Below are 114,919 nucleotides of genomic sequence, written 5' to 3' on the forward strand. Positions count from 1 at the left end.
AAAACTTCTTTATCGGCATTTAATATAACATTATGAGTGTTGTTGTAATATTCAGTTACAGCTTCGTGAAATTCTTGAATACCACTTAATGTGTATCCGTAGCTTTCTTTTTCACTCGCTGTATGTACCATTTCTTCTCTTACAAAGTCAGCAGGTGGCATATCAGGATTCCCGATACTTAAATCAATCATTTTGTGACCTGCTGCAATCTTTTCTTTTTTATACGCCCCTAATTCACTAAATATAGAAGATTGGAATGCTTTCATTCTAGTTGCTAACGTGTATGTCATCAAAACCCCTCCTAAAAACAGTGTTTTCTTTCTGCGTTTTTAATAATTCTGAAAACACATGTTTACATTTTATCATTTTTTTATGAAAATTAAAACGATTGACAAATTTAGAGGAAGGATTAGTCTATTTTAAAAGAGTGGGGAATATGTTTGAGAAAGCTTTTTAAAGTAAAATAACGCAGAAAATATTTTCTGCGTCTTACATGAAGTGTCATCAGTTCTTTTTATATGTACATAATCTTTCCACTGCATAAAAGTATACATTTAATGTACCATCGACAACTTTTATAGTTTGATCCGATGTAAATGAGTTACCATAATCAATGTGATACACAGTAGAATCTTTTACAAATGAACCTTTGTATAAATCTTCTTTTTTCTTCGTTGTTTGCATTTCCACTAAATTTTGAACAATTTTTTCTTTCTTTACTTCTTTTACAACTGTTTCAAATTTATAAAATGTAGGACAAAGTCCATTTTTGTTGTCAACGACTTCCCAAGAACCGAATATATCATTATTGCTACATCCACTAAGTAGAATGATGAGTATTGGAATAAGTAATAGACCCTTTTTCATTTTCTTCTCCTTTCTTTTCAGTTTCAATAAACGTGCGAATACGATAAGACTATTGTAATAAAAAATGTTTAAATTTTTATAAAGAATTATTTAATTTCACATAAAAATTTGGAGAAAGGTGAGGTTTTTAAAGTGAAAAGGCATGAATCTAGTGTAATCTAGATTCATGCCTAGTACTCTATCTTAAGTTATGTTTGTTGAGGATAAATGAAGCGGAAAGAAGAATGACAATTCCATTTACAATATATACATTTACAATAACAAAGGTGAGGTTAGCTATTCCAAAACCATCTTTATCGAATATAGAAGTGAATGCTGTAGTAGTCAAAAAGATAATGGGAGTTAACAATAAAAATAGGAAACCTGCAACAATCCTTCTTTTAAAATTATTTTGAGATAAGGAAATGGCTAAAAATTTAGGATACCAAACATAACTAATGAAAAAAGAAGGATAATTAATAATTGGATAACATCATACATTTCCACAGCTCCTTTTTGAAAAATCTATAATTTATTGTATTCGAAAGTAGTAGGGGATACTCCTCTAAATCTTTGAACTATACAAAGTATATAATTTTTCATCCTAGAAATTGAAAAAGAATGGACCCAGTAAAATGCTGAATCCATTCTTAAGGAGTATAAGTCTTACTGCCCGTAAATCCTCTGCCGATTAAATTTTTACCTTATACATTCGCAGATTGTGACGTTTGTTTTTCAAATTGTTTTTGCTTAGATAGAGAAATAAAAATAATCAACAATGAAATAACTCCGAAGATGAGAACCATATATTGTAATCCAATCGTATCTAAGAAGAATCCCGTTCCGAGTAAGACGATTTGGAACATAACTCTCTCAAACATATTACGGAATGAGAAGAGACGTCCGTGATAACTTTTTTCTACTTTCGTTTGGAAAATTGTCGACATTATTGGGAAGAAGCAACCTACACTAAATCCAAATAAACCAAATGATACAAGGGCCATCCATTTTACATCGCTAAAGAATAACGAAAGGTGTGCAAACGCAGTACAAACTGCGAAGAAATATAGTAATTTTTCAGGTTTGAAATGATCAGATAGACGTTTAATAACGAAAGCACCTAGCATAAATGCGATACCTTCAATTGTATATATGAATCCTTTAATCGTTGGATCATGTTGCATTTCGCTAATATTAATAACCATTAAATTAAACCCGGCTATAAATAATAGGGGGATAATACTTAATATAAGTGCTGTAAAAGCAATTGGAATTCCTTTTAAAATACGAAAGACTTCCATAAAGCTATTATCTTTTGCAGCTTGTTTACTTGGTGTTATTGATTTCTTGTCTTCAAATTGCAGGAAGAAAGTTGAGAGGAATAGTAAAGCGTATGCTGCCATGGAGAAGGCATACATATACTGTAAACTCATTACAACTAAAAGAATTCCACCTAGTGAAGTACCTGCAATACGAGCGATGGTACCTACATTCATATGGACACCGTTCATCTGTAATAACTCATGTTCACTAACAATTAGTGGGATTACAGATTGTAATGCAGGGAAATAAAATGCAGCTGAAATTTGAAGTGCAATCATAAATGCAATCATAAAGGCGATACTTTCATATTGAATAGCGAAAAACATAAAAATAACACTTAAAACTCGACCAAATCCAGCATATAGAAGAACTTTCTTCTTTTCATACTGATCGATAACACGACCAGCCATAGGACCAACTAGAACACCTGCTAGTAATCCGATAAATAATATAACTGATTTCATGAAATCAGAAGGGACATATTTTTGCATGAATTCAAGGTTACCAAGTATACCAAGCCATAATCCTAGACCAGCAATAAATTCCCCAATTAGAACAATCCAAACGTTTTTATTACGCCACATAATATAAAACCTCTCCGTCTTTTAAAATGAAAAACTCCTATATAAAACCTCCTTATTTTATCTATTATTTTTAACGAACTTTTTTAGAGTCAGAGTCTATATTACGTGTTTCATGAGTGGATTTCAATTTTTTTGATTTGTGAAAAAATCACTTTGTTAAGTACTGAAATAAGCAATTCAAAATGTAAAAAAACTTATGCTTAAATACCAATTGATAGTAAAGATAGACATAGAAAAAATAAAAAAGCAAGAACGTATATACTACGTCTCGCTTTTTTGAAATGCAAAATTAAACAAATAAATTTACTTAGCAACACTTATGATCTTGTCCAATAGCTAAACCGCTAAAAGATAGTGGACCAACAACGTTTGCACTTGCACCACTAGTAAGGTTCTCTACAGTTAAAGAGTATTCGTGAGTCCCGCAGCTAACATTTTGATCTATAGCTTGAAATGTTTGCGCGTAAAATTGCTCAGAATCTGTAGATTCAATTCCTACTTGAGCGTTGAAGATTTCTGTATTGTCACGGAAAATTCGGAATAAAACTTGTGAAATCTCAGTTATACCTTCAACTCCAACTGTAGCGATTAATTCTACTCGATTATTACGTGAATCTCTACTTGAAATTCTCAATTTCAAATTTGCTAGAATTGCTTTATTTGGAGAAGCTGGGATTGCAAAAGTGGTTTCACCTGTTTTACTAATAGGTTGAGTAGCTTGGTAATCAATGATATGAGTCAAATTCGTCACCTCCTCATATACTAAAATATGAAGGTAACGATGAATTAGTTTGGACAAATACTAAAATGTTTTAATAGAATAATCGAGAATGGTTGTTAAAAAAGAAAAACGTATAAAAGCATCAAGAATGTATCATGCTTATACGAAATACTTCTTGATGCTTTTAATACTCTAAGCAGAAAACTCTTCTTTACGTACTTCGAAGAATTCATTTCGGCGTAAGTAATTATACGTTTTTTCCGAAACTTCTTCTTCTTGAGAGACTAAAAAACGACGATTAAACGCATAGAAGGATTGTCCTTTAATTAATTTTACGTAATATATTTTAAACGCCTCCTCTAACTGGGGTATGTCTTGCTTCATATTATGATAGCCGATATCCCTATTAAAAATACTTGGAGTTTGAAAGAGGATAAGCGGGAAGATGAAAGTGCTTACAAATTTGTAAGGTTTGTGTCACCTTTTCCGATAGTTTCAATTAATCAATTGCTACTATACTACAAATAAGTTCCATAAAATAAGGGGGTAAAAAGATGGATGAAGTAATTGGAGAAGTTGTAGCTGGAATTTGTGAATTTGTAGTAGAAGTAACGGCAGATGTTATAGGTAACTTAGTTTCAGGAAATGAAAAAGAGGAGAAAGAAACTTTATAGAAAGATTTAAATTAATAAACTGATTTTAACATACATAGATAAACTGTGGGATACGTCTCACAGTTTTTTATTTCTTGGGGTGATATGTCATACGTCTAAAAGAGGAATTGATAATATGAAAGAGAACTTATTAATTAACTGAATCGTATATGTGAATAATAATAGAAAGAAGATGATAAAATGAGCAAAGAAGAGCTTGTAAAGAAACAGTTCGGTAGTAATGCAGAGAAGTATGTGAAAAGTAAAATACATGCACAAGGACCGGATTTACAATATGTAGTTCAACAAGTTGAAACTCGCCATAATACTCGACTTCTTGATATTGCTACTGGTGGTGGACATGTTGCAAATATATTAGCACCTATGTTTGCAGAAGTAGTTGCACTTGATTTAACAGAAACGATGTTGGAAAAAGCAAAAGGTTTTATAAAGAAAAATGGCCATGAAAATGTGTCTTTTGTAGCTGGAAACGCAGAAGATTTACCATTTGCAGATCAATCTTTTGATACAATTACATGCCGTATTGCAGCACACCATTTTACGAATCCGGTGCAATTTATTTTTGAGGTGAATCGTACGTTACAGGATAAAGGGCTATTTATATTAATAGATAATGTCTCACCAGAAAATAATGAATTTGATACTTTCTATAACTTTATAGAAAAGAAACGAGATCCGAGTCATGAACGAGCTTTAAAGAAAACAGAATGGATTAAGTTATTGGAAAAAAGCGGTTTGCAAATGCAGTCATGTTTCACCTTTGATAAAAAGTTTGATTTCGACTGGTGGTGTGACATGATGGACGTACCAGTGCAAAAGCGTGAAAAGTTAACAGAGTGTATGATGAAAACACCAAATGAAATGAAAGAATACTTTAATATTCAATTTGAAAATCATAAAGTAGAGTCGTTCTATACTGAAATGGCAATGTTTATATGCAAAAAAAGTACAACGTTACAAAGATAAAGTGAAATTTTAGTCGGCGGGAGAGTGTCCACTTCTTTCTCATTACTAGTCTTCAACAACCGAGCTGCCCCCGGCAAATAGCAGAATAAATATGTTGCAGTCTTTCCGAAGTACGATATACTTAGTACAGAGAAAATGAGAATTGAGGAATAGTAATAATGATTCGTGTACGTATTGAAGGAACTGAGGAAGAAATGCTTGAATTTATGGAGAAAATGCCGGACATTCCTGGTTTTGAAAAAACACATATGAGAGAACCGAGAAGAGGAAATAATCCAAAATATGATTCCAGTAAAAATGTACTAGCATATTTATCTTATAAAAAGATAGAAGTCGCCAATAAATAGGCGGCTTTTTTTATTTTGTGCGGTTTCACCCCCTTGTCTTTTTCGCATAATAATGATAGTAGGTTACGCTGAAGAGGGGTGAAAACAGTTAATAAGAAAATAATTTTTTTCGGAGATTTTGGTATTGATGATGCCGTAGCTTTAATTTATGCAAATAAAACATGTAAATTAGATATTTTAGGTATTGTTGCAGAGTATGGGAATGTATCGAGGGAAATTGTTACGGAAAATGTATATTTTTTAGAAAGATACTATGCGACAAAAGTGAAAATTATTGAAGGGGCTAGTAGGCCTATGACAGCTGAAGAACCTTTATTTTTCCCTGAAATTCACGGTGATCACGGATTGGGACCAATTATTCCACCTGAAATGCGAAATTGTAAAGGGGAAAATTTTTGTGAGTTGATTACATTAATTGAGCCGTGTCCAGAAGAGATTATTATTGTTGCGACGGGACGGTTGACAACACTTGCAACGTTATTTTTATTGTATCCAAATGTAATGAATCGTATTTCTTCTTATTATATAATGGGAGGCGCTTTCCTATTTCCTGGTAATGTTACACCAGTATCTGAAGCGAATTTTTACGGTGACCCAATTGCGGCGAATATTGTTATGAAGTATGCGCAGAATGCTACTATATATCCGTTAAATGTAACGCAAGCAGCACTTATTACACCTGAAATGGTCGATGTTATCGATAAACAAGGAACCGGACAGGCGAAACTAATTAAGCCAATGATTGATTTTTACTATGATAACTTTTATAAAAAAGAGTATCCGGGTATTGGTGGGAGTCCGATTCACGATTTACTTCCGTTCATTTCATTTATAAATGATGATATTTTTGAATATAAAAAATCAGCAGTTTGGATAAGTACGACAAATGATATAACGAGAGGTCAAAGTGTTGCGGATTTTAGGAAAATATTTGAACCAACGACGTTTGATAATAGACCTGTACAAAAAATCGCGGTTGGTTTTAACTATCCAGCTTTTAAAGACGAGTTTATGAAGACGATATTGAAGCCAGATTGTCCTTAAGTTTTTTATATACAATTTGAATGATTTTTAAAGAGCGAATAACTTATGAGAAATGAAACATAACTAATGATAAGTAATTGTTTCTAATTATAATTTTTTGTTTCTATATAAAGGAGGCTTTCATATGATTTGGTCATTAATTGTCGGTGGTATATTAGGATGGTTTGCAAGCTTAATCACTGGAAGGGATGTACCTGGTGGTGTAATTGGTAATATTATTGCTGGTATTGTCGGTTCTTGGCTCGGTACGGCGCTACTCGGTAAATTTGGTCCTGTTATAGGCGGATATGCAATTGTCCCGGCTTTAATAGGCGCAATTATTTTGATTTTCATCGTAAGTTTTATATTTCGATCAATGCGAAAATGAATACAAGGGACTGCTTGCGTTTGTAAGCAGTCCCTTTGAATTATGTTGTTTAATCTGTTATGCTACTGTTATACAATCAGGAGGTGTCAGCATTGAAAACATTTACAGTAAATTTCCATCAAGAAGATAATGCAAAAGCGACAACAGTACATAAACTAAGTGAAGAGGACTTCAATAAAGCAACAGAAAAAGGTACTCGTCATCTATTTGATTTAGATACAAACGTTGGTTTCTTTGTATTCTTTGACGCAGAAGATGCAGAAGGAAATGATCAATACTTAATGTTACAATACGAAGGGGATCATGAAGAGCCTAGCGCTTGCTACGGATTTGATTTAAAACTATACTATCAATTTTTAGCGCTATACTTAAACGATCTTGAATTCCATGGCGAGACAGATGAGGAAGAGGAAGAGTATGGTCCGATTCATCATTTAGCGCATTTACTTTATCATATTGTGGAAGATGGTAAATCAATCGAAGTGTAATATACATATTTGAAGCTGTCCTTAATTAGGACAGCTTTTTAATTATATGATATGGGCTATATAGACCACAGGTTAAATAAGTGGAGTTTACGTAAGGTTTCTTATTTCTTCCATGTTTCAATGGCGATACATCTGTTATAATGAGCGTAAATAAATTTCTGGAGGCTAATTCAATGCTTGTAGATGTAAAACACTTTATTAAAGCAGCAGGTTTAACATGTATAACGGCACTGTGTGGAGATAGTACATTCGCTCATAATTTTGAAACTGTAAAAAGTACAATTACTACATATGTAAAGAAATTAACACTTATCTCTTAGTTTTACTTTAACGGGTTCAGTTACGGGAGAGAGAATATAAAATAACACACAAATTAGGGATGTAAATCACATATGATTTAGCATCCTTTTTTATTGTTATTACAGTGTTTAAGCACTTTTATCATTGCCAAATTGGTTGTTATATCTATTCTAATTTTAATCCAAAACACGCACAAATGGCTCTAATGATACTTCGAACCCATTATAACTTTTTTATGCCATTTACTACAAGGGAAGGGAAAAAGAAAACAGTAAAAACACAAGCACAAAGATTGGGGATTACTGACAAAGTGTTTGATTTAAAAGATATAATTTACTTTAGATAGTTCACTCAAATAATGGTGTACTATATTTTTTAAAAGGGAAATGGAAAATTTATGATAAAATAATTATAGAGATTGTGAAAAAATGCTCTTAAATTAACGGTCAGGTTACTTTAAGAAGGATTTTTCAAGGGAAATGGTGAACATCATATTTTGAAGGGGTGATTGCAGTGGAGTAAGTGGTTTTTTTAATCTTGGTTAAATACTTTGAAGGAAGGGATTTATAACTATGAATACAAAACTAATAATAGTAGAAGGTTTACCTGGGTTTGGAAAATCAACCACTGCAAAGCTAATAAATGAAATTCTAAGCCAAAATAAAATTGAAGTTGAACTATTTTTAGAGGGAGATTTGAAGCATCCAGCCGACTATGATGGTGTATCTTGTTTTAATAAATTTGAATTCGATAGATTATTATCTAACAGTGGAAATTTTAAAGAGGTGCTTCTTAAAAGAGTTCTAAAAAAAGGAAGCAATTATTTATTACCATACAGAAAGATAAAAAATGAGTTTGGTGACCAGTTTTCGGACGAATTATTTAACACTATTTTTAAAAACGATATATATGAATTATCATTCGATAAAAATGTTGAATTAATTGCTGAAAAATGGAATGACTTTGCTGAAATTGCTCTAGAAGACAATAAGGTTTATATCTTTGAATGTTGTTTCATACAAAATCCATTAACTATTGGGATGATTAAATATGGTGAACAAAAAGAAAAAATAATAAATTATGTAATGAAAGTTGCAAAAATTATAGAGAATTTAAATCCAATGTTATTGTATGTAGAACAAGATAATCTTGAATTTTCATTTAGGAAGGCATTAAAAGAAAGAACTCCAGAATGGTCCACAGGAATTATCGACTATTACACTAACCAAGGCTATGGGAAAGAACATAACCATTCAGGTGTAGAAGGAGCGATAAAAGTTCTTGAAGCTAGAAGGAATTTAGAGTTAGAAATATTCGATATGTTAAAAATGAAAAAAGAAAAAATCAATAATACAAAATATGAAATTGATTCATATAGGTCAATGTTAAAAGATAAGTTAACAACACAAATGGTGAAATAGCTTTTTACACTAACTGGTGCTTTAGTTTGCTATTTATAATACGAAACGGGGTGCGAAATGCATACAAATTATTGTGTTATTTCTAATGGTTATTAGCATTTTTCTCTCCCTAAACTGAACCCGTTAGTTTTACTTCAAGTTCTTTTTTATTTGATATAAAGTCTGTTGTTTTTTGCGTTTACATATACTTTTTGTGACACACTCTATTTCATACGATAGAAGAAGGATATAGAAGGTAAAAAGAGAAGGGGTATATAAGGAAAGTATAAACAACAAAATCTCGATTTAGTTGAAATCGATACAAGCTAAAAATGATGTTATAGAATGTTTATCAATAGGAGGTAGAAAAGTATGAAAGTATATTTGAGAGTACTGAAATTTTTTCTAACTTTAACATGTGTAATAACATTGATTGCTTGTACGAATACGGAGGAAAAGAAACAAAAAAATTCAACATCTGAAAATGATACTTTTGAAATGGGTAACAAGAATGAGGATGCTGAGCCGAAAAATCAAGATTCAACAAAACCTTCAGCAGATTCTAATTCGAAAAATACAGCACTTAACCAAAAATCAATTAACCATGTTAAAGAGTTGTTTGAACAAGCGAAAGAAGGTAAAGTGCCTAATATACCGTATGCAGCACATACAGGTGACATCGAGGAAATCGAAAAAGCGTGGGGAAAAGCAGATAAAACAGAGCAAGCAGGTAACGGAATGTACGCAACTTTTACAAATAAAAATGTTGTATTTGGGTTTAACAAAGGATCACAAGTTTTTGATGTACGTTCTTATCATGCTGAACTTAAGTTAATTACGTTACAAGAAATTGAAAAAGCTTTAGGAAAGCCAGCATCGGTTAAAGTAAATGGTAATGATAAAATATACGTTTATAAAGTAAATGACCAATTTGAATTAAAGTTCGTTATTCCAAATTCAACTGGTAAAGTAAATCATATTTCGGTTTTCTCACCGGAGGATAGTATTAATAAAATGGCAGGTTAAAAGAGCTGTTCCTATAGGGACAGCTCTTTTACTTTTGTACGTTCTAATGACTGAACGAAAACGGCTTGAATGATCCCGCCAATTATTAAGAAGAAGGCACAAATATAAAATAAAGTACTACCACTAAATGTGCTTACTAATAATGCTCCTACAAACGGTCCGCAAGTTCTTGAAATATCCCAGTGTATACCGTAAATCGAAAAGTACAATCCGCGTCTATGACTTGGAGCGATTTGTGAAACGAATCGAAGTAAATGATTTAAAGCAATGCTTTGCCCAATTACTAAAAAGAGTAATGTAAAGAATAATGACCATATTGTTGTAGAATAACCGTATCCAATCGCAGCTAACGTATAGCAAGTATAGGAAATGATAATGATTTTTGACATTGAAAATCGTTCGGACCATTTTACAAGAAATATTTGGAGAATGACTTCCATAACAGCTTTACAAGTCGAGATAAATACGAGTACGTATAGAAAATTTGGAAATACACTTTCGGCATATATTCGATAATTCGATTCGGTTTGAGCATAGAAAAAACTAATAGGAAGTGTCGAGACCATAAGACCAAATACAGCATAATGTTTTGAAATAAATTGTTTCGGTGAATATATGTTTTTCGTTGTTTCGGCATTTTTCATAAGTGGAGCTGTTTCAGGAAGCTGCGTCCAAATGAGTACGGCATATAGCGTAAGGGCTACACCTTGCAGCATAAATAAATATTCAGGGTGGCTATTATAGAAAAAGGCGCCGAGTAATGGACCAATTACAGACCCAATCGCTCCCATCGTTTGCAAAACAGCAAATATTTCAGCCTGTTGTTCTTTCTTTGTTAAGTCAGCGATTTGAGCCCGCTGTGCGGGAATATATAAGGAGCGTCCAATACCATTTAAAATATACAGTAAAGCGAAAAACGCGACTGATTCAGCGAAAACGAATCCACTTACGGCAAAAGCTTGTAAAAGTAATCCGATTAACATGATTTTCTTTCGGCCGTATTTATCTGTTACACCCCCAGCAATTAATGTAAACACAATATCAGATAGTGGCTGTAATCCAAAAAGAAGCATCGTTACGATGATATTTCCATTTAACGCTTTATTAACGTGAACAATAAAAATAATGGCTAACATCGCTTCTGTTGTTCGGACTAATAATTCACCAAAAAAACGAATGAGAATGGGTTTGTTATAACGATTTATCAGTTGATTCATTTCTATGTCCTCCTCTCTATATTGAAATGATAAGATGGAAGCAAGAAATGAAAAAGGGTAGAATGAAAGTGGGAGATTTTTCATCTTTTAGGGGGCGTTTTATGACGATTTTGGAGCAATATATGCACCTATGGCTTCAGTATGGAAAAGGAAGATCAGAAGGAGAACAAATAGAAATAACAATACAAAATATATCTGAAACGTTATTTTGTACAGAGAGAAATAGTAAACTAATCATAAAAAAATTGGAAGAACTACATTGGATTATGTGGTTTCCTGGAAGAGGAAGAGGAAATCGTTCGAAATTGTCATTTGAAAAACATCCACTATGTTTAATTTTAGAAAGAGGAAAAGAAATAACGAGACAAGGGGATGTAAAAAGCGGAAACGCCTTTATTGAAAGGTATGAATCGTATTTTCCATCGCTTCAAATACAATTTCAAACTTGGGTCGATTCGATATTTGGTTATCAAGTTGAACGGACATTTCAAGGAAGAAAAGATGTACTACGTTTGCAAGTACAAATGAATCTCGACATCGCAGTAGACCCTGTCTACGCTACAATGCGCTCGGAATGTCATATGGTAAAACATATATTCGACACACTCGTATATGTAGACGGTAATACAAACATTATAGAACCAAGACTTGCATTTCACTGGGAATATAATGATGCTGACAAGATATGGAGGTTTTATTTACGAAAAGGAGTCCGCTTTCATAACGGAAAACAACTTACTGCACATGATGTTATATATTCATTGAATCGATTTAAGAAAGCTCATAACAATCCACACGCATGGATGTTACAACACGTTGCATCTGTCCGTTCTGTAGATGATTATATTGTTGAAATTCAATTATATATGGAAAATAGAATGTTTTTACATATGTTAAGTGCAGAACAGTGTTCTATCGTAAATGAAGATGAAGCAGGAGACTTAATTGGGACAGGTCCTTTTAGGTTAAATAAAAGGGATGAAAATCTATTTATATTAGAAGCTCATCATTTATATTTTCGAGAAAGACCTTTCCTAGATCGAGTTGAATTATGGAATGTAAAGCAAAGTGTAAATACATATGATGTTTTAGTAAAGGCGCAGTATAAAGATAGAGAGAAACATAATAAAGAACTGTCTCGACTTGAGTCGAATGTGACATATATAACATGTAATCTTGCAAAAGAGGGACCAATGCAAGATGAGTTATTTAGGAGAGCGCTATATAAAATCATTCATGGCGATACAATCGTTCAACAACTTGGCGGGGAACGTGGAGAAGTGGCAAAGGAGCTATTATTAGCAAATGATATCGCAATAAAGAGTGAAGAAGATATACAAGGTTTAATTAAGGGAAGTACTTACCGTAATGAAGTGCTACAACTTTATACATTTAAAGGACGGGACCATGTTGAAGATGCACATTGGATACAAAAAGAGTGTTCGAAATATGGTGTGAATATGGAAGTCAATTTTCTTGAAACAGAAGAGTTACTGCACATAAATACGATACAAAAAGCCGATATGATGCATGATAGCGCAACGATTAGTGAACGGTTAGAAGATAGTTTGCTGTACATGTTTCTTACAAAAAACAGTTTCGTTCATCAGCATAGCAATATAAAATTTAATGAAGTATTACAGCCGTATTTTACGGAAAATCAATTAAAGAAACGGGATACATTGTTGCGCGATATTGAGGACACATTGTTACGTCAAATTCATATTATACCGTTATATCGCAACAAGCAAGAGGTAAGTACACATGAAAAAGTACAAAATATAATGATTAATTCACAAGGGTGGATTGATTTTTATAAAATATGGTTTAAACCTTGATGAATAAAGGTTCTTATGCATTTTCCATGAAATGTGTAAGGGCCTTTTTTGTATGTAAAATAGGTTTGTTTTACACATTGTTACGCTACATGTTATAAAAGTATATTTACAGCGTAACAGTGTTATGTTACATTGTTATCAGGAAGGAGTGTTATACAGTTGAGTACAGATTTAATTTCAAAAAAAGATTTATTAGAGCTTACTGGTATTTCATATGGACAGTTATATAGGTGGAAGAGAAAAAATTTAATTCCGGAAGATTGGTTTGTTCGGAAGTCAACATTCACTGGTCAAGAGACATTTTTTCCGAAAGAAAAGATATTAGAGCGTATAGATAAAATCCAAACGATGAAAGAGGATTTATCACTAGATGAATTAGCGAATATGTTTTCACCAAGTGTGACAGAGATTCTTTTAACGAAAGAAGATATCATTCGTAAAGGGATTACATCAGAATCGGTTTTACAATTCTTCATAGAGCAAACGAACAAAACGGCAGACTTTCGATTTGTAGATATTCTTTATGTGTATATGTTAGAAGAATTATTACAGTCAGGCGAAGTTAGTTTGGAAGAAGGGAAAATGGTTCTGCAAGTGTTACGAGAAAATTATGAAGCGATTAAGCATAAAAATTGTGACTTAGTTATGATCCGAAAAATGGGGATTTCTACATGCTTATTAGTATCAAATGTTGAAGATTTGATTTTTGAAAAGGGAACGAAGATTGTTTTACGCGAAGCAATTATGAAATATACCGAAGCATTAAAAACTAAACTATTGTAGTGGAGGAGAAATAATGCGTACAGAAAATTTAATTATAAACGGTTATGGTACATCGAATGGTGGTGAGTTTTATAAAGTACAACTAAATGGAAAAGGGACTGTGAATGGAAATGTTGAATGTGAGCAATTTGAATGTAACGGTTACGGTGCAGTTACTGGCGATTTGAAAAGTAATAGTGCACGAATTAGCGGATCTGGTAAAGTCGATGGCACAGTTCATGCTGAAACGATGCGAATTGATGGAAAAGCAACAATTACGCAAAATGTAAAGGCAGACAGTTTGAAAATTGCAGGAAAAGGTACGATAGGTGGAAATGTCACTGGTGAAGAATTTAAAGTCAATGGTCAAGCCACAATTGACGGTAATTGTGAAGTGGATACTTTTTCTTCAGAAGGACAATTTACAATTGGCGGATTATTAAGCGCTGATGAAATAAATATTAATATTCACGGTACATGTCGAGCGAAAGAAATTGGCGGTCAAACGATTAAAGTAAGACATAGATCAGGTACATTAAGTAGGCTGTTTAAAACAGTATTTGGTTTGCAGTTAGAAGCTGAACTATTAGAAGGTGACAATATCGATATTGATTATGCTCACATAAAAACGGTAAGAGGAAACAATGTTACAGTAGGACCGAACTGTGAGATTGAACTCATTGAGTATACTGGTGTTCTTACTGTTGATAAAAGTGCAAATGTAAAAGAAATTAAGCAGATGTAAGGGAAGGGAGAAATCAGTATGGAACATCAACATAGTCTTACAGTGAATGGTTCGGGTAGTTCGGCAGGCGGAGATTATAATAAAGTGAAGATTCGCGGCGAAGGAACAATTTCTAACGATATGAGTTGCAATGACTTTAAAACGTACGGCACAAGCGACGTGCGCGGTAATATGAAAGTTAAAAATTATGTCGTGTATGGAGATAGTGAAGTACAAGGGAATGTAAATGCTGAATATATAAAAGTATACGGTAACACAAAAATAAATGGTGATGCTCATATTGAAAAAATAAAAGTTAGAGGTATGATAGATATTGCAGGAAAGTTTTCAGGTGATTTTGTCGATGTAAAAGGTGCTTTAAATGTGAAGGGAGATATTGAAGTGGAGGAACTATCACTAACGGGTGGTCTTGAAAGTGATGGATTACTTAATGCCGAAAATATTGAAATTTCACTCCGTTATGAAGGAAGTAAAATAAGAGAAATCGGGGGTAAAAAGATTACAGTTCGTAAAAAATCGCGATTCGTTCCATTTATAAGTCATGCTGGGAACCTTCAAACATCAATTATTGAAGGAGATGATGTTTATTTAGAACATACTATTGCTGAAGTAGTAAGAGGAAACAACATTACAATTGGACCTGGATGTGAAATTAGTGTTGTAGAATATCATACTAGTTTTAATCAGAAAGGAAATGCATTCGTCAAAGAACATAAACAAATATAAGTAGTACGAGGGAGAATACGAGATATGGTTGAGAAGAATAATAAGCTCGGCTTTGTTGTGGCGGGCTTATTGCTAGGTATACTAATGGCATCAATGGATAATACCATTGTCGTAACGGCGATGGGAACGATTGTTGGTGACTTAGGAGGCCTTGAAAACTTTGTATGGGTCGTTTCTGCCTATATGGTCGCAGAAATGGCAGGTATGCCGATTTTCGGTAAACTATCAGATATGTATGGTAGAAAGAGATTTTTTATTTTCGGTTTAATTGTCTTTATGATTGGTTCGGCACTTTGTGGGACTGCTGAAAATATTACACAGTTAGGTATTTATCGTGCCATCCAAGGTATTGGCGGCGGGGCATTAGTGCCGATCGCGTTTACTATCGTTTTTGATATTTTCCCTCCTGAAAAGCGCGGGAAAATGGGCGGATTATTCGGAGCGGTATTTGGTTTATCAAGTATTTTCGGGCCGTTACTTGGCGCATATATTACAGATTACATTAGCTGGCACTGGGTATTTTATATTAACTTACCGCTTGGCGTTTTAGCACTTATTTTTATCACATTCTTTTATAAAGAGTCACGAGTTCATAGAGAGCAAAAAATTGATTGGTTTGGCGCAATTACTTTAGTTGGTGCAGTAGTTTCTTTAATGTTTGCTTTAGAACTTGGTGGACAAAAGTATGATTGGGATTCTAGCTTTATTTTAAGTTTATTTGGCGGATTCGCTATTTTAGTCATTGCATTTATATTTATTGAACGTAAAGTAGAAGAACCAATCATTTCATTTGAAATGTTTAAACAACGCTTATTCGGAATGAGTACCATTATTGCATTATGTTACGGAGCTGCATTTATGTCAGCAACTGTGTACATTCCGTTATTCATTCAAGGTGTATATGGCGGGACTGCAACAAACTCAGGATTATTACTTTTACCTATGATGCTAGGATCAGTCGTAACAGCGCAGTTAGGCGGATTTTTAACGACTAAGCTGAGCTACCGAAACATTATGATTATTTCTGCTGTTATTATGCTCATCGGATTATTCTTATTAAGTACGTTAACGCCAGAAACAAGTCGTGCCTTATTAACTATTTATATGATTATTATCGGATTTGGAGTAGGTTTCTCATTCTCTGTACTAAGTATGGCTTCAATTCATAACTTCGGTATGGAACAGCGTGGATCTGCGACTTCAACGAGTAACTTCATTCGTTCATTAGGAATGACACTAGGTATTACAATCTTCGGAATGATCCAAAGAACAGGTTTCCAAGATCAATTAGAAGAAGCATTTAAAGATATGAGCGGGGGAATGAATACAAACGCTTTAGGAGATTCAAGAGCTATTCTATCAGAATCGGCAAGATCTCAAATTCCACCGCAAATATTAGATAAAATTATTGACGCTCTTTCTAGCTCAATTGTCCAAACATTTATGTGGGCATTGGTACCAGCTGGTTTAGCATTCATATTTATTTTCTTTATGGGAAATGAGCGCATGGTAATTAAGAAACAACAAACGAATAAAAAGAGTGAGACATCAAAAGCATAATGAAAAAGCTCCTTTCCAATTGGAAAGGAGCTTTTTCGTATGTACGGTGTTAGATTAGCCTTCGATAATTTCGTATTCTTCGTCTGCAAGTAATAAAATTTGTGTTTTCTTACCTTTGTTTTGAACTTCGATTACATCGTATGCACCTAAGTCTCTTACTTTGCTTTGAGAAGCGTTAACCATAACTTCAATAGAATCAATTAAGATATCTTCTTCAATGTATGATTCAGGCAATGCCATATCTTCAGTATCTAATACACATGCGTATAGATTTTGTAAGTTTTCAGCAGTTGGATTTTGCTCCTCAACATCAATGATGTTTTTTACTGCTTCCACATTTTCTTCTTTTGCTTGGTACACTTTAATTTTAGCCATTGTTTTAATCTCCTTTATAACGTAATCGTAGAGGCTACACCTCATTATAACGTTTTTTTCATGAAAGATGAAATTGTTATATGTATTTATAGTAAAAAATATGTGTTATCACTCATTATTGGTGCAAGATCCTTATTCATATTATGAATCGGGAACTGTATTCCTACGTTAAAGTTATATTGTCCAAGCTTTTCTTATATTCCGCTCATATTATATGTATTAGATAAAACATATAGGGAAGGGATGGAGTGTAAGTGGGTTGTGAGCCGAAACGAAATTATCGTTGTTGCCAAAATAGTATTTGTGAATTTTTGCGAAATCTAAAGCCTTTTACAAAAGTTGAGAGTATTGTAATCGCCGGAAACGAAATTGTTGTATCTTATTTTCTTTCATTTAATAAGAGGAATGGTATCGTATCTTTCGTACAAGAGGATAATGAAGTTATTTTTGTAGATTGCTCTAGGATTGATGCAATTCGAATAGGAAAAGTGTGTAGTTGTAAAACGAAAGTTAAATTTATTGAAGAGGATTTTAGTTTGCTTGGAGATGTTTGTCCACGATGTTTAACAGAGGGGAGTACACTTTTTTTTGACTTTCACAATTCAGAATTGAATTTATCACTACAAGCAAAAACAATTGATGCACCTAGTTGTACTGAGTTTACAGATGAAAATGGCAATGTAGTGAAGCAGGTTACAATAGTTGGGGAAGCAGTTGTTTCTAAAGACTTTATTCAAGTACCGGAACTGTTAAATTTTCGATTAGTTTTATCTGATACGGCTGGGAATCCTTTGAAATTTGGAATACTGTTCATTAATTTCCCTGATCTTACGTTTATTATTCTTTTCGCATCGAGTGGATACCTCAACATTTCGAATTGTTTGAGAATGGAGAGTGAAACTGGTAATGCTGAAATAGAAGAAATGAAAAAGATAATAAATAATGACAATAATACGTACAAGTCAATTATTAAGGTGACTAAAATATATACAAATGGTGCCATAGAATCCTTTACTTCTAAGAAGGAGATATAGCGTATTTATAATTGATTAATCCTCTTACAAGATAGTGAGAGTTTTTATATATATGAATTGAATTGTATTAACGAAAAAATTGCTTTGTTAATATGAATGTTAGTAAAGCAAATAAGAAAAGGGCTATTGAAGTAGCCCTTTTTTACTATGTAAATAGTTGTGAGTAACTTTTATTAAGATTAATTAATAATTGTGTTATTTACTAAATTCTTTTTGAGCTCCCATGTAGCTTCCGATGATATTTTGATAACTTGGAAGGTGCTTAGCAAGTAAAGCTCCAAAGCCTTCAACATCATTTCTCCAGTCACGCTGTAATTCAGCTGCAACGCTAAACCAGTTCATGAGTTGAACTCCCCCATGGGCCATACGCATAAGAGCGGCATTAGCGACTTGTTTATTAAAAGTTCCAGATGCATCAGTTGCCACAAACACTTCATATCCTGCATTTACAGCAGATAGCGCTGGGAATGCAACACAAACATCAGTAACGACGCCTGCGATAATTAGCTGTTTTTTACCTGTTGCTTCAATAGCTTTTACAAATTCATCATTGTCCCATGCGTTTATTTGTTCAGGACGCGCTATTTTAGGCGCATTTGGAAAAAGTTCAATTAATTCTTGCATAAGTGGGCCATTTGGGCCATCTTCAAAGCTAGTTGTTAAAATAACCGGTAGATCAAAAAACTTAGCGGTATTTGCAAGAGCTAAAACATTGTTTTTGAACTCATCAGTGCCATAGTCACGCACTAGGCTAGAAATTAGACCAGTTTGGTGATCCACAAGAAGAACAGCGGAATCACTTTTTGAAAGACGAGAATAAAAATCAGACATTTTATAATCCCCCTTAAAAAGTTTATTTACAAATTAATCTTACAGTTAGTTAGATGGGTTTGGTATACGTGAAAAAGTTTTTCAATAAATTGGTTTTATTTAGATATGAAGATATATATTTTGAAATTGCAAAAGTGAATTTTACTTTTTTGATTAGGTGTTATAATAATTTTATATTTATGAATATTTTATAATTATATGGAATTTAGTAGATGTTTGCTTATATGTAGAATAAAAGGACTTATGAAAAAAGTAGAGGTACATTGATTCTAATGAAAGCAGGAATATAAATGATATATGAAGCGAATATGTATACAAGAGAAAAACTAGTTACTATGTTCGAAGATTTCAATAACGTTGTTTTACTTTCTTATTTACAGGGACATATGGGTACCGCTTGGGTAAATAATCTTGAAAATCCAACAGTAGCGCAAGTTACGATAGGGATTTTCACATTTTATGCTGGGGATTCAAATGCGAAAGAAACAGAAGAATTAGTACGTAATATTCCTGATAGAATGTTAGTAATCGTGAATAGTGAAGAGTGGAAAAAGCGTTTAGAAACATTTTACGGAAGAAAAATAGATAAGTTTTTACGCTATAAATTTAAACGTAATGCGGAAGTTTTTAATCGTTCAAAATTACAATCTTTTATATCAGTGCTTCCAAAAGGATACGAGTTAAGAAGAGTAGATGAAGATATCGTAAATAACCCTACATTACATAAAGTCTCTGAAGATTTTATAAGTCAATTTCAATCAGTTGAAGATTATATAAACCGAGGTATAGGGTATTGTATTTTGCATAAAGGAGAAGTTGTATGCGGTGCATCATCATATAGCATTTATGATAAAGGGATTGAAATTGAAGTAGCGACTGATCACAATTATAGAAAAAAAGGATTGGCGACTATAGTTAGTGCAGCACTAATCTTGGACTGTTTAGAAAAAGAGATATATCCAAACTGGGATGCAGCGAATACTACATCTGCAAAACTAGCAGAAAAGTTAGGATATGTTTTTGATAAGGCATATGATACTTATTTTGTGGATAATAGATAAATGAAAGAGGATTTGTACGAATTGAATAACGTAAAGAATGATGAGGGGACTTTTGCAATCTATAAAAAAACCGGCTTTTTTAGTCGGTTTTTAATTTTTATAGAAGATAAAAATTAATTTCAGCATTCTTATTATTTCTATCATGACAAAGGTTAAGAAAGTCTAATTTATCTAGGTATATATTTGTATAGGCCCAAAATATTAAGTAGTATGTGTTGATCTATTTAAAGAAATTACTCTTTATATTATTAAATGATAAAAGTGACTATGATACAAACCTATGCATTAATAGAAGAAGTACATATACAGTATAGAGAGTTAATTTAATTCTAAATTTTTTGTATAAAGGAGACTATAAATATGAGTGAAGAATGTCCAATTAATGTACCTTGTGAGGTTGAGTCACAAACTCAAACGCCACTATCCGATGAGGCTGCAGCACCTATTATTACACCAGCCCCATTAATAAAAGTACCAGTTGTCTTAGCTGAGAGAACGGTACAAATTGTTGTAGAAGCAAATATTCCGCTTGAGCCTCCAGCAGTTGAAATCAAACGTGTATTAAAAAATGTATTTTTAACACAATGCAAGTTAGTACCAGTTGCTTTTACACCGGTACCTGGTACAAATTACCGCAGAGTAACTAGAGCGAAATTATTTGTAGAAGGCTATATTCGCAAAAATATTGAATATGCATCTGCAACATGTAATGCACCTTTATTTGATCGTATCGCTAATGTTCATTTTTCTGGATTTGCAGACTTAACTGAAACTGACTTTTTTACACTCCCTCTAATCGCAGCTTCTTCAGACGCAGCTTCTCATTTCATCAATCCTAAAAATGGTGATTTGCCGCGTTTGGACAAGTATTTCTTTGAAAACACAGTTTATTATAATGAACAACCATATTGCGAATTAATTGCAGCTAATTTCTTTGAATTAGATTTTTCACCATGTCCTACCCCTTTAAACGATTCATTTGATACACTTCGTGAAAAAATTGTACTAGATCTCACTTTAAAAGTGTTACAAGTACAACAAGTACAAGCGTAAGAACGAAAAGACATTGTCTTTAATAAAAAGACAATGTCTTTTTTATAATTAAAAAACATATATAATGATGAAAATGAATACGTAAGAAATGATGAATTTTTCTGGATTTTATTAGATGGGGGGATGGTGATGAATAAGCCATGGATTGGTAAGGTGCTGTGGGATGAAATTAACAAGGGTAAAAATCTGAATAAACAAGATAATTCACGAGAAAGTATAGTAAAGAAAGAAGAGGAGGTCCCTGAAGTAAAGAAAGAAGAGGAGGTCCCTGAAGTAAAGAAAGAAGAGGAGGTCCCTGAAGTAAAGAAAGAAGAGGAGGTCCCTGAAGTAAAGAAAGAAGAGGAGGTCCCTGAAGTAAAGAAAGAAGAGGAGGTCCCTGAAGTAAAGAAAGAAGAGGAGGTCCCTGAAGTAAAGAAAGAAGAGGAGGTTTCTGAAGTAAAAAAAGAAGATGCAACATCTGCATTAGAGCAAGAAGGCATAACATCTAAATCACAAATAGAACATTCAGTGCGTTCAATGGTAGTGAAAATACCATTTTCAATTATATCTGAAGTGTCTAGTTTTAAAGTGTTTCCAAAAATAAATATAAAAAATCAAGAAGAGTTTGTTTTTCGAAATGAAAAAGATTTAGGTGGGTGTGAATTAGATTCTAAGTTATTAACTACAGTACAACAGTATCATCCGGAGGCTTATTGTGAAATAGTTTGTTTTAACCTTCATGAAAAGAGAGTGCTTATGGAATTATATAATAATAAAGTCATAGGGAATATTGAAGAGAATAAGGTAGAGACATCTTCATGGACCCCTATACATAGCATAATATTAGAGGATAAAAATGAAGGAGAAGTAAATAATGTTATAACAGCCAAGCTACCAATAGAAATAGGAAAATATAAAGGTGAAATTATTTTACGAGAAAAAGTTGTATTTAAAGAAAAAGTCATAGGAATAAAAGAGGTGGAACAGGAGATTGTTTTGACAAAATCTGAATTCTTAGTGCCAAAAGTAATAAAAAAAGGACAAAATACATTTACAGTTGAAAAAGGGAGCTTATTTGTAGAAGGCTATATTTATCAATGTATTGAATACATATCAGAACAAAGTACATTTCATAATAATGCGTATCAATTAATGCAAAATATTGTACTGGAATTAGTCGTTCAAGTAATACAAGAACAGGAAGTACATGTGCGAATTAAATAAAAATGATTATATTCCCTAAATTCTACAAATGGTTTTCCCTCAATAAATTCAGTGTAATATTTATAAAGACTAATTTTTGCTAACGGGGATAGTTACTTTATTATATGAATCTATTTAGATCTATGTAAAAATAAGTGCTAACATGTTTGAAAACAAAATTACTAACACTAATTAAAAACAGAGATAATATTTGGAGTATATGTGGTTTGATTTAAGAATTTAATAAAAAACATTGATAATTACTTGCTATAAATTGATGTGTAATATAAAGTGTTTTCACTTCTTTTTTTACAGGACTCACAATTTAAATAGTAATACATGTTTATCATAATTTTCTAAACACCAATTATATTTTTTTAGAATAATTGGATGGACAATTTCTTTTGTTGTATAAAAACTTTTGAGTTCTTCAAAAGGAAGACAATAAACGTTTTGTATTTCTAATTTTTTCGCAGTTTGTATTAAGAATGACTCGAGCTTTTTAGCTAATTGTAGACCTCTAAATTTAGGGAGAATAAAAATCCCGCCCATTTCTATAGTAACTTTATCTATTTGAACAAGTCGTCCAACACCTGCATATTCATCGTTACATGTAATGATCGCAACTATATCTCGCATTAAGTCAATTGTTACAAAACCTATCGATTTATATTGATTATTAATCCATTCTAAATCATTAAATGTAGCTATTTGAATGCTTATTTGTATCAATGCCCCTGGAAAATTCTATCCATTCTTATTATAAAGAATATACAGAACTTAGAAAGCGGTTAAATTGAAACGATTTTTATTTACAGTTCAAGTTTTGATGAATAGTGCATACAATATAAAGTCTTTTCCTTTCTTCATTTAAGTTTTACGTATATAATTTAAAAGTACTATTATTTAATATTATTATTTTTTATATTTTTAACAGAATAGAGGTTTAAAAATGGGTGTTAAAATCATTACGGATAGTGCGGCGGATTTACCGGTAGAATTGCTGCAGGCATATGATATTGATTTAATTCCACTCCGTGTATATGATGAAGCAGAAACAGAGTATTTAGATGGAGTTACATTAAATTCAGTTACATTATTGCAAAACATGAGAGAAGGCGCAGTGTATAGAACGTCATTGCCTTCACTTGAAACGTTCCAAGAAAAATTTGTTTCTTATGCAAAAGAAGGTAATCCTTGTATATATTTAGCTTTTTCATCTGAACTATCTGGTACATATCAATCGTCAGTTGTTATTAAAGAAGAAGTAAAAGAAACATATGCTGATTTAGATTTAGAAATTATCGATACGAAATGTGCTTCGCTTGGTCAAGGGCTTGTCGTATTAGAAGCTGCTAAAATGGCGAAAGACGGCGCATCAAAAGAAGATATTTTAAAGCGTGTTGATTTTCTAATGAACCATATGGAACATATCTTCACTGTAGCTGACTTACAGTACTTAGTGAGAGGTGGACGTTTAAGTAAAGTAGCAGGATTCATCGGTGGTTTACTAAACATTAAGCCGATCTTAAACGTGGAAGAAGGAAAACTTGTACCACTAGAAAAAGTAAGAGGGAAAAAGAAAGTGCTTGGCCGAATTGTAGATATTATGGAAGAGCGCGGAAAAGACTTAAAAGGTCAAACGGTCGCTATGACTCATGGTGATGACTTAGAAACAGCTGAAGCATTAAAAGCATTAATTACAGAAAGATTTGGCTGTGAAGTATTTATCGTGAATACAATTGGTGCAGCAATCGGAGCACATACTGGACCTGGTGTTATAACGCTATTCTTCTTAAATGAAGTAGAGTAAAGGATTGATCTTTTGATCAATCCTTTTTTGCTATGCTTTGATTGATAGCTGACTTGAAAAAAGATGGTTCCGGTATTATACCGGAACCATCTTTTGCATATTAAAGTTATAAATGTCTTTTTATGAGGAGGCATGTAGTTTTTGTTGATGTATATTATAAAAACTGTCCAACTGGAAAATTGAGGTTTATTGTAGTATGGTGCAATATTGATTTATGGGAATGTGCTTTCTTTGAAAACAAGCGCATTAAAACAGCAACTTCTAATGATTTACTGGATAAAGTATTCTCGCCTTCTCTACCGATAAGTACTACATCGGGTATTACAGACCAAGAGCCAGCACGATTATAAAAGGGAGCTAAAGCTGGTTTACAAGTAAATATTCCGAAATCTATATCGTTTTGTTTTTCAATCCATTCGGTAGCTGCAGCAACTGTTTGTAAACCTAAACCTTCGCCATGATAATCTGGATTAGTCGCTACACAACTAAGGCCGGCTAAATTAAATGTTTGACCATTATGATTGATAGTTTTACGTACTACACCTGCATAGCTGACTAACTTTCCATCTATATAGGAATAAAATGAGCGTACATTAAATTCTTTAAGATGTGTTTCAGGAATTTTTTCTTCAGGAAGAGGATCGGAATCTGGCCAAACCCGCTGTAGCATTACAGCAATTTCACGTCGTACTACACCAGATACTTGATTATAATCGGTTGATTGTACGATATGAGTTGTCATAAGTTATTTCCTCACTTTCTACTATATTTCCATTATATATATCGGAAAGGTTAGTACGTTTTGATTGTTATGTTAATATTCGTATCATTATATATTTAAGTATAGCCTTTGACAATATCTTGACAATCTAAAAAGACATATTAATGCCCATATTTTGGGGAGTTACTGAACATGACCTTTTGCAATATTAGCAGATTTCCTTTTTTACGATCTATCAATAGGGGATACCGATATGAATAGAATCATCTTTTTTATTTGTTAAAATATGAATATTTAAATATGTTAAAAATTATCTATTTCATATATAATTGTCTTGCAGTAATTATTGGTAACTATTTGTAAAAAAGGAGGCAACTATAAAAATGCAAGAGGTTGCTAGGTGGAATTTAGATCGATTGTATTCGAATGAAGATTTTATTTATCCGCTAGTGGAGTTGAAAGCGCAATATAGTGTTGCATACGATGTAGAAACTCTTTCAAAACTTATCCAAGCTATTGAAAAGGCAGAGTACTATTTGTATTGCCGATCGGCTGAAGAAACTGTTTCATCTGAGGTTACTATAGAAACTGCGAAAGTAAAAGAATTAAAAAGGGAAGTGCAAGAAGTAATACAACAAAGTGAAGCGGTAACTTCCGATAATATTAATGCTATGTTAATAAAAGATGAACTTAACGCATGGGAAAGTATGTACATACAATTAAGGAATAAAATAGAAATAGAGCACGATAATAAGCAATTGTCATTTGGCCAAGCAAATAATATTGCAATGAATAGTGATAATGAAAAAGAAAGAGTAGAAGTATTCGAGTTATTAACAAATGCCTTACATAAGGAAAAAGAAATTTTTGCTACTGTATTAAATCAAATAGGGAGATTACGTAATACAAAGAGTAATGAATTAGAAAATAGAGAGATTTTAACAGAATCACTATATGCGAATGGCATTTCTGAAACTGTATTATTACAAATGTGGAATGTGACAGAAGAAAACCTTGATAAATTAGTAAGTGCTTTAAATGTGTATAAGAATGACAGAGTATCGATTTCATGGCATGAGCTTATGACCGTAAAGGAAAATAATGAGGCTAGTATCCCTTTTTCAGTAGCAGTACAAAACATATATGATGCATTAAAAGATATTGATGAAGAATTAGCAGAATTTGCACGTAATGCAATAGAGAGTGGATGGGTAGATGCGGAACCGAGAGAGAATAAACCACCAGGTGGCTTTTGTGCTCCTTTCTTCGGTGAAAAAGAATCACGGATCTCTATGCGTTATGACGGAAGTATCGATAGTGTAAGAGTACTTGCACACGAACTAGGACATGCATGGCATTTTTATAATATGAGCTTTGAACAATCTACTTCTTTTTTAGATGATTATTTGCCAATGAGTACAGCTGAGTCGGCGTCTATTTTCTTTGAAATGGTACTCTTAAACTATTTAATTCAAACAACAGATAGTATAGAAATGAAAAAGTCATTGCTTAATTGGAAAATAAGAAACGGTTTTAATTATATAATGGCAATTCGAGCATCATTTGAATTTGAGAAGAACTTTTATGAAAAATGTAAAGAAGGTCCTTTAAGTGCTGATGAAATCGAGAAATTATCTATAGTAGCGCAAGAAAAAGCATATGGGCATGCGTTATCAGAATATCAGCCGTTTGTTTGGATGAAATATGTTCAGTTTTATATAGCAGATGTACCTTTTTATAATTATCCATACACATTTGGGTATTTAGCTAGTTTTAGTTTATTAGAAATAGCTCAAGAAAGTAAAAATATTTTTCATCCGAAATATAAGGAGTTTTTACGAGAAACAGGAAAAGCTCCAGTGGAAGAACTTATGAAAAAACATTTTGAAATAGATATAGCAAGTTATGCATTTTGGGATAAAGCTTTTAAACAAATTTCTAAAGATATTAATGAATATTTGAGGCTTATTTAGAGTGAAAAAGGGGACAACATACATGAACAGAATCGGCATTATCGGAGCAATGCAAATTGAAATAGACTTACTTTTAGAAAAACTAGTTATAGAAGAAGAACAGACGATTGCGGGAATGCCTTTTTACATTGGCGAATTCATGGGAACAAAAGTAATTATTACACGTTCTGGTGTAGGGAAAGTAAATGCAGCCGCATGTACGCAAACATTAATTCATAAATTTGATGTAGATGCTATCATCAATACGGGTGTTGCTGGCGGGTTACACCCGGATGTGAAAGTTGGTGATATAGTGATTTCAACAAATGTTACACATCATGATGTAAGTAAGACTCAAATGAAAAACTTATTCCCGTTCCAAGAAGAATTTAATGCAAGTAAGAAATTAATAGAATTAGCACGTAAAGCGTGCAATAGCAGTAATTTACATATGAAGGTTCATGAAGGAAGAATTGTAAGCGGTGAATGTTTTGTTGAAGATTCAAAACTAAAAGCGAAATTAATAGATGAATATGCACCGCATTGTACAGAAATGGAAGGTGCAGCAATTGGACATGTCGCCTACATAAATGAAGTACCATTTCTCGTTATACGATGTATTTCTGACAGTGCAGACGATGAGGCTCAAATTTCTTATGATGACTTCGCGAAAACTGCCGCAAATTATTGTTCAGAAATTATCGTTGAGATGCTGAAAAATATTTCGAGTAAAACTTATAGTTCAAAAGGAGAGAATGACATGTTACAAGCATTAATTTTTGATATGGACGGAACGTTATTTCAAACTGATAAAATTTTAGAGTTATCGTTAGATGATACTTTTGATCATTTAAGATCATTACAATTATGGGATACGGTAACGCCAATTGAAAAATACCGTGAAATCATGGGTGTGCCGTTACCGAAAGTTTGGGAAGCTTTATTACCGAATCATTCTATTGAAGTAAGAGAACAAACAGATGCATATTTTTTAGAAAGATTAATTGAAAACATTAAAAGCGGAAAAGGTGCCTTATATCCGAACGTAACAGAAATTTTTACATACATAAAAGAAAATAATTGTTCAATTTATATTGCTAGTAATGGTTTAACTGAATACTTACGAGCAATTGTATCGTATTATGCTTTAGATCAATGGGTTACTGAAACATTTAGTATTGAACAAATAAACTCACTTAATAAAAGCGACTTAGTAAAAAGTATTTTGAACAAATATGATATAAAAGAAGCAGCTGTAGTTGGTGACCGATTATCTGATATAAATGCAGCGAAAGATAACGGTTTAATCGCAATTGGATGCAATTTTGATTTTGCGCAAGAAGAGGAACTTGCTCAGGCAGATATAGTAATAGATGATTTACTGGAGTTGAAGGGGATAGTATCTGGAGTGAAGAATACGCATGCTACGAGTTGAATAAGGTAATAATCATAAAAATGCTCAGAATAAATGATTCTTGAGCATTTTTATGTATTTTCATAGAGGAGGAATTAACTTGAAAGATATATACATTCAACAAATTGAAGATTTAATGATATACGAATACGACTATCTTGTTCAAGAAAGTAAAGACGAAGGATTTAATTTCCTATTAAAACTAATAAATGAATATGAAAATGAGATAAATACATTTAATAAAACTGTTGAATGTTTATATGGTATTTTTCAAGGAGAAAAGTTAATTGGAATTGGAGGGTTAAATGTGGATCCATATACAGAAAACAATAAGATTGGCCGGTTAAGGAGATTTTATATTTCAAAGGACTATAGGCGTACAGGGTTAGGGAACTTATTATTAAATCGCCTATTAAGTCATGCGGAAAAATACTTTCAAATTGTTGTTTTACATACAGATACAAAACAGGGTAATGCGTTCTATTTGGCAAATGGATTTGTAAGAGGGAACATGTATAAAGGCTCTAGTCATTATAAAATATTACAGGAGTAGCTGTCCAAAGAAAAGTTTTGGACAGCTATTTTAGTTGTTGATTTATATTGTGAAAATGAGATTAGGAACCAATCAAGGCATCGATGATTTATGATGGGAATTAGAATAGTTTCCGTCGAAGTGGTTTCTATATTCAGTAGTGGTGAAGTCATCCAATCTATATTATTGAGAATGTAGGGCGAAAGGAAGTTATGATAGTGCTATAAGGTTCCAAACGAACTTGTACATTTGCTCCGGCGTTTGCTAGCTGCGTTACGGCATTCCAAATGATGGTGCTCTTACCTGATCTAACGGCTTTATTATAGGATGCGATTAGTGGGAGGAGTGGATCAGTAGGGATATATTGATTGAGGTTCGTTACATGATAAATTGTTTTGGATATTACAGTCGCAGTCAGCGTAATACCATTTTTAATGACACCAGTCAGTGTTGTCCCATCAAATGAGATGAGTTTGCATGTAAGTATACGATGGTGTTTCATATTTGCTTCTCCTTTATAGTAGATTTATTTTATTTTATGCTTGTCCAACAAATCAGTGTGGACAATTAAATGATTATATAAGGATTGGAACTTAAAAATAGGGAGAGTTTTAGAGGGATTTCAAACTTAAAGATAACGGTTTAATTGCGTATAGAAGTAGCTATCATTTTTTGAAGGCTAATAGTAAAAATAATGTTTGTATAATTTCGTATACAAATTTAATAGTACAAAAAAGAACCTCATCAACTAAATTTTAGTTGATGAGGTAACTTTTCTGTAATCAATTACATTTTAACTTTCATCTGTTTCAATAGAACCTTTGGGTCACCTTTCACATAATAAAAATGAGGATTATTTTCATCATCGTAAAGCATAATATAAGGTTTTTCATTCAGAGGAAGTAAAATAAGTACTTCATCAATCGTTGAATGTAACCATTGATTTACGATAGAAACTGGTTTAGTTAAAGGGATTTTTATCATATGGCCATCTTTCGGAACGACGTTTAAGTTTTTAAATGGACCAGTGATTGCTTTAGCGTATTGGACTGCCTCTTTTTCAGTTGCTGGATCTAAAGATTGTTTTTGAACGACCATTTCTTTTTGACAATCAAACACTTCAATTTGTTTATTTATATTTGCAAAAGCATTTGTTGATAATAAGAAAAACAGAAAAGTAATGACCCCGATTTTTTTTAACATAATACAACACCTCATTATTACTATGCCCTCAGATGCTATAAATATTTTTCTGTCACATTCATGTAACAAAGACGTTGTATGATACAATTGGTTTTTTGCTTAAAAGTAATGGAGGAATAAGAGTGAAAGTATTAATCGCAGATGATGAACAAGATATGTTAAAAATTTTAAAAGCTTATTTTGAAAAAGAAGGCTTTGAGGTTTTGTTAGCGAAAGACGGGGAAGAAGCACTTCAAATTTTTTATGATGAGAGAGTAGATTTAGCTATATTAGATTGGATGATGCCGAAACAGAGTGGTATTGCAGTCTGTCAGGAAATAAAAAAGAATTCAAGTGTAAAAGTGTTAATGCTTACGGCGAAAAGTGAAAGTGAAGACGAATTAGTTGCGCTTCAAAGTGGAGCAGATGAATACGTAAAAAAGCCATTTCATCCAGGGGTACTAATTACTCGAGCGAAAAAACTTGTACAGCATGATGATGTAATTCAAGTGCAAGATGTTAAGATCAATTTCGCGAAAAATAAAGTGTTTAAAAATGATATAGAGTTAGAAATTACAAAAACCGAACTACAGTTAATAAAGTGCTTTTTGCAGCATAAAGGGATGATTTTAACTCGTAAAAAGCTGTTAGATATCGTATGGGGATTTGACTATTTTGGGGAAGAGCGAACGGTTGATACGCATGTAAGAAGATTGCGTAAGAAAATAGGGGAGAATGTTATAAAGACGCATCGCGGGCTCGGATATAGTTTGGAGGAACAAAGTGAATAAACTCGGAAAAAAGCTATTTCTCAGCATTTCTTTAACGGTCATTCTAATTTTTACGATTTCATTATTATTAATCAACTATCTCTTACCGAAATATCATATTTACAAAACACGTGAGAATTTGGATGAATTTACAACACTAATACAAAATGCATCAGTTAAAGATTTTGAAGAAGTTATTCATACAATCGAAAGTGAAAATAACGTTACAATTGCATATACACCAATCAATCAGCCAGAAGAGGATATGAATGAAGCTTTACGCATGCAACTTACGAAAAAGAAAGTAACGCTAAATAAACTTTGGATTACGAAAGACGAAGTACTAAAAGTGAAAATGGAAGGACAATCGAATAAACTGTATGATCAAGAGAAGTTAAAAGCCAGCTTCTTTGCTAAATATATTGCGAAAGATGATTCGCTAATTTTAATTGGGACTTCTATTGCACATTCTAACGAAATTATAAAAACGTTAAATACATTTTATTTATACATTTTTTGTTTCTCACTCCTACTTATTATTTTACTTGTGTGGATACTTTCCAAAATAATAACGACGCCACTGAAAGAGCTAAGTGATGTAGCTCAAGATATTTCACGTTTGAAGTTTAAACGAACGAAAGTGAAAACGAATGATGAAATAGGCGACTTAGCCAACAGTATCAATATTATGAGCGATAAGTTACATGAGGCACATCAAGATTTAACAGATCGGAATGAACATTTAAAACGATTCATGGGTGATGTTACTCATGAATTAAAAACACCAATCGCATTAGTAAAAGCATACTCTATCGGAATAAAAGACGGTTTAGATGATGGTACATACTTAAATACCATTATTAAACAAACAGATCAAATATCAAACTTAATTGAAGAACTATTACGATTTTCCAAATTAGAAAGAGATAGTTTACAAAAAGAAGAATTCCCTATTGAACCACTAGTCCAAAGTATAATAGATAAGCATAAGATTGAATTGGAGTCGAAAGAAATTAAGTTGCGAGTGAAATACAATGCGGATGATTCGATTGTTTATGCGGATGTAAATAAAATGGGAATGGTGTTTCAGAACTTTATTTCTAATGCAATCAAATATACTACGAATCAAAATATAAAAATTAATTTAGAAGAGAGAATAGATGGTGTATATTTTAGTATTCAAAACGGTATTGATGCTGAACAAATTAAAGATATCGATAAAATTTGGGAACCTTTTTACGTTTTAGAGTCTTCGCGAAGTAAAGAAAAATCAGGTACAGGATTAGGACTAGCGATAGTAAAAAGTATTTTAGAGAGACATAGTTTTGATTATGGTGTCTCTATTATAAATGAAGAGGTACAATTTTATGTGAATATAAAAAAAGGCTAATGGAGGATTAGTCTTTTTTTACAGTTTGAGAAATTATCGATAATAGATAATTTCTCAACTTTTATATAAAATTAAAACTGAATTTTCAGTTATTTTGTTATATAGTAAAAGAGAGCAATAAAGGGGAGGGAACATTTTGAGTAAAAAGAAAATAGCAATTACACTGTCAGCAATGCTATCTGCAACTTTTATACCTAACTTGACAACGGATGTGCATGCAGAGAAGAAAGAAGAGACAAGCAGTACGAAAATTGAATTAGAAAATGGGATGACAAAACCAATTTATTCTCTTGATGAAGCAATTATTGAAAATTTATTTGTAGAGACAGAAGTTGATAGTGATCGCGATGGTAAAAGGGACCGTGTATCGATAAAGGTTATGCGTCCAAAGACTGATCCAAATGTGAAGGTTCCTGTTATTTATGAAATGAGCCCGTATCGGTCAGGGTTAAAAGATGTTCCGGTTTATAATGTAGATGAAGAATTGTATGCGTATGGAGGAAAGCCATATGGGGCGGTTAATCTTGGCTCATACGGAAACTATTACGTGCCAAGAGGTTATGCTGTTATTTTAGGGGAAAGTATTGGGACTGGTAAATCAGATGGATGTCCTACAACTGGAGATGAACAAGAAATACTTGGGACGAAGTCTGTCATTGATTGGGTGAATGGACGTGCGAAGGCATATACAGAAAATGGTGAGGAAGTTAAAGCTGATTGGTCTACAGGAAATGTAGGTATGACAGGGGTTTCTTACAATGGTACATTACCAAATGCTGTTGCAACGACTGGAGTTGAAGGATTAAAAACGATTATTCCAATCGCAGCGATTAGTAGTTGGTACGATTATTATCGCGCAAATGGTGCAGTCATTGCTCCAGGTGGATATCAAGGAGAAGATACAGATAATATGGCAGAGGCAGTGCTGACAAGACAGAATCCAGAAGTTTGTGGCCCGATAATTAAAGAACTCACTGCTGGACAAGACCGGAAAACTGGTGATTATAATGATTTTTGGGATAAACGAAACTATGTCAAAGATGCTAAAAACATAAAAGCAAGCGTATTCGTCGTTCATGGTTTAAATGATTGGAATGTAAAAACGAAGCAGTTCGCGCAATGGTGGGATGCGCTTGGAGAAAATGATGTACCTCGCAAAATGTGGTTACATCAAGGTGGACACGGCGGAACATCAAGTAATAACTGGCAGCAAACACAAAATAAATGGTTAGACTATTGGTTGTACGGAATTGAAAATGGAATTATGGATGAACCAATGGTTGATGTACAACGAGAAAATAAAACATGGGAAAAGTTGAAAAATTGGCCAGATCCAGCAGCTGTTCCATCAAAAATTCGTATGTATTTAAGTAATAAAGCAGTTAATTTACCATTAGGTATGGGATCTATTAATAAAGTTTTCTCGATTGTAGATGATGCAAAAATAAAATCAAATCAATTAGTAGAAAAACCGGAGCTAGAAGTAGCAAATCGATTAGTGTACACAATGCCTGTACTACAAAAAGATACACGTATTAGCGGTACACCGAAGATTTCATTTAAAGGAAATATTGATCGCTCTGTATCTAATTTAACGGCATTACTTGTTGATTACGGCGGAGCGAAGCCTGAAATCGTTACGAGAGGTTGGATGGATCCGCAAAACTTAAATAGTATAAAAAATTCAACAGCACTTCAACCAGGTAAAGATTATACATTTACATGGGACATGCAACCAGATGACTATGTATTTAAAGCTGGGCATCAAATAGGAGTAGTTTTAATCGCAAGTGACTACGACTATACAATTAGACCGAAAGCTGGAACGAAACTAACAGTAAAATTAAGTGAAGTGACATTACCGATTGTGAAATAAATGGTTAAAAACAAAGAGCTTACGACAGTAAGTTCTTTGTTTTTTGAAATGATACTGTTTATAAATGTGATGATATATTATGAACTTTTATTGGTAGAAACAAAAAAACTTATAACAAATAAAACTATTGCATTAATGAATAAGAGCCCACTAAAGGTCAGCCCCGCAATAGCTCCAGCGAACCCATCTCCTACTTTTTCACCAATCACGTGCAAAGTGGTGAAGAAAACAAGGGGAGAAGCAAGAATGAAAATACAACTAGCTATTTTCCATGTTTGCTTATATTTCTTTGCTATAAAGAAAATTAGAGTATTGAAAGCGATAAGAAGAAAAAGAAATATTATTAATGAATTCATCATATCCTCCTTTTGCTATAAGTGCGAATTTTCAATTTATATATGTGCGTTTTGAAGGAAATGTTATACAATATGATTATATTCTATGGAAAGCGAGTGATATATTATGACAGTCAGCTCTTTCGAATTATTATTAAAATTTAAGGTACAGGAAGATTAATTGAATTAAAATCTTCCGTGCGTATAAAACGGAGGAGAAAATAAATGTTTAGTTTTTATAGTACACTTTGCACGGAACTTTATGATTACACAAAGCCTGTCGGTTATTCTTTAAATGGTGATATTGAGTATTACCAAGAACGTTTAAAAAATTGTAGAGGAAGAATTCTCGAAGCGGCAGTAGGGTCAGGGCGTGTCATTATCCCGCTTCTTGAGTTTGGATTGACAGTGGATGGGATAGATTATTCACCTGAAATGCTAGATTCTTGCCGTAAACGTTGTAAAGAGAGAGGATTACATCCTCATTTATATGAAGCAAGTTTACAACAATTTTCTCTGCCACATAGGTATGAAGCAATTATCATTCCCACGGGATCCTTTTGTTTAATTGAGAATCGTGATGATTCAATAAACGCATTGAAATGTTTTTACGAACATCTTAATCCAGGCGGAAGATTAATCGTAGATATTGTGCTTCCACATGACTGGAAAACTGGAGAAATCCATACATCGACCTTTTCTTTGCCAAGCGGAGACGGAATTACATTAGAAAATAAATCAATTGAAATAGATTGGCTGAATCAAGTTACTCTATCATATCTAAAATATGAAAAATGGAGTGAAGGACAATTAATACAAACAGAACTGCAACGCTTCGCGATGCGTTGGTATGGAATAGGCGAATTTAGACTTCTTTTAGAAAGTATAGGTTTCTTTAACATTACTTGCTCTGCTGACTACGTTTATGAAAAAGAACCGTCAAATGCAAATCAAATGCTTACTTTTGAAGCAATTAGAAAACAATAGTACAGGAACTATTATAAAAATAAGGCAATCGATATTAAATCGGCTGCCTTATTTTCGACTTTATGTAATTGTCTATAGAAAAATAGACCGGGGGGAAAGGAATGAAATTTGTAATAGTATTCGGCCCACAAGCAGTTGGGAAAATGACGGTTGGACATGAATTAGAGAAAATAACCGATTTGAAGCTGTTTCATAATCACATGACAATTGATTTCGTTAGTCCATTTTTTGATTACAGCACTAAGGAAGCAAAAAGGTTAGTGAGTTTGTTTCGGAATGAACTATTTGAAGAAGTATCTAAAAGTAACTTATATGGAATGATATTTACATATGTTTGGGCATTTGACCTACAATCTGATTGGGAATATATAAATCATATAGTAAGTATTTTTGAATCAAAAGGTGGAACAGTATATTTTGTAGAGCTGGAAGCAGACTTAGATGAACGATTGGAACGTAATAAAAGTCCGCATAGATTAGAGCATAAACCGAAAAAAAGAGATATTGAGTGGTCTGAAAGAAATTTAAAAGAGACATTAAAAAAACATAGGGTGAATTCACTGCATGGTGAAATTAAAAGTGAAGAATATATAAAAATTAATAACACGCATGTAACTGCTAGAGTAGTAGCAAAAATGATTAAAGAGAAATTTAAATTATAAAGCTTATTGAATTTATGCATTCATCGTCCAAGCATTCTCCTAAAAATTTCATAAAATACTTATATTAAAGGAGATTATTGTAAAATAATCGTTATTTTAAATGAAAATTTAATATAAGAAAGTAGGGAAATAAACTTGGAAAATGCACAACCAGGAAGAGTCGAAAATCAAGTTTATTCGAATAGAGTTTTAAGATCAGAGTTCGATGAGAATTGGACAACTTGTATTTCAAAAAGTGGTTATGTAAATTATATAGCTACAAGTAATGGTGCAGAAGTAATTGTATTACTTGCTGATGGTTCGAGAAAATTATTAGTGTTCGATAAAGGTGGAAAAGTAATAGTGGGTGGCGGTGGTACGAGTCACTATAGTAAACCGCATGTGGCAATCGATATTGTGTAACGCATGATATACTAAGTAAGCATTTCCTATTTTGGGAAATGCTTTTTTATGTTATAGTATAATAGTGTTTAAAGATGATGCTATTTTAATATAATTCAAATCTTGTTATGTATTATTTTTATATTAAATAACCATCCAACGTATTTTTTTATATAAGGAGTAATAATTAGGGAAATGAAAAATATAGATTTTATACTAGAAAGTGATGAGAGATTAAAACCGTCTGAACGATTAGTACTATTATTATTAGAGAAACATAGAATGTTATATACGAACGATCTATTGGCGTTATCTAATTTATCTTACAAAACACTAACAGATTCATTAACTGCGCTTGTTTTAAAGTCATATGTGTTAAAGGAAACTGGAAAGGGTAGAAGGCAGAATTGTTATAGATTAGTTTGATTTCAAAGACTTATTACATAGTTTTTTCAAATGTAAGGCTTAATTTTATTTTAGTTTTCAATTGAAAAAAGTAAATAAATAACTGTTGTTTGATACGTGTAAAGTGCTGCTGTTTTCAAATTATAATTTCGTTTCATTTTTGTAAATGCAATGAAGTTGTGATAAAAAACGATAGTATTTAAAAAAATACAAAAATGAAATGTGAAAAACAATCCGTTAACAAGCGGGTTTTTTTTTATTGGAATAATAAATAATTAAAATAATAGTATTATGTAAACTTTTTAAATAGAGAAAGAATGCATCATTTTTAATAGAATTACAATTAAAAGTGCAGTGGTTGTAGGTTAAACTTTAGTTTATATTTAAATAGAATAATTAAAGAATGTAATTATTTTAATAAAGGTGTGAGATTATTGGATGAGACTCAAGTCATGATTTACTTTAATCTGTACGGAGATAAATTCCCATTAGAGGTTGTTTCAGAACAATTGAAAGTAAGCCCAACAAAAAGTTTTAGCAAAGGAGACATAATTAGCAAAGCAAATGAAAGTGATAGCGAAAGTCGAACAAGAAGCTATACATCATGGGAACTAGGTACAGGATATCAGGAATCACTTGATGTAGGGGAAATGATGGAGCAAGTAATTGTACAAATAAAAGATAAGTCAGCCATTATAAATGAACTAAAAAGAGAATTTGGATTAGAATGTAGGTTCACCATTGTAATTAAAATGAACGATGGACATACACCAGCATTTCATTTAGATATTTCTGTGATTGATTTCGCCAACAGAATTAAAGCTGATTTTGATATAGACTTATATGTTAATCCTTATATTGAGGAGAGCCTGTGCTAAGTAAGAAAACTCTTCTACAATAGTAGAAAAAGAATAACATAAACTACTATTTTATTGCAGCATACATAAAAAAAATCGGTGGAAATATGGAAATGTCGTCGAATGCTATCTTTAATTGGTTAATTTATGAGATATTTTTGTGAAGGAGCTTATTTTATAAGAATAGAATTTAGTTAAGTAAGAAAACGTGCCGATGGTAGTGAAAAATATGGGTTAGGGGGATTTGAATGAGGAAACTCAAACGAGTAAATGTTCCTAATATACCAGAGCAACAATCACAGCCTAGTCACAATCGTACTATAAACAAAAAGAAGTTAAGGCGGCTTATTTTAATGGCTCTTTTTATTGCGGCAACTACTTTGTACGTTCAATATATTTTAACGAAGCAACAAGAGATAATAATGAATAAAAAGGATACGATTACGAATCAAAAAAAGCAATTAGTTTCATTAAAGAAGGATCAATCGTCTTTAAAGACTAATATCGAGAATTTAACGGATAATGAAGAAGAAATCTTGAAGTTTGCGAGAAAAGAATATCAATTTTCTAAGTCGAACGAAACAGTGTTTGTATTACCAAAGTAACGAAACAGTTAGCGATAGCTAACTGTTTTTTTATTTGTGTAAGAAGTATGGAAAAGAAGAAGTGAAATCTTGTCATGGTACAATGACGCATGACATATTTTAAGGTAAAGTGTTAAATCCTTTCTTCAGTTATATAAATGAATATCCTTAATTATGGAATATATGTAAAAATAAATGTTGTTAAAATTCTGATAATTTTATATAATATGCGTAAGCGGATACATTTTTTAATCAACGTTGAGTTTACCGCTCATACGTCTGTTAAGAAAACCGTTATCCTCGTTTAAGAAAGGAAGATAGCTGTGTACGCTTCAAATACGATTTATATCGTAGGGGATGCAAAATCTCCTCAAAACAATCCGATTACAGAGAAGTTTAAAAGCTATTTTGTAGCATTTGTAATTGAAAAGGATACAGGGAAAATTGTTGATGCAGATTGCTCAGCAACAATTGCATTAACATCTCAGTTCGTTAAATATTTATTTTTACATAAAAACATTAACGATCCAGATTTATTAATACAAATAAATAATCGTTATTTCGGTTCATCTCAAAAAGCTCTACTTGTGGCGCTAAAAGATGCACAGAAAAAATATAATCAGATCGCTGCTTTGTCTACACATTCATAGACAAAATCCAGCCGTAAGAATCTTTCTTATGGCTGGATTTTTTTATTACACATTAATGGTCAGTAGCTCACTTACAGTAAAAGTAAACGAGAAATTAATTGCACATAAAAGCCCGATTTCTTCAATTTAATGTTTCGCTTTATTGGACAACGAAAGGATGAACGATATGAAAATTACTAATGTAAAAGTGAAGCGCCGGCAAGTAAAGCTTCATACCCCTTTTAAAACAGCACTTCGTACAGTAACAGAAATTGAAAGCATCGATGTGTTTGTTCATACAGATAAAGGGATTATCGGCAAAGGCGCGGCAACTGCAACACCAGTTATTACTGGTGACTTTGCAAACGGGATAGAAGAGGCGATTGTAGGACCGATTCGTTCGTGTTTAATTGGTCAAGATATACTTCAATTCCAACAATTATTACAGCGTATTCAAATGAGTTGCATTGGAAATTCGAGTGCGAAAGCTGCAGTAGATATCGCTTTATACGATGTATATTGCCAATATCAAAATGTGCCATTATATGCATTATTAGGCGGGAAGAAAGAGATTCATACAGATATTACAGTGAGTGTGGATGAACCTTTATTTATGGCAAAAGAAGCGAAGAAACATATAGAAAAAGGATTTCAAACATTAAAGATTAAAGTGGGGAAAGAGGCACATTTAGATTTGGAGCGCATTGAGGCAATTCGAAATGTGGTACCAAAAAATACGACGTTACGTTTGGATGCGAATCAAGGATGGAGTCCAAAAGAAGCGGTATCTATCATTAAAGAGATGGAAAATCGTAATTTAAATATTGAATTTATTGAACAACCAGTACACGCGAAAGATTGGGATGGGTTAAAGTACGTAAAAGAAAATGTAGGGACGCCAATTATGGCTGATGAAAGTATATTTTCAGCAAGTGATGCATTAAAACTCGTTCAAGGAAAATACGCAGATTTAATCAATATTAAATTAATGAAATGTGGTGGCATACGTGAAGCATGGCGTATCGCGGATATTGCAGAAGCAGCTGGTGTGAAGTGTATGGTGGGCAGTATGATGGAATCTTCACTTTCTGTTAGTGCTATTGCACATTTAGCGGCAGCTCATCCTAATATTCATTACTTTGACCTTGACGCACCACTGTGGTTAATGGAAGATCCTGAAGGAATGTCATATTCTGGTTCAAAGGTAAACCTCCATTCTACAGTGAATATTTAAACTTAGAAGAAGTGAAAAATTAACTATCTTTTAAGGGGGATATATATGAAAAAAGTAGGAACTGTATTTTTAACAACTTTATTTATATTTTCATCGTTTACATCGGTAAATGCGGAAGAAAAGAAGGATCGTAAAGCATTTATAGATGTATCAGCAGCAACTCTTTGGACTGCGCCTGATTCATTACGACCAATTGATACACCAAGCGCAACAAATCCAGTTGAGTTGTGGAAGTGGACGAAATCAATGACGCTTGATGAGAAACTATGGTTAACAAGTGCTAATAAATTAGAAACGCAAGCACTACTTGGTCAAGAAGTAACTGTTATTGATAAGAGAGGTGACTGGGTGAAAGTGTTAGTTCATGGTCAGCCAACACCACGAAACGAAGAAGGTTATCCGGGATGGATGCCTGAAAAACAATTAACGTATAATCAGGAATTTGCAGATAAAACAAATGAACCTTTCGTATTAGTAACGAAACCGACAGCCATTTTATATATTAACCCTTCTGAAAAACATAAATCGTTGGAAGTTAGCTATAATACACGTTTGCCGCTACTTAATGAAGATGCGATTTCATATCGCGTATTGTTGCCAAATGGTCAGAAGGCGTGGCTACGGAAAAATGATGGAACGGTTTATCGTTCTCAAAATGATATTCCGGCTCCGACGGCCGATGATTTAATAAACACAGGAAAAATGTTTTTAGGATTACCGTATATATGGGCTGGTACAAGTGGTTTTGGATTTGATTGCTCCGGATTTACACATACGATTTATAAATCGCATGGTATTACAATTCCACGAGATTCTGGACCGCAATCAAAAGCTGGAGTTGCAATTGATAAAGAAAACTTGCAAAAGGGAGACTTAATCTTCTTTGCTCATAATCAAGGGAAAGGTAGTGTTCATCACGTTGGCATGTATATTGGTGATGGAAATATGATTCATTCTCCAAAAGCTGAGAGATCGGTAGAAATTATACCGCTAAATACACCAGGATATATAGAAGAATTCGCTGGTGCACGTCGTTACTTACCTTAAAACATAGAGGGGGTTTTTAGATGAAAAAGGTTGTTCGCTACTCATTAGTTAGTACTCTATTAGTTTCTTCATTTTTAGTTGGCTGTGCAAAAGAAAAAACAGCTACAAAACCGAAAGATGAGAAGAAAGTATTACAGCTACTAGAAACAGGTGAAATTCCATCACTAAATTCAGGTAAAGTAACAGATGCGGTATCGTTTAACGTATTAAATAACGTAATGGAAGGGCTATTCCGTTTATCAAAAATGATGAAGTGATCCAGGCAGGGGCGCAAAAATATGAAGTGAGTAAAGATGGAAAGACATATACGTTCCACTTACGTGACGCAAAATGGTCTAATGGAGATCCAGTAACCGCTCATGATTATGTATACGCTTGGAAGCAACTGATTAACCCAGACACTGCTTCTCAATATGCATATATTGCGTATGATGTAAAAAATGCAGAGAAAATAAATAAAAAACAACTAGGACTAGATGAGTTAGGAGTAAAAGCAAAGGATGATAAAACATTCGTTGTAGAGCTAGAACATCCTGTACCGTATTTTACGAAACTACTCATTTTACCATCCTTCTATCCAATTAATGAAAAGTATGCGAAAGAGCAAGGCGATAAATACGGATTAGAAGCGAACAAAACGATATACAATGGGCCATTTACATTATCAGAGTGGAAGCATGAAGCTAGTTTTACAATGAAGAAAAATGATAAGTATTGGGATAAAAAAGAAGTGAAATTAGATGAAGTCAACTATCAAATTGTAAAAGAAATTTCAACTGCGGTAAATTTATATGAAACAGATAAAGTTGATAGAGCGGTCATTTCAACAGAATTTGTAGATAAATATAAAACGAATAAAGAACTAAAACAATATACAGATCCGGTTATGTACTTCTTCCGTTTCAATGAAAATGTACCGATGCTTAAAAATAAAAATGCACGTCTTGCGCTGAGTACAGTGTTTGATAAGAAAGGCCTTGCAACTTCATTTTTAAACGATGGCTCGATAGCTGCAAACTACTATGTACCAAAAGGATTTTTAAAAGGGCCAGATAAGAAAGATTTTAGAAGTACAGCAGGTGAGTTTAATAAGACAGACGTAAAGCTGGCTAAGGAATATTGGGAAAAAGCAAAACAAGAGACAGGCACGAATGAAGTGACGTTAGAACTATTAAATTATGACCTAGAAAACTTTAAAAAAGTAGGCGAATATATTAAAGAGCAGCTTGAGAAAAACTTACCAGGCTTAAAAGTAAATGTGAAATTGCAGCCGCATACTCAAAAACTTGCACTTGAGAAGAAGAAAGAATATGAAATGTCATTATCACGTTGGTTACCTGATTATCCAGATCCAATGACTTACTTAGAAGTGTTCCTTTCTGGAAGTAGTGTGAATAATACCGGATATGCAAATCCGGAATATGATGCGTTAATTAAAAAGATTAAAACAGAACTGGGTAATGATGAAAAAGCACGCTGGAAAGCACTGCAAGATGCTGAAAAAATACTATTGGATGATGCAGTAATTGCACCGGTATTCCAGCGCGGGTTATCTTACTTGCAAAAACCTTACGTGAAAGATTTATACGTACATCAATTCGGTCCAGCAACAAGTTTGAAGTGGGCGGATGTACAAAAATAATAGAATGGGGAAACAGACTTCACGTGTGTGATAGTCTGTTTTTTCTTTTATATTCAAATGAATTATAGACATTTATTATGTTTTTTCATCTTTGAAAAATAAAATTATTACTAAAATTCCAGTGTGAAATGTATGTAGAATCTTGTATAATTAACGTGTTTCTATGGAAACATTTTCTTACGCTATTTATATAGGGTTTAATAGAACAAGGAAAGAAATACATACATGTATATAATAGATAAATAGAATGGAACATGTATAGAGAAAAAGGAGAAAAAAATGACGTGTCCAAAACAAGGGTTACAATGTAATAGCGAGAGAAAGAGGAATAGACGATGAAGATGAAGCATGCTTTTGGTCCAATTATTATAGCATGTCTACTCTTTTTTATTGTCGTGCTTATTCCATCTAAAAGTTTCTTATCACTTATTAGCGATAAGAAAGTTGAAGATGCAGCAACTTCCTTACAAAAAGAAAAATTACAAAGTGTTTTCTTACAGCAAAAAATGTTAGAGAATTCGCAGTATTTACCGATGTACGGTTCATCAGAATTTTTACGAATGGATGCATACCATCCGTCTAATTATTTTAAAGTAAATCCAGCAGGTTTTACACCGTATTTAATTGGAATTGGTGGTACACAAAGTTTAGCTCATATATTAAATATGACGTCTACAATGGATGAGTTAGAAGGTAAAAAGGTAGTCTTTGTTCTATCACCACAGTGGTTTACAAAGACAGGGGTATCACAAGGGGATTTCACTAACAATTTCTCCAAACAACAAGCATATCATTTTATTTTTAATGATGAGATAAATCCTGAAATGAAGAAAAAAATTGCGAAACGTTTACTAGATTATAAAGTTGTTCGTAAAGATGATATATTAAGAAACTCATTAGAAGGTATTGTATATAATGATACAAAACATAACATAAAGGCAGGGATAGTTAAACCACTCGCTTATATGCATCGAAACATTTTAGATCATAGGGATTTGTTTAATTCCTTATTTAAGATTGAACCGATGAAAGAAAAAACAAATATGGGACTACGCTCAATCTCTTGGGAAGATGCACGTCAACATGCAGAACAAGAAGGGAAAGCTGAGTCTACTACAAATACATTCGGAATTGAAAACCCGTATTACTATAAACATAATTTTAAGAAAAAATTAAAAGGGCTAAAAAACTTTAGAGCAAATGAATCGTATGATGAATCACCAGAATATGATGACTTACAAATTGTTTTAGATCTTTTCAAAGAAAAAAATGTCGAACCACTCTTTGTTTCTGTTCCTGTAAATGGACCTTGGTATGATTATGCTGGGTTCCCGAAAGAACGCCGTGATGTGTATTATAATAAGGTTCGCGCGCAAGTTGAAAAAGCAGGATATCCAGTAGTTGATTTTTCTGGCCATGAATATGATAAGTATTTCTTAAAAGATACAATTCATTTAGGTTGGAAAGGTTGGATTTACTTTGATGAAGCGGTACAGAAGTTTTATTCTGAGAAATAAAGTAGAGAAACCGGAATGGCTATTAGCCGTTCCGGTTTCTTAGTATAGAGGATTTTGGTGTGGGCAATTCGGAAATGCATGTATATCTTGAATTTGTCTAAAATCAAAATGTTTCATTGCGAACTGAGCTTGGTACAGGTATTCATACACATATAATTGACCATCATGCGCTGAACATAATACACCAGAAGTTCCTTGCCCATTTATGAAGGAAATACCGATAGGGCGTCCGATTAAGTATTGTATTTTTTGCTGCCAATGCATAGGGGAATCACTCCTTTTTGAGATAATATACGAAATGAATGAGTGAATTGTTGCTTATCCACGTAAATCTTAAGTTGGAGGTTTTTTATGTAATTTCTAGAAGTTATTTATGAATCGGTTATAAGTGTGAACGAGGAAGGAATGAATTATGGAGAAAGAAAGTATTTTGGAAGAAAAGTTAAGTTTAATAGAATGGTGTCAAACATTGAAGGAAGTACCTGATGATATATGGTTTCAATCATTTAAAAATGGTTCGTGGGGAATTGCAGATGTGATTTCACATTTTATCATTTGGGATGATTTTGTAATGAAGTATCGAATTCCTTATTTTATTAGTACTCAATCAGTACCTCACATTCCAACAGATGTAGAAGAAATGAATAAGAGTGCAATGATATACGCGAGATCAGGTATTTCAAGAGAAGAACTTATTAACCAATTTAGCTATACTCGTAAACAATTAGTAGACGAAATTGAGCGAATTCCTGCCTATATTTTTCATAATACATTTCAAATTGGTACTAAAAAAGTGAGACTAGATCATTATTTTTCATCACTCATTCAGCATGACTTAAAGCATAAAGAAGAAATAATACAATTTCTAATATATAATCAAGCATATAATAAAAACCGCTAACATTCTTAATGAATGTTAGCGGTTTTTATTATATTTTTAAGCAAGATTTTTACGTTTTTTTGTCCATTTTTTGATGACGAAGTATAAAAGAATAAGTATGATGCCACCAATTGCGAACGATTTCACATACGGTCCAGCAATATCGTTAATATTCTCCCAGTTTTCTCCTAGTTTTTCACCTAAATAAATGAAAATGATTGACCAAGGAATTATCGCAAGTGCTGTTAATGTAGTGAAACGTAGCAATGGCATTTTTGTAATACCAGCAGGAATTGAAATCGCATGACGTACTACTGGAATGAAGCGCGCTGTGAAAATTACGCCAGTTCCGTAACGATTAAACCAATCCTCAGCAGCATCGATTTGTTTTTTATGAATGAAAATATATTTTCCGTAACGTTCTAATACAGGACGACCACCGTATCGGCCAATCCAATAAATAAAGACTTGGGCAATAACACCGCCAATTGTACCGAATACAACTGCACCTACAAATGAGATACTTCCATTTGATACTAAGTATCCTGCATAAGCGAGGACAATTTCACTCGGGATAATTTCAATCATTAATCCAAGCATAATGCCCCAATAACCTAATCCTTCAAAAAACGTTAATACAGAATGAATAAAACTACTTAACATTGTTGCACCTTCTAGTTTATAAATTTTTGAATATATGTCCCTTTTAATTAATAACATAAAAGGTTCACTATATGTAGATTATACCTTATTTACATAGGGGATTGCCATTTCAATTCTTTTATGTCTCTCATAAGTATTATAGTAAAGTATATAAGCCTGGTTTTCATGAAGAGATAATGAAAAGATTATTAAAAATTTCTCATATATTAATGATAATAAACTGAAAATTAAGTATAATTATATAGGCTTTTATTTATAAAAATAGGAGGAGAATACATGCAAATTAATGATCCGATTTATGGAACAATCTCTATTCGTGATAGAGATATCCTTCGATTAATAGATACAAAAGCATTTCAAAGGTTGGCGTATATTAAACAACAAGGACATACATACTTTTTACACGAAAACGCAATACATACGAGGAAAGATCATTCAATAGGTGTATATGTATTAGTAAATAAAGTGATAGAACATCTTACAGATATTGGTGACATTCGTTTATCAGAATATGAGAGGGAATTATTATCTGTTGTAGCTCTCCTACACGATGTTGGACATGGCCCATATTCGCATTGTTTTCAGCAAATATCGGGTGAAGATCATGGTGAGTGGACGGTACGAATCATTCAAGAGGACGAAGAAATACGCACGATTTTAAATCAGTCTCCTAGATTATTAGATGATGTAACGAAAGCTTTAACAGAAGATGGAGTTTTTCCAATTATAGATGAACTATTATTTAATTCATTAGGAATGGATCAATTAGATTTTTGGAATAGAGATTTATATTACTCATCGCTTGAATTAGAAGGTTTACGGATAGAAGAATTGATTACTTATATGCGTTTCATTAACGGTAAACTTGTAATTGAAGAACCGGGAATCCCTTTAATCGAACAACTAATGAAAATGAAAGAAGGGCTATACCATAATGGATTTGGCCACCCGTTTGTGGTAGGTAAAGACTTATTGTTGCAAAAATTTTTTAAAAAGATAGAAGAGAAAAACCTTTCGTTCTATACTCCTGAGCTTCAAAACTTCTTTTATAAAAGAGAGAAGTTAGAAGTAGAGGATTTTCTTCCGTTACATGATGGAATAATTTTCAATGAATTAAAGTGTTTTGAAAAATCAAACGACGTAGAAATAGCAGCATTAATCCAGCTATATTTTTCGGCAACTAAAAGTTTAGCATTTGAAAAAGGAACAGAGGGTGATTTTCATAAGAAAAATAGTAGCTTAGCGGTAATCACCGAAAAAAAGGCTTACAGTTCATATGTAGGTGGTATTTATGTTTATAGTGAGGGAGAGTTAGAGGATATTATAGAAAAATCACCTTTCATTCGAGAGATAGTAAGATTACCTACAAAAGAATATGCGTATTCAATTTGAGTTTATTTAGGTATTTCTAAATGTTTCGCGAGGAGTGAACAATATGAAAATTCCCTTATCACTTAGACAGGTATTTCACTTTCAAATAATGAATTATAATGTTAATAAAATTTTTATTGAAACTTAACGTGATGAAGGTGAAAATATGAAAAAGGAATTATTAGAAAAGGCCTCATATCTATATAAAGCAGAATTAGAACAATTACATAAAGCTATATTAGTTTCCGAGAAAGCTCATGAAGGACAATTTCGCGTTTCAGGTGAGCCGTATATTACTCATCCATTTGCAGTTACAGAAATTTTGTTAGAGTGTAAGGCAGATATTATAACTTTAGTTGCAGCATTATTACATGATGTGGTGGAGGATACAGATTATACAATTGAGTATATACGTGATATATTCGGTGAAAAAGTGGCAGATATTGTAGAAGGGTTAACTAAAATTGATAAAAAACAAATCCCTAATAAAGAAGAGTATGAAGCAATAAATTTAAAGAAGTTATTGTTAGCTACACAAGAAGATATACGAGTAGCTATTATAAAAGTGATAGATCGTCTCCATAACATGAGAACTTTACAGGTGAAAGCTGTAAAGAAACAAGTTCCTTATGCAAATGAAACACTCAAAATTTTCGCTCCGATTTGTAAAAGGCTAGGGCTACTACATATTCAGCACGAATTAGAAGAGTTAGGTTTTTTGTATCTTAATCATTCTAAATATAAGGGAATGAAAATCCTTTTACAAAATTATGTTAAGTTATTAGAGGGTTTGTCTCAAAATATAATGCAAGATATAAATAATTTTCTAAATCCATCTTTAATGTTTGAAGTGGAATATGAAGTAAGCCCTATGTATACAGCTTATTCCCGTCTCCAAGATAGTCAAGAGATTACAGCAGTTTCAAAAATAATTATCACGACCTCTAATAATTTAGACTGTTATAAAATATTAGGGGTTATACATCAACTATACAAACCAATTCCTTATCAATTTGAAGATAATATAGCAATTGAAAGTGATGGATTAAACAGATACTTAAAGACCAAAGTGATGATCAATAACCATGAAATAGTGATATGTATTGAAACAAAAATAAATCAGGTGATACGACATAAAGGGGTATTTCATATTCTTACAAAAAGTATAACTGATAAAGATATGAAAAATATAATTCATAAATTGATGGATCATTTTATTAAGACAAATCATTTAGTAACTCAAGATGCAATTGAATTTTATGATTTAATATCATTTGAACTATTCCAAGATAACATTGTTGTATTTACTCCTAAGTTAGATTCCATGAACTTACCGCAAGGTGCTACTGTAATTGATTTTGCTTTTGCATTAAATCCTGAGATTGCTAAGTATATATCAGGTGCTAAAGTTAATGGTATAAATAAACCGATAACAACTAATGTTTCACATTTAGATATTGTTGAACTTTTGGTAAATGATAATAAAAGCAATGTGAAGCAGTACTGGTTAAATTTTGCTAATAGCTCAAAAGCTCAAATCGAAATTTATAAAGAGTTACAAAGATGAAGGAATTAAATTTATCGAGAAAACTTGTTCGAAATATAATAGAATGAAATGATCATTTTTGAATTAATAATAGGCGATTATGGTTTTTTATAATTAATATCTAGAGAAACAAGCATTAACCTGTTCTAAGTATGTAACAGGTTGATGCTTGTTTTCGTTATAAAAAAATAGAAGCATTTCTGCTTCTATTTTTTTAAGGCTTTACATCTAAATTTTGTAAAAATAACGTTGCTGTTACGTAACGTTTTGCTAACATTTGTACATAGGCGGTATGCACAGATAATGTGGCAATAATAATCGCGTTACGAATCGCTTCACGTTGCTCGTTATTAATTTGATCGAACTTGCTTGCGATTTTATCAGCTTTTTCTTTTACGATGTTTTCGATTGTATGAACTGTATCTGTTGCATTTAATTGTAAGCAATTCCCTTGATTAAGTTCTTCAAATAGAGAAGAGTATGCTCCGTATAAATGAACAGGGTTGATTAAGTCATCACTTCGATCCGCTGGGTCATTTACGATAAGGCGCAATAGCTTACGAATGGATTCAAAATCAAGTGCTGTTTTTAAATCTTCAACAATGAATAATAGTGCTGCTTGTTCGATTGAATATTTTTTTCCTTTTTGAGGAGAGCCAATCATTTCTTTTATATCTCGTTTCACCCAGTTTTGCATCGCAGTTACAGAGAAACTCGTGTTTTCAATCTGATTGCCCAGTGCAACTATTTCATTTAATGAAAAACCAACGTCTGTATCTTCAATCTTAATCAATTTTTCAAAAATAGGTGAAAGTGCGGTAGTAATAAAAGCAGTAACGCTTTGTCCGCTTTCAATATCTTTTTTATGTGACTTTGCCCAAGCTTCTTGTAATATTCCGAGAGGCTTTTTCGTATTCCATCCTCTTAGTGATAGAAGAAGGGTAGCCATTTCGTTTCGTGTGAGATGAAATGTTTCCATCTTTTCACCTCCAAAATAATAAAAAGTTCTTATGAACCTATAATATGTTTTGTTTCTTTTAAAGTCAATTCTGTTTTGCTTAATTTTTCCTTTGTCACCAAACTGTTGAAGTAAATAATACTTGCATATTTCGACAAAAGTTCATATAATAAGTTCATAAGAACCTTTAAAATGTTTTTAAAAACAAATCTATCATTCTGAATTTACTAGAAAGGTAGATTTCACATATATCTATATAAAAGGAGAATGGATATAATATGTTGAAAAAACTTGTAGCAGTAATGACAGCATTCATGGTGATCTTTGGAGCTAGTAGCTTTATATTTGTAGATCATGCAGCAGCGAAAAGTTACAAATCTGGTAAAAAATCATTTACACCAAGTTCAGGTCAAAAGTCAAAAGTTGACTTAAATAAAAAAGACTCTAACGTAAATTCTCAAAAAACGACTCCAGATTCAAAAACAAAAGCAACAAACACAGCACCAAAAAGTAATAAAGGCAGCTTTATGAAAGGTTTATTACTAGGTGGTCTTGGTGGTTTACTAATGGGTAGCTTATTTGCAAATATGGGAGCTCTTGGTTCTGTATTAGCATTTATGGTAAATATGTTAGTAATGGCTGGTATCGTAATGTTAGCAGTTCGTGCATTTAAATACTTCAAAGATCAACGGAAGAAAAAGGCAGATGAAGTAGCATGGAAACAATAAAAATTTCTGAACAAGAACTTATTAATGCGCTTTGTGTGTATATCGCTGAAAAAAGACAAGTTGGACCAGAAGAAGTTTTAGTTGAACTGATGTATGATGATGACTATGGTTTTTCAGCTGAAGTAGAGGTAAATGGTCGTCAGCAAATATTAATTCAAGCAAACTTAATTGAGGCACTACGCTTGTTACTTGACAGAGAATATAATGTCAATTCATTTGCGGCAAGGTTACAACTTGAACTAGATGATGAAGAAGGTATTTACGCATTAGCGAAATTTAATAACTCGGATGAGTAGTGAAAAGAGCTGTTGAGAGTAATCTCAACAGCTCTTTTTAGTATGTGCATAGGAAGAGGAATAATCACGCCAAATTTCATTCATTTTTCGTCTGCCAGCATCGATCATTGGATTGAACTGAATTGCAGCTTGTTGACGTACGGTGTGTACATTTTGGATTGCTTGTTGCAAGTGTTGTTCAATCGAATTAGATTTTTTATTTGCTTGTTTTACGATTGAATATCCAGCAACTGCTCCTTGCGCCATTGCGATTTTTCCGCTTTCAATGCCAGTAATATTGCCTGCTACAAATAAGCCGGGAAGAGGGGTTTCCATTGTTTCGGAATGAAGAGGGACGTGTCCACCTAATTCTGAGATGTATTGGAAAGGACAACCAGCTACAGCGGCAAGCTCGGCAAGCGGATATAAGCCACCAGCAATACAAACGAAGTCTGCCTCTAATATTTTTTCTGATCCATGAATAATATTACCTTTAGAATCAATGCGGGCAACGCGAACCCCTTCAACTTGATCCATTCCGATAATTTCAAGTGCTGCTTTACGGAGATGAAGCGGTGTTCCATTTATTTTCATCCCGTTATTTGGATAGAAAGTTAATCCAGTTTTTCGAATCCAATCATTTTTCATCAAACGACTACCTATTCGCAAGAAAGCAGATGGGGCAAGGTGAGCCGCATTTAATAGTGAGTTTAAAACTTCTTCTGGTTCACCAGCTTTTTGGCTTAACTCACTTTTTTCAGGGAGTACGATATGATCCACTTTAATTCCAGCTAATTGCAGTTCATTTAAAATCGCAAATGACAAAATGTTAGCACCAATAATGATTCCTTTTTTCCCAACTTGAACTCGGTGAACATTTGTCATAACTTGCGCTGCTCCAATCGACATTACCCCAGGAAGTGTCCAGCCAGGAAGGGGAATAGAATATTCGGCAGCCCCTGTAGCAAGTAGAACAAACGGTGCTTCTAACGTACCGATATTTGTATGTACAAACCAATTACTTTCATCTTTATCTAAATTAAAGACAGAAACACCGCATTGAATTTCGACTGAAAGTGATTTTGCTTCTTCATGAAGGCGTTTTGATTCTTCTATTCCGTTCCACCATTCTCCAGTCGGCTCTTGATGCAACTGTCCTAACAATCTTCCACCTGGCTTCATAAATTCATCAATAACGAGTACATTTAGTCCGAAACGTGCACAAGAGATAGAAGCTGATAATCCTGCTGGTCCTGCACCAATAATAATTACATCTCTCATCGTTTTTTCACCATCTCTCTCACGATATTCGGGTGCTGTTTTCCGCTTTCCACAACCATATTGTCTTCTACAACAGTTAAGCAAGCGCGTATATTCGTTTGATTATTTACTGTCACGCGGCATTCAGAACAATGTCCGATATTGCAATAAATGCCCCGCGGTGTTCCGCTATCTTCATGTACTCTTAACGTTCTTATTCCGTTTGCTAGTAAGGCAGCAGCAATTGTTTCATGTTCATACGCTACATATTGTTGACCGTTAAATTGAAAAGTGATGCGCTGACTATTATTTAAACTGCCTAAAATAGGGTGATGTGTAATTCTACTCATTTGCTCTCACCTACCGATCCAAAAGTAACTGCACGTACTGGTGGCTGATATTTTAAAGGAATTTCATTCGAGTTTATATTAGGATTTGTATTCTCGATCATTCGATCTATCATCATTCTACATGTGCGGCCACCACAAAATCCCATACCAGCACGTGTTCTTAGTTTTAATTCCCTTGCCGAGCAATTATACTCAGCGATTGTTGATTGAAGTTGTCCGTATGTTACTTCTTCACAACGACAAACAATTACGTTCTCTTTATTCGTCATATGTATTCCTCCTCTAGTTCGGTTTGCACAAATTATAATGCAAAAACTGTGCCAAAGTAGAGGAGGAGAGGTGGTTATTGTAATCCGAGTTTTTTTAATCGATTATATAAAGTAGCCCTCGTTATGCCAAGTTGCTTTGCACATTCTAATTTATTTCCATTTAGAATTCGTAAAGCTCGTTCGATTACCTTTTTCTCATGTTCATCCATTTCATTTTGTAAAGAGAGGATCGTGTTGTTGTTACTTAGCAAAAGGGAATGAGGCGTTTCGCTTTCTAAAGTTTCATTTGTGTGAAATGGTAAATATTCTTGTTTTATAATACCGTCTGTCGCAAATACGACGAGTCTTTCAACTACGTTACGGAGCTCGCGAATATTACCTGGCCAATTGTAATGAAGTAGTTCATGCATAATACTTGAAGGTAAGTCGCGAACTGGTCTGTTATAGTTAATTGAAAAATCATTTAAGAAGGAGTACGTTAATTCGATAATATCTTCTCGTCTTTCTCGTAGTGGTGGAATATGCAAACTAACTACATTTAAACGATAATATAAATCTTCTCGGAAAGTTCCTTTTCGCATTTCTTCTTGTAAATCACGATTTGTAGCAGCAATAATGCGAAAATCAATATTTATTTCTTTTTCTCCACCAACTCGGTAATATTTTCGTTCTTGTAGTACACGTAATAGTTTTACTTGCATATCGAGTGGCATTTCGCCAATTTCATCGAGGAATAAAGTACCGCCTTGCGCCAATTCAATTTTCCCTTTTTTCCCTTTACTATTTGCCCCAGAAAAAGCGCCTCGTTCGTATCCGAATAACTCACTTTCAAATAGCGCTTCTGGAATTGCACCACAGTTAATTGAAATGAAAGGTGCAGTTGCTGTTTCGCTTGCTTCGTGTATCGCTTTTGCAAATACTTCCTTACCAACACCACTTTCCCCAAGTATTAAAACAGTCGACTTCACAGAACAAACCTTTCGAGCTAATTGTATCGTTCTTTGTATGACAGGACTTTTTCCGTTCATTGCATGGAAAGGATCGGATGTATCTTTATACTTTGCGACTTCTTGTTCTAATCGGTGCATTTCATGCGACATATTAAATAGTTTTTCATTCAAAGCGACTTGATTTGTAACATCCGTTTCTGAAACGACTGCCCCTATTATTTTATCGTTACAATAAACTGGGTTTGAATTAATTAATACGAACAAATCAGGGCGAGGCTGATGGAATTGAGCGATTATGCTTTTTCCACTATGTAATGATTGTAAAATTTCTAAATCTTTATAATCAAAAAAACGAGTGATCGGTTGCCCAATAATTTCATTATGTTTTACTGAAAAAATCTTTTCAGCACCATCTGTCCAAGTACGAACGCATTCTTTATCGTCAATGACTGTAACAGAAGAATCTGACGTTTGAATAACAGTGTTATAAAAGGCTTGTAGTTCATTGTAATACTTATAAAGAAAAGGAATCATTTGCTGTGTAGTAATACAGTATATAGGTTCTTCGTTTTCGTTCATGATGACAACAGCTAGTTCATGAGAAAATGCGTCGATTAAAGCAGTGAAAGAGTCATCCTCATATATAACTGCACAATTCCATTTTTCAGTAGTTGAATGGATGTAATAAAACTTCTCATTTACTTGCTTGATTGGTTGCAGGATACTTTTGTAATCCATTGGCAAAATTTTTATAAATTCTTTTATTGTCGGAAATGAAAATGCCATAGTGCCCTCCTGTTATGTAAAAAAATTTAGACAGTGATAAAAAAATAATACACCTATTCACGATAAATTTAAAATATTTTTACAAATAAAAATATTAATTATAAAAAGTGTATATATTTAGAGTTGGCACGTCAATTGCATAAAAGAAAGTGAGAGGTTGAGGGGGAAAGGAGGAGTGTTTTGTGAGGCACTGCGACGTTTTAATTATAGGTGGCGGAATAATAGGGTGTTCCATCGCTTATTACACTTCAAAATACGGAAGAGATGTAACAATCATTGAAAAAGGAGAATTTGTCAGTGGGACGTCTTCACGGTGTGATGGAAATATATTGGCAATTGATAAAGATCCAGGGTTTGATAGTCAAATGTCATTAGTAAGTCAAAAGTTAGTAACAGAACTAAGTGAAGAATTGGAGCATTCATTTGAATATAGGGCACCTGGCAGCATCCTCGTTTGTGAATCAGACGAAGAAATGGAAGCGGCGCAGCAATGGGTAGATAGGCAAAAAGAAGCTGGTTTACCGTTTAGAATGCTTGATAGGCAAGATATAAGAGCGGAATCACCATTTTTTGCTGATGATTTATTAGGTGGTTTAGAATGCGCAACTGATTCAACTGTAAATCCGTATCTTCTCGCTTTTTCGCTTTTAGCAGATGCGAAAAAATTGGGTGCAAAAGCTTATAACCATACAGAAGTTAAGGAAATAAAAAGAGAGGAAGAGGGCTCATTTATTGTAGAAACAACAAACGGTACATATACTGCGAAGCAAGTGGTGAACGCAGCTGGTGTGTGGGCTCCTAAAATTGGACAGATGTTAGATGTCAATATCCCAATTGAACCGAGAAAGGGACATATTATTGTAGCTTCAAGGCAACAACACGTTGGCTGCCGTAAAGTAATGGAATTTGGTTATTTAATTTCTAAGTTTGGCGGAAAACGACAAGTGGATGATTTGACTGAAAAATACGGGGTTGCACTTGTATTTGAACCGACAGAAAGTCAAAATTTTTTAATTGGTAGTAGTCGGGAATTTGTAGGATTTCACACGAGAATAAACAATGAAGTTATTAAATGTATTGCAAACAGAGCAATTCGTTTTTATCCGAAAATGGCGGATATGATGGTGATCCGTTCATATGCAGGTTTACGTCCATGGACAGAAGATCATTTGCCGATCATTTCACGTGTGGAGCATATCCCGAACTATTTTATAGCAGCGGGGCATGAAGGTGATGGGATTAGTCTTGCGGCAGTTACTGGGAAGGTGGTTGAGGAGCTGTTAAATGAAAAAGAAACAATCATTCCTATTGAACCACTTCGTTTGAGTCGTTTTACAGAAAGGGTGTTAAACCGATGAGGTCACAAAGAGTCTTTACGACGATTGATACACATACGGGCGGAAATCCAACGAGGACATTAATTAGCGGACTTCCAAAGTTAATTGGGGAGACGATGGCAGAGAAGATGTTGCATATGAAAAAGGAGTATGACTGGATTCGCAAATTGTTAATGAATGAACCACGTGGACATGATGTAATGTCAGGTGCACTATTAACAGATCCGTGTCACCCTGAAGCTGATATAGGTGTTATATACATAGAGACAGGCGGGTATTTACCGATGTGTGGCCACGATACAATCGGTGTATGTACAGCTTTAGTCGAATCAGGATTAATCTCGGTAGTTGAACCGGTTACTTCTTTAAAGCTAGATACACCAGCTGGCTTAGTTGAAGTAGATATTTTTGTCCAAGATGGGAAAGCGAAAGAAGTCTCCTTCAGCAACATACCAGCTTTTTTATTGAAAAACATTACTGTAGACGTTGAAGACATTGGAACTGTAGAGGCTGACATTGCATATGGAGGGAATTTTTATGCCATTATCGATGCGAAGTCAGTAGGCTTAAATTTAGTACCAGAAAACGCATCTACGATCATTGATAAGGCAATTCATATTCGAAATACAATTAATGATAAGTTTGAAATCATTCATCCAGAGTATTCGTTTATAAGAGGGTTAACACATGTTGAATTTTATACAGATCCTACTCATGCAAGTGCGCATGTGAAAAATACAGTTGTTGTTCCACCAGGAGGAATAGATCGATCTCCATGTGGTACAGGAACATCGGCGAAGTTAGCGGTATTATATGCTAATCGAAAAATTGAGATTGATGAAGAGTTTGTCCACGAGAGTATCGTTGGCTCTCTATTTAAAGGGTGCGTCATAAATACGACAAATGTTGAAAATGTTGAAGCTGTCGTAACGAAAATTACTGGCTCAGCTTGGCTTATGGGTATGCACAGATTTTTTTACAATGAAAAGGATCCACTTAAAGAAGGTTTTTTGTTAATTCCGCCGATGGAGCATGAAACGGAGGATGTAAAATGAACATTCAAAAAATGTATACAGCAGTAGATGTACATGTAAATGGTGAAGCATTTCGTGTAATGAAAGATGTACCATGCAAATACTACTACAGTTTGGAGCAACTAAACGAACAATTTTCCGGTGAATTAGCAGAAGAAATGAAGCTTTTATTAAATGAACCACGTGGTTTTATCGGTTTAAATGGATGTATTGTCGTTCCTTCTATTCATAATGAAGTGGATGCAGCTGTATTGTTTTTCAATCATGAAGGGTCCATTCCTCTTCATTACGGAGGCATTGTCGCAGTAATAACGATGTTACTAGAAAGCGGATATTTAAAAAAGAGAGAGTCTAATCAATACAAAATTGAAACGCTATCTGGCATATTTTCAGTCCATGCGTATGTTGAGAATGATGAGGTTGTATCTGTTTCGTTTGAAAGTAAACTATGTTATATGATTGAGCAAAATTTACAGGTTGGTAATATCAGTTACTCTCTCATTCAAGCAGATAAAGTATATGCAGTTGTAGAAAAGGATACGTATTCGCCAGAAATTCGTATTGAAAACATATCTGAATTGAAAAAATGGGGAGAAGCTACACTTCAAGCTATACAAAAACAGTCTTTAATAAAAAGACTTATTTTAGTAGATTCCACGCAAAAAGAAAAGAACCATATAAAGTCTATTACATTTCATGAAGATAACTTTATAGTACGATCACCAGGTTTTGTTTCTACCATTGTGTCTTATGTTCATGCGTTATTTAAAAATAATTATATAGCGAATAAACCTTTTATAAATGAAAGTATATTTAATAGCTTTATAACAGTGGAAAAAGTGAAGAAGGAAGAAACGGGTTACATTTTCCGTTTTGAAAGTAGAGGATTTATTACAGGTATGCAGACGTTTTTGCTAGATTCTACAGATCCGTTTCCAACAGGATTTCTATTAAAATAAAATGTTAAAGGGAGAGATAAAGATGCAAAAAATTAAAGGGGCATTTCCAGTATTAATAACACCGATGGATGAGTTTCAAGAGATTGATTGGAAAGGTGTAAAACAAAATGTAAATTACTTTATTGAGCAAAAGGTAGCTGGAATTATTATTAATGGAAGTACGGGAGAATTTGTTAGTTTATCAAAAGAAGAACGATTTAATATGGTAGAAACTGTATTAAAAGAAGTTGATGGCCGTATTCCCGTTATCGTTGGTACTGCAGCAGAGACGACGAAAGAAACGATTGAATATACGAAACATGCAGAAGCGCATGGAGCGGATTGTGCATTAATTATTAACTCTTACTATTGTAAACCGAAAGAAGAAGAAATCTATTTTCATTTTAAAGAAATCTCAAACGCAGTAAACATACCAATTATGTTATACAATAATCCATTTACTTCTGGTGTTGATATGAGTACAGAACTTATGCTTCGAATCGGAAAAGAGTGTGAAAATGTTACACATATTAAAGAATCTAGCGGAGATGTTCGTAAAGCGAGAGATTTAGTAAGACAAGGTAAGGGTGCTTTTCAAGTTTTCTGTGGATCTGAAGATTTAGTTATGGAATCTTATTTAGTTGGTGCCTCGGGATGGGTTTCAGTAGCAGGAAATATCGTTCCAGGTCTCGTTACAAAAATGTATGAGCATTTTCAAAATGGTGAACTAGAAAAAGCGTGGGAAATAAATGATGCTATTCTACCTCTTTGCGAGTTTCTTGAAGGATCAGGGAAATATGTACAAATCGTTAAACGTTCAATGGAATTAAATGGGCAAGTCGGAGGACCTTCACGTTATCCGAGACTCGGATTAACGGAAGAAGAAGATCAAAAACTTCAAACGATTTTATCAGAAATCGCAGCTCATGCAGCTGTTTAATTAAGGAGGAGTGTGTATATGTTAACGACAAACATTGAGTTGAAACCAAAAGTGAAAGCGTTTTTAAATGAAGAAATTAAAATGTTTATTAATGGTGAATTTGTTCCTTCTATTAGCAGGCAGACGTTCGAAACATACAATCCAGCAACAGAAGATGTTTTAGCTGTTGTATGTGAAGCGCAAGAAGAAGATATTGATGTCGCAGTAAAGGCAGCAAGAGCTGCATTTGAAAGTGGACCTTGGGCAGAAATGACTACGGCTGAAAGAGCACATCTTATTTATAAATTAGCAGACTTAATTGAAGAGCATGGAGAAGAATTAGCACAGCTAGAGGCGTTAGATAATGGAAAACCATATCAAGTAGCACTCGATGATGATATTACAGCGACTGTAGAAAATTATCGTTACTACGCGGGATGGGCTACAAAAATTGTCGGGCAAACCATTCCGATTTCAAAAGATTATTTAAATTATACACGCCATGAACCGGTTGGCGTTGTAGGCCAAATTATTCCGTGGAATTTCCCGCTCGTTATGTCTTCTTGGAAAATGGGAGCTGCACTTGCGACAGGGTGTACCATTGTATTAAAACCGGCAGAACAAACGCCTTTATCTTTATTATATACAGCGAAGCTTTTTAAAGAAGCTGGTTTTCCAAACGGTGTTGTAAACTTTGTACCAGGTTTTGGTCCTGAAGCAGGAGCGGCCATTGTAAACCATCATGATATTGATAAAGTAGCTTTCACTGGTTCAACAGTTACGGGAAAATATATAATGCGCCAATCAGCTGAAACGATTAAACATGTCACATTAGAACTTGGTGGTAAGTCACCAAATATCATTTTAGAAGACGCTGACTTAGAAGAAGCAATTAACGGTGCGTTCCAAGGGATTATGTACAATCATGGTCAAAATTGTAGTGCGGGATCTCGTGTGTTCGTTCATAGAAAGCACTATGAAACAGTCGTAAATGAACTTGTAAAAATGGCAAATGACGTAAAGCTTGGAGCAGGTATGGAGAAGGAAACTGAAATGGGTCCACTCGTATCTAAAAAACAACAAGAGCGTGTGCTGCATTATATTGAACAAGGGAAAAAGGAAGGTGCTACTGTTGCAGCTGGTGGAGAACGTGCATTTGAAAAAGGTTATTTTGTACAGCCGACAGTATTCACAAATGTTACGGATGATATGACAATTGTTAAGGAAGAAATTTTTGGACCAGTTGTCGTTGTACTTCCATTTGATTCGACGGAAGAAGTAATTGAAAGAGCAAATAACTCTTCGTATGGGCTTGCTGCAGGGGTATGGACACAAAATATTAAAACTGGACATCAAGTTGCTAATAAGTTAAAGGCAGGAACAGTGTGGATTAATGATTATAACCTAGAAAATGCAGCGGCACCATTTGGTGGGTTTAAACAATCTGGTATCGGTCGTGAGTTAGGTTCATATGCGCTAGATAATTATACAGAAGTGAAAAGTGTTTGGGTCAATATTAAGTGAAACGTTATTTAATAGAAGCCTTATAGCCCGTAAATAATGAGATAAATAAGAGAAGCGGACAACTGGAATGCAAGTCAAAGGTTGTCCGCTTTCTATATATAAATATTCTTTTCAAAACAAGTAAGAGGGGGACTTTGATGGAACAGTTAGTAGAATGGCTAGTAGGGCAAGTATGGAGTATTGGTTTAGTTGTTTTTGCATTAGGGGCAGGCATATATTTCACAATTGCGACACGTTTTTTACAAATTCGTTATTTTAAAGAGATGATTACATTACTATTCGAAGGGAAAAGCTCAGAGACTGGAATTTCATCTTTCCAAGCATTCTGTTTGGCCTTATCAGGTAGGGTCGGAATAGGTAATATTGCAGGGGTTGCGACAGCTATCGCTTTTGGCGGTCCTGGAGCTGTATTTTGGATGTGGATAATGGCTCTTTTAGGAGCAGCAAGTGCGTTCGTTGAATCAACATTATCTCAAGTGTATAAAAGTAAAGTTGGGAATGAATACCGCGGTGGTACACCATATTTCATTGAAAAAGGTTTAAAAATGAAATGGTTTGCAGTTATTGTAGCTGTGGTTGTAACACTTTCATATGGCGTTTTATTACCAGGTATTCAATCAAGTAGTATCGCTGTTGCATTTGAAAACTCTAATGGTATTAGTAAATATATTACTGGTATATTGTTAGCTGTATTGTTAGCAGCAATTATATTTGGAGGCGTAAAAAGAATTGCTGGTGTGTCTCAAATGCTTGTTCCTTTTATGGCAATTGGTTATGTAATTGTGACATGTATCGTATTAATTGCGAATGTAACAGAAATTCCAAATATGTTTGCTTTAATTTTCTCAAGTGCATTTGGTGTAAATGAAATGTTTGGCGGTATCGTTGGTGCAGCTATTGCCTGGGGCGTAAAAAGAGCTGTATTTTCAAACGTTGCTGGTGTTGGAGAAGCGACGTATAGCTCAGCTGCTGCTGAAGTATCACATCCTGCAAAACAAGGATTAGTTCAAGCGTTTTCCGTATATATCGATACAATTGTCGTTTGTACAGCGACAGCGCTTATGATTTTAATTACAGGTATGTACAATGTAATACCTGAAGGAAAAAAGGCTATTGTACAAAATATAGGAAATGTAGAAGCAGGTCCAATTTATACACAACAAGCAGTTGAAACTGTTATGACGGGATTTGGTCCAATATTTATTTCAATTGCAATCTTCTTCTTCGCATTTACAACTTTGCTTGCTTACTATTATATCGCTGAAACGACACTTACTTATTTAGATCGGGAGCTAAAATATAACTGGCTAAAACCCGTTTTAAAAATTGGATTTTTAATTATGGTTTACATCGGTAGCGTAGAATCAGCATCGCTATTATGGAACCTTGGAGATTTAGGAATTGGTAGTATGGCATGGTTAAACCTTATTGCGATTCTATTATTAAGTAAAACGGCATTAAAAGTATTAAAAGATTATGAAGCGCAGAAAAAAGAAGGGAAAGATCCAGTGTTTGATCCTAAAAATGTGGGGATTGAAGGATTAGCATTTTGGGAAGAAAGAAGTAAAGAAGTTGAAAGAAAAAGCTCTAAAGAACAAGCGGTAAGGGATGATAGTCTGAAATTGTAATTATAATAAACTGAATATTCGTTCTATTAATCGAAGTATATTGCCTTCTTTTCATCACATACTACAGTAGGTACAGATCATTTGAATGGGGGTAATAATAAGATGGAACACGAACAACATAATTCAGTAAACGACGTTCTACATCATTATAAAGAAGGAATCGGTAGTTTTACAAACAAAATTCCTGAAATTGCTGAAACATATAATGCATTCACGCAAGCTTGTTTTCAAGAGGGCACTTTAACAAAAAGGGAAAAACAACTTATTGCATTAGGAATTAGTCTAGCAACGCAAGATGAATATTGTACCATTTATCATACAAAAGGTTGCCTTGATCAAGGGTGTTCAGATAAAGAAATTCTGGAAGCATGTGGTGTGTCAGCAGCATTTGCTGGCGGAGCTGCGATGAGTCAAGCGGTAACTTTAGTGCAGGAATGTTTAACAGAACTGAAAAACCAACAGCATTGAATATAAAAAACGTTTTAAACTTTATGTTTAAAACGTTTTTTATGTGAAATTAAATTTGTATTCACTTTAATATTCTATATCTTCATAAATCGAATTCTCTACATCAGGAAGAACTGTGTATATGTTTTTACCGATTAAAGATTCTAATTCTTTCTTAATTGTATAGAATCCTTTCCAATGTAAAGATGTATGAGCGGTTGTTCCGTGACGTAAGCCAACTGAAATCAATCTTTTTTCAAGAGTAGTAAAGCCATCTGCGTCAGCTAGAGCGTCACAAAGGGTGATTACTTTATTATATAAGTCGTAGTTACTATGTTCGTTCAATATTTCAATTAACTGGCTTTCCATATAATCGGGAACAAGACTCCACTCCGCTGCGATATCTATATGTTCATTTTTGCAAGGGAATGAATGTGTCACACAAATAATCGCGTTTCCTGTATAACCTAAATCATTCATGTACATATAACCATCATAGGAGTGTATAACAGATTTGGTAAAACCTTTATATCTTCCTATGTCATGCAGGAGGGCAGCATTATATGCTATGTCAGCATCTAGTTCGTACCCATTATTAATAAGTTCTACAATTATGGTTTCCGTTGCAAGTGCAACATTAATTGAATGTTCAAACCATGGACCTGGATTTTGTTCATATGCCCACTCGAGTAATTCTCTCGCGTATGTCCTATCTAATATATATTTCATACAGGTATCCTTTCTCTAAAAATTCATATTTTAAATAATTTCATCTTAATATTTAATTATTCCTGCTTTAAAAATTGTTAAAATAAAAATAAAAGGGGGAAAAGTAATGGGGAATTTAGTAATTGAAGAAATTAAGAAATTAGAAAACAATATTGAAGAGCTTACTAAACTTTTGAAAACTGTAGTAGATGATGGGGCATCAATCGGATTTTTACCGCCAATGGAACGAGAAGAAGCGACGAAGTATTGGCAATCTGCCTTAGTGCCGGAAGTGATATTATATGTCGCTAAAATAAACAATGAAGTAGCAGGAAGTGTTCAATTACATTTAGTTACAAAGCCAAATGGTAGTCATAGAGCTGAAATTTGTAAGTTAATGACTCATCCAAACTTTAGACGTAATGGCATTGGACGTTTACTTATGCAAAAAGCAGAGGAGCGAGCAAAGCAAGAAGATAGGTCTCTTTTAGTGTTAGATACGAGAGAAGGAGACCCTTCCAATAGATTGTATAAATCATTAGACTATAAAGAAGTTGGAAAAATACCAGAATACGCAATTTCTCCAAATGGTAATTTAGATGCCACAGTTATTTATTATAAAGTTTTATAAGTTACGATTAAAAAGCTATCATGCTCAAAATAATAAAGCACGATTTTTAACACCGTCTATATTTATCTAGCGGTGTTATTTGAATTTGTTTAATGTATGAAATGAATTTGAGAAAGTTTTTAGAGGGTTCTTTTCGTTATACTCCTCGACTTATAATGGATGTAGAGAAGATGACTAGCCAACTATAGTTATTTTCGCTTTATTATGAGAAAGGGGATGACGTAATGAAAACGAAAGGTTTACAGAAGGTGAAGAAAGTTATATTAAGTGGTGGCATATTACTTACGGGAGTGTTAACTTTCGGTTTTTCAGAAAAAGCTTCAGCCCATGGGTATGTAGAATCACCAGCGAGCCGCTCTTATTTATGTAAGCAAGGGGTAAATGTAAATTGCGGTCCGATTCAATATGAACCGCAAAGTGTAGAAGGAATAGGTGGATTCCCTCTATTAGGACCTTCTGATGGACAAATCGCAGGAGCGGGCCATTTTCCTGCTTTAGACGTTCAAACAGTTGATAGGTGGAAGAAAGTTACGTTAAACGGCGGGACGAATACATTTAAGTGGAAACTAACCGCACCTCATAGTACGAAAGAATGGAAATATTATATTACGAAGAAAGATTGGAATCCAAATAAGCCTTTAACCAGGTCTGATTTAGATTTAGTGCCGTTCTATGTGAAAAATGATGGGGGCGTAAGACCAGGAACTTCCGTAACACATGAAGCAAATGTACCAACTGATAGAAATGGATATCACATTATTTTAGCTGTGTGGGAAATTGAAGATACTGGAAATGCATTTTATCAAGTGATAGATGTTAACCTTGTAAATAACGGTTTGGCATCGGATTTCGCGCTAAATCATGTAGTTCAAGTTCCTACACTATTTTAAATAAAATATACATTTTGATCATCTAATTCATTTTAGATGATCTTTTTTACGAAAAACGATGAAAAAAATAGAAGAAAGTGCAATTATTTATAAAAAATTGGGCTTTAAATATTGTCATATTTGCTTCTTTAAGATATCCTTTTCATGAAGAGGTGGAAAACATGGAAAAAGTACTAGTTTTCGGGCATAAAAACCCAGATACAGATGCAATTTGTTCTGCAATTGCTTATGCAGAATTGAAAAAAGAATTAGGAATGAATGCTGAGCCTATACGTTTAGGCGAAATCAGCGGTGAAACTCAATTTGCGTTAGATTATTTTAAAGTAGAAGGACCGCGTTTTGTTGAGACAGTTGCAAGCGAAGTGGACAACGTTATTTTAGTTGACCATAACGAGCGTCAACAAAGTGCTAACGATATCGAATCTGTTCGTGTGTTAGAAGTTATTGACCATCACCGTATTGCTAACTTTGAAACAAGCGATCCTATATACTACCGTTGTGAGCCAGTTGGTTGTACAGCTACAATCTTAAACAAAATGTACAAAGAAAACGGCGTTACAATTCGTAAAGAAGTTGCAGGTTTAATGTTATCTGCAATCATTTCAGATTCTTTATTATTCAAATCTCCAACTTGCACAGAGCAAGACGTAGCAGCAGCTCGCGAATTAGCGGAAATTGCTGGTGTAGATGCAGATAGCTACGGCTTAGAAATGTTAAAAGCTGGTGCTGACTTAAGCGGAAAAACAATGGAGCAATTAATCTCTCTTGACGCTAAAGAATTCCAAATGGGTAACGCGAAAGTTGAAATCGCACAAGTAAACGCTGTTGATACAAACGACGTTCTTGTACACCAAGCGGAACTTGAAAAAGTTATCTCTGCTGTAGTAGAAGAAAAAGGTTTAGACCTATTCTTATTCGTTGTAACTGACATCTTAACAAACGATTCTGTTGGCCTTGCGATCGGTAAAGCAGCAAACGTAGTTGAGAAAGCTTACAATGTATCACTAGAAAACAACACAGCTACTTTAAAAGGTGTTGTATCTCGTAAAAAACAAATCGTACCTGTATTAACAGAAGCATTCCAAGCTTAATATTATTGGATACGGATAAATAGGAAGGACAAGTAGTCAGATTGGCTACTTGTCCTTTTCTCTTTTAAATGGCGGGAAATCTAGGTTTTTAATTAGAGGGAATTGTATCTCTTGAATGGCGCAAAGTTGTTAAATTTGGATGAACATAAGAAATGTTATGACTTGGGAACATTAAAAAATTTGATTTTTCGCAAGGAGTAGTACAAAATATGTTCGGGGCAATATTCGATATGATAAGTGAGTAAAAAAGGATAGCATTTGCTATCCTTTTAAACGATTCTTATTCACATAAAAAGTAACAATAGCAACAACGAGGAAAATAGGAATTGCATATACTTGCCCAACAAAAAATTTCCAACTCACAGTATTATAGCCGTCAGATGCTGGTAGGGTAATTACAATAACGCAAACAATTAAATAAACAAATAGTGCAGGGATAATATTTTTCATTGCTGTTCACCTCCTCTCCAAACTTTAACATATAACATTTGTATATTATGATATTATTAAATAGAGTTGGATAAAAGCAAGTAATTTAAATTTGATTTATATACGTATGTTTTAAAAGACTAATTGTAAATGAAACTAATGAAAAACGTGGAAAATAATGTATTTTTCTTTAGGATTATTATATAGTGTTTTGTGAAGAAAATGTACAAAAACTTTAACTTTATATAGGAAAGAAAAGAGGTAAGACATAAATATGAAGAGACTATGCATAATCCCATGTGGAAAAAAGAAAATTTGGGATAAGTATGTAGATTACGGGGAGACAGAGGCAAAGGATGTGTATATTAGTCCATTTGGAAAAGCGTGCCAGGCATACGCAACTATGTTCTTTGAGAACTGGGTTATCTTATCAGCGAAGCATGGATTTTTAAGACCGAATGATATTGTGAAAGAAAACTATGATCTTGCATTTGATTCAAAGAGTAATGAAATTATTAGTATTGAACAATTACAACAACAGATGGTTGATAAAGAGTTACTTCAGTTTGACGAAATCGTTTTGCTTGCTGGGAAGAAACATAAAAAAGTAGTGACGAAATTATATTCGGAAGAAATCATTACATATCCGTTAGAAGGATGTAAAGGAATTGGGTATATGCTGCAGAATTTGAAGAGGGCAGTGCAGGAAGGAAAAGAATTATAGTTTTGGTTTACTCTTTTTGATTGGCCACAAATTTGGTCACATTTTAATAATCTTTTCGAGTTCTTCAGATAGGGACTTATCCATACTCAGTAACACGTGAGAGTATATATCGAGCCTCTCAGCTTGATGATATATTACATTGAAAAATAAAAATAAGACCGTTTATCCCCACTGCAAGGCATTCTTCTTTTTTATTTTATTCTTCGCCTTCAAAATCACGTAGGCTATCGAGCAATCATGTAAAAGACAAACAGGATAAGTGGGAATCTTCCATTTCCTCTTCTTCGTGGGTATTGAATTGTTTTCAAACGCTAGAAAATGCAGGACACATTGTAATCCGATTTCTACAGTCGTTAAACGTATGTAGTTAAAATTTTAGACGATAATAGCAAAAAGACAAGCTATGAATATGATAATAAAAAAAGGAGATGTTGAAAAATGGGTTACATTGTAGATATTTCGAAATGGAATGGCGATATTAACTGGGATGTAGCAGCACCACAATTAGATTTCGTAATTGCACGTGTGCAAGACGGTTCAAATTATGTAGATCCTCTATATAAAAATTATGTACAAGCAATGAAAGCGAGAAATCTTCCATTTGGTAACTATGCATTTTGCCGTTTCGTTTCAGTAGAAGATGCGAAAGTAGAAGCACGTAATTTTTGGAATCGTGGGGATAAAAGTGCTACGGTTTGGGCTGCAGATGTTGAAGTGAAAACGATGGACGATATGCGAACAGGTACACAAGCTTTTATCGACGAATTACGCCGATTAGGTGCTAAGAAAGTTGGTTTATATGTTGGTCATCATATGTATGAACCTTTTGGCATGGCAAATGTGAAATGTGACTTTGTATGGATTCCGAGATATGGGGGAAATAAGCCGGCGTATCCATGTGACCTTTGGCAGTACACTGAAACAGGGAATGTTCCTGGCATCGGTAAATGTGACCTTAATTCACTCATAGGAAATAAACCTCTATCGTGGTTTACTGGAACAGTACAACAACCAGTACAACCTGTGCAAGTACAAGCAAATAAACAAAATATCATCCAATCTGGAGCTTTTTCACCATATGAAACGCCTGATGTTATGGGGGCATTAACTTCTTTAAAGATGACAGCTAAGTTCGTTTTACAATCGGATGGATTAACATACTTCATTTCTGATCCAACTTCAGACACGCAATTGAATGCGATGAAAGATTATCTTGAGCGTAAAAAATGGTGGTATAAAGTAATATAATAATCGAAGTTTATACCATAGAGCATAATCCACCTAAAAAAATAGCTTCGTATAGAAGGTAAAATAGTATTCTCTTCGAAATGTACCCTCTTATATGTACAAAATATATTTTCTATGTATAAAATAATAGATTATAAGTAATTGTTTTGTGAAAAACCCCAAAAATGGTAGTGTTCATTAAAGATGATATATGTTCTCTAAATCTTAAAACTAGACAAGTACACAAGCCCTTCTATTATTTTAAACATAGAATATAATGAATTCTATTTAGGAGGAAGTATATTCATGGGGAATCATTGTCATTGTAGACGTTCATTTTGGGATGGTTTAATGTTTGGAGGATGTCAATGCAGGAATTGTCATACATGCAGTTGCAAAGAGAAACCGAAATGCAATTGTGAAAAGTGTAGTTGCAAGGAGAAACCGAAGTGTGATTGTGAAGAGTGTAAGCATAAAGAGAAACCGAAATGCCATTGTAAACATGAAGGATACTAGTAAAAAAGAGTACGCAAAGTACTCTTTTTTTATTAGTTTATATTCCATTTTGAACTGATTTTTTTTCGATTTCCCATGAATCTTTCTTTTTAATTTTTATAGATACATAAGATCCGTTAGATTCTTGATAAAAGATATAACCATTATTCGATTTCACATATGTTAATGGTTCACCTATGCAATCTCGTGAACAAGACGTATTAATTAGTTCGATTAATGATAGATTACTTGGATCAGTCTTACTTGTATCTATAAGGGTATCGAGATTTGTTTTACGAAACCCCTGTAAATTTATATTAAAAATTTTTTCGATTTCTCCAGTACCGTTCGTATTTATTACTTCGGCGGAGTTTTTCTTTTCGAGAAGAAAACCACTTGTATAAAGGAATTTTGTATATCCTATCCAGGTGATTAAAATGATTATCAAAAATATACTTGCTGTTCTAAGTTTGCGGAGCCGTTTGCTTACAATTGTTTCTGAGTATTTCATTCAGTCTAATCCTCCAATGTTTTTTTATTTAAAGTATGCCTGGACACATATATTTAGAAGAGGATGAAAGGGAACGAACGGGTTCTTGATTCAAAAAAGAAAGCATCCAGTATGAGATGCTTTCTTTTTTGAATATTTTCTGCTATCTGTTAGTTACTTGTTTCATAAGTGGCCTTATTTCTTTCACAGGAGGCTTTTTATCATATGCATCAACGTAAGAAAAATAATAATTTAAGTTTCTAAGAAGGCCTTTTCCTATTTTTGCGCTTAAGAAGGGGAATACTTGTCCCGTATAATCATCGAGGGATTTACAATAATATTTTTCATCTAAATATATACTGTATTTACACGTTAGTTCTACTAATGGGTTGCCTTCATCATCAAATACTTCCTTAGAATCAATAATGTCTATTAATGCGAATTTTTCATTCAAATAAACTTTCTTTTTTTTCTCGTGCTTATTTGTGAGAATAAATACGAGACCAATGGCGTTAATCAAACTATGTCCTCCTATAAAAAACGGATATTAATAAAATATATCGATATAAGCTAAATGTAAAGAGTCTATGTGAAATATCATGAATAGAAAACGTAATAAGCCGATTTGTTTTTTCAAATCGGCTTATTATTATTGAAATACTTGCGGGAATTGTTTTACGATTGCGTTTGTTATCATGTCTGCCATTTCTAATGCTTCTTTTTCAATTTTATCGTACAGTTTTACTCCTGCTTCATAATCTTTATTTAAGAAGGAAAGTGCTTCTGCTTTCGTTAGTGCTAAATGTTCATAGAACATTTTTCTAAATTCCTCTTTTTCTATATATGGGTTGATGCCAGTAAGAAACGCAACAATCTCGTCCCCGTTAGCGTACCATTTTTTCTCTATCGCGGCAGCGGCATTTTGATCACCAGCTTTTGCAGCTTTAACAAGATCAGCGGCGATTACTAAATGATCTTTAATTAATGCACTATATTTTTTTACTGCATCCTCACCATAGAATGGTTCTAGGGATAGTCCCATGTGTGTTGCGTTTTGTAGAAGCCGTCCAACTGAAACACTAACATCTGGTAAATTAAAGACAATGCTTATAATCGCTAATCTCGTCCAAGCGACATGTTGTTCCCATAATGAACGCATATAACCTTTTAAAAAGTTCTCATTTTTACTAATTCGGTAATTACGTACGGATACATCAAAGTTTACATAAGGGTTATGATAGGGGGAGTAATATGATTGCCAATAGGTATACATAAGTAGTAACACTCCTTTGAACATGTATATCTCAAAGTATGATGAAATTTATTTTTTAGTTACGTGTCCTAGATTTTTTTCGAAAATTACATAAGCGGAAGGTTGAAAGTGGATTTGTGGTATATACGGATTAATTGAATATGAAGTAAAAGAGGCTCTGCAAGGGAAGTTGCAGAGCCTCAAAAGGGTATTGCCGAGATGTCGGACTCGACTACGTAATAATACCATAAAATTTTTTTGAAAAAACCTGGTAAATCCGTCCAAATGAATGACGTAACACTTTAATAAAGTGAAAAGGAGCTGCTTCCCGCGGCAACCCCCTTTCACTAGATAATGTTGATGAGTAAAAACTCATCTAGAGTACCTTTATAGTAACAAGTAAAAATAGTTTTGTGTATTGAGAAAAAAAGAATTACATAATTAGACGTAAAGAATTTATATTTAAAATTTTTTCGATTATTCTCATTTGTTGCGATTAGATTATGGTTATAAAATGTAGAAAAGATTTGTATGCGAGACTAAGGTGTACCGAAATATGTGATTATTAAAAAGACCTGCTAACGTAAGCAGGTCAACTTAAGGGGTTTATTCAACAGATTATTCTATATGTTAACAACTGTATTGGAGTAAGTCTATAAGTTTTATATTGAGAAAATTTATATGAATTATATATTTTTTGCACATGTATTATCGTCTAAAAAGTTGAAGTAGAAAGTTACATACCTTCCTATACGAAAATAATGGCTGATATTTATAATATGATTCATATTTCCACGCATCATTATTAGAGAATTGGAATTTATTCGTTACTGTTTTATGTTTGATGGAACTAATATTACGATGCTTCATATAGTAACCTCCTGAATTTATACGTATACGATTAGTAGTATTCAAGGAAGGAGAAGAAAATGAATATTTAAATTGAAATTCTTTCTTTTTGTATATTGAATATGCGTCGTAGCTGTTAGGAGACGTAGAATGTAACTAAACATCTATGTTCATTAATATATAATACGAAAAGGAATAAGCATGTATTCATTACTTTCAAGTCACATAAGTGATGATATAATAGGGATAGATGAAAGATAAAGAAAAGCAGGTGAATCTTTTTTGTTTACAAAAGCACAAGAACTTTTAGCGACTTACTTCGGTTATTCGTCATTCCGAAGAGGGCAAGATGAAACAATTAAAAATGTATTAGATGGGAAAGATACAGTTTGTATTATGCCTACGGGTGGTGGGAAATCAATTTGTTATCAAATTCCCGCATTAGTATTTGAAGGAACGACGTTAGTAATATCACCTTTGATATCACTTATGAAAGATCAAGTAGATACGTTAGTACAAAACGGTATTTCCGCTACGTATATTAATAGTTCTCTTTCTATTACAGAAGCAAATCAACGAATTCAATTAGCAAAACAAGGACATTACAAGTTGCTTTATGTTGCTCCTGAGCGTCTTGATTCAATGGAGTTTGTTGACCAACTAATCGATATGAAAATCCCGATGATTGCGATTGATGAGGCGCACTGTATATCGCAGTGGGGTCATGATTTCCGTCCGAGTTATTTACATATACATCGTATACTAGATTACCTTCCAGAAAAGCCGCTTGTTTTAGCATTAACTGCAACGGCAACACCACAAGTACGTGAGGATATTTGTAACACGCTTGAAATTAATCAAGAAAATACAATTATGACAACGTTTGAGCGTGAGAACTTATCGTTTTCAGTTATTAAAGGACAGGATCGTAATACGTATTTAGCGGATTACATTCGCCAAAATCAAAAGGAATCTGGGATTATATATGCAGCTACTAGAAAAGTAGTCGATCAGTTGTATGAAGATTTAATGAAAGCTGGAGTTTCGGTGTCAAAATATCACGCTGGTATGAGTGACCATGATCGAAATGAGCAGCAAGAACTCTTTTTACGAGATGAAGTCAGTGTAATGGTAGCAACATCTGCATTCGGTATGGGGATTGATAAATCGAATATTCGTTACGTTATTCATTATCAGCTACCAAAAAATATGGAAAGTTACTATCAAGAAGCAGGACGTGCTGGTCGTGACGGATTAGATAGTGCATGTATATTGTTATATTCTTCGCAAGATGTGCAAGTACAACGCTTTTTAATTGATCAATCAACGGGAGAATCACGTTTTTCAAATGAACTTGAAAAATTACAAAACATGACCGATTACTGTCATACCGAACAATGTTTACAATCATTTATTTTGCAATACTTTGGAGAAGAACCGAAAGAAGATTGTGGACGCTGTGGTAATTGTACGGACGATCGTGAGAGCATCGATGTGACAAGAGAATCACAGATGGTGTTATCTTGCATGATTAGAACGAATCAAAGATTCGGAAAGCAAATGATTGCACAAGTTTTAACAGGATCAAAAAATAAGAAAGTCATTGAATTTAATTTTCATACTTTACCAACTTACGGTCTTTTATCAAACCGTAGTGTAAAAGAGGTAAGTGAGTTTATTGAGTTTTTAATTTCAGACGAGTTAATTGCAGTCGAACATGGCACTTATCCGACATTAAAGGTCACAGAAAAAGGGAAAGAAGTATTACTTGGTAAAGAGAATGTGTTACGTAAAGAACGAGTAGAGACAAGACAAATTGTCCAAGATCATCCATTATTTGAAGTGCTTCGTGAAGTTCGTAAGGAAATTGCGCAAGGAGAAGGTGTGCCGCCGTTTGTAATTTTCTCTGATCAAACGTTAAAAGATATGTGTGTAAAAATGCCGCAAAGTGATTCTGAACTTCTAACTGTAAAAGGAATTGGAGAACACAAACTTGTGAAGTACGGTTCTCACTTTTTACAAGCAGTTCAGCACTTTATTGAGGAAAATCCAAACTATGCGGAAACAATTAAGACGGAAGTTGTTTCAGAGCGTAAGAAGCCAGGAAAAGCTTCAGCTAATTCCCATTTAGAAACGTATAAAATGTATAAACAAGGTATTGACCTAAATGAAATTGCGAAAGAGCGTGGGTTATCGAAACAAACGATTGAAAATCACTTAATTCGTTCTTTTGAAGATGGTATGGAAGTAGACTGGAATAGTTTCGTTCCGAAAGAGTATGAATCTCTAATTGAAAATGCTGTACAGAATGCAGAAGGCGGTTTGAAGTCGATTAAAGAACAACTTCCAGGTGAAGTGAGTTACTTTATGATTCGTGCCTATTTACAAATAAGAAAGTAGAGACATATAAAGGGGATAGGGATATATGCATCGTGTTTTCGTGTACGGCACGTTAAGAAGAGGACAAACGAATGCCCATTATATGCAAGGTGCGACATGCATCGTTGACATAGCATGGGCATATGGAAAATTATTTGATACAAACGAAGGGTATCCAGCGATGATTTGTTCACATGAAGAAAAGGTATATGGGGAAGTTTATGAAGTAAATGATGACATTTTGAAAAAATTAGATGAACTTGAAGAATATACGGGTAACGCAGAAACTGATTTATATGATCGGATAACGAAAACAGTGTATACTGCTGATAAGGAAATAGATGCATATGTGTATATTGCACAGGATAAACAGATGTTAAAGAAAAGTATTGATTCTGGGGATTGGCTCGTACATCAAAAAATAAAATAAAAATAGCTATGAAAAATTGGAAAACAGATAATGGAATAATTCATTATCTGTTTTTGTTTTATTAATAATAAAAAGATAAAATTGACAAAATATAAAGCGGTGTTATAATGTTACTTTGTTATAAAGGTAACAAAGTAACATTATGTGGTGAGGGTGTGTAATTATGAAACAAAATACTGAACAAATAAATGAAAAAAACATAAAAATGAAAGTTGAACGTGTACAGACTGGAATTAGGATGGAAAAAAGAATGGTAAAAGTTTTGAAAGCGATGGCAGAATATCATGATATTTCACTAGGTATTCTTCTGGAAAGAATCGTTCTGCATTCATTTGAAAATAAACCAGTATTTAGCGATGAAAGTCTTGAGAAAGTGAAAGCTATAAAAGAAGTTTATGAAATGGATTATGGCCTTGAAATGAGCCGTCAGTGGAATGATTCGGATAACTAGACTGACTAAGGTTTCACTTTATTTTAGGATATCTTAGGAAAAGAAGTATGTTTTTTGGTTCTTTTCTTTATTTCGGAAAATTCTCATTTTAACTATTGACTTTATGAATGGATTTTTAATACAATTATATTTCGACTGAAAAAATTGGAACGGACAGGAGGGAATCATCAAATGAGTAACATATTTGAAGAAGAATTACAGAAAATGAAAGATATTTTATGTACGATGGATGAGCAACTAGAACAGCTTGAAAAAATCCCGGTTTATTATGGAGAAGATTTTAAAGAGCAAATTCTTGAAAGTATGAGGGAGTCTAATAGACAAAACTTACGTATCGGTGTACAAGAGCCGTACTTTGGAAGATTGGACTTTCAGGAGGATGGCAAAGAAGAGGTTATGCCGATTTACATCGGTAAAGTAGGTGTTTCAGATAAAGATACGATGAAACCGATGGTTATAGATTGGCGAGCACCTGTCGCAAGTATGTTTTATTCATTTACCGGTGGTGATGAATTAGCATTTTATCAGTCACCAGACGGGTTGGTAGAAGGCGATGTTTATTTGAAACGAAACATTTCTATTCGAAAAAGAGAGCTTGAACGTGTTGTAGATACATATGTAAAAGGAAATGAAGATGTATCGCATGCCGATGATTTTCTTCTATATCGATTAGGTGAGAATAAAGATAATAAATTGAAAGATATCGTTTCGACTATACAATCGGAACAAAATGATATTATTCGTGCAGAAAGAAACTTACCATTATTAATCCAAGGGGTTGCAGGGAGCGGAAAGACAACAATCGCTTTACATCGCCTTGCTTTTTTAATTTATGAATATCGTGAACAATTAGAAGCGGAGAGAATGATTGTATTTGCTCCAAACAGTTTGTTTTTAGATTACATTTCTAGCGTACTTCCTGAATTAGGGGTAGGAAATATTAGTCAAACAACGTTTCCGGATTGGGCGTTACGTACGTTAGAGGGTTCGGTGAAACTAAAGCAAACAGAAGAAAAATTGAAAGAAGCTTTTTCAATTAATCGCGATGAAAAAAAGGTAATGCTCGGTAAATTAAAAGGAACGCTGGAATTTAAGACGTTTATAGAAGAAAGAATGATTCAATTTGAAAATGATTTAGTGCCAACAAAAGATTTTGAGGCGTGGGATAAAGCTATTATTCCAGTGGAAGACGTTAAAAAATGGATGCAAGTGGAATATAAACATTATCCATTAAAGAAAAGAAGAGAACGTTTAGTTGGCCGTATGAAACGCTGGATTGAAATTGAGCTTAAAAAGTATGGAGAAACAAACGAGAAAAAGTTACTAAAAAAAGAAGCAACAAAGAGATTGAATACCTATATGAATTTTTGGCCAAAAATGAGCCCGCTTTCACTATACAGTTCAATGTTGAAAAGTAAAGAAATACTCGACGTACTACCTGAAGAACTTGTTCAAGAAACAGAAAAGAGTTGTCGTAAAAAAGAAGTGTATGTAGAAGATTTGCCTGCTTTAATTTACATACATCACCGCACGACAGGAATTGAAATCGGACAGAAGTTTCATCATGTCGTTATTGATGAAGCGCAAGATTTCTCGCCTTTCCAAGTGTATGTATTAAAAGAAATTACATTAGGTAATTCTTTCACTATATTAGGTGATTTATCGCAAGCGATTTATGATTATCAAGGAATTGAAGACTGGAGTGCTTTTAAGGACGTATTCCAAGAAACAGGTTACTTTGAATTAACAAGAAGTTACCGTTCTACAAAAGAAATTATTGAATTTGCAAATGAAATAATTAAAAATGCAGAAATTCCTGTAGGGCTTGCAACACCAGTTTTCCGTAGTGGTGAAGATGTGAAAGTAATTGGTACAGAAGATCAATTCACTGAAATTGTGAAAACGTTGCAACAGCTGCAAAATGAAGATGTGAAAACAATTGCGGTAATAGGTAGAACAGATGATGAATGCCGTGAAATGTATGAGAAATTAACGAACGCAGGATTAAAAGTGAATGTAATTGAAGCCGATCAAAGTAAATATGAAGGTGGTATTTCTGTAGTACCTGTCTATTTAGCGAAAGGTTTAGAATTTGACGCTGTATTATTAATCGATGTGGATGATGAACATTACACAAATACAAAACATGATGCGAAGTTACTATACGTCGGATGTACGAGATCACTTCATGATTTATGGATTTTTTATAGTGGACAAGCGTCTCCGTTAATTAAAGGATAAAATAAATAAAAAACAAGATGATTTTCTAGTAAGGCACAGAAAATTCTCTTGTTTTTCTATAGAAAGATAGAAGAGGAAAATGAGTATGATTACAAAAGTAATAACAAAAAGGAATTTGGAAATTGCAAAAGCAGCTGGAGAAATTAATGAAGCCTCTCTTAAGAATGAGGGGTTTATTCATTGTTCATTATTAGACCAAGCCCTAAAAGTTGCAGAAAAACATTTCATTCACGAAGAAGATGTATTATTACTTACAATAGATCCATCACTAGTAAAAGCAGAAATTAAATATGAACTTGCTTCAAACGGTCAAGAATACCCGCATGTATACGGAGTAATCAATGTTGAGGCGATTGTAGAGGTTAGCTCATTTCCTAAAGAAAAAGGAGAGTTTATATTACCAGAGGTACAAAGTTAAGAGTGTTATAGGTATTTAAGTTAGTTAGAAAAGCACAAATTATATAATTTGTGCTTTTTATTATCCTTTTTTTGTAAATAAGTATTGTTTTTGTCACAATAATACTGTACGATACATAGTATAAAACATATACTGTATGACATATAGTAATGGAAATGAGGTGAATAAATGGATGCTTTATTAAATTCATTAATTACTGAGCTAAGAAGAGGGACTTTAACATTGGCGGTTTTAAGCCAATTAAGAACGCCGCAATATGGATATTCACTTGTCCAATTATTAGAGAAATCAGGAATCGTAATCGATCAAAGTACTTTATATCCACTACTTCGCCGATTAGAAAAGCAGGAGTTAGTGACGAGTAGTTGGGATAAAATGGAGAGTAGACCTCGTAAGTATTATGTTTTAAGTAATTATGGATCAGAGATATTTTTACAATTGAAAAAGCAGTGGGTAAAGGATTCGAAAGAACTTTATAACTTATTAAAGGAGGAGGATGAAAATGAGTTTGATTGATATGTACGTCCATGAAGTTGCGAAGAGATTACCTGAAAAAAATCGTGAAGATATTACACTTGAACTACGGTCAACAATAGAGGATATGTTACCAGACGATTATAATGAGGAAGATGTGAAGAGCGTACTCGAAAAATTGGGAAGTCCAGTTTCATTGGCTAATGGGTACTTGGATAGACCAATGCATTTAATTGGACCACGTTATTTTGATGTATATACGACGCTATTAAAAATGATTATACCAATTGCAGCTGTTATTGCGCTCATTTCAATGGTTGCAGAAAATTTTATAGGCTATAATGGTGATCAAGCGGTATTAAATGTTATTTTACAATTGATAGGTAAAGGTATTGGGGAAATTTTTGAAGTGGGTCTCCATGTATTTTTCTGGCTAACACTTGTATTTGCTGTTTTAGAAAGAACTGATAAAGAAAAGGATCCACACCCATTAACAACAAGCTTAAAAAAATGGACACCAGATGACTTGAAAAATGTTTCGTATATCCCGAAGAAAAAGGCGATTTCAAAGTTTGAAGTTTTTGGAGGGTTAATGTGGACGGCAATATGGGCTACAATTTACTTTTATGCGAATCATCTTGTAGGCGTATATCATGGTACAGAAAATGGACTGAAGTTTGTCTCGCCGACGTTTAATCAAGATGTTTTACTTCAATACTGGCCAATCGTTTTGGTTATAATCGTTTTCGAAGTAGCTATATCTCTTTATAAGTTAGTACAGGGACAATGGACGAAAAGATTAGCAATTGGAAATGCGATTCTTCAAGTAGTAGGAACAATCATATTTATTGTAATTGTAGTAAATCCTCATTTATTTAACGAAGGATTCATTACGTATTTGGCAAATACATTTACTACTTCCCCAGAGGAATTTAAAACGTGGTTAATTGGCGGTGGAATTTTCATTTACACATTATCTGCTGCAATAAATATATTTGATGGTTTCCGAAAAGCAAGTATTCGTATGTGAAAATGAATCAGAAATTCCAATAAGATAATGATTATGAAAGGAAGAAAACAATGATAAGGGAAGCAACGATAAAAGATTTAGCCTTTATTTTAGATATTTATAATGATGCGATACTTTATACAACGGCTGTGTATGCATATAAACCTGTGACCCTTGAAAATAGAATAGATTGGTATGAACAAAAAAAGGCTGACGGTTATCCCATTTTCGTATACGAATTAGATAATAAAGTAGTAGGATTTGCGACATTTGGACCATTTAGAGCTTGGCCTGCTTATAAATATTCAATTGAGCATTCGGTGTATGTTGATAAGGAATATAGAAAAAATGGGATTGGGACTTCTTTAATGAAAACATTAATCGAAATTGCAAAAGAAAGAGAATATATGACCTTAATTGCTGGAATTGATGCGGAAAACGAGAAAAGTATTGCTTTGCATCAAAACTATGGATTTGTTCATGTAGGGACAATAAAAAAAGCAGGTTATAAATTTGATAAATGGCTAGATTTAGCCTTTTATCAATTGGAGCTTAATGGACCTGTAAAACCTTTAGAAGAATAGAAGTTTTTCGTGAAATTTATTTTTAGGTAGCAAGGAATAATCCGTGCTACCTTTTTCTTATTGTAATAGCAAAAATAATCTTTCAGAAAGGAATTTTATATTCTATATTGAATTATTAGAAGGTGATATTACGATGTGAAAAGAGGAATGGAAATGGAAACTGTCATTCAAAAAATAAAAGAGATACAATCTGGTCATGTAGGAGTAGCTATTTATTCTACAAAAAATGAACGTGTAATTGCTTCATATAATGATGAACTATATATTCCATTAGCATCAGCAGCTAAAGTGGCAATTGGATTTGCACTAGCAAAGATGGTGAGGGAGAAAAAAGTTTCTTGGAATGATATACTTCATCACATTAAGTTTAATCCAGGTGAAGATAGTGCACAGTTATATCCACATTTACAAGGAAGAACTACATTAAGACTTAGTAAAGCGGTGGAGGTGATGATAGCTTGTCATGACAGTTATGTTGCGCAGTCAATTGTAATGCATTGCGGAGGATGGAATACTGTCAGAGAATATGTTTTAACATACTTTTCGAAGATTTATATCAAGGAAAACCCTAAAGACGAGAAAAATATTGGAGAGTTAAATCAAGTTCTTTCGCTTTTAGTTCATATTTTTCAAGGGTATAAAACAGAACCAGAATTATGGGAACCAATTGTAAACGGGATGGTAAGACAACAAGGTGAATATGATGGAATACCTTCATATCATTTAGCTCATATGACAGGTGGATTGTCCACAGCTACAATAAATATTGGTATAATAGGAATGTTTAATGAATTCCCGTTTCTTTATGTTATTGGAGGAAAAGATTTACCTAATCGACGTGAAAATATAGAGGTAGATGAAGAGTTTGCAGCAGCTTTGAACCACATATACAAAGAATATATTGAAAACATGCTAGAGGTGAACAATTGAAGAGAAACTTAAAAACTTCAACGATTATCTTTTTAATTGTAACAATTATTGCTCTTGAAGTTGGAATCGCACTATATTATCACAATTTGTCATTAGATACAATTTATTTTGCAGCGATCCTTATTTGTATTGTATTGCTTTTTGGCACACGTGTTTCTGAAGAGAAAAAATAAAATGTAGCTTACTAAGCTGAAAGGATGGTATATATGAAACATATAGAAAGTGGTACTCGCAATGAAGGAGAATACATAAAAAATAAAGTAATTCAATATAACATGTCCATCTTAACAGATGAAGTAAAACAACAGATGGAACAAGTAAGTTTTGTAGTGAAAGATGAAGAAGGGAAAATTTTTGGTGGTGTAACAGGAACGATGTATTTTTATCATCTTCATATCGATTTTTTATGGGTTGATGAATCAGTTCGCCATGATGGATACGGCAGTCAATTGCTACATAAAATCGAAGAAATTGCGCAGGAAAAAGGGTGTAGATTAATATTATTAGATTCATTTAGTTTCCAAGCGCCAGAATTTTACAAAAAGCATGGTTACAGAGAATATGGTGTTGTTGAAGATCACCCGAAAGGGCATAATCAACACTTTTTCGAAAAGAGATTATAATAATGTTATGTAGACTAGATGGCGGGAGTATTAAAATGTACACTTATAAATTGCAACACGAACAACCGATCTGCGTGGGGAAAATAAAAACACTTTATGATTCTGTCGGTTGGTGGCCAGAAAGAAAAGAAATAGATATTGAAAAAATGTTAAAGAATAGTATAGCAATTGGAGTATGGAAAGAAAACGAATTAATTGGATTTGCTAGAATCGTTTCTGATGGTGTTTTTCGAGCATACATAGAAGATGTTGTCGTACATGAGAGTGTAAGAAATAAAGGTATTGGAGAGAATATGCTTACAATGTTACTCGAGGAAATATCTCATATTCATATTGTTAGTCTATTTTGCGGAGAGAAACTACTGCAGTTTTATGGTGAACAGCAATTTCAAGCGACGAAGCAAATTGTGATGCACCGTAATCAAATCGTGAAAGAATAAGAGGTGCCAATTAGAATGAATGCAACAAGAGCATATTGTTTATCGAAAAGAAAAGCGACAGAGGATTCTCCAGATGGCTGGAGCGCAACGTGTATGAGGTTAAACAATAGAATATTTGCGATATTGAACCATGAAGAAGGTGAAAAAGCTGCGATTACATTAAAATGTGATCCAGAACTCGCATTAAGAATCAGAGAAGATTATCCTGAAACAATCATTCCAGGGTATCATATGAATAAAAAGCATTGGAACACAGTGTACATACATAAGGATGTAGGAAAAGAACAAATTAATAAGATGATAGATTGGTCGTATGATTTAATACTGCACTCATTTTCAAAGAAAAAGCAGCAAGAGTTAATGGATGAAATGAAAAGTGAAGATGCTCAAAAATAACTTGTGAAATTATTTTGCAAGTTATTTTTAGTTTTAGTTTGATAAAGAAAAGTATAAACTAGGAGAATTTGTAATGAAAAATAAAAGAAATAGAATGCTATATGCAATCTTTACTATCATCGTCATTGTTTTAGGTCTGAGTTCAAGAAAGTTTGCTTTTGCGTTACCGGATCTATTAAATGCTTACTTAGGTGATGCTTTATGGGCATTAATGATTTTTACTGGATTTGGATTTTTATTTCCTAAAATAGAAACGAAGAAGTTAACTTTTATTAGTTTACTATTTTGCTACGGGATTGAAATAAGCCAATTGTACCATTCACCATGGATTGATAGTATTCGTGCAACGACTTTAGGTGGACTCATATTAGGTTACGGATTTTTGTGGAGTGATTTAGTTGCTTATACAAGTGGTGTGGGGATAGGAATACTTTTAGAGCTTAAGTTAAAAAAGAAATAGGAATTAATAAGGGGGTATTTGTATATGGAGAATGCATTGAAAATTGCAAAGTTTTGGTTTCAAAATGAACAAGTGATAGCTACAGGCATTCAATCGAAAGTCACGAAGCTTACGTGTAATAATAAATTTTATATATTAAAGGAAAAGGGATTGATAGAGCAGCTTCTAGTTGAACTAGATGTATTAGAAAGGCTTGAAGAAAAAGGAATAAAAGTACAAAAAATAGTGCGAACGAAAAGTGATGAAAGGTATGTATTTTATAAAGAGAAGTATTATTGTTTGTATGAGTATGTTGTTGGAAATGTACTAGAAATAAAAGATACAGAAAATCTGAAAGGGCTAGGGAGCATAATTGGAGAAGAAATAGCTAATCTACATCAAGCATTAAATTCAGTGAATTGTGCAAATGAGTTAATAAAAAGAGATTTATTCAAAGTAGTGTATGGGTGGGCTTTACCAATTTTAGAAAAGAATGAGCATATTCATAGGGGTGTAATTAAACGAATGCAACAATTACATACCGCTTTCAAGGAAACCGTTCAATCATTACCAAAACAAATCATTCATCGCGATATGCACTTATCGAATGTAATCTTTAAAAGTAATCAATTTCAAGGATTTATAGATTTTGAGCTTTTAGAAAACAATGTAAGAGTATTTGATATATGCTATTGTTGTACGAGCATTTTAAGTGAGTTATATAGTGATGAAACATTAAGAGGGAAATGGTTACATATCGTCAGCAAAGTTTTTGAAGGGTATTATAAACAAAATAATTTAACACAAGAAGAAATAAATGCCATTTGGTACGTTATGCTTTCAATTCAAGTAATCTTTGTTACTTATTTTGTCCAATTACCAGACTTATTAAGGCTAAATGAAGAGATGTTCTTATGGATTTTTGCTAATAAGGAGGATATTGAAGAAGCAATAGGAGGCATTGTAAAGGTATGAACAAAATAATGTTAATTGGTTCCGGTGGTTCAGGAAAATCTACATTGGCAAAGCAGTTAGGAGATAAATTAAATATTAAGGTGCATCATCTTGATGCACTATTTTGGAAACCAAATTGGGAAGGTGTTTCGAAAGAGGAACAAAGAACAGTTCAAAATGAATTAATTAAAGAAGAAAATTGGATTATTGATGGGAATTACGGCGGGACAATGGATATAAGACTTAAAGCAGCTGACACTATTATCTTTCTTGATATTCACAGAGCAATTTGTGTTTATCGCGCTTTTAAAAGGGTAATCCAATATCGAAATAAAACAAGACCAGATATGGGCGCGGGATGTGAAGAAAGATTTGATTTACCATTTTTCAAATGGATATGGGAATATCCAAAGGCGAAGCGACCTACAATTTTAAAAGGATTAGAGCAATTGCCCAAAGAGAAAAAGGTTATTATTTTAAAATCCCCCAATGAGGTTCGGGAGTTTTTAAAGCACATACAATAATAAACTGTAGCGCAACAAATCCTTTTGGATATTACCGATTAGTTTAATAAAACTAATCGTTTTTTAATATGATAAATTTAATACTTACTACGAATTGTATTTTGTAATGAGTATATCATTATTAATCTATGAAAAATGAATGCTTGGAGGAATAGAAAATGACTAACGATTTAATTCACATAATCGATTCATTAATGGTCAATATTCCAGCAGGAGAGGTAGTATTACGAGATGATCGTATAAAAAAAGAATGGCAAGTTCAAATTCAACCATTTCTTCTATCAAAGTATGTAGTAACAGCGGAGTTATATTATGCTATTACGAATAGTACATCAAATGGTTATAAAGATAGTAATAAGCCAGTTGTAAATGTTTCATGGAATGATGCAATTGTATTTTGTAATTTACTTTCTAAAAAAGCGGGATTAACAGAGTATTATTCTATTAGTAATGGTGATCAAAAGGTGAGTTGTAATTTGGGATCTAACGGTTACCGATTACCGTCTGAGGCAGAGTGGCAATACGCATGTAAAGCAGGTACAGCGGGATATATATACGGGGAACTTCAGAAAATAGCATGGTATAATGAAAATTCAAATGGACAAATTCATGATGTCGGCAAAAAAGAACCGAATGTATGGGGACTATATGATATGTTAGGGAACGTTTGGGAATGGTGCTATGATTTGTATGATGAAAAAGTGTACGGATCGTACCGAATTTTTCGTGGAGGCAGTTGGGCTGAAGCAGCTAGAGGTTGCGGTGCTACTTGTCGCCGGCGTAGCCATCCTACGTTTCACATAGATGATCTTAGTTTTAGGCTTGCTAGGTCAATTTAGTAGGAAAATAACACAAATAACGAAGAAATGAGTATCTGTACTCTTAACGATATAGAAATGATTTAACTTAAGGAGTGTTTATAATGGCTAGAGTTTTGTTCATTAACACCGGTTCAGAAGGGCATATCAATCCAACCTTGCGAGTTGTCGAGGAACTGATTTCCCGCGGTGAAGAAGTCGTTTATTTTTCAATAGAGGCTTTCAGGGAGCGTATTGAAAAGACAGGTGCTACAGTGCGAACAATTGATGATCAAAAATTTTTAAAAGCGTTTCTGTCTGGTGGTAGAAATTACTTACATGAAAGAATAAACGGGCTTCTACATACAGCAGATGTTGCAATCCCTAGTATTTTAGAGGAAATTGAAGGGGAACATTTTGATTACATCATTCACGATTCTATGTTTGGGTGCGGTCGTTTAATTGCTCAAATTCTTAAACTACCAGCAATTAATTCCTGTACATCTTTTGCGCAGGATGAAAAATCATTTGAACAAATGTTAGATCATCTTTCAAAAAATATCCCAGCGGAAGTCCATGATAGGATACATAATGATTTTCAAAACTTAGCAAAAGGAATTGCAGAAAAATATGGTGTTGAAATAAAATCTCCATATGAAGTTTTCTGTAATCCAGCACCACTCACTATTGTGTATACAATTAAGGAGTTCCAACCTTTTGGAGATACGTTTGATGACACATTTAAATTTGTGGGACCATCTATCGCTGCACAAGTAAAAAATGAAGTCTTTGATTTTAATTCAATTGAAATGAAGAGCTCAATTTATATTTCATTAGGTACTGTTTTTAATGAAGCGATTGATTTTTATAAACTTTGTATTAAGGCGTTTGAGAATAGTGAGCATACAATTGTTATGTCTATTGGTAGTAACACGAAAATAAGTGATTTAGGCGATATACCTAAAAACTTTATTGTGAAAAATTATGTACCTCAAACTGAACTGCTTACATATACGAAACTATTTATTACACACGGTGGTATGAACAGTACGCATGAAGGACTCTATAATGGGGTTCCACTCATTGTAATCCCGCAAAGTGCCGATCAGCCAGTAATTGCAAAGCAAGTGGAGAATATCGGGGCAGGAGTTACATTACAAATGAAAGAATTAACTGAAGGACAAATATGTGAAAGTGTAGAGCATGTGTTACATAATTCATCATTTAAGGAAGCTGCATTGAATATGAAAGAGTCTTTCCGAAAATCAGGTGGGTATAAACAAGCAGTTGATGAGATTTTCACATTTACAGATCGTGATTAAATTTTGATTTAACAGAAATGTAAGTAGCTTATTCTGTTAAGAAGGAGTAATGAATGATCAATAAACTATACGAAAAGTATAAAATGCGTAGGATCACAAATGAATTTTCAATAACTGAAATTGATCGGATTTTGAAGGAAGAGTATAAGGCTACCGAAATCGACAAAGACAAAATTGGTTCTATGATGCATGATCCGTATACAAATTTTGAGGAGATAATAAAATGTTACAAGATTGATCAGCAAGATATTTTATCGAGTTTGTTTAGCAATGAGGAAAAAAGTAATTTTGCTGAAATGATTCAATTCAATCAATCTGAGCAAAGCACACAGTATGATGAGCAAGATTTCTTTAATCAGCAAATCCAAGAAGGTAAGTTAATCGTTATATTTTTAGCAAGTATGGAAGGGACATATATGAATTACTTCAACCTATTAGGACATTCGGAGAAATTGTATCATAAACTCACTGTCCTTATGGGAGTAGAAAAAGAAGAATGTAACTTAGATAATCCTTTGTTCAAAAAATATTTACAGGCATTAGATGCTACTGGATATTTAGAATAATAAAGGAAGGGTACTATATGTATCTATAATGCGTAATCATTTAGTACCCTTTCTATTATGATAATGTTTTCGTCATAAGGATGTGCGGAATACCATCTTCCATAAATACATCAGAAGAAGTTTGATAGCCTAATTTTTTATAAAATCCTTCTGCTTGTGTTTGCCCATGTAATTTCACTTTTGTTGCTTCTTTGTTTTGAGCAATCTCTTCTAATGCTTGAATGATTACTTTCCCTAGTCCGTATTTACGATAGTCTTTTAAAATACAAATGCGCTCTAATTTTCCTATGCCATCAACAAATCGTATACGACCTGTACCTACAGGAATCTCGTTATAATAAACTAAAATATGTTTACATGCCTCACCGATTTCATCAAATGTATCGAATTCATCTTCAAGAGGGACATCTTGTTCTTTTACAAATACTTCTTTTCGAATATGAAATGCGATTTCTAAATCTGTAAGTTCTGTTATGAGTTTGGATTGCAAAATGTTCAGCCCTTTCTAGTATGATGTGCGTATGTTTTCATAGTATATCATACTAAGACGCTATTAAGAGAAGCAGAACACATTAAAAAGTCGACTTCAAACAGTCAGCTTTCATGATAATTCTTTTATCCCATTTTTAGTTCCGATAATTGCTTTACTCGTCATATTTATAAACAAGCCTGTTTCAACTACACCAGTAATCATTTTTAATTGTTCGTGTAAAGTAGCTGGGTTAGATACATGGTTAGGAAATACACAATCGATAATCATATTATTGTTATCCGTTATAAATGTATCGTTATTTTTTAAACGTAACGTTGTTTGACATCCTAAAGACTGAATTTTATTTTCGGTTTGTTTCCATGAAAAAGGTATAATTTCAACAGGCAATGGGAAAGTACCTAAATGTGTAACGAGTTTCGATTCATCAGCAATGATAACCAGTTTTTTAGAGGAAGCGGCAACGATTTTTTCCCGAAGTAAAGCACCACCGCCACCTTTTATTAGCTGTAAATTTGAATCAATTTCGTCAGCTCCATCGATTGTTAAATCAAGCATTTGTATGTCATTTAACGAAATCAGCGGAATGTTTAGTTGTTGTGCTAATGCTTCAGTTTCCTTAGATGTAGGTACAGCTTGAATGGATAAACCTTCTTGTACACGTTGTCCTAACTTTTGTATCGTCCAATATACAGTTGAGCCTGTACCAAGCCCAACGTTCATTCCATCTTGTACAAAGTTAGCGGCGTATTCACCTGCAAGCTGTTTTAAATTTATCATGTCACTCTACCGGACGTGGCCCAGCATCAAGACCTGAATTTTCGACTGTAAGCACCGGACGAACAACTATATCTTTATGTACGCGCATTTGACATGATAGTCGTAAATGATCTTCAATCCCTTTTTCCGTCATCGCATTTTTTTCATTCGTACTTACTTCACAGAAGTCACCGGCTATTATTTCTACTCTACAAGTTGTGCAACGCGCTTTTCCACCGCAACGATGGAGTATGTGTACACCGTTATCTTCAATTGCTAATACTAACTTTGTGCCTTCTTTTACATCAAAAGTTCCCGCACCTTCAATTGTTAATTTTGGCAAATTTGTTCCTCCTCACGTAAAATTGTACATAACATATTTATGACCGCGAATTATTGAACATAAACATATTTTTTTATATGCCCCGTAACTTTTTTATTAGTTGTATCGTTTATAAAGTAAGCGCTGAAAAGGAGTGGTTATTTTGTGCACAAAAGTAACTCAGATTTTAAAGAACCATATCGATATGAATCATTCAAATAAAAGCTTTTTAATTGAGAACTATACAGAGCTAAAAAGGTACTGCACATTTTTAACGAAAAACAAGTGGGACGGTGAAGATCTCGCCCAAGAAACAGTTTGTAAAGTTCTTCAAAAATATAGTAATAAAGATATTTGTATGACGCTTCTATATAAAATAGCTAGAAATCGCTGGTTAGACCAGATGAAGTTGAAATCAGTTTATGAAAAAATAAAGGAACAGATTACTTTTGAAGAGCCACATGAGAAGATTGCAGATCTACATGAAATGGTAGGGAAAGTATTGACTTCATTAAATGTACAGCAATCCGCAATTTTATTATTAAAAGATGTGTTTCAATATAGTATCGCTGATATTGCTAAAGTATGTGCTGTATCGGAAGGTGCAGTGAAAGCTTCTTTATTTCGGAGTAGAAACAGACTAAAAACTGTAAGTGAAGAAGGAATTGAGATAGTCGAATTCACAGATGATATTGATATTGTTGTAACGTCTATTCGTGAAGAAAGCCCGGAATTATTAACAAAACTTCTTCCGACAATAGATTTTACTAAGTTACCATCTAAACAGCCAGTCTTATTATTTAATGCGAAAAAGCCTTCTTCCTACAGTTGTATGCTATGCGCAGCATAACAATTATTGGAGGGATAAAAATGAATACAATTCCATACGTCGTAGAACAAACGAAATTAGGAGAACGTTCCTATGATATATATTCAAGGTTATTAAAGGACCGCATTATAATGATTGGTTCAGAAATTAACGATCAAGTAGCGAGTAGTGTAGTGGCTCAATTATTATTTTTAGAGGCAGAAGATGCGGAAAAAGACATATTCCTGTATATTAATAGTCCTGGCGGTTCAACGACAGCTGGTTTTGCGATATTAGATACGATGAATCTAATTAAACCGGATGTGCAAACACTTTGTATGGGATTTGCGGCGTCATTTGGTGCATTGCTATTATTATCAGGTGCAAAAGGAAAACGGTTTGCGTTACCTAATAGTGAAATTATGATTCATCAGCCGCTCGGTGGTGTAAAAGGGCAGGCAACGGAAATTGAAATAACTGCAAAAAGAATATTAAAGTTAAAGCATGATATTAATAAAATGATTGCAGAAAAAACAGGGCAATCACTTGAACGAGTAGCTCATGATACAGAAAGAGATTATTTTATGACCGCTGAAGAAGCAAAGGAATATGGGATTGTAGATGATGTTGTTGCGAAAAAATAACATAAAACAGGCTAGAGAATATCCATTATTCTCTAGCCTGTTTTTTAATCTTTTATCCATTCGTCAACTAACGATTGATTCTTTTTAATCCATTTTCGCGCAGCTTCTTCTGGATCTTTCGTTTTATTGAGCATGATCATTAGCGTACCAAGCTGTTCATCATTCATTTTCCATTTATCAAAGTATTTCACAACTGCTGGATGATCCGTTTCAAAACCTTTTCGTAATGAGTAATAAATATCATCTTTTTCACCATATACTTTCTTAGGGTCTTTTAAATATTTTAAGTCAAATTCTGAAAAGCCCCAATGTGGATTCCAAAGCGTTACAGCGATTGGTTTCTTTTTCGTATATGCTTTTTTTAATTCGCTCATCATTGCAGCTTCTGAAGATTGGACAAGTTTTAATTTAATATCATATTCTTTCATAGCTTTATTCGTTAAATTCATAAGGCTACTACCAGGTTCTATACCAATGATTTTGTTATCTAGCTCATCTTTATGGGCATTTAAATCTTCAATACTGTTAACATTTTTCACATAGGAAGGAACGACTAAACCGAGACCAGTCCCTTCGTACCATTTTGACTTTAAGACAATCTCATCTTTATAACGATTATTTAATGGTTTGTCCGTAACGGGAAGCCATACTTCTAAATTTGCATCAACATCCCCACGAGCAACACCAGTCCAAATCGCAGCTTTTTCTAAATACATGAGTTCAACTTTATATCCCTTATCTTCTAATAAAACTTTCCACATGTTTGCAGTTGCAATATTTTCTTTCCAACTTGTTACACCAAGTTTAATTTTCCCTTTCGAATTTGCATTTGTTGCATTACATGAAGTGAAAATCATAGTAATAAATAATGCAAGGCATATAAGCCATATTTTCTTTCTCATCGAAAACCTCCTAAGAAACGTTTGCCATTTTAAATAAATGTATAAGTAAGCATTCTTATTATGAACGGAAACGAGAATTTTAAAGAAATCTTATGAATGTCATTTTTATGTAATATTTCTTTGCAAAATCGCAACACTATGTGAATAGATGGGTAGAAAAGGAGTAGTGACATGGATAATACAAAGGTGCGTGTTGAAAACGTAACAAAAGTATTCGGGAAACATCCGCAAAGAGCCCTTTCCTTATTAAAAGAAGGGAAAAGTAAATCAGAAATTTTGAAAGAGACAGGAATGAACGTTGGTGTGAAAAAGGCAACGTTTGAAGTATATACTGGAGAAATTTTTGTGATTATGGGGTTATCTGGTAGCGGGAAATCTACGTTAGTTCGTATGTTAAATCAATTAATCAAACCGACAGCAGGGCATATTTACATAGATGGTGAAGATATCGCTACGATGGGAAAAGAAGAGTTGCGGAGAGTGAGAAGAACAAAGATGAGTATGGTGTTTCAGAAGTTCGCTCTCTTCCCGCACCGTACAGTAATACAAAACGTTGCGTACGGATTAGAAATACAAGGAGTTCCAGTAGAGGAACGTGAAAGTAAAGCGTTAGAATCACTGCAGTTAGTAGGGCTTGATCATCATAAAGATAATTATCCAAGTCAACTTAGTGGCGGTATGCAGCAGCGTGTTGGCATCGCAAGGGCATTAACAAATAATCCGGATGTTTTACTAATGGACGAATCATTTAGTGCATTAGATCCACTTATTCGAAAAGAAATGCAAGATGAGTTATTAGAACTCCAAGATAAAATGGAGAAAACTATCATATTTATTACACATGATTTAGATGAAGCTCTTCGAATTGGTGATCGGATCGCGTTAATGAAAGATGGAGAGGTTGTCCAAATTGGAACGCCAGAAGAAATTATGATGAGTCCTGCTAATGAGTTTGTTGAGAAATTCGTTGCGGACGTGAATTTAGGGAAAGTAATTACGGCGGAATCTATATTAAAACGACCGGAGACATTATTAATTGATCGTGGACCACGTGTAGCGCTTCAAATTATGAGGAATGCGGGTGTTTCTACAGTATATGTTGTAAATAAGAAGTATGAGTTTTTAGGAATATTAACTGCAGATGACGCGAGTAAAGCAGTGCAAAAACAGTGGCCGATTGCTGATTTACTACTTAACGATATTCCACATGTTTATTTAGATACTTTACTGGAAGAGACCTATGCGAAAATGGCCGAGATGAAATATCCGTTACCCGTAATTGATGAGAAGAAAAGACTAAGAGGAATTATTAAACGTGAAAGTGTCATTCAAGCTCTTGCAGGAAATATTGAAGAAGAGGTGAAAGACGATGAATAGCATACCTCGTATTCCATTAGGGGAATGGGTCGATTCATTTGTTGCGAATTTATATGAGCACTTTGAAGGCTTGTTCCGAGGATTCTCTTATATTATCGGTGGATTCGTTGATTTACTCACTAATTTTTTAATAATAATACCGGCTATATTGATGATTATTATCTTATGTTTCCTCATTTGGTACACGACGAGAAAAGTATCTTTAGTCATTTTTACGCTTATCGGATTATTATTTATTTTAAATATAAACTACTGGGAACAAACGATGCAAACATTAGCACTCGTACTTACATCTGTTATTATTTCAGTCATTGTTGGAATTCCAATTGGAATATTAGCATCTCAAAATGAACGCTTCTCAAAATTTTTAAAACCGACATTAGACTTTATGCAAACAATGCCCGCATTCGTATATCTTATTCCGGCGATTACATTTTTTGGGGTAGGTGTTGTTCCTGGTATTATTGCATCAGTTATTTTTGCAATGCCGCCGACAATTCGTTTTACGGACTTAGGAATTAGACAAGTGCCAGAAGATTTAATTGAAGCAGCGAATGCATTTGGATCTACCGCATCACAAAAATTATTTAAAGTACAATTACCACTTGCGACGGGAACAATTATGGCGGGTGTAAATCAAAGTATTATGCTCTCATTATCAATGGTCGTAACAGCTTCACTTGTAGGAGCACCAGGGCTTGGTGTAGATGTATATCGCTCTGTTACACAAGTTAATATCGGAATGGGATTTGAAGCGGGACTAGCTATCGTCGTGATTGCGATTATATTAGACCGCATTACACAAGGATTTCATCAAAAAAGAAGATAAAGAGAAAACACACTTTATTATAAAAAGTGTGTTTTTTTGTTTGGAAAAATTACATACGAACGATAACAGAACCACCAGCCGGTGCGCAAACTTGGTTTTGTTGTTGTTCCATTGATTTTATTAATTGATTATTTTCTTCGATTAATGAGATTAATTTCGCTAATTGGCTTTCAAGACTTGCGATGCGCTGCATCATATATTGAGAATCATGGTGCAGTGTATTTCTTACTGGATGCGGGGAGTAAGTATATTGTTGATTTAAATTTGGATGCCAATGAGGATGCATTTGAATCGTTCCTCCTTCAATAAATTACTGATCTTTCCTATAGTAAATGCCTATGTATATGTAATGGTGACTTGAAAATTCTTTCAAACGAAGAGGATTATGTAGAGGGAATGGAAAAGTAATAAAGTACATTTTTGGGAATTTATTAAGTGGAATAGAGAATATATTAGGAAACAGCGACGTTCATGTAAATGGGTATTGTATGGGGAGAAATTGTGAGAGGAGATGCTGTGGTGGCTAATAATAAAAAAGAAATGATGCGATGGCGATTGGTATCGCTATAGGTATTGTAATCGGTGTAGTACCTAGATTTTTTACTGATAATTTAGTAATCGGAATTGTTATTGGAATTGTAATTGGGATTGCGTTTTTGAAGAAATAATGAGTTTATAAATTTATTTAAAAAAACTCCTCATTAAAATAATGAATTTTCGGAATATAAATCCTGTTTTTCCTTTTTTTATGATATTATAAATAAAAGGATGGTGATGGATATGTCAACAAACAATCAGGTAGAACAAAACTGCTTTATTTGCGAAAAACATATAGGAAACATTACAGTTCCAGGTGGAGCTATTTACGAAGATGAACTCGTTTACGTTGGACATGTCCACTGGGATAGTGACAAAACATACCTTGGTTATGTAATGATAGATATAAAAAGACATGTACCTGGTCTTGCCGAACTAACAGATGAAGAAGCAAAAGCGTTTGGACTTATAACAAGTAGAGTAAGTAAGGCGCTAAAAGAAAGTGAAGGTGCAGAACATATTTACACTTTTGTTTCAGGGAATGGTGTACCACATATGCATATGCACATCATACCGCGTTATCCAAATACACCCAAAGATTTTTGGTCACCGACTGAAGTAGCGAAATGGACAGATGCGCCATATGGTGACGCAGAGAAAATCAAAAAACTATGCGAAAGAATACGAAAGTATATGGTGAGTGAATATGCATACAACAAATAATAGACAATATTCATGGGTTGGAAGTAGGGAAATGTGTCTAGGTGAAATCTCAGTTAAGCAATATGGGGATATTGTACTTGGTAAATATGGAGGAAATATAAGTGCTGGAGCAAAAAAGAATGAAGATGGTGCTTTCATTCTATCTAATGGTGATTGGGAATTTACAGCCATTTTAGACGGACATAATAGTGCAGAAAGTGTTGAGCTAGTAGTACACACAATCGAAAAAGAATATGAAAATATCAACACGATTATGAAAGAACCAATTGAAACAGTTTTTCGATCTGTTGAAAATCATATGCTTACAATTTTTCAATCAAAATCATTTAAAGAAAAGTGCAAAAGAATAAAAGGTGAAACAGCTTGCTTAATATGTATAAGAAAAGAAAATTACATATGGTGGCTATCTATTGGCGATTGTTTAGTTTATGTATTTCATGAAGAGTTACATAAATTAGGACAATATACTTTGAATCAACGTCATTTTTATGAGTGGATTGGTAATGTTAACACATTTGATTTACCCGTTCCGTGCTATTCGTCAGGAGTTCGTGAATTGCGCACTGGTAACAATCGAATTGTCATGGTAACAGATGGGGTATTAGAGTGCGGGGAGCGCCGATATGAAAAGTCATCCAATTTGTATGAAGATATGAATGGAAATAAGGAAGAGCTAACAGAGTGTGTTCGAAATGTATTAGAGCACGTTCATCATCAATTAGGACGTGATAGTGCGACAATTATAAGTTGGGACTGCGAAAATGATACATATGCTACGTATCCGAGTAATCAGCCGGAGAAAATTAAAGTGAGAAAATAAAAAGGATGGGGTTTTCTGTCAATTACAAAAATAGCCTTATTAATTTTATGGGTACTATCTTTATTGGTTTTTGAAAGAATAGCGAGAAGACAGTTAAATATACCGAAACAAAAAGGATGGAATAACCAATATGTGAATGATACACATAAGTGGGGAAATAGAATTATTATTTTCTCTTATATAGTTGTTATTGCAATAAGCACTTTTCTTCCAAATCGTATATTTATGGGCTATGTACCTCTATTGTTTTTTATTACGTTATATGGATTTCAATCATATATGGAGTGGAAATATGATAAAGAATCGCGTGAGTTTTTGATTTCATTATTAGGAATTGTAGCATTAATAATAACAGGATTCATACTACATTTCTTCCTTTAATATAATATGAATTTAAAGAAAGAGGGAGAGAAGAAATGAAAAGACCTTTATTACGTGCAGAAGCGATTATTTTTAATGAAGATCATTCAAGAATATTCGTTCAATGTGACAAGAATGAATCGTTTTATCGTTTTCCCGGCGGGTCAATTGAATTTGGTGAAACGGCCCAAGAAGCTATCATGCGAGAACTGTTGGAAGAATATGATTTAGAAGTCTTTGTTGAGCAATTAGCTGTTGTAAATGAGCATATTTTTACGTGGAATAACGAAAAAGGTCATCGTTGTACATTGATGCATTGGGGAGCTACTCGAGAAATAGTTACGAATGCAATAAGGCATAAAGAACATGAGGATATTATATTAACTTGGAAAAGTTTAAATGAATTAAAGGAAAAACCAACATATCCTGAAGGGATTGTAAATTACTTAGAAAATCATAACCGTAATATAGTCCACTTTATTTTACATAATTCAATGGAGTAATAGGAGGAATGGAAATGAGAACCTATACGTTTTGGATTATAATCTTTGTTTTTTGTATAGTTGGCTACTTTTTAGAACAATTTTTAAGAAGAAAGTTGAATATGCCAAAGAAAGGCTTATGGGGATATAATAAACATGTAAATAGCTTACATAAAAAATTAGAAATAGGACTAATTTTTGTTTATTTAATAACTAGCTTTATTTATATATATAAATTAGAAACCACTAATATTGCTTATGTTATTTTTAGTTATTTAGGGGTTTCCTGGATTTTAAGAGCATACATGGAGTGGAAGTATGATAGAGAATCGAAAGAGTATATTATTTCGTTATTCGGATTATCTTCATTTATCCTTATGATTTCGATGATGTTTTACTTCGTTTCTCCTGCTACATGACAAAATAATTATTGAAGGTACATTAATAAATTGATGGAATTTTAAATTGTTTAGTAAAAAGTAATCATAATATAATCGAATTTATTTCAAAAAATAAATTAGGTAATAGGAGGGAGCACAATGGGGACCTCTACTATTATTATTATTATTATTGTACTAGGTATAGGTGGTTACTTTTTAGAACAGTTTTTAAGAAAAAAATTGAATATGAAGAAGCGAGGGTTCTTCGGGTATAAGCATGTGAATAGTTTGCATGTGAAATTGGAAATAGTATTATTTTTTATTTATTTCATAACTTGTTTTACTTATGTAAATAACGAAAATGTAGGATATGTTATGTTCATTTTTTTCGGAAATTTATGGACGTTACGGGCATGGATGGAGTGGAAATATGATAGGGAGTCGAGAGAATACATTCTTTCGATAATCGGATTAGTTGCATTTATTATTATGATTTCATTACTACTTTACTTCCAGCCGCTTTTAACGTAAAGAAGAAAACAAGGGGATTGAGTGAAAAGCAACCATGTATTTGTTAGGTGATAAATGGTTGCTTTTTGTTTTGAGAATAGGAATATTTTTAAACGTTTGTTTTATCTAATATACATTTAATAAAACTAGTTTTTTCCTCCGCATACTTATGTTTATTGTTATGGTTTGCTTGTGAAAGTCGCATCTTTAACTGTTCATACTGCATGCGAGCAGTTGCATTATTTCTTAAGTAATCTCGGAAACTTAATTGTTCTATTAAATATTTGTTCCCTCGTTCATACATATGAATTTGATGAGTTCTTGGCTCACCTTTATTCAAATAATATCGTTCAGGCAATACATCTTTTCTGTACTTATAGTTTAATAGTTCTAACTTTTTAACACATTTCAAACCGTCCGTATAATCTTCTAATTCGATTGCAATATCAATAATTGGCTTTGCACTTAAATGTGGAATAGAAGTACTACCAATATGGTGTATCGTTACAATACGTTCACCAATTTGTTCTTCAATGAATTGTTTCTCTTTTATAAACTCAATTGCCCATTCTTCAGTCCATGGAACTAAAAATACTTTCCCGTACGGTAAACCTAGCATTTGTTTAGCACCTCTTTCAAAATGGTTTTTAATACAGGTAATTACATTTTCTTAAAGCTTCTCGAAACAAGGTATTCCCACAATCTCCAAGGAAGAATCTTCTTCGCAAAGATCATAAATTTTACACCTTTGCCGATTGGATAACGTAAATTCGTACGCTTAGATTCAGCAATTTCTACGATTTTTTTAGCAACATCTAGCGGATTACCAAATGTATCACTACCACTATTAATATGTTTTTGTATTTCATCCATATATTCTTTGTACGGAGAAGCAGTATCAGATTGGTTTACAGCTAGTTGTTTACCAATTTCCCAAATGTTCGTGTTATAAGAACCTGCTTCAAGTAAGGCAACATCTATTCCAAAAGGTTTTACTTCTAAACGAAGGGATTCACTCCATCCTTCTAATGCATATTTTGAAGATACGTAAGGAGATAAACCAGGGAATCCGACTTGGCCACTAATGCTACTTATGTTAATGATTTTTCCGCTTCTTTGTTCTCTCATACATGGTAAGACAAGTTGAGTGATTGATATTGCGCCAAAAAAATTCGTTTCAAATTGTTTACGGTATTCCTCCACTGGGATTTCTTCTACAAATCCTCCAGTTGCATATCCTGCATTGTTAATGAGAAGGTCTACTCTATTGATTTCTTTTAAAAATAATTGAAAGTTATGTATAGAATTTTGATCTGTTACATCTAATTGTTGAACTTTTATATTTTGCCGTAACTTGAGTTTAGTAGCTTGAGATAGTAAGTCTGCTTTTTTCTCAACATTTCGCATTGTAGCGATAACTATATAGTCTTTTTTCGCAAGTTCAAGTGTCGTTAATAGTCCGAATCCACTTGAAGCCCCTGTAATAACCGCGATTTTTTTATTCATTGGTCGCTCGCTTTCTTTTTCTTTTATCATAACGAGTTGTAAGCAGAAAATCTATTAATCTTACATATTGTTTCCATATATATTCATTTTATTTTTAAATTGTAGGAACTGATGTATGGTTCAAGTAAGTACTTATCTATTCTTAATTTGCATATGTATGGAATGCTTTTAAAGAAGGGAATTGTGCAGAATCACCGTATAGAGTAGAGAGTATAATATAAAAGTTGATGAAATGGAGGAAGAAAAATGGCCCATGTGAAAGATGTATTAGCAGATCAGTTATTAGCAAATGCCAATGACCCTAGTTGGTATATTCCATTTTCAGATGCAGTTAAGGATTTATCAGAGAGAGAAGCTTTTTGGAAACCGAATGAAGAGAGTAATAGTATAGCAGAAATTGTACAACATTTACTGTACTGGAATTCAACGTGGCAAACTAGGTACAAAGAATCAAATGTTAATGCCGTACCTGCTATTGGAGATAATAACAAAAGTTTTATGTTATCAAATAATCAAACATTTGAAGAATTAAGAGAAAAACTATTAGAGAAGCTGTTGCAATGGCAAAATCTCATAAATGAAGAAAAGGTTGAAAGTGATGTAACGGGATTTCCTGTTTCTGCAAAGTGGTGGGAAGTGCTAGCGAATGTCACGACTCATAATGCATATCATATCGGTCAAATTATTTACATTCGTAAATTACAAAAGAGTTTTGAGAATGAATAAAGTAATGATTCTCTTATTAAGGGAACAAAAGTGGACAAAATGAGACATTAGTCTCGTTTTGTCCACTTTTTTATTTTTAAAAGAAAGAGAGAAGCTATTAAATTAAGGATTAGAAATTGGCACGGTACTTGCAATATAAAAGATGAACAAGAAAATAGGAGGGCTGGACATGTTAAAAACAACTGAAAGTAAAGGGAATGAAATTACGAAAGAACAAGCTCGTTGGATGTATGAAAAAATGTTAGAGATTCGTAAGTTTGAAGATAAGGTACATGAATTATTCGCGCAAGGTGTTCTACCAGGTTTCGTTCATTTATACGCAGGTGAGGAAGCGGTAGCAGTTGGTGTATGTGCCCACTTAACAGATAGCGACAGTATTACAAGTACGCATAGAGGACATGGACATTGTATCGCAAAAGGCTGTGATTTAAACGGTATGATGGCTGAACTTTTTGGGAAAGCGACAGGATTATGTAAAGGAAAAGGCGGCTCAATGCATATTGCCGATTTAGATAAAGGAATGCTTGGTGCGAATGGAATTGTAGGCGGCGGTTTCCCACTTGCTTGCGGTTCAGCATTAACAGCTAAATATAAAGGAACGAAAGATGTAAGTGTTTGTTTCTTCGGTGACGGAGCAAATAATGAAGGAACATTCCATGAAGGGGTTAATTTAGCGGCGATTTGGAAGTTACCAGTTATTTTTATTGCAGAAAATAACGGTTACGGTGAAGCAACGACATTTGAATATGCTTCAAGTTGTGATTCCATTGCAGATCGAGCGAAAGCTTACAATATTCCAGGTGTTCAAGTGGATGGGAAAGATTTACTTGCAGTATATAAAGCCGCGGAAGAAGCGATCGAACGTGCGCGTAATGGCGGTGGGCCAACAATTATTGAATGCATGACATATCGTAACTACGGTCATTTTGAAGGTGAAGCGCAAACATATAAAACTTCAGAAGAAAAAGAAGAGCATTTAAATGAAAAAGATGCGATTGTGCATTTCCGTAAGCATTTAATTCATGAAGGATTATTAACAGAAACTGAACTTGTAGATATGGAAAAGGCAGTAGATGAAGCAGTACAAAAATCAATTGAATTTAGTGAAAATAGTCCATATCCAGAGGATGCAGAATTATTAAAAGATGTATACGTTTCTTACAAATAAGAGGAGGGTGAAAAATAATGACTAGAACAGTAAGTATGTCAACTGCAATTAATGAAGCGATGAAAATATCAATGCGTCGTGATGATAATGTAATTTTAATAGGGGAAGACGTTGCAGGCGGTGCGCAAGTTGATCATTTACAAGATGATGAAGCTTGGGGCGGTGTACTTGGCGTGACGAAAGGGCTAGTACAAGAATTTGGCCGAAATCGTATTTTAGATACACCAATTTCAGAAGCTGGTTACATGGGAGCGGCAATGGCTGCTGCTGCAACTGGTTTACGTCCGATAGCTGAATTAATGTTTAATGACTTTATCGGTAGTTGTCTTGATCAAGTATTAAACCAAGGCGCAAAGTTCCGCTATATGTTCGGTGGTAAAGCGAAAGTGCCAGTTACAGTACGTACGATGCATGGTGCTGGTTTTAGCGCAGCAGCTCAGCATTCACAAAGTTTATACGCATTATTTACGAGCATTCCAGGTATAAAAGTTGTCGTTCCTTCTACTCCGTATGACGCAAAAGGCTTATTGTTAGCGGCAATTGAAGATGACGACCCAGTAATCTTCTTTGAAGATAAAACACTCTACAACATGAAAGGTGAAGTGCCAGAAGGGTATTATACAATTCCTTTAGGTAAAGCAGATATTAAACGTGAAGGTTCTGATGTAACAATTGTCGCAATTGGAAAACAGGTTCATACCGCTCTTGCAGCTGCTGAACAATTATCAAAAAAGGGACTTGAAGTAGAAGTTATTGATCCGCGTTCTTTATCACCACTAGATGAAGATACAATTTTATCATCTGTTGAGAAAACAAATCGTCTTATCGTTATTGATGAAGCAAACCCAAGATGTAGCATAGCAACTGATATCGCAGCAATCGTAGCGGATAAAGGATTTGATTTATTAGATGCACCTATTAAACGAATAACAGCACCACATACACCAGTTCCGTTCTCACCACCGCTTGAAAAGTTGTATTTACCAACGCCAGAGAAAGTAATTGAAACGGTATCAGAAATGATCGGAGACCAATCTTTATTGCATGTGTAATGAACGATGAGAAGGGAGAGAGAAATATGGCTGTAGAAGTTGTAATGCCGAAGTTAGGGATGGCGATGAAAGAAGGTATTATTACAAACTGGAATATTAAAACAGGCGATAATGTAGCAAAAGGAGAACTAATTGCTAGTATTAACTCAGAAAAAATCGAAACTGAAATAGAAGCACCCGCTGATGGAACTGTACTTGATATAGCTGTAAGTGAAGATGAAGGAGTTCCACCTGGCACTGTAATTTGCTACATCGGTAAACCGAATGAAAAAGTAGACGTTCATGAAAGTACACATGTTGTAGAAGAAAAAACATCTAATATAGAAGTACAAAATGTACAACATCCAGAACCCTACGCGAAAGAAGTGGCGAAGCAAAGAATTAAAATTTCACCTGTAGCGAAGAAAATTGCTAGAACTGAAAATCTTGATATCAAGGCATTAGTTGGTACAGGTCCTGGTGGAAGAATTACCAAGGCAGATGTATTAAAAGCGCTTGAAATAAGAGTGAACGTTCCAGAAGTACTTGAACAAGAAAAAGAAAACAGTAAAGTAATTCCTGTTACCGGTATGCGGAAAGCAATCGCAAACCGTATGCATGCAAGCTTACAAAATAGTGCGCAATTAACATTAACGATGAAAGTAGATGTTACTGACTTAGTAGATTTACATAAAAATATGGCTGATACTGTACAAAAACGATATGACAATAAATTAACGATTACAGATTTTGTTTCTCGTGCTGTTGTTTTAGCACTTGGGGAGCATAAAGAAATGAACAGCGCTTATATAGATGATGCAATTCATCAATTTGAACATGTTCATTTAGGCATGGCAGTCGCATTAGAAAAAGGGTTAGTCGTTCCAGCTATTCGCTTTGCTAATAATCTATCTTTAGTAGAGTTGTCTAAAGAAATTAAGAATGCGGCACAAAAGGCACGAGCAGGCAGTTTAAATAGTGATGATATGCAAGGGACAACATTTACAATTAGTAATTTAGGTAGCTTCGGTATTGAATATTTTACGCCAGTATTAAATACACCTGAAACTGGTATTTTAGGTGTAGGTGCTATTGAACATGTTCCTGTATATAAAGGGAAAAAATTAAGAAAAGGAAGTATGTTACCTTTAAGTTTAACATTCGATCATCGTGTATTAGATGGTGCACCAGCAGCTGCATTTTTACGTACAATTAAAGATTATTTAGAAGAACCTGTAACAATTCTTTTATAAAGAGAAGGTGAGAAAATGAATAAATTAGTTGTTATTGGAGGCGGACCTGCTGGCTATGTAGCGGCAATTATCGCGGCTCAAAACGGAAAAGATGTCACTCTTATTGATGAAGCTGATCTTGGCGGGACTTGTTTAAATGTTGGTTGCATGCCTACGAAATCATTGTTAGAAAGTGCAGAAGTACATGATATTGTGAAAAAAGCGAATCAGTATGGAGTTACGCTTAACGAAGGAAGTATTTCAATTGATTGGAATCAAATACAGTCGAGAAAATCACAAATTGTTATGCAGCTCGTTCAAGGAATTCAATATTTAATGAAGAAAAATAAAATTAAAGTAATAAAGGGGAAAGCGAAATTCGAAACGGATCACCGTGTACGAGTGACACAAGGTGATAAAGAAGCTGTAGTAGATGGAGAACAGTTCATTATAGCGGCAGGTTCAGAACCAACTGCATTACCTTTTGCTCCATTTGATGGGAAGTGGATTTTAAATAGTAGCCATGCGATGTCTCTAGAAGAAATACCAAAATCATTATTAATCGTTGGTGGTGGTGTAATAGGTTGCGAGTTTGCAAGTATTTATAGTCGACTTGGAACAAAAGTTATGATTGTTGAAATGGCACCGCAATTACTACCTGGTGAAGACAAAGATATCGCACATATTTTAAGAGAGAAACTAGAAAAAGATGGTGTAGAAATATTTACAGGAGCAGCTTTAAAAGGATTAAATAATTATAAAAAGCAAGCTTCATTTGAATATGAAGGAAGTATCCAAGAAGTTAATCCAGAATTTGTTCTCGTTTCTGTCGGCCGAAAACCACGTGTACAACAATTAGATTTAGAAAAAGCAGGAATTCAATTTTCAAATAAAGGAATTTCTGTGAATGAACATATGCAAACAAATGTATCACATATTTACGCAGCAGGTGATGTGATTGGTAGAATACAGCTTGCTCACGTTGCCTTCCATGAAGGAACGACAGCAGCATTACACGCGAGCGGAGAAGATGTGAAAGTAAACTATCATGCTGTACCTCGATGTATTTATACAGCTCCAGAAATTGCTAGCGTCGGTTTAACAGAAAAATTAGCAAGAGAGCAATACGGTGATATCCTTATCGGTGAATTTGCATTTACTGCAAACGGAAAAGCTCTTATTATTGGCGAACAAACGGGTAAAGTAAAAGTCATTGTGGAACCAAAATATCAAGAAATTGTAGGAATCTCGATTATCGGTCCTCGTGCAACCGAACTAATCGGACAAGGAACTGTAATGATTCATACAGAAGTTACCGCTGATATAATGAGAGATTTTATTGCAGCGCACCCCACTTTAACTGAAGCGATTCATGAAGCGTTATTGCAAGCTGTAGGACATGCTGTACATGCTTAAATGAAAATATAATAAACCACTATTCTCTAAATGAATGAGAGAATAGTGGTTTGAATTTTTATAGAAGAAATTAAATACCTTATTACTTTTTAACGTCAATGGCTGAAGTTTTATCGTTCCATTCATCAGATAAATTAGCAGTTTTACCATACCAATCAGCGTGTTTAAATACAACACCTTTTCCATATCCTTGTGTAGAAGTATGCTCCCACAGTGTCGTTGAATAACTTGCAGAAGGTGACGCTGTGCTTATAGAAGAAATTCTGTCGTTCCAGCTAGATGGTAAGTTTTTAAAGCCACTGCTCCAGTAAATATATTGTCCATTTGAAGAAGTGATGATTTGTGCAAATAATGTATTGCTGGAGATAGGTAACTAGTAAACTTTATAACTTTACAAATAAAAAACAGTCTTATATGACTGTTTTTTTATTTAGATGCTAAATTATCAAGTTTCCAATATGTATCTGTTAACGGCGCAGCTTTGCTATCTATATATAAATACATATTATTTAAATCTTTTGGTGAAGTTTTCATATTAAATTCAATGTCGGTAGTTAAAGAGAATTCAGATGGAACCTTTTTAGCATTTTCATTTTGTATAACTTCACCTTCGTATTTTTCACCCGTTTTGTCATCTTTTATGAAATATTTTATTTCTGAAAGATCTATCGTTTGTCCGTCAACACGAGCGTTATTTATAGTAACGCGAGCTGTGAGGCGCCACTCTTTGTCTATTTTTTCGAATTTAGCATTTTCAACAGTTGCTCTATAGTATTCGTTTTTAAATATTTCCCCATAGTGCATTGCATTCTTTTCAAGAGCGCTCTTTTCTTGTTTTGGTGCAGTATTCCCATTACATCCTGCCATTAGTCCTGTAAATAATAATGCTGTACAAGTTACTTTAATTATAGATTTCATAGTAATTCCTTTCTGTGTTAAAAAGTAAAACATAGGAATAATTTTACATCAATAGGAAGGTAAATGGAAGTATGTTTGCGGAATATCTAAATATGCATTTATTTCGTTGTCCAGTTAATGGAATAGAAAGAGGGAAAAAGCTGAATAAAACGGAGTGAATAAGAATTGAAAATATTGTAAAACGGAAGAGACATGCATATAATTAAAATAAGGATGAGATTTCAGAATCTTCAATAACGGCGGTGGGCACATGTTTACTGAAGAGCGTAGAGAGAAAATTTTAGAGTTACTTAAGAAAGATGGAAGGGTAATTGCTAAAGATCTTGCGGAAAGTTTCGATATGTCTATCGATTCTATAAGAAGAGATTTGTCTATTATGGAGAAAGATGGCTTGTTAAAAAGAACATATGGAGGTGCGGTTGAACTTACGCGGGTGAGAAACCTAGCTGCCGAACCATCGAAACGTTATCGTGATAGTTCAATAAATGCAGATACGACTGCTAAAGTTGCTGCATCCTACATAAAAGAAGGAGATTCCATTTTTATTGGTGGGGCTTCTATTCATTATGCTATGTTAAAATATTTACCGGAAACATCATTTACAGTTATTACGAATTCTATAGAAATTGCTAGTACGTTACGGGAATATAAGAACATTGATACGTACTTAATTGGTGGAAAGGTGAAACCATCAGGAAATATGACAGATACACTTGCCTCTGAATTGATAAGTAGATTTTCTATTGATCTTCATTTCTCTACAGGTGGTGGCATTTCATTGAATGGTATAAGTAATGAAACGCCGGAAGTTGCTTATTTTAGTAAAACAGTAAGTAAGATTGCTAAAATGAATATTTGTTTAGCGCCTCATTATAAACTCGGAATAAATTGCTTTATAAATGGAGAGTCACTGAAAGAAATTGATCTTATAATAACAGATGAAGAAGCTAGTAAAGAAACGATTCAAGAATTTGAGAAACAAGGTAAAGAAATTGTAATAGCGTCATCAATAGACTAGATTTAAAAGGAGTTCGTAATGATTATAAAAGGGAAAGAGTTTCATATAAATGGATTAACTTATACAATTCGTTCTGCAGCTGAGAAAGATGCCGAGCAGTTATCGGAAATTAGAGTTCAGATCGATGGCGAAACTGAAAATATGGATAGAGAAGCTGGAGAGGGATTTATAGATAAGATAGGGTTTCAAAAAATAATAAAAACAGATAGTGAAGTGACAAAGAATTTGTTTTTAGTTGCAGAAGTGCACAATCGAATCGTTGGATTTTCAAGATGTGAAGGGTCAAATTTGAAGAGGTTATCTCATAAAGTAGAATTTGGCGTTTGTATTTTAAGAGAGTTTTGGGGATATGGAATGGGCAAGAGTCTTTTGCAACAATCTATTCACTGGGCTGATGAAAATGAAGTAAAAAAGATATCATTACAAGTGTTAGAGACAAACGAAAAAGCAATTCAGCTGTATCAAAAGTTAGGTTTTGAATTAGAAGGTATTTTGAAAAATGATAAAAGACTGTCGGATGGGAAGTATTATAATACGGTAGTAATGGGAAGGTGTATTTCAGTCTGTTCATAAAAGAGGTGGAAATATATGTTTTATAGAAGGAAGTACTATATAATAAAGAATGAATTTATAGAAATATTTAATGAGCATTTTACTAACACGAACTTACCTAATCAATTAAAGTATGGCGCTAGGCTAATAGGACGCTGGATGAAAGATAATAATGATGGTACAACTGAAATATTCGCCATATGGGAATATGATAGTTATGAACAGTATAAAGAAATTGAATCAAAAATTAGAAGTGACGAGATGCATGTTAAAAGAATACATGATTGGTATGAAAAACATGGCGGGAAAGAATATGTTTTAAAGGAGTACATAGTAGAGGTGAAAAATGAAGAGTTAGTATGTACCATAAAGTGATAGAGGGGTGAGGGATAATGGGAATTAAAATAAAATTATATTTTAGTTTAGCATCAACTATTTTATTTGCAATAGCGGTGATAGTTTTCTTTATAAATGATACTCCGCAAAAGTGGGTTTGGTTATGTGTTTTCCTTGCATCCATTATACAAAATATAGTGTTACTAAAAAAGAACAAAGAAGCGCATTAAGATATTCAAATTATTAACATATTTGTGTCGTCTTTCTAGTTTTATTGAAAACGCTTTTATTCAGTTTTATAATAAAAGTATGTTTTATAAATCTCCAAAACAATTAAAAGGGAGATGATACAATGTTAGCTTCACCGTTTTACTTACATACATGGAAAAAGTTTGTTGATGAAGGAGTCCTTGATTCAAACCGTATAAACGAAAGAATTTCAGAGTCATGGCATCGATGTAAACAAGCAAATGTGAATCCTCATATGAATAAAGGTCAGAAAATTTTGTCTTTTAATATTTTTCAAGACCAAAAGAAAAAGAGTGAAATCTTCCTAGATATAGCGATACCACAAATACAAAATATGAGAAAAACCATTGATGAACTGCAAATGATGGCATTATTAATTGATCCAGACGGTTACGTTCTATCATTAAGTGGAAATCAGCAAACACTGAAACGAGCGAAACATATTAATTTTATTGAAGGTGTAAAATGGACGGAAGCAGCTGTTGGCACAAATGCGATTGGAACAGCGTTAGAAATTGAAGAGGCTATTATGATAAGTGGTACAGAGCATTATTCTGTCGCATCTCATAGCTGGAGCTGTGCGGCCGCTCCCATTCATAATGATGATGGGAAATTAATAGGCGTTTTAGATTTTTCTTGTCCGATTGAGTTTTCGCATCCATATATGCTCGGGATGGTAACTTCGATTGCACATGCGATTGAACGTGAATGTAGTATTCGAGTGCATCAAAATGAACTTCATTTAATCCATCGTTTTTTAGATGTAATTGACAGTGATGAACAAGTTGTTATTTGTAATCATCGTGATATTATCGTTTCTGCGAGCAAGAGAATTCGTGAACGAGTATGTAATTGGTCACGAATGAAACTTGAAGATTTAATGCACAATGGATTGAAATCTAAGTTAGAAGTACCAGTATACAGTAATAACAGAATGATTGGGAAATGTATTTATTTAAAGGAAAATAAACAAGAAAATGCACTCTATACTTCCTCATTTATAAACGGAATTACTTTCCCTGGAGTTATTGGGACGAGCAGTGCATTTCAACATACTTTAGAAGAAATTAAGCTTGTATCACCAACTGATGCTAGTGTATATGTTTGTGGTGAAACAGGTGTAGGGAAAGAATATGTTGCGAGAGCGATTCATGAAAATAGCCCAAGAAAAAATGGCCCTTTTATAGCTGTTAACTGCGGTTCATTACCGAAAGAATTAATGGAAAGTGAATTATTCGGTTATGCTGAAGGTGCGTTTACAGGTGCGCGGCGCCAAGGGTATAAAGGGAAATTCGAACAAGCAGACGGAGGAACAATATTTTTAGATGAAATTGGTGAAGTGTCGCCAGAGATGCAAGTAGCATTATTGCGTGTTTTACAAGAGCGAACAGTAACTCCAATTGGCAGTTCAAAAGAGGTACCAGTAAATATTCGTATTATTACTGCGACACATAAAGATTTACTGCGATTAGTAGAAGAAGGGAAATTCCGTCAAGATTTATATTATCGTTTACATGTTTATCCGTTATATGTTCCATCGTTAATAGAAAGAAAAGAGGATATTCCGTACTTCATAAAACATTTTTGCGAACGAAAGAATTGGAATGTTGTATTTCCAAAGAGTATTTGTAATCAATTTTCTCAGCATACTTGGCCAGGAAATATTCGAGAATTATTAAATGTATTAGAACGCATTTATATTTTGTCGCAAGGACGGGAAATATGCGAAAAACAAATCTCGTTTTTATTACAAACAATGATGGGAAATCAACATCAACTTGAATTGCAAGCAGAAAATAAAGCAGAGAACACATTGAATTTCCGTGAAAAAATACAGCGTGATAGCATGATAGAAGCGTTAGAAAAGACGAATGGAAATGTTTCGTTAGCTGCAAAACTTTTAGATGTACCTCGAAGTACATTTTATAAACGAATGCAAAAATATAAGCTATAAAGTAGATTTTTGTAATCTACTTTTTCTTTGTGGGCTCATGTTCTGTCGGAATATGCGCTTACCGGGGAAATAATAGAATAGTTAGAAATTAATTTCCGGAAGGAGGACTTATGTGAAGTATATTGAAATTGGCATCGGAAATAAGTGGTTTGTTCGAACAGAAACCGAAAATAAAGATGGAACTGAATTTGAAGAACGAGGAATTATAAAACCTATTTATTTTGAGTCTTTATATGTACGAATGTGGTTTCGGAAAACGTGTTTAATTTTTGATACGAAAGAAGGGTTTAAGAAGGTTAAGAAGAAGCGGATTGAATATAAATTTATAATTGGAATTGTAAGTAGACTGAATAAAGAAAAAGCGTGCAAACATACATAGTTATATTGGCGAGGAAATTCTTTTGACTTATATCAAATTCATAAAAAGCGATTTTAGTAAATATAAATTGCTAATAACACCACTAAGAAAGCTTAGTGGTTTCTTTTTTTATAGGAGGGATTTTCATATGAATAGGATCTTAACGATTGTACTTGCGATAATTGTAATGGGGTATTCTATTTATAGTTGGAATGACGCTTCGGAACAGAGTATGCTAATTTTACAAACACTTTTAGGGTTTATGTTAGTTAGTTTAGGGGTGCAAAATTTTGAAAATAAAGAAAATAGAAGTATGGGCATCGCTTTACTACTCGTTGCGTTATATTTAATTGTTGTATCATTAATAAAATATTTTGCATGAATAAGTATTTAAATTACTTATTCACGATTTTCTTATTACAATAAACATTCTCGTAATAAAAGTTTAATTTCTACTTGTATTTCACTATATAAAATATGGCATAATGATTTAGTTAAAATAGAATTGGATAGGGTATTTGAGAGGGGCAGTTTAATGAGTTTCGCGCTAGAAATAGTAATAAAAGCACCAGTTGATGTAGTATGTGACTACATAATAGAAGATGAAAAAATAAAAGAATGGAATACGTTTATAATAGAAAATCGTTATCCTTTAAATATGGATCAAAAGAATCCATGTGTAGGAGATAAATATATTTCTGTTCAAAAAGTCGGTAAGAAAATATTTGAGGCAGAAGTAGAGATCCTTGAATACGATGCACCGCATATTATTTCACTAGGTAGTGAAATGAAGCAAGGTTATTCAGCAATGACTTATATGTTAGAAGAAGATGAGGAAGGTACAGCACTAACATTAATTTCAGAATATGAACCTAGTAATTTTTATTATAAAATGATGTATAAGTTAACAGGCTGGATTTCACGAGGTTTAACTATGGAACAAATGGAGCGTCTAGCAGAATGCGTAGAAACTGCGTATCATAAAGAAAATTAATATTAAAGACATATATTAAGGTAAAAGCGTTACTCAATTTTTTGAGTAACGCTTTTATTATTTGAAGATTTTCCATTGAAAATCTTCATAGATCTTTCATATAGTTCTTTATCAATACAATTTTTTGTTATCTAATAAGTAAGTTCAGAAGGGTTAAGGATATGTTCTATTTGTTTATCTGCGAAAGTGTACTATGCATACAACCCTGTCGTATACATTTCAGTTAACGTATATACTATTTCTTCTAGTTCTACCTCTTTGTTATTTTGCACAATCGTCCAAAGAAACATCTCATTCATAGCGAACCAAGCACGCGCTACAATTTCTTCATTTAATTCAGGCTGTGCTAATCCACTTTCTTGAGAGTATGTAATATCCTGCGTAATACCGTTTATAAAACGTTCCCTAATCTCATCCCATTTTTGACGTATCTCTTTTGATAACCCGATCGCTTCTTCTACAACTTGTAAAATAGCTCGTTCTTTCTCTGCTAGTCGGAGGAAAGCTCTAACTTGATTTTGAATCATATTACGTGCTTCTTCTTTTGTTTGAGGAGAAAAAGAGCGCTCAGCAATATCATAAAATTGATTCATGACATCTTCCATTAAAACGATGAGGAGATCATCTTTGTTTTTGAAGTATACATATGCCGTTCCATAACCAGTTTCTGCATGTTTAATAATTTGCGTAATGGTTGTTTTCTGAAATCCGTTATTAATAAAAATAGTGTAACTAGAGTGTAATAGTTTCTTTTTTGTTTCTAAGGAGCGGTGTTTTCTTGTTGAAAGTGTAGAGTTTTTCAAAGAATCACCTCTTTATACTGAAATATCTGAAAATATAATTGTATTGTAAAAGAAGTTCACATATAATGTCAACTGACATAATATCATTGACGTTGTATCAATTAAGGTGATATATTTCAATTAGTTAGAATAAAAAGAAAATTAAAAGAAGGTGACACCATGTATAAAGAACCATTTCAACCAACTTATGAATTTGCGCTTGAATGTGATAAACATGATGAACTGAAAGATTTTCAAACTGAATTCTATAAAAAAGAAGGAACAATATATTTAGATGGAAACTCATTAGGTCTACTTTCAAAAAGAGCAGAGAAATCGTTACTTACTTTACTAGATTCATGGAAAGAATATGGTATTGATGGCTGGACAGAAGGGGAACATCCGTGGTTTTTCCTTTCGGAGAAATTAGGTGAACTGACGGCGCCGCTTATTGGAGCTTTACCAGAAGAAACAATTGTAACCGGTTCCACGACAACGAATATTCATCAAGTAATCGCAACTTTCTATGAGCCAAAAGGAATACGTACAAAAATTCTTGCTGATGAATTAACATTCCCATCAGATATTTATGCGCTTCAGAGTCAAATTCGTTTAAAAGGATTAGATCCAGATGAACATTTAGTACGAGTGAAAAGCCGAGATGGTAGAACACTATCGGAAGAAGATATTATCCAGGCAATGGAAGACGATATCGCTTTAATTTTATTACCTTCTGTTTTATATAGAAGTGGTCAAATTCTTGATATGAAACGTTTAACAGCGGAAGCACATAAACGTGGCATTCATATTGGATTTGATTTATGTCATTCAATTGGATCTATTCCACATCATTTCAAAGAGTGGGATGTTGATTTCGCTGTATGGTGTAATTATAAATATTTAAATGCAGGACCTGGTGGTGTTGGAGGACTTTATATAAATAATAAACATTTTAATAGACTTCCAGGATTATCTGGATGGTTTAGCTCTAGAAAAGATAAGCAGTTTGATATGGAACATACATTAACAGCTGCTGATCATGCAGGTGCGTATCAAATTGGTACACCGCACGTATTAAGTACTGCACCTTTAATCGGTTCACTTGAAATATTTAAAGATGCTGGTATAGAACGTTTACGTGAAAAATCCTTACATATTACAAGATACATGCTTGATTTAATTGAGCATGAATTAAAAGATTTCGGATTTACAATTGGAAATCCATTAGAGGATGAAAAACGAGGTGGACATATTTATTTAGAGCATGCAGAAGCAGCACGCATATGTAAAGCGTTAAAAGCAAATGGGGTTATTCCTGATTTCAGAGCACCTAATGGAGTAAGACTTGCGCCAGTCGCTTTATATAACACATACGAAGAAGTATGGAAATCTGTACAAATATTAAAGAAAATAATGAAAAATGAAGAGTATAAGCAGTTTGAAAATAAGCGAGAGGTTGTGGCATAAGCATGAAAACATCAGAGTGGATTGACATTTCACAACCGCTAAGTAATGATATTGCAACTTGGCCAGGAGATACACCCTTCTCATATGAAGTTTCATGGTCGAAAGAAGAGAGTGGCTCAGTAAATGTCGGAAAGTTAACGATGAGTATTCATACAGGTACTCATATTGACGCGCCATTTCATTTTGATAATGAGGGAAAGAAAGTAATAGATTTAGATATTCAAGTTTACGTCGGACCTGCGCGGATTATTGACGTTTCTAATCTTGAAAGCATCGGGAAAAAGGAACTAGAAAACTTTCATTTAGAAGGAGTAGAACGATTGTTGTTACGCACATCTTCACATGGTAAAGCTAATGAATTCCCAGATGTAATTCCGCATTTACGTGCAGATATAGCACCGTTTCTTTCAAAGAAAGGTATACGTTTAATCGGCGTGGACGTACCATCAGTTGATCCATTAGATGATAAAGAATTAGCAGCGCATCATCAATTATTTAAACACGGTATTCATATTTTAGAAAATGTCGTACTAGATCATGTAGCGGATGGCGATTACGAACTAATCGCATTACCACTTGCCTTAACAGATGCAGATGGAAGTCCAGTTCGAGCAGTTATTAGACCAATATAAGTAGAAATATATATAAAGGGGCGTTTGGCTAATATGAAAGAAAACGAAAAGATAATTATGGAAAAAGGAATTCATACGGACTTTAAAGAGAATATGACGTATGGGGAGTATTTACAATTAGATAGTTTACTATCTTCTCAAAAGAGGTTATCAGACCACCATGATGAAATGTTGTTCATCGTAATTCACCAAGCAAGTGAACTTTGGATGAAGCTTATTTTACATGAGTTAAACGCAGCAATTGAATCAATTAAGCAAGATAAATTACAACCAGCATTTAAAATGTTAGCACGTGTCTCAAAAATTCAGTCTCAAATTATTCAATCTTGGGATATTCTGGCGACATTAACGCCATCAGAGTACATTGAGTTTCGTGACTCGCTCGGTCAAGCTTCAGGTTTTCAATCGTATCAATACCGAATGATTGAGTATGCACTTGGTTATAAAACACCACATGCATTAAAAATTTATGAAAAGGATCCAGAATTACATGCTCGCCTTCATAAAGCGCTACATGCACCAAGTTTATATGATGTGGCAATTCAAGCACTTGTAAAAGAAGGATTCCCAATTCATAAAGATGTGTTAAATCGTGATATTACGCAGCCTTACGAAGAAGATGCAACTGTAGAAGCAGCTTGGATAGAAGTATATGCGGACGTGAAGAAATATTGGGATCTATATCAGCTTGCTGAAAAATTAATCGATATTGAAGACTGGCTACAACAATGGCGTTTCCGTCATATGAAAACGGTAGAACGAATTATCGGACATAAAATGGGAACAGGTGGCTCTTCTGGTGTATCATATTTAAAACGAGTACTTGATCAACAGTTCTTCCCAGAGCTTTGGAATGTTCGTACGAAATTATAGAAATAAACCTGTCAGCTAAAACTGACAGGTTTATTTTTTTATTTGAACACAAGTATGTTTTAATTAAACCTACAAGATATAATAAATCAAGTAACTATTTAATTGGAGGTAAAGTTTTGGATTTCAAGCAACTAGAAAATAAATTTGAAAAGAAAAAAGTAAATACATTTCTCGTTTATCAAAAAGGTGAGCTAACAAATGAATATTATAAAACGATAGAAAGTGCAAGTAATTTATATAAAATAAATTCGATTACAAAAAGCATTGTATCTATATTAATAGGTATTGCAATAGATAAAGGATATATAAATGATATACATACACCAATAACAAAATGGATTCTAAATGTACCAAAAGAAAAAAGTGAATTAACAATTTATCATTTATTAACGATGACAACAGGAGAAGACTGGAAGGAGTTTGGGAATGGGGTCGTTTTCCCAAATGATTTTGTTGAATCAGAGAACTGGGTTCAGTACATATTAGCAAAGCCAATAATTGAAGAGCCTGCTACAAAAATGAATTATAACTCTGGTTCTTCGCATTTACTTAGTTACATTATCCAAAAAGCTACTGGAATGACGACAGAGCAGTTTGCGAAAAGATATTTATTTGATCCATTAGAAATTACCGAATATGAGTGGCAACAAGATCCACAAGGAGTACATGTCGGTGGCTTCGGTATGAAAATGAAATCTAAAGATTTATTAAAGTTAGGAATATTGTGTTTACAGAATGGATATTGGCAGGGGAATCAAATCGTATCATCGAAATGGTTAGAAGAATCAAGTATGGCTCTATTTGAAACGTATGAACATGTCGGGGCATATGGATATCACTGGTGGGTATTGAATAACGAAAGATTTCACATACCGTATTGTATGTACTTTGCTATGGGATATGGCGGGCAATACATCGTTATCATGCCGCAGTTAGAAGTCGTAGCTGTAATAAGTAGTCATATGCCTAAACGTGGGCTCGTTCCATTAAAGTTATTTATTGAGCATGTACAAGAGAATTATAAGTTTATATAAGGAGAGGAGAGAATGTATGAAAGGTGTAAAAACGTTATCTTTATTTAGACTATGTTTAAGCCTTTTAGCATTTAGCGCCCTTATTACGCAATTTCTAATAAGGGCGCAAGTGAAACCGTTTAATCCAGTTAATTTCTTTAGTTTCTTTACAATTGAAAGTAATATTTTAGTTGCATGTATTCTCCTTTTAAGTAGTATTGGAACAGCCACATTTGGTCGTTCAGAACAGTTTGGTATACTTCGTGGTGCGGCAACTGTATACATACTTACGACTGGACTCATTTATTTTTTATTATTAAGAGGTTTAGAAGAATCACTTCAAACCGCAATACCATGGGTAAATACGGTGCTACATTATATCATGCCGATTGCAATGCTTTTAGATTGGATTTTAAATCCCCCTAGTAAGAAAATCACTTGGAAACAAACTGCAAGTTGGCTCTTATTCCCGTGTTTTTACGTTTTATATAGTTTAATACGCGGTCCACTTGTGAATTGGTATCCTTATCCGTTTTTAGATCCGAGAATAGGTGGATATGGTAGAGTATTTTTATACAGTATTGGGATAGCAGTTGTAATTGGTGCTATTTGTATATTGGTAAGATTTTTAGGGAATCGAAATTTTAAAAATGAATTTTAGAAATGAAAGAACCCCACTGTTAAAAATGTAAACAGTAGGGGTTCTTTCATTTTATCTACTTGTC

Annotated in this window: 134 protein-coding genes and 5 pseudogenes (2 of these 139 cut by a window edge); 101 read left to right on the forward strand and 38 right to left on the reverse strand. The window is 33.6% G+C overall.

What is annotated here, in order from left to right; all coding sequences use genetic code 11:
- From EUC40_RS12465 to EUC40_RS12490, 6 genes and pseudogenes are all read right to left on the reverse strand, one after another.
- A protein-coding gene (locus EUC40_RS12465; protein ID WP_156575495.1) for an LL-diaminopimelate aminotransferase crosses the window boundary here: on the reverse strand, positions 1–290 show its beginning. 910 nt of this gene lie to the left of the window's left edge; the window shows 290 of its 1,200 coding nt (coding positions 1–290); its start codon is at positions 288–290; the stop codon falls past the left edge of the window.
- Positions 291–504: 214 nt separating this feature from the next.
- Entirely contained in the window at positions 505–867 is a 363-nt protein-coding gene (locus EUC40_RS12470; protein WP_156575496.1) for a hypothetical protein, read from the reverse strand.
- A gap of 178 nt (positions 868–1,045) precedes the next feature.
- Positions 1,046–1,347, reverse strand: a pseudogene (locus EUC40_RS12475) (hypothetical protein).
- A gap of 203 nt (positions 1,348–1,550) precedes the next feature.
- On the reverse strand, positions 1,551–2,753 hold the full coding sequence (locus tag EUC40_RS12480) for an MFS transporter (RefSeq protein ID WP_156575497.1): 1,203 nt from the start codon (positions 2,751–2,753) through the stop codon (positions 1,551–1,553).
- 307 nt (positions 2,754–3,060) lie between these two features.
- Positions 3,061–3,495 (reverse strand): exosporium protein ExsC, encoded by a 435-nt coding sequence (gene exsC / locus EUC40_RS12485; protein WP_156575498.1) that lies wholly within the window; start codon positions 3,493–3,495, stop codon positions 3,061–3,063.
- A 171-nt stretch (positions 3,496–3,666) separates the two neighbouring features.
- Entirely contained in the window at positions 3,667–3,819 is a 153-nt protein-coding gene (locus tag EUC40_RS12490; RefSeq protein ID WP_071712142.1) for a YqbF domain-containing protein, read from the reverse strand.
- 509 nt (positions 3,820–4,328) lie between these two features.
- Here EUC40_RS12490 and EUC40_RS12495 point away from each other — a divergent pair.
- The 9 genes and pseudogenes from EUC40_RS12495 to EUC40_RS12530 all read left to right on the forward strand — a co-directional run bounded on the left by EUC40_RS12495 (position 4,329) and on the right by EUC40_RS12530 (position 10,086).
- Positions 4,329–5,114: a class I SAM-dependent methyltransferase gene (locus tag EUC40_RS12495; protein WP_156575499.1), complete on the forward strand. Its 786-nt coding sequence runs from the start codon at positions 4,329–4,331 to the stop codon at positions 5,112–5,114.
- Positions 5,115–5,272: 158 nt separating this feature from the next.
- Positions 5,273–5,461: a DUF3970 family protein gene (locus EUC40_RS12500; RefSeq protein WP_071711923.1), complete on the forward strand. Its 189-nt coding sequence runs from the start codon at positions 5,273–5,275 to the stop codon at positions 5,459–5,461.
- 78 nt (positions 5,462–5,539) lie between these two features.
- The gene (locus EUC40_RS12505; protein WP_156575500.1) at positions 5,540–6,505 is read left to right on the forward strand and encodes a nucleoside hydrolase; all 966 of its coding nucleotides are present in this window, start codon (positions 5,540–5,542) and stop codon (positions 6,503–6,505) included.
- Between the two features lie 124 nt (positions 6,506–6,629).
- Complete coding sequence (locus EUC40_RS12510; RefSeq protein WP_000638303.1) at positions 6,630–6,872, forward strand: GlsB/YeaQ/YmgE family stress response membrane protein; 243 nt, start codon at positions 6,630–6,632, stop codon at positions 6,870–6,872.
- Between the two features lie 92 nt (positions 6,873–6,964).
- Positions 6,965–7,360: a hypothetical protein gene (locus EUC40_RS12515; protein ID WP_000847585.1), complete on the forward strand. Its 396-nt coding sequence runs from the start codon at positions 6,965–6,967 to the stop codon at positions 7,358–7,360.
- 173 nt (positions 7,361–7,533) lie between these two features.
- Positions 7,534–7,680, forward strand: coding sequence for a chorismate mutase (locus EUC40_RS12520; RefSeq protein WP_071711925.1), 147 nt, complete (start codon positions 7,534–7,536; stop codon positions 7,678–7,680).
- 140 nt (positions 7,681–7,820) lie between these two features.
- Positions 7,821–8,006: pseudogene (locus EUC40_RS27510) on the forward strand (hypothetical protein); the annotation flags it as partial.
- A 226-nt stretch (positions 8,007–8,232) separates the two neighbouring features.
- On the forward strand, positions 8,233–9,081 hold the full coding sequence (locus EUC40_RS12525) for a P-loop NTPase family protein (protein ID WP_156575501.1): 849 nt from the start codon (positions 8,233–8,235) through the stop codon (positions 9,079–9,081).
- 351 nt (positions 9,082–9,432) lie between these two features.
- Complete coding sequence (locus tag EUC40_RS12530) at positions 9,433–10,086, forward strand: YjgB family protein (RefSeq protein ID WP_156575502.1); 654 nt, start codon at positions 9,433–9,435, stop codon at positions 10,084–10,086.
- Positions 10,087–10,097: 11 nt separating this feature from the next.
- Here the strand turns inward: EUC40_RS12530 and EUC40_RS12535 are convergent, their stop codons facing one another.
- Positions 10,098–11,303 (reverse strand): MDR family MFS transporter, encoded by a 1,206-nt coding sequence (locus EUC40_RS12535; RefSeq protein WP_156575503.1) that lies wholly within the window; start codon positions 11,301–11,303, stop codon positions 10,098–10,100.
- A gap of 101 nt (positions 11,304–11,404) precedes the next feature.
- Here EUC40_RS12535 and EUC40_RS12540 point away from each other — a divergent pair, with 101 nt between their 5' ends.
- The 5 genes from EUC40_RS12540 (at position 11,405) to EUC40_RS12560 (ending at position 16,934) form a co-directional block, all read left to right on the forward strand.
- The gene (locus tag EUC40_RS12540; RefSeq protein WP_156575504.1) at positions 11,405–13,141 is read left to right on the forward strand and encodes an ABC transporter substrate-binding protein; all 1,737 of its coding nucleotides are present in this window, start codon (positions 11,405–11,407) and stop codon (positions 13,139–13,141) included.
- Between the two features lie 159 nt (positions 13,142–13,300).
- Positions 13,301–13,924 (forward strand): YhbD family protein, encoded by a 624-nt coding sequence (locus EUC40_RS12545; RefSeq protein ID WP_000102262.1) that lies wholly within the window; start codon positions 13,301–13,303, stop codon positions 13,922–13,924.
- 13 nt (positions 13,925–13,937) lie between these two features.
- Positions 13,938–14,648, forward strand: a complete 711-nt coding sequence (locus tag EUC40_RS12550; protein ID WP_071711930.1) for a bactofilin family protein — start codon at positions 13,938–13,940, stop codon at positions 14,646–14,648.
- Positions 14,649–14,666: 18 nt separating this feature from the next.
- On the forward strand, positions 14,667–15,374 hold the full coding sequence (locus EUC40_RS12555; RefSeq protein WP_156575505.1) for a polymer-forming cytoskeletal protein: 708 nt from the start codon (positions 14,667–14,669) through the stop codon (positions 15,372–15,374).
- 24 nt (positions 15,375–15,398) lie between these two features.
- Positions 15,399–16,934, forward strand: coding sequence for an MDR family MFS transporter (locus EUC40_RS12560; RefSeq protein ID WP_071711932.1), 1,536 nt, complete (start codon positions 15,399–15,401; stop codon positions 16,932–16,934).
- Between the two features lie 54 nt (positions 16,935–16,988).
- Here EUC40_RS12560 and EUC40_RS12565 read toward each other — a convergent pair whose 3' ends face one another.
- Positions 16,989–17,309 carry a hypothetical protein gene (locus tag EUC40_RS12565; protein WP_071711933.1) on the reverse strand — a complete coding sequence of 107 codons (321 nt, stop codon included), beginning with the start codon at positions 17,307–17,309 and terminating at the stop codon, positions 16,989–16,991.
- Positions 17,310–17,563: 254 nt separating this feature from the next.
- Between EUC40_RS12565 and EUC40_RS12570 the strand changes: the two genes are divergently transcribed.
- Complete coding sequence (locus EUC40_RS12570; RefSeq protein WP_156575506.1) at positions 17,564–18,343, forward strand: BC_2878 family exosporium-associated protein; 780 nt, start codon at positions 17,564–17,566, stop codon at positions 18,341–18,343.
- Between the two features lie 195 nt (positions 18,344–18,538).
- Here the strand turns inward: EUC40_RS12570 and ycaC are convergent, their stop codons facing one another.
- On the reverse strand, positions 18,539–19,174 hold the full coding sequence (ycaC, locus tag EUC40_RS12575) for an isochorismate family cysteine hydrolase YcaC (protein ID WP_156575507.1): 636 nt from the start codon (positions 19,172–19,174) through the stop codon (positions 18,539–18,541).
- 290 nt (positions 19,175–19,464) lie between these two features.
- On the opposite strand from ycaC, the gene EUC40_RS12580 reads away from it, so the two are divergent.
- The 3 genes from EUC40_RS12580 (at position 19,465) to EUC40_RS12590 (ending at position 22,491) form a co-directional block, all read left to right on the forward strand.
- Positions 19,465–20,235 (forward strand): GNAT family N-acetyltransferase, encoded by a 771-nt coding sequence (locus EUC40_RS12580; RefSeq protein WP_156575508.1) that lies wholly within the window; start codon positions 19,465–19,467, stop codon positions 20,233–20,235.
- Positions 20,236–20,595: 360 nt separating this feature from the next.
- On the forward strand, positions 20,596–21,288 hold the full coding sequence (locus EUC40_RS12585; RefSeq protein ID WP_156575509.1) for a CsxC family protein: 693 nt from the start codon (positions 20,596–20,598) through the stop codon (positions 21,286–21,288).
- A 129-nt stretch (positions 21,289–21,417) separates the two neighbouring features.
- Positions 21,418–22,491, forward strand: coding sequence for a BC_2427 family protein (locus EUC40_RS12590; protein WP_156575510.1), 1,074 nt, complete (start codon positions 21,418–21,420; stop codon positions 22,489–22,491).
- Between the two features lie 297 nt (positions 22,492–22,788).
- On the opposite strand, the gene EUC40_RS12595 is transcribed toward EUC40_RS12590, so the two are convergent.
- Positions 22,789–23,193 (reverse strand): GNAT family N-acetyltransferase, encoded by a 405-nt coding sequence (locus tag EUC40_RS12595; protein ID WP_156576938.1) that lies wholly within the window; start codon positions 23,191–23,193, stop codon positions 22,789–22,791.
- A 229-nt stretch (positions 23,194–23,422) separates the two neighbouring features.
- On the opposite strand from EUC40_RS12595, the gene EUC40_RS12600 reads away from it, so the two are divergent.
- Positions 23,423–24,283 carry a DegV family protein gene (locus tag EUC40_RS12600; protein ID WP_156575511.1) on the forward strand — a complete coding sequence of 287 codons (861 nt, stop codon included), beginning with the start codon at positions 23,423–23,425 and terminating at the stop codon, positions 24,281–24,283.
- A 154-nt stretch (positions 24,284–24,437) separates the two neighbouring features.
- Here the strand turns inward: EUC40_RS12600 and EUC40_RS12605 are convergent, their stop codons facing one another.
- Positions 24,438–25,025 carry a GNAT family N-acetyltransferase gene (locus EUC40_RS12605; protein ID WP_156575512.1) on the reverse strand — a complete coding sequence of 196 codons (588 nt, stop codon included), beginning with the start codon at positions 25,023–25,025 and terminating at the stop codon, positions 24,438–24,440.
- A gap of 362 nt (positions 25,026–25,387) precedes the next feature.
- Here EUC40_RS12605 and EUC40_RS12610 point away from each other — a divergent pair, with 362 nt between their 5' ends.
- The 3 genes from EUC40_RS12610 (at position 25,388) to EUC40_RS12620 (ending at position 28,923) form a co-directional block, all read left to right on the forward strand.
- Positions 25,388–26,977 (forward strand): M3 family metallopeptidase, encoded by a 1,590-nt coding sequence (locus EUC40_RS12610; RefSeq protein WP_156575513.1) that lies wholly within the window; start codon positions 25,388–25,390, stop codon positions 26,975–26,977.
- A 22-nt stretch (positions 26,978–26,999) separates the two neighbouring features.
- Complete coding sequence (locus tag EUC40_RS12615) at positions 27,000–28,391, forward strand: 5'-methylthioadenosine/adenosylhomocysteine nucleosidase (RefSeq protein WP_156575514.1); 1,392 nt, start codon at positions 27,000–27,002, stop codon at positions 28,389–28,391.
- A 79-nt stretch (positions 28,392–28,470) separates the two neighbouring features.
- Positions 28,471–28,923, forward strand: coding sequence for a GNAT family N-acetyltransferase (locus EUC40_RS12620; protein ID WP_156575515.1), 453 nt, complete (start codon positions 28,471–28,473; stop codon positions 28,921–28,923).
- A 157-nt stretch (positions 28,924–29,080) separates the two neighbouring features.
- Here the strand turns inward: EUC40_RS12620 and EUC40_RS12625 are convergent, their stop codons facing one another.
- Positions 29,081–29,404, reverse strand: coding sequence for a hypothetical protein (locus EUC40_RS12625; RefSeq protein ID WP_156575516.1), 324 nt, complete (start codon positions 29,402–29,404; stop codon positions 29,081–29,083).
- Between the two features lie 284 nt (positions 29,405–29,688).
- Complete coding sequence (locus tag EUC40_RS12630) at positions 29,689–30,105, reverse strand: hypothetical protein (RefSeq protein WP_156575517.1); 417 nt, start codon at positions 30,103–30,105, stop codon at positions 29,689–29,691.
- A 122-nt stretch (positions 30,106–30,227) separates the two neighbouring features.
- Here EUC40_RS12630 and EUC40_RS12635 point away from each other — a divergent pair, with 122 nt between their 5' ends.
- The 3 genes from EUC40_RS12635 (at position 30,228) to EUC40_RS12645 (ending at position 34,120) form a co-directional block, all read left to right on the forward strand.
- Positions 30,228–30,875, forward strand: coding sequence for a response regulator transcription factor (locus EUC40_RS12635; protein ID WP_156575518.1), 648 nt, complete (start codon positions 30,228–30,230; stop codon positions 30,873–30,875).
- On the forward strand, positions 30,868–32,244 hold the full coding sequence (locus tag EUC40_RS12640; RefSeq protein ID WP_156575519.1) for a HAMP domain-containing sensor histidine kinase: 1,377 nt from the start codon (positions 30,868–30,870) through the stop codon (positions 32,242–32,244). Before EUC40_RS12635 ends, EUC40_RS12640 begins: the two co-directional genes overlap by 8 nt.
- Before the next feature lie 136 nt (positions 32,245–32,380).
- Complete coding sequence (locus tag EUC40_RS12645) at positions 32,381–34,120, forward strand: Xaa-Pro dipeptidyl-peptidase (RefSeq protein WP_071711945.1); 1,740 nt, start codon at positions 32,381–32,383, stop codon at positions 34,118–34,120.
- Positions 34,121–34,197: 77 nt separating this feature from the next.
- Here EUC40_RS12645 and EUC40_RS12650 read toward each other — a convergent pair whose 3' ends face one another.
- Positions 34,198–34,476 (reverse strand): hypothetical protein, encoded by a 279-nt coding sequence (locus EUC40_RS12650; protein WP_156575520.1) that lies wholly within the window; start codon positions 34,474–34,476, stop codon positions 34,198–34,200.
- Positions 34,477–34,680: 204 nt separating this feature from the next.
- Here EUC40_RS12650 and EUC40_RS12655 point away from each other — a divergent pair, with 204 nt between their 5' ends.
- The 11 genes and pseudogenes from EUC40_RS12655 (at position 34,681) to dltD (ending at position 44,400) form a co-directional block, all read left to right on the forward strand.
- Positions 34,681–35,442: a class I SAM-dependent methyltransferase gene (locus EUC40_RS12655; protein ID WP_156575521.1), complete on the forward strand. Its 762-nt coding sequence runs from the start codon at positions 34,681–34,683 to the stop codon at positions 35,440–35,442.
- Positions 35,443–35,543: 101 nt separating this feature from the next.
- Entirely contained in the window at positions 35,544–36,104 is a 561-nt protein-coding gene (locus EUC40_RS12660) for an AAA family ATPase (RefSeq protein WP_156575522.1), read from the forward strand.
- A 135-nt stretch (positions 36,105–36,239) separates the two neighbouring features.
- Entirely contained in the window at positions 36,240–36,506 is a 267-nt protein-coding gene (locus EUC40_RS12665; protein WP_000426493.1) for a hypothetical protein, read from the forward strand.
- A 174-nt stretch (positions 36,507–36,680) separates the two neighbouring features.
- Entirely contained in the window at positions 36,681–36,911 is a 231-nt protein-coding gene (locus EUC40_RS12670; RefSeq protein WP_000789034.1) for a hypothetical protein, read from the forward strand.
- A gap of 413 nt (positions 36,912–37,324) precedes the next feature.
- Positions 37,325–37,768 (forward strand): DUF4279 domain-containing protein, encoded by a 444-nt coding sequence (locus tag EUC40_RS12675; RefSeq protein WP_156575523.1) that lies wholly within the window; start codon positions 37,325–37,327, stop codon positions 37,766–37,768.
- A 227-nt stretch (positions 37,769–37,995) separates the two neighbouring features.
- Complete coding sequence (locus EUC40_RS12680; RefSeq protein WP_001228735.1) at positions 37,996–38,352, forward strand: FtsB family cell division protein; 357 nt, start codon at positions 37,996–37,998, stop codon at positions 38,350–38,352.
- Between the two features lie 302 nt (positions 38,353–38,654).
- Positions 38,655–38,981 (forward strand): DUF3870 domain-containing protein, encoded by a 327-nt coding sequence (locus EUC40_RS12685; protein WP_098663503.1) that lies wholly within the window; start codon positions 38,655–38,657, stop codon positions 38,979–38,981.
- A gap of 157 nt (positions 38,982–39,138) precedes the next feature.
- Complete coding sequence (locus tag EUC40_RS12690) at positions 39,139–40,194, forward strand: dipeptide epimerase (protein ID WP_156575524.1); 1,056 nt, start codon at positions 39,139–39,141, stop codon at positions 40,192–40,194.
- A gap of 45 nt (positions 40,195–40,239) precedes the next feature.
- Positions 40,240–41,241, forward strand: coding sequence for a C40 family peptidase (locus EUC40_RS12695; RefSeq protein ID WP_156575525.1), 1,002 nt, complete (start codon positions 40,240–40,242; stop codon positions 41,239–41,241).
- A 20-nt stretch (positions 41,242–41,261) separates the two neighbouring features.
- Positions 41,262–42,883, forward strand: a pseudogene (locus EUC40_RS12700) (peptide ABC transporter substrate-binding protein).
- 335 nt (positions 42,884–43,218) lie between these two features.
- Positions 43,219–44,400, forward strand: a complete 1,182-nt coding sequence (dltD, locus tag EUC40_RS12705) for a D-alanyl-lipoteichoic acid biosynthesis protein DltD (RefSeq protein WP_156575526.1) — start codon at positions 43,219–43,221, stop codon at positions 44,398–44,400.
- 39 nt (positions 44,401–44,439) lie between these two features.
- On the opposite strand, the gene EUC40_RS12710 is transcribed toward dltD, so the two are convergent.
- Positions 44,440–44,664, reverse strand: coding sequence for a hypothetical protein (locus tag EUC40_RS12710; RefSeq protein WP_156575527.1), 225 nt, complete (start codon positions 44,662–44,664; stop codon positions 44,440–44,442).
- A gap of 148 nt (positions 44,665–44,812) precedes the next feature.
- On the opposite strand from EUC40_RS12710, the gene EUC40_RS12715 reads away from it, so the two are divergent.
- Positions 44,813–45,301: a DinB family protein gene (locus EUC40_RS12715; RefSeq protein ID WP_156575528.1), complete on the forward strand. Its 489-nt coding sequence runs from the start codon at positions 44,813–44,815 to the stop codon at positions 45,299–45,301.
- 36 nt (positions 45,302–45,337) lie between these two features.
- On the opposite strand, the gene uptA is transcribed toward EUC40_RS12715, so the two are convergent.
- Positions 45,338–45,943 carry an undecaprenyl phosphate transporter UptA gene (uptA, locus tag EUC40_RS12720; RefSeq protein WP_071711954.1) on the reverse strand — a complete coding sequence of 202 codons (606 nt, stop codon included), beginning with the start codon at positions 45,941–45,943 and terminating at the stop codon, positions 45,338–45,340.
- 276 nt (positions 45,944–46,219) lie between these two features.
- Here uptA and EUC40_RS12725 point away from each other — a divergent pair, with 276 nt between their 5' ends.
- Both EUC40_RS12725 and EUC40_RS12730 read left to right on the forward strand, forming a co-directional pair.
- A complete protein-coding gene (locus EUC40_RS12725) occupies positions 46,220–47,335 on the forward strand; it encodes an HD domain-containing protein (RefSeq protein WP_156575529.1) in 1,116 nt (371 codons plus the stop codon).
- A gap of 145 nt (positions 47,336–47,480) precedes the next feature.
- Positions 47,481–48,881 (forward strand): HD domain-containing protein, encoded by a 1,401-nt coding sequence (locus EUC40_RS12730; RefSeq protein WP_156575530.1) that lies wholly within the window; start codon positions 47,481–47,483, stop codon positions 48,879–48,881.
- Positions 48,882–49,074: 193 nt separating this feature from the next.
- Here EUC40_RS12730 and EUC40_RS12735 read toward each other — a convergent pair whose 3' ends face one another.
- On the reverse strand, positions 49,075–49,839 hold the full coding sequence (locus tag EUC40_RS12735) for a DUF1836 domain-containing protein (RefSeq protein ID WP_000447236.1): 765 nt from the start codon (positions 49,837–49,839) through the stop codon (positions 49,075–49,077).
- A gap of 257 nt (positions 49,840–50,096) precedes the next feature.
- Between EUC40_RS12735 and EUC40_RS12740 the strand changes: the two genes are divergently transcribed.
- Both EUC40_RS12740 and EUC40_RS12745 read left to right on the forward strand, forming a co-directional pair.
- A complete protein-coding gene (locus EUC40_RS12740; protein WP_000914469.1) occupies positions 50,097–50,546 on the forward strand; it encodes a hypothetical protein in 450 nt (149 codons plus the stop codon).
- Positions 50,534–50,842 carry a YxcD family protein gene (locus tag EUC40_RS12745; protein WP_000447759.1) on the forward strand — a complete coding sequence of 103 codons (309 nt, stop codon included), beginning with the start codon at positions 50,534–50,536 and terminating at the stop codon, positions 50,840–50,842. The genes EUC40_RS12740 and EUC40_RS12745 overlap by 13 nt, the downstream gene beginning before the upstream one ends.
- A gap of 24 nt (positions 50,843–50,866) precedes the next feature.
- Here EUC40_RS12745 and EUC40_RS12750 read toward each other — a convergent pair whose 3' ends face one another.
- From EUC40_RS12750 to EUC40_RS12765, 4 genes are all read right to left on the reverse strand, one after another.
- The gene (locus tag EUC40_RS12750; protein WP_156575531.1) at positions 50,867–52,102 is read right to left on the reverse strand and encodes an NAD(P)/FAD-dependent oxidoreductase; all 1,236 of its coding nucleotides are present in this window, start codon (positions 52,100–52,102) and stop codon (positions 50,867–50,869) included.
- Positions 52,099–52,431, reverse strand: a complete 333-nt coding sequence (locus EUC40_RS12755) for a (2Fe-2S)-binding protein (RefSeq protein ID WP_156575532.1) — start codon at positions 52,429–52,431, stop codon at positions 52,099–52,101. Before EUC40_RS12755 ends, EUC40_RS12750 begins: the two co-directional genes overlap by 4 nt.
- A complete protein-coding gene (locus EUC40_RS12760) occupies positions 52,428–52,700 on the reverse strand; it encodes a (2Fe-2S)-binding protein (protein ID WP_071711959.1) in 273 nt (90 codons plus the stop codon). The genes EUC40_RS12755 and EUC40_RS12760 overlap by 4 nt, the downstream gene beginning before the upstream one ends.
- Positions 52,701–52,774: 74 nt before the next feature.
- Complete coding sequence (locus EUC40_RS12765; protein WP_156575533.1) at positions 52,775–54,436, reverse strand: sigma-54 interaction domain-containing protein; 1,662 nt, start codon at positions 54,434–54,436, stop codon at positions 52,775–52,777.
- 182 nt (positions 54,437–54,618) lie between these two features.
- Between EUC40_RS12765 and EUC40_RS12770 the strand changes: the two genes are divergently transcribed.
- The 7 genes from EUC40_RS12770 (at position 54,619) to EUC40_RS12800 (ending at position 62,284) form a co-directional block, all read left to right on the forward strand.
- On the forward strand, positions 54,619–55,794 hold the full coding sequence (locus EUC40_RS12770; RefSeq protein ID WP_156575534.1) for an NAD(P)/FAD-dependent oxidoreductase: 1,176 nt from the start codon (positions 54,619–54,621) through the stop codon (positions 55,792–55,794).
- Positions 55,791–56,828 (forward strand): proline racemase family protein, encoded by a 1,038-nt coding sequence (locus tag EUC40_RS12775; protein ID WP_156575535.1) that lies wholly within the window; start codon positions 55,791–55,793, stop codon positions 56,826–56,828. Before EUC40_RS12770 ends, EUC40_RS12775 begins: the two co-directional genes overlap by 4 nt.
- Positions 56,825–57,766 (forward strand): proline racemase family protein, encoded by a 942-nt coding sequence (locus EUC40_RS12780; protein ID WP_156575536.1) that lies wholly within the window; start codon positions 56,825–56,827, stop codon positions 57,764–57,766. The genes EUC40_RS12775 and EUC40_RS12780 overlap by 4 nt, the downstream gene beginning before the upstream one ends.
- 22 nt (positions 57,767–57,788) lie before the next feature.
- The gene (gene dapA / locus EUC40_RS12785) at positions 57,789–58,685 is read left to right on the forward strand and encodes a 4-hydroxy-tetrahydrodipicolinate synthase (RefSeq protein WP_156575537.1); all 897 of its coding nucleotides are present in this window, start codon (positions 57,789–57,791) and stop codon (positions 58,683–58,685) included.
- A gap of 18 nt (positions 58,686–58,703) precedes the next feature.
- On the forward strand, positions 58,704–60,188 hold the full coding sequence (locus EUC40_RS12790; protein ID WP_156575538.1) for an aldehyde dehydrogenase family protein: 1,485 nt from the start codon (positions 58,704–58,706) through the stop codon (positions 60,186–60,188).
- A 137-nt stretch (positions 60,189–60,325) separates the two neighbouring features.
- On the forward strand, positions 60,326–61,816 hold the full coding sequence (locus EUC40_RS12795; protein ID WP_156575539.1) for an alanine/glycine:cation symporter family protein: 1,491 nt from the start codon (positions 60,326–60,328) through the stop codon (positions 61,814–61,816).
- Positions 61,817–61,918: 102 nt separating this feature from the next.
- On the forward strand, positions 61,919–62,284 hold the full coding sequence (locus EUC40_RS12800) for a carboxymuconolactone decarboxylase family protein (protein WP_156575540.1): 366 nt from the start codon (positions 61,919–61,921) through the stop codon (positions 62,282–62,284).
- A 66-nt stretch (positions 62,285–62,350) separates the two neighbouring features.
- Here the strand turns inward: EUC40_RS12800 and EUC40_RS12805 are convergent, their stop codons facing one another.
- The gene (locus EUC40_RS12805; RefSeq protein WP_156575541.1) at positions 62,351–62,992 is read right to left on the reverse strand and encodes an HD domain-containing protein; all 642 of its coding nucleotides are present in this window, start codon (positions 62,990–62,992) and stop codon (positions 62,351–62,353) included.
- Positions 62,993–63,098: 106 nt separating this feature from the next.
- On the opposite strand from EUC40_RS12805, the gene EUC40_RS12810 reads away from it, so the two are divergent.
- The 3 genes from EUC40_RS12810 to ppaC all read left to right on the forward strand — a co-directional run bounded on the left by EUC40_RS12810 (position 63,099) and on the right by ppaC (position 65,583).
- The gene (locus tag EUC40_RS12810) at positions 63,099–63,602 is read left to right on the forward strand and encodes a GNAT family N-acetyltransferase (RefSeq protein WP_156575542.1); all 504 of its coding nucleotides are present in this window, start codon (positions 63,099–63,101) and stop codon (positions 63,600–63,602) included.
- A 224-nt stretch (positions 63,603–63,826) separates the two neighbouring features.
- Complete coding sequence (locus tag EUC40_RS12815) at positions 63,827–64,492, forward strand: lytic polysaccharide monooxygenase (protein WP_156575543.1); 666 nt, start codon at positions 63,827–63,829, stop codon at positions 64,490–64,492.
- Positions 64,493–64,653: 161 nt separating this feature from the next.
- Positions 64,654–65,583, forward strand: a complete 930-nt coding sequence (gene ppaC, locus EUC40_RS12820) for a manganese-dependent inorganic pyrophosphatase (protein WP_098377116.1) — start codon at positions 64,654–64,656, stop codon at positions 65,581–65,583.
- Positions 65,584–65,844: 261 nt separating this feature from the next.
- Here the strand turns inward: ppaC and EUC40_RS12825 are convergent, their stop codons facing one another.
- A complete protein-coding gene (locus EUC40_RS12825; RefSeq protein ID WP_156575544.1) occupies positions 65,845–66,033 on the reverse strand; it encodes a DUF4017 family protein in 189 nt (62 codons plus the stop codon).
- Positions 66,034–66,286: 253 nt separating this feature from the next.
- Between EUC40_RS12825 and EUC40_RS12830 the strand changes: the two genes are divergently transcribed.
- Positions 66,287–66,736 (forward strand): DUF6884 domain-containing protein, encoded by a 450-nt coding sequence (locus EUC40_RS12830; protein WP_156575545.1) that lies wholly within the window; start codon positions 66,287–66,289, stop codon positions 66,734–66,736.
- Positions 66,737–67,174: 438 nt separating this feature from the next.
- Positions 67,175–67,984: a GH25 family lysozyme gene (locus EUC40_RS12835; protein ID WP_071711974.1), complete on the forward strand. Its 810-nt coding sequence runs from the start codon at positions 67,175–67,177 to the stop codon at positions 67,982–67,984.
- A 532-nt stretch (positions 67,985–68,516) separates the two neighbouring features.
- On the opposite strand, the gene EUC40_RS12840 is transcribed toward EUC40_RS12835, so the two are convergent.
- From EUC40_RS12840 to EUC40_RS26940, 4 genes are all read right to left on the reverse strand, one after another.
- Positions 68,517–68,969, reverse strand: a complete 453-nt coding sequence (locus tag EUC40_RS12840) for a hypothetical protein (protein ID WP_156575546.1) — start codon at positions 68,967–68,969, stop codon at positions 68,517–68,519.
- Between the two features lie 142 nt (positions 68,970–69,111).
- The gene (locus tag EUC40_RS12845) at positions 69,112–69,468 is read right to left on the reverse strand and encodes a hypothetical protein (protein WP_000606231.1); all 357 of its coding nucleotides are present in this window, start codon (positions 69,466–69,468) and stop codon (positions 69,112–69,114) included.
- A 129-nt stretch (positions 69,469–69,597) separates the two neighbouring features.
- Positions 69,598–70,221 (reverse strand): acetylglutamate kinase, encoded by a 624-nt coding sequence (locus tag EUC40_RS12850; protein ID WP_156575547.1) that lies wholly within the window; start codon positions 70,219–70,221, stop codon positions 69,598–69,600.
- A gap of 687 nt (positions 70,222–70,908) precedes the next feature.
- The gene (locus tag EUC40_RS26940; protein WP_165613802.1) at positions 70,909–71,070 is read right to left on the reverse strand and encodes a hypothetical protein; all 162 of its coding nucleotides are present in this window, start codon (positions 71,068–71,070) and stop codon (positions 70,909–70,911) included.
- Between the two features lie 261 nt (positions 71,071–71,331).
- Between EUC40_RS26940 and recQ the strand changes: the two genes are divergently transcribed.
- From recQ to EUC40_RS12945, 19 genes are all read left to right on the forward strand, one after another.
- Positions 71,332–73,449 carry a DNA helicase RecQ gene (gene recQ / locus EUC40_RS12855; protein WP_156575548.1) on the forward strand — a complete coding sequence of 706 codons (2,118 nt, stop codon included), beginning with the start codon at positions 71,332–71,334 and terminating at the stop codon, positions 73,447–73,449.
- A 25-nt stretch (positions 73,450–73,474) separates the two neighbouring features.
- Complete coding sequence (locus EUC40_RS12860) at positions 73,475–73,858, forward strand: gamma-glutamylcyclotransferase family protein (protein WP_156575549.1); 384 nt, start codon at positions 73,475–73,477, stop codon at positions 73,856–73,858.
- 163 nt (positions 73,859–74,021) lie between these two features.
- A complete protein-coding gene (locus EUC40_RS12865; protein ID WP_156575550.1) occupies positions 74,022–74,309 on the forward strand; it encodes a hypothetical protein in 288 nt (95 codons plus the stop codon).
- A gap of 171 nt (positions 74,310–74,480) precedes the next feature.
- A complete protein-coding gene (locus EUC40_RS12870) occupies positions 74,481–76,550 on the forward strand; it encodes a HelD family protein (RefSeq protein ID WP_156575551.1) in 2,070 nt (689 codons plus the stop codon).
- Between the two features lie 85 nt (positions 76,551–76,635).
- A complete protein-coding gene (locus EUC40_RS12875) occupies positions 76,636–76,968 on the forward strand; it encodes a DUF952 domain-containing protein (RefSeq protein ID WP_156575552.1) in 333 nt (110 codons plus the stop codon).
- Between the two features lie 168 nt (positions 76,969–77,136).
- A complete protein-coding gene (locus tag EUC40_RS12880; RefSeq protein WP_156575553.1) occupies positions 77,137–77,484 on the forward strand; it encodes a PadR family transcriptional regulator in 348 nt (115 codons plus the stop codon).
- Positions 77,471–78,472 carry an HAAS signaling domain-containing protein gene (locus tag EUC40_RS12885; protein ID WP_156575554.1) on the forward strand — a complete coding sequence of 334 codons (1,002 nt, stop codon included), beginning with the start codon at positions 77,471–77,473 and terminating at the stop codon, positions 78,470–78,472. Before EUC40_RS12880 ends, EUC40_RS12885 begins: the two co-directional genes overlap by 14 nt.
- Before the next feature lie 50 nt (positions 78,473–78,522).
- Positions 78,523–79,035 (forward strand): GNAT family N-acetyltransferase, encoded by a 513-nt coding sequence (locus tag EUC40_RS12890; RefSeq protein WP_156575555.1) that lies wholly within the window; start codon positions 78,523–78,525, stop codon positions 79,033–79,035.
- Between the two features lie 135 nt (positions 79,036–79,170).
- A complete protein-coding gene (locus EUC40_RS12895; protein ID WP_244322191.1) occupies positions 79,171–79,965 on the forward strand; it encodes a serine hydrolase in 795 nt (264 codons plus the stop codon).
- On the forward strand, positions 79,962–80,138 hold the full coding sequence (locus EUC40_RS12900) for a hypothetical protein (protein WP_156575556.1): 177 nt from the start codon (positions 79,962–79,964) through the stop codon (positions 80,136–80,138). Before EUC40_RS12895 ends, EUC40_RS12900 begins: the two co-directional genes overlap by 4 nt.
- A 33-nt stretch (positions 80,139–80,171) precedes the next feature.
- On the forward strand, positions 80,172–80,588 hold the full coding sequence (locus EUC40_RS12905; protein ID WP_156575557.1) for a GNAT family N-acetyltransferase: 417 nt from the start codon (positions 80,172–80,174) through the stop codon (positions 80,586–80,588).
- A 35-nt stretch (positions 80,589–80,623) separates the two neighbouring features.
- Complete coding sequence (locus EUC40_RS12910; RefSeq protein WP_156576940.1) at positions 80,624–81,028, forward strand: GNAT family N-acetyltransferase; 405 nt, start codon at positions 80,624–80,626, stop codon at positions 81,026–81,028.
- A gap of 15 nt (positions 81,029–81,043) precedes the next feature.
- On the forward strand, positions 81,044–81,424 hold the full coding sequence (locus EUC40_RS12915) for an MmcQ/YjbR family DNA-binding protein (protein ID WP_156575558.1): 381 nt from the start codon (positions 81,044–81,046) through the stop codon (positions 81,422–81,424).
- Positions 81,425–81,497: 73 nt separating this feature from the next.
- Positions 81,498–81,884, forward strand: coding sequence for a ribosomal maturation YjgA family protein (locus EUC40_RS12920; protein WP_156575559.1), 387 nt, complete (start codon positions 81,498–81,500; stop codon positions 81,882–81,884).
- 24 nt (positions 81,885–81,908) lie between these two features.
- On the forward strand, positions 81,909–82,838 hold the full coding sequence (locus EUC40_RS12925) for a phosphotransferase enzyme family protein (protein WP_156575560.1): 930 nt from the start codon (positions 81,909–81,911) through the stop codon (positions 82,836–82,838).
- Complete coding sequence (locus tag EUC40_RS12930; RefSeq protein WP_156575561.1) at positions 82,835–83,341, forward strand: DNA topology modulation protein; 507 nt, start codon at positions 82,835–82,837, stop codon at positions 83,339–83,341. Before EUC40_RS12925 ends, EUC40_RS12930 begins: the two co-directional genes overlap by 4 nt.
- Before the next feature lie 158 nt (positions 83,342–83,499).
- Positions 83,500–84,180 carry a formylglycine-generating enzyme family protein gene (locus EUC40_RS12935; protein ID WP_156575562.1) on the forward strand — a complete coding sequence of 227 codons (681 nt, stop codon included), beginning with the start codon at positions 83,500–83,502 and terminating at the stop codon, positions 84,178–84,180.
- Positions 84,181–84,263: 83 nt separating this feature from the next.
- Entirely contained in the window at positions 84,264–85,460 is a 1,197-nt protein-coding gene (locus EUC40_RS12940) for a macrolide family glycosyltransferase (RefSeq protein WP_156575563.1), read from the forward strand.
- Between the two features lie 53 nt (positions 85,461–85,513).
- Entirely contained in the window at positions 85,514–86,026 is a 513-nt protein-coding gene (locus EUC40_RS12945) for a hypothetical protein (RefSeq protein ID WP_156575564.1), read from the forward strand.
- Positions 86,027–86,081: 55 nt separating this feature from the next.
- On the opposite strand, the gene EUC40_RS12950 is transcribed toward EUC40_RS12945, so the two are convergent.
- From EUC40_RS12950 to EUC40_RS12960, 3 genes are all read right to left on the reverse strand, one after another.
- Entirely contained in the window at positions 86,082–86,516 is a 435-nt protein-coding gene (locus EUC40_RS12950; protein WP_156575565.1) for a GNAT family N-acetyltransferase, read from the reverse strand.
- Positions 86,517–86,627: 111 nt separating this feature from the next.
- The gene (gene rpiA / locus EUC40_RS12955) at positions 86,628–87,293 is read right to left on the reverse strand and encodes a ribose 5-phosphate isomerase A (protein ID WP_156576941.1); all 666 of its coding nucleotides are present in this window, start codon (positions 87,291–87,293) and stop codon (positions 86,628–86,630) included.
- Between the two features lie 4 nt (positions 87,294–87,297).
- A complete protein-coding gene (locus EUC40_RS12960; RefSeq protein ID WP_071711996.1) occupies positions 87,298–87,618 on the reverse strand; it encodes a 2Fe-2S iron-sulfur cluster-binding protein in 321 nt (106 codons plus the stop codon).
- 142 nt (positions 87,619–87,760) lie between these two features.
- Here EUC40_RS12960 and EUC40_RS12965 point away from each other — a divergent pair, with 142 nt between their 5' ends.
- Both EUC40_RS12965 and clpP read left to right on the forward strand, forming a co-directional pair.
- On the forward strand, positions 87,761–88,447 hold the full coding sequence (locus EUC40_RS12965) for an RNA polymerase subunit sigma-70 (protein ID WP_071711997.1): 687 nt from the start codon (positions 87,761–87,763) through the stop codon (positions 88,445–88,447).
- 20 nt (positions 88,448–88,467) lie between these two features.
- On the forward strand, positions 88,468–89,049 hold the full coding sequence (clpP, locus tag EUC40_RS12970; RefSeq protein WP_156575566.1) for an ATP-dependent Clp endopeptidase proteolytic subunit ClpP: 582 nt from the start codon (positions 88,468–88,470) through the stop codon (positions 89,047–89,049).
- Positions 89,050–89,093: 44 nt separating this feature from the next.
- Here clpP and EUC40_RS12975 read toward each other — a convergent pair whose 3' ends face one another.
- The gene (locus EUC40_RS12975) at positions 89,094–89,951 is read right to left on the reverse strand and encodes a glycine betaine ABC transporter substrate-binding protein (protein WP_156575567.1); all 858 of its coding nucleotides are present in this window, start codon (positions 89,949–89,951) and stop codon (positions 89,094–89,096) included.
- Between the two features lie 171 nt (positions 89,952–90,122).
- Between EUC40_RS12975 and EUC40_RS12980 the strand changes: the two genes are divergently transcribed.
- Both EUC40_RS12980 and EUC40_RS12985 read left to right on the forward strand, forming a co-directional pair.
- Positions 90,123–91,328, forward strand: coding sequence for a quaternary amine ABC transporter ATP-binding protein (locus tag EUC40_RS12980; protein ID WP_071712000.1), 1,206 nt, complete (start codon positions 90,123–90,125; stop codon positions 91,326–91,328).
- Positions 91,321–92,157, forward strand: coding sequence for an ABC transporter permease (locus EUC40_RS12985; RefSeq protein WP_156575568.1), 837 nt, complete (start codon positions 91,321–91,323; stop codon positions 92,155–92,157). Before EUC40_RS12980 ends, EUC40_RS12985 begins: the two co-directional genes overlap by 8 nt.
- Before the next feature lie 49 nt (positions 92,158–92,206).
- On the opposite strand, the gene EUC40_RS12990 is transcribed toward EUC40_RS12985, so the two are convergent.
- A complete protein-coding gene (locus tag EUC40_RS12990; RefSeq protein ID WP_149175151.1) occupies positions 92,207–92,443 on the reverse strand; it encodes a hypothetical protein in 237 nt (78 codons plus the stop codon).
- Positions 92,444–92,658: 215 nt separating this feature from the next.
- Between EUC40_RS12990 and EUC40_RS12995 the strand changes: the two are divergent.
- The 7 genes and pseudogenes from EUC40_RS12995 (at position 92,659) to EUC40_RS13025 (ending at position 95,990) form a co-directional block, all read left to right on the forward strand.
- A pseudogene (locus EUC40_RS12995) lies at positions 92,659–92,825 on the forward strand (glycine zipper domain-containing protein).
- 112 nt (positions 92,826–92,937) lie between these two features.
- Complete coding sequence (locus EUC40_RS13000) at positions 92,938–93,417, forward strand: HIT family protein (protein ID WP_156575570.1); 480 nt, start codon at positions 92,938–92,940, stop codon at positions 93,415–93,417.
- Positions 93,395–94,237 (forward strand): PP2C family serine/threonine-protein phosphatase, encoded by an 843-nt coding sequence (locus EUC40_RS13005; protein WP_156575571.1) that lies wholly within the window; start codon positions 93,395–93,397, stop codon positions 94,235–94,237. The genes EUC40_RS13000 and EUC40_RS13005 overlap by 23 nt, the downstream gene beginning before the upstream one ends.
- 63 nt (positions 94,238–94,300) lie before the next feature.
- Positions 94,301–94,618, forward strand: coding sequence for a DUF4181 domain-containing protein (locus EUC40_RS13010; protein ID WP_071712004.1), 318 nt, complete (start codon positions 94,301–94,303; stop codon positions 94,616–94,618).
- A gap of 35 nt (positions 94,619–94,653) precedes the next feature.
- Positions 94,654–95,100 carry an NUDIX domain-containing protein gene (locus tag EUC40_RS13015; RefSeq protein ID WP_156575572.1) on the forward strand — a complete coding sequence of 149 codons (447 nt, stop codon included), beginning with the start codon at positions 94,654–94,656 and terminating at the stop codon, positions 95,098–95,100.
- A gap of 14 nt (positions 95,101–95,114) precedes the next feature.
- Positions 95,115–95,498 carry a DUF4181 domain-containing protein gene (locus EUC40_RS13020; protein ID WP_071712006.1) on the forward strand — a complete coding sequence of 128 codons (384 nt, stop codon included), beginning with the start codon at positions 95,115–95,117 and terminating at the stop codon, positions 95,496–95,498.
- 120 nt (positions 95,499–95,618) lie between these two features.
- Positions 95,619–95,990 carry a DUF4181 domain-containing protein gene (locus EUC40_RS13025; protein ID WP_156575573.1) on the forward strand — a complete coding sequence of 124 codons (372 nt, stop codon included), beginning with the start codon at positions 95,619–95,621 and terminating at the stop codon, positions 95,988–95,990.
- A gap of 88 nt (positions 95,991–96,078) precedes the next feature.
- Here EUC40_RS13025 and EUC40_RS13030 read toward each other — a convergent pair whose 3' ends face one another.
- Positions 96,079–96,588 carry a GrpB family protein gene (locus tag EUC40_RS13030; protein WP_156575574.1) on the reverse strand — a complete coding sequence of 170 codons (510 nt, stop codon included), beginning with the start codon at positions 96,586–96,588 and terminating at the stop codon, positions 96,079–96,081.
- A 41-nt stretch (positions 96,589–96,629) separates the two neighbouring features.
- Entirely contained in the window at positions 96,630–97,475 is an 846-nt protein-coding gene (locus EUC40_RS13035) for an oxidoreductase (RefSeq protein WP_208814650.1), read from the reverse strand.
- 246 nt (positions 97,476–97,721) lie between these two features.
- Here EUC40_RS13035 and EUC40_RS13040 point away from each other — a divergent pair, with 246 nt between their 5' ends.
- The 5 genes from EUC40_RS13040 (at position 97,722) to lpdA (ending at position 103,048) form a co-directional block, all read left to right on the forward strand.
- Positions 97,722–98,201 carry a DinB family protein gene (locus EUC40_RS13040; protein ID WP_156575576.1) on the forward strand — a complete coding sequence of 160 codons (480 nt, stop codon included), beginning with the start codon at positions 97,722–97,724 and terminating at the stop codon, positions 98,199–98,201.
- A gap of 169 nt (positions 98,202–98,370) precedes the next feature.
- On the forward strand, positions 98,371–99,369 hold the full coding sequence (acoA, locus tag EUC40_RS13045) for an acetoin:2,6-dichlorophenolindophenol oxidoreductase subunit alpha (RefSeq protein WP_071712011.1): 999 nt from the start codon (positions 98,371–98,373) through the stop codon (positions 99,367–99,369).
- Positions 99,370–99,386: 17 nt separating this feature from the next.
- Positions 99,387–100,421 carry an acetoin:2,6-dichlorophenolindophenol oxidoreductase subunit beta gene (acoB, locus tag EUC40_RS13050; protein WP_156575577.1) on the forward strand — a complete coding sequence of 345 codons (1,035 nt, stop codon included), beginning with the start codon at positions 99,387–99,389 and terminating at the stop codon, positions 100,419–100,421.
- Positions 100,422–100,447: 26 nt separating this feature from the next.
- Positions 100,448–101,653 (forward strand): dihydrolipoamide acetyltransferase family protein, encoded by a 1,206-nt coding sequence (locus EUC40_RS13055; protein ID WP_156575578.1) that lies wholly within the window; start codon positions 100,448–100,450, stop codon positions 101,651–101,653.
- A gap of 15 nt (positions 101,654–101,668) precedes the next feature.
- Positions 101,669–103,048, forward strand: coding sequence for a dihydrolipoyl dehydrogenase (lpdA, locus tag EUC40_RS13060; protein WP_156575579.1), 1,380 nt, complete (start codon positions 101,669–101,671; stop codon positions 103,046–103,048).
- Between the two features lie 82 nt (positions 103,049–103,130).
- Here lpdA and EUC40_RS13065 read toward each other — a convergent pair.
- Positions 103,131–103,370 (reverse strand): annotated as a pseudogene (locus EUC40_RS13065) (hypothetical protein); the annotation flags it as partial.
- Between the two features lie 104 nt (positions 103,371–103,474).
- Positions 103,475–103,966 (reverse strand): hypothetical protein, encoded by a 492-nt coding sequence (locus EUC40_RS13070; RefSeq protein ID WP_088096606.1) that lies wholly within the window; start codon positions 103,964–103,966, stop codon positions 103,475–103,477.
- 250 nt (positions 103,967–104,216) lie between these two features.
- Here EUC40_RS13070 and EUC40_RS13075 point away from each other — a divergent pair, with 250 nt between their 5' ends.
- The 8 genes from EUC40_RS13075 to EUC40_RS13105 all read left to right on the forward strand — a co-directional run bounded on the left by EUC40_RS13075 (position 104,217) and on the right by EUC40_RS13105 (position 109,427).
- The gene (locus EUC40_RS13075; protein WP_156575580.1) at positions 104,217–104,984 is read left to right on the forward strand and encodes a DeoR/GlpR family DNA-binding transcription regulator; all 768 of its coding nucleotides are present in this window, start codon (positions 104,217–104,219) and stop codon (positions 104,982–104,984) included.
- Between the two features lie 18 nt (positions 104,985–105,002).
- Positions 105,003–105,557, forward strand: a complete 555-nt coding sequence (locus EUC40_RS13080; RefSeq protein ID WP_156575581.1) for a GNAT family N-acetyltransferase — start codon at positions 105,003–105,005, stop codon at positions 105,555–105,557.
- A gap of 15 nt (positions 105,558–105,572) precedes the next feature.
- Positions 105,573–105,911, forward strand: a complete 339-nt coding sequence (locus EUC40_RS13085; protein WP_156575582.1) for an NIPSNAP family protein — start codon at positions 105,573–105,575, stop codon at positions 105,909–105,911.
- Positions 105,912–105,928: 17 nt separating this feature from the next.
- Positions 105,929–106,102, forward strand: a complete 174-nt coding sequence (locus EUC40_RS26945) for a hypothetical protein (protein ID WP_167520148.1) — start codon at positions 105,929–105,931, stop codon at positions 106,100–106,102.
- A 122-nt stretch (positions 106,103–106,224) separates the two neighbouring features.
- Positions 106,225–108,075 carry a sigma-54-dependent Fis family transcriptional regulator gene (locus EUC40_RS13090; RefSeq protein WP_156575583.1) on the forward strand — a complete coding sequence of 617 codons (1,851 nt, stop codon included), beginning with the start codon at positions 106,225–106,227 and terminating at the stop codon, positions 108,073–108,075.
- A 112-nt stretch (positions 108,076–108,187) separates the two neighbouring features.
- A complete protein-coding gene (locus EUC40_RS13095; RefSeq protein WP_156575584.1) occupies positions 108,188–108,454 on the forward strand; it encodes a DUF3977 family protein in 267 nt (88 codons plus the stop codon).
- Between the two features lie 127 nt (positions 108,455–108,581).
- Positions 108,582–108,815, forward strand: a complete 234-nt coding sequence (locus EUC40_RS13100; protein WP_156575585.1) for a DUF3953 domain-containing protein — start codon at positions 108,582–108,584, stop codon at positions 108,813–108,815.
- 153 nt (positions 108,816–108,968) lie between these two features.
- Entirely contained in the window at positions 108,969–109,427 is a 459-nt protein-coding gene (locus tag EUC40_RS13105; protein ID WP_156575586.1) for an SRPBCC domain-containing protein, read from the forward strand.
- A 191-nt stretch (positions 109,428–109,618) separates the two neighbouring features.
- On the opposite strand, the gene EUC40_RS13110 is transcribed toward EUC40_RS13105, so the two are convergent.
- Positions 109,619–110,230, reverse strand: a complete 612-nt coding sequence (locus EUC40_RS13110) for a TetR/AcrR family transcriptional regulator (protein ID WP_156575587.1) — start codon at positions 110,228–110,230, stop codon at positions 109,619–109,621.
- 159 nt (positions 110,231–110,389) lie between these two features.
- Between EUC40_RS13110 and kynU the strand changes: the two genes are divergently transcribed.
- The 5 genes from kynU (at position 110,390) to EUC40_RS13135 (ending at position 114,855) form a co-directional block, all read left to right on the forward strand.
- The gene (gene kynU, locus EUC40_RS13115) at positions 110,390–111,676 is read left to right on the forward strand and encodes a kynureninase (RefSeq protein ID WP_071712025.1); all 1,287 of its coding nucleotides are present in this window, start codon (positions 110,390–110,392) and stop codon (positions 111,674–111,676) included.
- A gap of 2 nt (positions 111,677–111,678) precedes the next feature.
- Positions 111,679–112,308, forward strand: coding sequence for an arylformamidase (gene kynB / locus EUC40_RS13120; protein ID WP_071712026.1), 630 nt, complete (start codon positions 111,679–111,681; stop codon positions 112,306–112,308).
- A gap of 33 nt (positions 112,309–112,341) precedes the next feature.
- A complete protein-coding gene (gene kynA, locus EUC40_RS13125) occupies positions 112,342–113,181 on the forward strand; it encodes a tryptophan 2,3-dioxygenase (protein ID WP_156575588.1) in 840 nt (279 codons plus the stop codon).
- Positions 113,182–113,297: 116 nt separating this feature from the next.
- Entirely contained in the window at positions 113,298–114,215 is a 918-nt protein-coding gene (locus EUC40_RS13130) for a serine hydrolase domain-containing protein (RefSeq protein ID WP_156575589.1), read from the forward strand.
- 16 nt (positions 114,216–114,231) lie between these two features.
- Positions 114,232–114,855 carry a Pr6Pr family membrane protein gene (locus EUC40_RS13135; RefSeq protein WP_156575590.1) on the forward strand — a complete coding sequence of 208 codons (624 nt, stop codon included), beginning with the start codon at positions 114,232–114,234 and terminating at the stop codon, positions 114,853–114,855.
- 51 nt (positions 114,856–114,906) lie between these two features.
- Here the strand turns inward: EUC40_RS13135 and EUC40_RS13140 are convergent, their stop codons facing one another.
- A protein-coding gene (locus EUC40_RS13140; RefSeq protein ID WP_071712029.1) for a YqzG/YhdC family protein crosses the window boundary here: on the reverse strand, positions 114,907–114,919 show its 3' end. Its footprint extends 320 nt past the window's final position; 13 of the gene's 333 nt are visible here — the last part of the coding sequence; the start codon falls outside the window, past its right edge; the stop codon is at positions 114,907–114,909.

Source organism: Bacillus luti, from assembly GCF_009739945.1.
GTDB classification, from domain to species: domain Bacteria; phylum Bacillota; class Bacilli; order Bacillales; family Bacillaceae_G; genus Bacillus_A; species Bacillus_A luti.

Bases quoted from the DNA above. Each gene is read 5' to 3' on its own strand.
- EUC40_RS12470 (WP_156575496.1), bottom strand. From the start codon at position 867: ATGAAAAAGGGTCTATTACTTATTCCAATACTCATCATTCTACTTAGT.
- EUC40_RS12480 (WP_156575497.1), bottom strand. From the start codon at position 2,753: ATGTGGCGTAATAAAAACGTTTGGATTGTTCTAATTGGGGAATTTATT.
- EUC40_RS12495 (WP_156575499.1), top strand. From the start codon at position 4,329: ATGAGCAAAGAAGAGCTTGTAAAGAAACAGTTCGGTAGTAATGCAGAG.
- EUC40_RS12500 (WP_071711923.1), top strand. From the start codon at position 5,273: ATGATTCGTGTACGTATTGAAGGAACTGAGGAAGAAATGCTTGAATTT.
- EUC40_RS12510 (WP_000638303.1), top strand. From the start codon at position 6,630: ATGATTTGGTCATTAATTGTCGGTGGTATATTAGGATGGTTTGCAAGC.
- EUC40_RS12520 (WP_071711925.1), top strand. From the start codon at position 7,534: ATGCTTGTAGATGTAAAACACTTTATTAAAGCAGCAGGTTTAACATGT.
- EUC40_RS12525 (WP_156575501.1), top strand. From the start codon at position 8,233: ATGAATACAAAACTAATAATAGTAGAAGGTTTACCTGGGTTTGGAAAA.
- EUC40_RS12530 (WP_156575502.1), top strand. From the start codon at position 9,433: ATGAAAGTATATTTGAGAGTACTGAAATTTTTTCTAACTTTAACATGT.
- EUC40_RS12535 (WP_156575503.1), bottom strand. From the start codon at position 11,303: ATGAATCAACTGATAAATCGTTATAACAAACCCATTCTCATTCGTTTT.
- EUC40_RS12540 (WP_156575504.1), top strand. From the start codon at position 11,405: ATGACGATTTTGGAGCAATATATGCACCTATGGCTTCAGTATGGAAAA.
- EUC40_RS12550 (WP_071711930.1), top strand. From the start codon at position 13,938: ATGCGTACAGAAAATTTAATTATAAACGGTTATGGTACATCGAATGGT.
- EUC40_RS12555 (WP_156575505.1), top strand. From the start codon at position 14,667: ATGGAACATCAACATAGTCTTACAGTGAATGGTTCGGGTAGTTCGGCA.
- EUC40_RS12560 (WP_071711932.1), top strand. From the start codon at position 15,399: ATGGTTGAGAAGAATAATAAGCTCGGCTTTGTTGTGGCGGGCTTATTG.
- EUC40_RS12565 (WP_071711933.1), bottom strand. From the start codon at position 17,309: ATGGCTAAAATTAAAGTGTACCAAGCAAAAGAAGAAAATGTGGAAGCA.
- ycaC (WP_156575507.1), bottom strand. From the start codon at position 19,174: ATGTCTGATTTTTATTCTCGTCTTTCAAAAAGTGATTCCGCTGTTCTT.
- EUC40_RS12580 (WP_156575508.1), top strand. From the start codon at position 19,465: ATGATATATGAAGCGAATATGTATACAAGAGAAAAACTAGTTACTATG.
- EUC40_RS12585 (WP_156575509.1), top strand. From the start codon at position 20,596: ATGAGTGAAGAATGTCCAATTAATGTACCTTGTGAGGTTGAGTCACAA.
- EUC40_RS12590 (WP_156575510.1), top strand. From the start codon at position 21,418: ATGAATAAGCCATGGATTGGTAAGGTGCTGTGGGATGAAATTAACAAG.
- EUC40_RS12600 (WP_156575511.1), top strand. From the start codon at position 23,423: ATGGGTGTTAAAATCATTACGGATAGTGCGGCGGATTTACCGGTAGAA.
- EUC40_RS12605 (WP_156575512.1), bottom strand. From the start codon at position 25,025: ATGACAACTCATATCGTACAATCAACCGATTATAATCAAGTATCTGGT.
- EUC40_RS12610 (WP_156575513.1), top strand. From the start codon at position 25,388: ATGCAAGAGGTTGCTAGGTGGAATTTAGATCGATTGTATTCGAATGAA.
- EUC40_RS12615 (WP_156575514.1), top strand. From the start codon at position 27,000: ATGAACAGAATCGGCATTATCGGAGCAATGCAAATTGAAATAGACTTA.
- EUC40_RS12625 (WP_156575516.1), bottom strand. From the start codon at position 29,404: ATGAAACACCATCGTATACTTACATGCAAACTCATCTCATTTGATGGG.
- EUC40_RS12630 (WP_156575517.1), bottom strand. From the start codon at position 30,105: ATGTTAAAAAAAATCGGGGTCATTACTTTTCTGTTTTTCTTATTATCA.
- EUC40_RS12650 (WP_156575520.1), bottom strand. From the start codon at position 34,476: ATGAATTCATTAATAATATTTCTTTTTCTTCTTATCGCTTTCAATACT.
- EUC40_RS12655 (WP_156575521.1), top strand. From the start codon at position 34,681: ATGTTTAGTTTTTATAGTACACTTTGCACGGAACTTTATGATTACACA.
- EUC40_RS12660 (WP_156575522.1), top strand. From the start codon at position 35,544: ATGAAATTTGTAATAGTATTCGGCCCACAAGCAGTTGGGAAAATGACG.
- EUC40_RS12670 (WP_000789034.1), top strand. From the start codon at position 36,681: ATGAAAAATATAGATTTTATACTAGAAAGTGATGAGAGATTAAAACCG.
- EUC40_RS12680 (WP_001228735.1), top strand. From the start codon at position 37,996: ATGAGGAAACTCAAACGAGTAAATGTTCCTAATATACCAGAGCAACAA.
- EUC40_RS12690 (WP_156575524.1), top strand. From the start codon at position 39,139: ATGAACGATATGAAAATTACTAATGTAAAAGTGAAGCGCCGGCAAGTA.
- EUC40_RS12695 (WP_156575525.1), top strand. From the start codon at position 40,240: ATGAAAAAAGTAGGAACTGTATTTTTAACAACTTTATTTATATTTTCA.
- dltD (WP_156575526.1), top strand. From the start codon at position 43,219: ATGAAGATGAAGCATGCTTTTGGTCCAATTATTATAGCATGTCTACTC.
- EUC40_RS12710 (WP_156575527.1), bottom strand. From the start codon at position 44,664: ATGCATTGGCAGCAAAAAATACAATACTTAATCGGACGCCCTATCGGT.
- EUC40_RS12715 (WP_156575528.1), top strand. From the start codon at position 44,813: ATGGAGAAAGAAAGTATTTTGGAAGAAAAGTTAAGTTTAATAGAATGG.
- uptA (WP_071711954.1), bottom strand. From the start codon at position 45,943: ATGTTAAGTAGTTTTATTCATTCTGTATTAACGTTTTTTGAAGGATTA.
- EUC40_RS12725 (WP_156575529.1), top strand. From the start codon at position 46,220: ATGCAAATTAATGATCCGATTTATGGAACAATCTCTATTCGTGATAGA.
- EUC40_RS12730 (WP_156575530.1), top strand. From the start codon at position 47,481: ATGAAAAAGGAATTATTAGAAAAGGCCTCATATCTATATAAAGCAGAA.
- EUC40_RS12735 (WP_000447236.1), bottom strand. From the start codon at position 49,839: ATGGAAACATTTCATCTCACACGAAACGAAATGGCTACCCTTCTTCTA.
- EUC40_RS12740 (WP_000914469.1), top strand. From the start codon at position 50,097: ATGTTGAAAAAACTTGTAGCAGTAATGACAGCATTCATGGTGATCTTT.
- EUC40_RS12745 (WP_000447759.1), top strand. From the start codon at position 50,534: ATGGAAACAATAAAAATTTCTGAACAAGAACTTATTAATGCGCTTTGT.
- EUC40_RS12750 (WP_156575531.1), bottom strand. From the start codon at position 52,102: ATGAGAGATGTAATTATTATTGGTGCAGGACCAGCAGGATTATCAGCT.
- EUC40_RS12755 (WP_156575532.1), bottom strand. From the start codon at position 52,431: ATGAGTAGAATTACACATCACCCTATTTTAGGCAGTTTAAATAATAGT.
- EUC40_RS12760 (WP_071711959.1), bottom strand. From the start codon at position 52,700: ATGACGAATAAAGAGAACGTAATTGTTTGTCGTTGTGAAGAAGTAACA.
- EUC40_RS12765 (WP_156575533.1), bottom strand. From the start codon at position 54,436: ATGGCATTTTCATTTCCGACAATAAAAGAATTTATAAAAATTTTGCCA.
- EUC40_RS12775 (WP_156575535.1), top strand. From the start codon at position 55,791: ATGAGGTCACAAAGAGTCTTTACGACGATTGATACACATACGGGCGGA.
- EUC40_RS12780 (WP_156575536.1), top strand. From the start codon at position 56,825: ATGAACATTCAAAAAATGTATACAGCAGTAGATGTACATGTAAATGGT.
- dapA (WP_156575537.1), top strand. From the start codon at position 57,789: ATGCAAAAAATTAAAGGGGCATTTCCAGTATTAATAACACCGATGGAT.
- EUC40_RS12790 (WP_156575538.1), top strand. From the start codon at position 58,704: ATGTTAACGACAAACATTGAGTTGAAACCAAAAGTGAAAGCGTTTTTA.
- EUC40_RS12795 (WP_156575539.1), top strand. From the start codon at position 60,326: ATGGAACAGTTAGTAGAATGGCTAGTAGGGCAAGTATGGAGTATTGGT.
- EUC40_RS12800 (WP_156575540.1), top strand. From the start codon at position 61,919: ATGGAACACGAACAACATAATTCAGTAAACGACGTTCTACATCATTAT.
- EUC40_RS12805 (WP_156575541.1), bottom strand. From the start codon at position 62,992: ATGAAATATATATTAGATAGGACATACGCGAGAGAATTACTCGAGTGG.
- EUC40_RS12810 (WP_156575542.1), top strand. From the start codon at position 63,099: ATGGGGAATTTAGTAATTGAAGAAATTAAGAAATTAGAAAACAATATT.
- EUC40_RS12815 (WP_156575543.1), top strand. From the start codon at position 63,827: ATGAAAACGAAAGGTTTACAGAAGGTGAAGAAAGTTATATTAAGTGGT.
- ppaC (WP_098377116.1), top strand. From the start codon at position 64,654: ATGGAAAAAGTACTAGTTTTCGGGCATAAAAACCCAGATACAGATGCA.
- EUC40_RS12825 (WP_156575544.1), bottom strand. From the start codon at position 66,033: ATGAAAAATATTATCCCTGCACTATTTGTTTATTTAATTGTTTGCGTT.
- EUC40_RS12830 (WP_156575545.1), top strand. From the start codon at position 66,287: ATGAAGAGACTATGCATAATCCCATGTGGAAAAAAGAAAATTTGGGAT.
- EUC40_RS12835 (WP_071711974.1), top strand. From the start codon at position 67,175: ATGGGTTACATTGTAGATATTTCGAAATGGAATGGCGATATTAACTGG.
- EUC40_RS12840 (WP_156575546.1), bottom strand. From the start codon at position 68,969: ATGAAATACTCAGAAACAATTGTAAGCAAACGGCTCCGCAAACTTAGA.
- EUC40_RS12850 (WP_156575547.1), bottom strand. From the start codon at position 70,221: ATGTATACCTATTGGCAATCATATTACTCCCCCTATCATAACCCTTAT.
- EUC40_RS26940 (WP_165613802.1), bottom strand. From the start codon at position 71,070: ATGAAGCATCGTAATATTAGTTCCATCAAACATAAAACAGTAACGAAT.
- EUC40_RS12860 (WP_156575549.1), top strand. From the start codon at position 73,475: ATGCATCGTGTTTTCGTGTACGGCACGTTAAGAAGAGGACAAACGAAT.
- EUC40_RS12865 (WP_156575550.1), top strand. From the start codon at position 74,022: ATGAAACAAAATACTGAACAAATAAATGAAAAAAACATAAAAATGAAA.
- EUC40_RS12870 (WP_156575551.1), top strand. From the start codon at position 74,481: ATGAGTAACATATTTGAAGAAGAATTACAGAAAATGAAAGATATTTTA.
- EUC40_RS12875 (WP_156575552.1), top strand. From the start codon at position 76,636: ATGATTACAAAAGTAATAACAAAAAGGAATTTGGAAATTGCAAAAGCA.
- EUC40_RS12880 (WP_156575553.1), top strand. From the start codon at position 77,137: ATGGATGCTTTATTAAATTCATTAATTACTGAGCTAAGAAGAGGGACT.
- EUC40_RS12885 (WP_156575554.1), top strand. From the start codon at position 77,471: ATGAGTTTGATTGATATGTACGTCCATGAAGTTGCGAAGAGATTACCT.
- EUC40_RS12890 (WP_156575555.1), top strand. From the start codon at position 78,523: ATGATAAGGGAAGCAACGATAAAAGATTTAGCCTTTATTTTAGATATT.
- EUC40_RS12905 (WP_156575557.1), top strand. From the start codon at position 80,172: ATGAAACATATAGAAAGTGGTACTCGCAATGAAGGAGAATACATAAAA.
- EUC40_RS12910 (WP_156576940.1), top strand. From the start codon at position 80,624: ATGTACACTTATAAATTGCAACACGAACAACCGATCTGCGTGGGGAAA.
- EUC40_RS12915 (WP_156575558.1), top strand. From the start codon at position 81,044: ATGAATGCAACAAGAGCATATTGTTTATCGAAAAGAAAAGCGACAGAG.
- EUC40_RS12920 (WP_156575559.1), top strand. From the start codon at position 81,498: ATGAAAAATAAAAGAAATAGAATGCTATATGCAATCTTTACTATCATC.
- EUC40_RS12925 (WP_156575560.1), top strand. From the start codon at position 81,909: ATGGAGAATGCATTGAAAATTGCAAAGTTTTGGTTTCAAAATGAACAA.
- EUC40_RS12930 (WP_156575561.1), top strand. From the start codon at position 82,835: ATGAACAAAATAATGTTAATTGGTTCCGGTGGTTCAGGAAAATCTACA.
- EUC40_RS12935 (WP_156575562.1), top strand. From the start codon at position 83,500: ATGACTAACGATTTAATTCACATAATCGATTCATTAATGGTCAATATT.
- EUC40_RS12940 (WP_156575563.1), top strand. From the start codon at position 84,264: ATGGCTAGAGTTTTGTTCATTAACACCGGTTCAGAAGGGCATATCAAT.
- EUC40_RS12945 (WP_156575564.1), top strand. From the start codon at position 85,514: ATGATCAATAAACTATACGAAAAGTATAAAATGCGTAGGATCACAAAT.
- clpP (WP_156575566.1), top strand. From the start codon at position 88,468: ATGAATACAATTCCATACGTCGTAGAACAAACGAAATTAGGAGAACGT.
- EUC40_RS12975 (WP_156575567.1), bottom strand. From the start codon at position 89,951: ATGAGAAAGAAAATATGGCTTATATGCCTTGCATTATTTATTACTATG.
- EUC40_RS12980 (WP_071712000.1), top strand. From the start codon at position 90,123: ATGGATAATACAAAGGTGCGTGTTGAAAACGTAACAAAAGTATTCGGG.
- EUC40_RS12985 (WP_156575568.1), top strand. From the start codon at position 91,321: ATGAATAGCATACCTCGTATTCCATTAGGGGAATGGGTCGATTCATTT.
- EUC40_RS12990 (WP_149175151.1), bottom strand. From the start codon at position 92,443: ATGCATCCTCATTGGCATCCAAATTTAAATCAACAATATACTTACTCC.
- EUC40_RS13000 (WP_156575570.1), top strand. From the start codon at position 92,938: ATGTCAACAAACAATCAGGTAGAACAAAACTGCTTTATTTGCGAAAAA.
- EUC40_RS13015 (WP_156575572.1), top strand. From the start codon at position 94,654: ATGAAAAGACCTTTATTACGTGCAGAAGCGATTATTTTTAATGAAGAT.
- EUC40_RS13020 (WP_071712006.1), top strand. From the start codon at position 95,115: ATGAGAACCTATACGTTTTGGATTATAATCTTTGTTTTTTGTATAGTT.
- EUC40_RS13025 (WP_156575573.1), top strand. From the start codon at position 95,619: ATGGGGACCTCTACTATTATTATTATTATTATTGTACTAGGTATAGGT.
- EUC40_RS13030 (WP_156575574.1), bottom strand. From the start codon at position 96,588: ATGCTAGGTTTACCGTACGGGAAAGTATTTTTAGTTCCATGGACTGAA.
- EUC40_RS13035 (WP_208814650.1), bottom strand. From the start codon at position 97,475: ATGAATAAAAAAATCGCGGTTATTACAGGGGCTTCAAGTGGATTCGGA.
- EUC40_RS13040 (WP_156575576.1), top strand. From the start codon at position 97,722: ATGGCCCATGTGAAAGATGTATTAGCAGATCAGTTATTAGCAAATGCC.
- acoA (WP_071712011.1), top strand. From the start codon at position 98,371: ATGTTAAAAACAACTGAAAGTAAAGGGAATGAAATTACGAAAGAACAA.
- acoB (WP_156575577.1), top strand. From the start codon at position 99,387: ATGACTAGAACAGTAAGTATGTCAACTGCAATTAATGAAGCGATGAAA.
- EUC40_RS13055 (WP_156575578.1), top strand. From the start codon at position 100,448: ATGGCTGTAGAAGTTGTAATGCCGAAGTTAGGGATGGCGATGAAAGAA.
- lpdA (WP_156575579.1), top strand. From the start codon at position 101,669: ATGAATAAATTAGTTGTTATTGGAGGCGGACCTGCTGGCTATGTAGCG.
- EUC40_RS13070 (WP_088096606.1), bottom strand. From the start codon at position 103,966: ATGAAATCTATAATTAAAGTAACTTGTACAGCATTATTATTTACAGGA.
- EUC40_RS13075 (WP_156575580.1), top strand. From the start codon at position 104,217: ATGTTTACTGAAGAGCGTAGAGAGAAAATTTTAGAGTTACTTAAGAAA.
- EUC40_RS13080 (WP_156575581.1), top strand. From the start codon at position 105,003: ATGATTATAAAAGGGAAAGAGTTTCATATAAATGGATTAACTTATACA.
- EUC40_RS13085 (WP_156575582.1), top strand. From the start codon at position 105,573: ATGTTTTATAGAAGGAAGTACTATATAATAAAGAATGAATTTATAGAA.
- EUC40_RS26945 (WP_167520148.1), top strand. From the start codon at position 105,929: ATGGGAATTAAAATAAAATTATATTTTAGTTTAGCATCAACTATTTTA.
- EUC40_RS13090 (WP_156575583.1), top strand. From the start codon at position 106,225: ATGTTAGCTTCACCGTTTTACTTACATACATGGAAAAAGTTTGTTGAT.
- EUC40_RS13100 (WP_156575585.1), top strand. From the start codon at position 108,582: ATGAATAGGATCTTAACGATTGTACTTGCGATAATTGTAATGGGGTAT.
- EUC40_RS13105 (WP_156575586.1), top strand. From the start codon at position 108,969: ATGAGTTTCGCGCTAGAAATAGTAATAAAAGCACCAGTTGATGTAGTA.
- kynU (WP_071712025.1), top strand. From the start codon at position 110,390: ATGTATAAAGAACCATTTCAACCAACTTATGAATTTGCGCTTGAATGT.
- kynB (WP_071712026.1), top strand. From the start codon at position 111,679: ATGAAAACATCAGAGTGGATTGACATTTCACAACCGCTAAGTAATGAT.
- kynA (WP_156575588.1), top strand. From the start codon at position 112,342: ATGAAAGAAAACGAAAAGATAATTATGGAAAAAGGAATTCATACGGAC.
- EUC40_RS13135 (WP_156575590.1), top strand. From the start codon at position 114,232: ATGAAAGGTGTAAAAACGTTATCTTTATTTAGACTATGTTTAAGCCTT.